Genomic DNA, 115,343 nt, shown 5'->3' with positions numbered 1-115,343 from the left:
TAGGCCTGATTTGTTTAGTATTAGGTGGCTTGGGATTAGGATATTTAGGGTTTCTTTGGATCCTGACCAACCTGTTTGGATTGGGGTTAGGATCTATCGGAAATCGACCTCTACTGGCTTATTCTGTTGCAGCCACCATTCTAGGGGGCCAGGCGATCAGTCTCGGTCTGTTAGCGGAATTAATCGTGGCTTACACCGGTCGCCATCAGGATTCCTATAGCATCGCTGAGCGAACAGAAAGTACTACGCAGAACGAGCAAGAGATCATCGCCTGACAGATCCTGTTTACATTCCTGTCTTATCAGAACCAATCAAACCTTATCTCTACACTTTTTCCCCCGAAGTCTATTGCTTTGATTGAGAGCGAAATGTGAAATGAAAATTTCTTTTCTCGGAGCCGCCGGTGAAGTGACGGGCAGCCAGCATTTAATCGAAACAGATTCACGGCGAATTTTGTTGGATTGTGGCTTGTTTCAGGGGCATCGCGAAGAATCCTATCTCAAGAACAGTCAGTTTGCTTATCCACCGGAATCTCTGGATGCGGTCTTTCTATCGCATGGTCACATGGATCATTGTGGGAATATACCCCAGCTTTACAACAAAGGTTTTCGCGGACCAGTTTTTTGTACTTCGTCAACAGCGGACATCGCTGAAATCATGCTCAAGGATAGTGCCCGAATTCAGGAAGAAGACGCTCGCTATCTGGCAAGAAAATTGACAGAGAAACATCCGCCGATTGAACCACTCTATTCGGAAGACGATGTCAATGAGGTAGCCAAGCTATTTGAACGCTTGGATTATCATGAGTGGCATGAACTGGGTGACGATCTGAAAGTTCGTTTTTTGGATGCAGGGCATATTCTAGGTTCAGCGATCATCGAAATGAAAATCAAAGATCAACGGGAATGGCGGCACATCGTATTTACGGGAGACCTGGGCCGACGGGATTTACCATTACTCAGAGACCCGGAACCAATTGAAGGTTGTGAGGTATTAATTTCTGAAAGCACATATGGTAATCGGGTACATGAAAAAGCGTCTGACATGAAAGAAGAGCTTTTCCAGATTTTGGATGAAGCCTACCGCGTTGAAGGGCGTGTGATTATACCCGCCTTTAGTTTAGGTCGAACTCAGCAAATTATTTATTATTTGAATGATTTGTATAACGAAAAGCGTCTACCATACATTCCGATCTTTGTTGATAGCCCGCTTTCAACTCGATTGGTTTCCGTATTCCGGCATCATATTCATGATATGGACGATGAAGTCAAAAATGTTATCGAATCTGATAAAGATCCCTTCGGATTTTCATTACTCAATTATGTTTCCTCACGAGAAGAAAGTATCGCCCTCAACAAAAGAAAAGGAGCTTTTGTGGTCATCGCCGGGAGCGGAATGTGCGAGAATGGCCGTGTGCGACATCATCTTAAAAATGGAATCGAACAATTGGAAACGACGATCGTACTCATGGGCTATCAGGCTGCTTACACTTTAGGACGGCGGTTGATAAATCGCGATCCCAAAGTGAAAATATTTGACCGGTACTACGAGGTAAAGGCCAAAGTTGTTCAACTGAGCGGGTTATCAGGACATGCCGATGTCGAAGACTTTATGTGGTGGTATGAAGAGTCGGCAAAGCAGGGAAACATTGGTCAGGTTTTTCTGGTACATGGTGAACCAGAATCTTCGAAGGCATTATCAGCATTAATTCGTGATCAGTGTGATCTGGAGCCGGTAATCCCACACTATCAACAGTCTTTTGAAATTTAAGTTTGCAATGACAAGAGTAATCAAACATCCCGACAAAAGTCTACCTGCCTTGGGACTTAGACAGCCGTGGGCAGAGCTGATTCTACGTGGTATTAAAAAGATTGAGCTACGTTCCAGTCAGACTCATATCCGTGGTCCGATTTATATTTATGCTTCGAAAACAATCGCAAAAACACCTCACGCGAAAGCTGCCGCTGAACAAGCAGGAATTAATGTCGATAAACTTCCTACCGGAGTTTTGATCGGGACCGTCGAAATCATCGACTCGTTTCCTGTCAGTGCAAAACATAGTGCTGCATCAGGTATACCAGCGACACTTTTGAAGGGGAAATATGGTTGGGAACTGGCAAATCCTCGGCGTATGAAAACTTTATTAGTTCCCGATTATTTACCTTATGGTGTCTGGTTTTACCCTTTTTTGCGGAAACACACTGATACTCGGAAGTAGTAGAGATCGTTTTAGATAAGCGGATTCAGCCTCTGGTTGCACTCATCATTTCACTGGCATAATTGCCTATTGACGAAATCACTTCCGCACGGGTTTGATTGGAATCAGAAAAGGCTGCAAACTGTTTCACAATTGCAGAGCCAATAATGAATCCATCGGCCTTACCACGTAACGTATCAACATGTTCTGGTTTGCTAATTCCAAAACCAACAGCCAGGGGGAGATCTGTCAATTGACGAAGTGATTCCAGGTGTGTAGTTAACTCCGCAGGCAATTCATCGCGTACTCCCGTCGTTCCTGCGACTGAGATACAATAAATGAAACCACTGGCAGTTTGAACGATACGTTTTGTACGATCTTCTGGAGTTAATGGTGAAACAAGTTGTACCAGATCTAAGTTCGCCAATTGTGTTTTTTGTGAAAACTCTAATGCTTCATCGCCAGGCAAATCGGGGACAATCAGCCCAGAGAATCCAGCGGCACTTGCTTCGTTCAAAAATTTCTCAGCACCATAGCGAAAGATGATTGCGTAGGAGACCATGCCAACCAGAGGTGGTAGTGTTGTGGTTTGATCTGAGGATAGCGACTTTAATACGTCAAATAGTTCATGTACCTGGAAATGATTGTTCAAGGCGCGTGTATAGGACTCCTGAATCACGGGGCCGTCGGCGATAGGATCACTATAAGGAAAACCAATCTCAATGAGATCGACGCCGCAGTTTGCCAATTCTTTTAAAACGGCAACTGTAGTATCAAGATCGGGATCACCGGCAGTAATAAATGGCATAAATGCCATCCGGCCTTCTGAGCTCACCTGCGCAAATTTTTCAGAAATACGTCTAGTCACGGTTCGTTTTGGTACTTTTTTATCTGAAGAGAGGAGACGATTAAGCGAACAGTCTTTTTAGTCTAACTAAATTTCTTGTCCTAGCAAGCGGGCCACTTCATTCACATCTTTATCTCCGCGGCCGGATAAACAGACGACAATCGTTTCATCGGGATGAGCTTCCCGCGCCACTTTCATCGCGTGGGCAATCGCATGGGAAGATTCAATGGCGGGAATGATTCCTTCCTGTTTCGCCATCGTTTGAAATCCTTCAAGTGCTTCGTTGTCAGTGATCGCAGTATAGTTTACTCGGCCAGAGTCTTTCCAGTAGCTATGTTCGGGACCGACTCCCGGATAATCGAGACCAGCAGAAATCGAGTGTACGTCCTGTGTTTGTCCGTCACTATCTTGTAGAACGTATCCAAAGCTACCATGCAGCACTCCCTTGGCACCATAGCTCAATGTGCTGGCGTGTTCTCCTGGTTCAGGTCCACGCCCGCCTGCTTCGACTCCGATTAATTTTACGGACTCATCGTCGATAAACGGATAAAACATACCAGCGGAATTCGAACCACCACCAACACAGGCAATGACCTGATCTGGAAGTTTCCCAGTTTGTTCCAGGCACTGAGCGCGGGTTTCTTTTCCAATGACAGATTGAAAGTCACGTACCATCATTGGAAAAGGATGTGGACCAATGACCGAGCCGATGATATAGTGAGTCGATTCCACGCTTGACATCCAATCGCGCATGGCATCGTTGACGGCATCACGCAATGTTTTGGAACCACTGGTGACAGCTCGTACTTCCGCACCCATCATCTTCATATTGAAGACATTGAGCTTTTGGCGACGTATGTCTTCTTCACCCATATATACAATACATTCAAGTCCAAACCGTGCACATGCAACGGCACTCGCGACTCCGTGTTGGCCTGCTCCTGTTTCGGCAATGACCCGCTTTTTGCCCATTCGCATTGTGAGTAACGCCTGGCCGATCGTATTGTTAATTTTGTGTGCGCCCGTGTGGTTCAGGTCCTCACGCTTAAAGTATATTTTGCCACCTCCACAATGTTTTGTGAGGCGTTCCGCGAAATAAAGAGGGTTGGGCCGGCCAACATAATGCTTTAACAGATCATTCAATTCGGACTGGAAAGACTCATCTTGTTTTGCTTTTTCATATTCCTGAGTCAGTTCTTCCAGAGCATGCATCAAAGTTTCAGGAACAAATCGTCGTCCAAACTCTCCAAAACGTCCTGAAGCGTCTGGGACATCAGATAAAATCGTGGTCATAATTCACTCAAATATAGAAAACGTAATTCAAAAAGATTCGCTTTGACCATTATTGAATTCCCAATGCCACTGGTCAATGCCCGGCAATTGGACGCTTGAAAATCAGGTAAGGTTCGGTTTGGGGTTCTGTAGTTTGATAGAAATAAATCGTTGCTATATGTACTTTAGTATCTTGGCTTTGAGTTGTTTTAGGCACAAAAAACGAGATGTCTAGCTAGAATTATATAGGATTTCACTAAAAACTTGATAAAATGCGTGATGCGAATAGTGAAACGAATTGTTTCACTAAAGAGACTTAGAGGGGAGCCTATAATGAATACGACAGACAAAAAATTGGCAGAAGCCATCAATTGTGAATCCATTCACATTGATGAACTTGAGCGGTATTGCCTCTTGGAAAGCAAACCACGAGGGTATCAGAATCTGGATGATAGTGACATTATTATTCCCAACTTTGGTTCTGCACTCCGCTCTGCTCGTCGTGAATTGAATGATTTTGAGTCTCCCGTAAGCTGATTCTACGTTCGAAAGACAGGAATTTATGGAGCAACGGGAAAGATCTGAGCTGTGATGAAGTAGCGCTCGCCTTCTCTTTCTACAATTAACTCAGGTGCCCAGTCCAAGAGTTCTTTTCTGTCTAGTTTGCTGAGCGAATCGAGTTTCCGATAGCTGAAACGATTCGGCAAAGCTTGTTGTAAGACACCTTCCTTCACAAGCTGATCAAATCTTGCAGGAGTGACATAATCGGTGAAACCATAGGAACGTCGGTAGCGAAGCACCTCTGCCCAGTTAACGTAAATATAAGCGATATGCTCTGCTTTTAACTTTTCTTTGATTTCGTTGGCTGATTTCATTGAGAGTAATTTATCTGGAACATCCGGTTCTGGTTTTGCCGTCCATTGCTTGAAAACTTCGTGGTCAAATACCGTGTTATAGATCACGGGAAACTCGGCATTAAACAGTTCTGCATCGCCGACAGAGAGTACCACTTGATTTGGGCCAAGCTGCATCTGGTTCAGTTGCATGATTTCAGGCCCGGTTAAATTTGCAGTAAACTTCCGTGCATAATTTAAGTCGTCTAAGTAGGCGTTATTTCCACCAAGTCCACTTGTTGCGACACAGAGGTTAAACAGACTTGCAGCTAAAATCGCGATGAAAGCTCCTGTTTTCCAAGATCTTTTTGAACTCCAGGTCGCTCCGATACCTGCTAGAACAGAAACCACGGGAATCATGGGAACCCAGAAGCGGTCAATGCGATGTGTGAATACCCACCAGGAAAGGAACAGGAATCCAACATAAATCCATAACCAATAAATCAACCGGCGATGTTGTTGCTTCAAAAATGCAAGTGGTGACAGACTAAAAAGTAGTGGGCTCAGCCAATCACTTTTCATGGTGACATCAATCAAGTTTTTTCCTAAATCAACTGGATTATGTGATTTGGGGCTATGGCCACCTTTCCATTTCGTGTTGAGATGATCGTTCAAGTCAACACCACCAAATACAGAATAGAGCAACGGGTATACTGGATTGCCTGTCTCCCATAAATTTTTTAATAGCCAGGGGCCGATAGTGAGTAGTGTGCCCAGAGAAAAAATTCCGGCGAGCTTGAGCGTGACAGACATTCGTTGTTGTTTATCATGTTTCAATAAAGCCCAGCTAAAACCTAATAGTGCTAAGCCAATGGGAATGACAACTGATAGCACTCCCGGATATTTACATGCCATGGCAGAACCAGACAATAAGCCAGTCAGACAAGTATAACCGTACAAGTGGCGAAGATTCTTGTTTGGTGCAACTTCTTGATTTGAATCGAGTGTGTGGGGACGATCAGCTCTGGAATTACTCAAAGATTTTAATATTTGTATGGTCAGCATAAGAGCCAATAAACTGGACATCAAATAAAAGGAGAGTGCTCCTTCGGTTAAAGCAATTATGGAAATACGATAGGTCCAAGGAGTGGTAAGATAAATCGTAGCCGCAAGCCATCCTGTCTCTGAACCAAACCAGCGGCGGGCAGCAGCAAAAATCCCAAGTGCCGTGAACAGGGAAAAGCTCATCAGAACCAGCTTGCCCGCTTGTGCACCAAAGTACCAGTCTGCTTTGAGCGACATTGCCAGCAGTGTGAGCATCTCAGTCAAAAAGGGAAAACTGGTATAAACATTATGCGGCAGGAAGCCAATATAGCCTTGCTGATAAAATTCCTTGGGACCACCAAAATGATATTCCAGCACATCAAAATCAGTGGAAGGTAACATAGAACCTAAAAACATGCTGAGCACAAAAGGGAAAATCAATAGACAGCAGGCCCCACGAAATATCGTCTCTTGAGAGACTGTATCTGGTGGGGACTGTTTTAAAGATGGTGTAGGACTAATGTTCCTTTTAGATTCGGTATATGCAGAGATTCCCCCCAGTAATGCACTCAAGCCAAGTACCAGATAACAGAGTATCTGGGAAAGAATTCCTAGTAAGCCTCCTCCTAAAGTGAGCAACGAAACACTGGAAATACCAACGCCATATGCGAATACGGTTCGTTCTATTGTGAAGGGAGCGGATGGAATTCGAATCAGCCTTGTTACTATTTGTCCTAAACCCCATGCGCCTGTGAGGATGACAAGTGCAATACCTATTAGGGGAAATCGTTGTGGAAAATAACTCCAGCCTGCAGGGTGTGGATTTTCCTCAGGCAGCGGATCAATCAGATCCAGAAGAAGGTAAGGGAGATTTGTCACAATATCCCAGCGACTTATGGAAGGATTATTGGGTAGTGTAAAGCTGATGAAGGCAATAAAAAACAGTAGTAACCAGATCAGGGCACCACGCACGAAGATCGGGTTATCTTCAGGTATAGATATTGTATGCTGCGGACGAGGCGGGTCATTCATAAGGAATGGTCTAATAATATGTGAAGAGATGGGCTATATTTACAATGAGGCATTTTAAGTCCGTCGTTTCCAATCAAACCCCAGATCTAGTGCGATAGCAGAATGAGTAATCGCCCCAATACTAATTCGTTCAACTCCTGTATCGGCAATACTGCGGATACTTTCCAATGTGATCCCTCCCGAGGCTTCAAGGAGTGTGCTCGGTGATTGTTGATTTCGCATCTGAATAGCCTGTCTAAGAAGTTCAGGAGACATGTTGTCCAGCAAAACGATTTCAGGAGTTGCCTGTAAGGCATCGGCTAATTGATCAAGTCTGTCGACTTCGACTTCAATATTTTTTCCGTCTGGAACTGATTCACGAGCGTGTCTGATTGCAGCTGCGATGGATGGTTCTGAATTACGACTGGCCCAGGCAGCCAGGTGATTATCTTTGATTAAGACACCATCGTAGAGCCCCATACGATGATTTGTGCCGCCACCGGCAGTCACAGCATATTTTTCGAGAACCCGCCAGCCAGGCAGCGTTTTGCGCGTATCCAGGATCGTAGCATTGGTTCCTTGAATTGCCTCAACGTATTTTGCGGTCAGTGAGGCGACACCACTCAAATGTGTCATGAAGTTGAGAATTGTTCGTTCACCAATCAGAATCGAAGCCAACGGTCCGGAATAAGTGGCGATGATCGAACCTGGTTGTAATGTATCACCATCAGACAGGTGATGCGAACAATGTACGGGAGAGTCCAACTCAGAAAAAACGAGTGAAGCGATCGGAGCGCCCGCCAGAATTCCCGTTTGTCTGGCGACAATTTGTATCTCTGCCTGATCAGATTCATTGATCAATGCCTGGCAAGTCAGATCACCGATTTGATTTAAATCTTCCTCTAAACTCAATTTGATCAGAGCTTTTGCTGCGGTTTCCTGGGGCTGGGTAAATTGAATGGTCACTCTGAATTCTTTTCGATTTCGCTGTGGTGAATTTTAACTGTCAATGAAATGGTCTGGTTAAGCCTCAAGCATATTGTTCAATTAAGACGAATACTATAAAACTTGATGCGTATAATTATACTCTCTGTCGTATTATAGCAGTCTGTTGAACTACATGAAATCGGGAGAAGACAATGATTGTTGGGGTACCACGTGAAATCAAGCAGGATGAGTATCGGGTTGCCTTAATTCCGGTCGGGGCAGAAGAGTTAACGAATGCCGGCCATACTGTTCTCATCGAACGTGGAGCTGGTTTAGGAAGTGGAATTCCTGATGAGCTCTACGCAGAGAATGGAGCAGAAATTGTAGCATCTGCGGAAGAGGTGTTTGCACGCTCTGATATGGTGATCAAGGTTAAAGAACCCCAGCCCGTTGAATGGGCATTGTTGAAGCCTGGGCAAATGTTATTTACCTATTTCCACTTTGCTGCAGATGAAGACTTAACACGCGGCGTTCTGGAAACGGGAGCAACAGCCATTGCCTACGAAACACTGGAAGGTCGTGGCGGGCAATTACCGTTATTAACTCCGATGAGTGAAGTTGCAGGCAGAATGAGTATTCAGGAAGGCGCCAAATATCTTGAACGGCCTCAATTGGGTCGCGGAATTTTATTGGGAGGCGTTCCAGGTGTATCACCTGCACATATTGTGATTCTCGGTGGTGGTGTGGTGGGAAAAAATGCAGCACAAATTGCAGCTGGCTTTCAAGCGGATGTTGTGATTCTGGATATCAATGTGGAACGTCTCAGGTATCTCGAAGATATCATGCCTGCCAATGTCAACACGTTATACAGTGATCAACATAATATCCGATCTGAATTAGCGTTGGCTGATTTGGTGATTGGCGCCGTTTTGATTCCCGGAGCGCGGGCTCCCTTGTTAGTACCCGAGTCTGCTCTGAAAATGATGAAACCAGGAGCCGTATTGATCGATGTCGCCGTTGACCAGGGGGGATGTGTCGAAACATCACGCCCCACGACGCACTCAGATCCCACGTTTGTGGTTGATGGTGTTGTACATTACTGCGTTGCCAATATGCCGGGAGCCGTGGGGCGTACCAGCACTTATGCATTGTGTAATGTGACATTGCCTTATGCTTTGAAGCTGGCGAATTTGGGATTAGAAGCAGCGTGTGCCCAGGATCACGGGTTATATACTGCCGTGAATATTCATCGAGGCCAGGTTACTAATGGTCCAGTCGCAGAAACGTTCGGTTTTGAATTTAGCGAGTTTCTTGCTTCATAAAAAAGAGGTGAGAATTAAATTCTCACCTCTTTGAATCGCAGATTAGCCGCCCGAGTAGGCGTTAGTCCTTTTTAAACCAATGGTCCAGCCCAGTCAGTAAAGAGGCTGTCAACTTCTTCATCAATGATTTCAAATTCGGCCGCATCATCAAGTTCGAAATCATGAGCAAAATCAAATCGGGAGAGTGCATCTTCCGTTTTGATTTTCCCAGGCTCTTCGGACAGAAATGGCTCTGTTACATAAGAAGCTTCAATCAAAGAGCCTGCCAGTTGTTCCAGAGTATCTGGCTTTTCAAGAGTCATTACAGAATGTCTAAACATCAACGATGTGGCAACTTCCCAATCAGACTGTTGTAACAAATTATCAGAGGCATTAGACCGTGTAGTTATTGTATCTGAAGATTGAACCTTCACAGGAACAATTTTTGTCGAAGAAAATGCCTCTTCTGTAGATTGAATTGAATTTTCAACCTGTGGGAGAGGAACATTAGCCAGCAGAGGAGCAGCCAGAGGAGTGATGACCGCTCCCGCAGCATTATCATAGGCAGCTTGCAAAATCTGAGCATCTAATGTCGAGATCATTTTTCGGGTGGAAGGATCGAGCGTGGCGCCCATGACATCATCTGGGTAGAAGGTGTTGTCTATATGCAAACCATCGTCAGTCAGAGGAGCGACAAAATCCCAACCTACAAACTGGACTTGCCCAGAACCATTCGTGACTAAATGATCTGAGAAGGCCGAGTAACCTGTAGTAAATCCAGCAGCATGGCCGATTTCATGTAAGAGCACTGTATAAAGATCGTAGTGTCCTTCAGCTGCTGAACCAGCAATGGCTTGACCGTTACTATCAAAGGAAAGACCTTCAACAGAAGAATACCAGCCTAAGCCTGCAGCGTCGTCATCAATGTAGACTCGCCCTTTAATAGGAATCCCATTTTCATCAAGTTCTAAAATATGACCTTCACCAAGCTGCTGGCCACCGAGATCGGTGACGACAACCTGTACTGATAAATCTTCATTACCTGTAGCTGTTTTCCATTCGTCAACAGCAGCGTCGATCAAGTCATTTAAGGAGTCTTCACCATCGGTTGATAGTTGTGGACCATACCATTCTTGGGGGAAGTTGGGAGGGAAACTGATTTGTTGACCACTGGCTTTGGTACGATTGTAGTTTGTAGCAAGATAAGTAAGATCTTTAAAGTTGATTGTACCACTCTTGTCAAAGTCCAAAGACCAGGCAAGTCCAGAAGTCGCATTGACTACTGACGTTCCATAGTAGGAGGCAAATGCCATCAGGTCTTTGAAGTTGATAGCTCCATTATCATCAAGGTCAAAAGGAACAGCCCATAAGTCAGTTGCAGGTGATTCGGTAACTGAAGCAGTGACGCCACCCAGGCCTGAAATGTCAAGTTGGGCATTTATTACACGAATTCCCAGGCTATGAGGTCCTAAGAAACCGGTTGCTTTATCAATTGAGACTCCATCATGACTTAATGATTCAAACTTGATACGCGCCAGTAAGACCTGATCTGTAGAACCAAGGTTACCAAGGTTATTTTGACCAGTGATACCCGAAACGATTCCTGTCTGATCATCGATTGTAGAAGATGTCGAATTACCGAAAGCAGCACCATACTCGACTGCAGTCGCAGTAAAGTAATCGGTATTGTATTCCAGGTCGAAACTACCACCACTAATACCTGATCCCTCACTCGTATTTCCCCAGACTTCGATCCAGAAGCTGTCCCATTCATCAATCCACTGTTCACTTTCAGGAACGGCGCTTGTTTCCCCATTGGCATCGGTCGAACTAGGAGTTGTTACGAGCGAAGTACCGATAGTCGTATTTGCTGACGCAGTACCGGTCAGTGGAGGGCCAGAAGGATCGAGAATAGTCCCTGTAGCAGTAACAGAGGGGAAGAATTCCAGAATTTGTAATCCACTAAATGTATCAGCAACAAATGCGAGTGTCCCTGAAACATGTAAACTGCGGGCACTTCCAGGAGTATCTTGCAGATTGGCAAATGCAGGTGATGTTGGATTTGTAACATCGATGACTTTCAAGCCTTCCGCACCATCTGCGACGTAGGCAAAGTTACCCACAACGCGGACACCCGTAGCGATGCCAGATGTATCGAAGCTACCAACGACGGAAGCCGTCGCAGGAGTGCTAATATCAATAATCTGAAGCCCACCTTCTCGATTTGCGACATAAGCAAAGTTACCGACCACATCCAAACCAATGGCAGCTCCACCTGGTGTCGCTACATTATGGATTTGAGTAGGTGCCGTCGGAATGGAAACATCGACGATTTGAAGACCATTATTTCCATCTGTAACGTAAGCAATGTTTCCAATCACTTGTACGCCACCGGCTAATCCACCAGGAGTAGCTACTCCAAAACTTCCTAATAGAGCAGGAGTAGATGGAGTCGTGACGTCGATGATTTGGAGGCCACCACCATTACCGCTATCGTCGGCAACATAAGCTATATTACCAATCACTTGTACGCCTCGTGCACGCGCGGGTGTGGCAATACTGCCAACAAAAGTTGGGGTAGTAGGATCTGAGATATCCAGGATTTGTAAGCCTGCTTCGCCTACGGCCAGAAATGCCAAATTTCCAACAACATCAATTCCCTGAGCAATTCCTTGCTGATTAAAGTCGAATGATCCCACATGGAATGGATTAGAGGGATCAGAAATGTTAAAGATTTGTAAACCACCATCACGGTCAGCGATATAAGCGAAGTCACCAGCAACATCGACGGCAACAGCGGCATCAGTCGTTGCAGAACTGCTACGAGTAGCGATGCTTGTAAGGAAGACAGCTCTACTATTTGCATTCAGATTATCCAGTACAACTTCAAATGTTTCTGGGATTTCTGTTTCAATATCCTGGTTTACAGTAACGTTAACAAATTGCGCTGTTTCTCCGGCATTGAAAGTTAAGGTTTGACCGATGATTTCCAGAAAATCATCTGGTGAAATAGCAGTTCCGTCAACAGTAGAAGCGTCAACAGTAATCGCTACATCTACGGGATTAGAAAGCTCAACCAGGAACTGGAATGGACTGTTATCTTCGGTATCAATGACTGGTGTAATTGACAGTGTCGCTGAATCATCATTTTGAATTGTAGCCTGTCCTCCACCATTTACAATGGTTACCTCGCGGCCACCATTTTGTAGGCTGGCGAGTTCTAGTATTGCGGAGAAAATTTCGTCTGCTTCTACAAGATTTTCATCAGCTACATCTACAGTAAAGGTTTGGGTTAATTGATCACCACTAACAAACGTGATCACCCTGTCGCCAGAGTTCAGAGCAGTGTAGTCACCATCGGCTGCAATTGCAGTACCGTCCTGAGTTATTGCTCCTACAGAAATATCAGTATCAACTTCATTAGAAAGTGTCACAGTAAATGTAAAGGGACCATTTGACTCCAGGTCAGAAATATTATTGATCGTCAATGTTGCTGAGTCATCATTTTCTATCGTACCTATTCCAGGATTACCTAATGTGACATTACGACCGGTACTAACGAGATTGTTCATGACAATGTTGAAGATTTCATCGAGTTCAACTTTGCTATCATCATTGATATCTACTGTAAATGATTGGGTAAGTGATCCACCAGTTGTGAAGTTAAGAAGCTGGTTGATGATTGGCGTAAAGTCATTATCAGCAGTAGTCGCTGTCCCATCTTGTGTCGATATATCAAAGCTGATATCGCTGTCTACGGGATTAGAAAGAGTCGCTGTGAAAGTGAAGGGACCATTTGCTTCTTCGCCAGACACACTATTGATATTGATTTGTGCTGAGTCATCGTTGCGAATGACACCTGTGCCGTTTGCGCCGAGAATTACATCTCGACCCTGGTTTACTAGATTCCCCAGGATGGCATTAAATGTTTCGTCTAACTCGACAATATTGTCAACAGTGACTTGTACTTCAAATGCTTGGAGTAATGGTCCACCTGATGTGAATGTAATGGTTTGATCACCCAAGACGATAGGGGTGTAATCATTATTGGCAGTTGTGGCTGTTCCATCTTGTGTTGCAACATCGACATCAATATCGACATCAACAGGGTTCGACATGGAAACCGTAAAAGTAAAGACTCCCGCACCAGCGCCTGCATCTGTATCTTCAAATTGAGAAACATTACCAATACTCAGGACTGCTTGATCGTCATTAAGAATCGTTCCAGTCCCTTCCGCTCCTGCAATACTCACATCACGACCACCTGCATTTAAATTATTAAGAATCGTCGTGAAAATTTCATCGAGTTCCACTTTATTGTCATTGGTGATATCGACGGTAAAGACTTGTGATTGTGAGCCACCACTGACAAAAGTCAATGTTTGATCGCCGACATTGACCTCAGTGTAATCATTGTCTGAAACGAGAGCTGTTCCATCTACTGTTTCGACATCGACAGTCACATCAACGTCGACGGCGTTCGACATCGTTACTACGAATACAAAGGGACCATTTGTTTCATTTGCGGTGACATCGCTAATAGTGAACGTTGCTGAGTCATCGTTCTCGATTGTACCTGTGCCGGTATCACCACCAAGAGTGTCAATAATAACGTTGAATCCATTGGCGTTCAGATTACTAAGAATCGCAGAAATAGTCTCGTCGAGTTCAACAGTGTCATCGTCGTTGACAGTCACTGTAAAGTTCTGTGTTAATGAACCACCCTGAAGGAACGTAATAGTCTGATTGCTTGATACGTAATCATTGTCGCCAGTAGTAGCGGTACCGTCTTGCGTCGAAGCAAGGACACTGATATCGCTCGCAACTTCATTAGAAAGTGTTACAGTAAAGACCAGTTGCCCCGTCGATTCTAATGCTGATACATCATCTATTGAAAGAACAGCCTGATCGTCATTTACGATCGTTCCGGTTGCGTGTTCATTATTTGATCCCAGTGGGCCGAGGACGACGTCGTGGCCGTTGATATTATTGACGATAAGATTGCCCAGGAATACGTTGAAAAACTCATCCAGTTCGACTTTGGAATCATCATTAATATCAATGGAAAATGTTTGAGTTAATGGGCCATTGACTGCAAAGATGAGAGATGGCTGGTCTCCCAGGTTCACCTGGTTATAGTCATTGTCAGCGACTGTTGCTGTGCCATCTGCAGTTGCAAAATCCACATTAACTTCTCGGTCAACTGCGTTCGACATAGTGACCGTAAATGTAAACGGTCCATTTGCTTCATCGTCAGTGACATTGTTCACTGTGAGAACAGCCTGGTCATTATCAATAATAGTGACTTGTGCCGTGTTCTGAACTCCAATGAGTGCATTGTCAACAGAAATAACAGTAAGGTCGATCGTTTCATCAGCTTCAACAAGGCTGTCGTCAATAATGGGGATTTGCACAACAGCTATTGTTTCATTTGCGGCAAACGTAACCGTAAATGGAGTGTTATCATAGTCATCTGGAGAAGTTGCTGTATTATCGGCTAATGTGACTTGAACAGTAGAAGCAGCAGCGGTAGCGTTCCTGGTCAAGGTGACATTCAGGCTGGTACCATCTTCACTGACCGAATAAGTAGCAGAACTGAATTCAACCGTTGGTGGATCATTGACAGTGATGTCAATCACATCAACGTCTGTTTGCGGACCAGCACCATCGCCGGTGGCAATCGAACCATCAAAGTTCGCTAAGTCACTTGTTGTCAATGTAACTGTCGCTGGGTTTAATACATTGAGAGAGGAGTAATAGCCTGCATCTGGGGTCCAGATGGTTCCCTCAAGTGCGGCATTCACATCAGCGAGTTGACCTGTAAAGGTCATAATGGTTTCATTACCAAGCCCCGTTCCTACCGAAAATACGATGTTGTTGGTTGAACCGAGCGTTAAAGCACCATTGACGGTAGATAGCGTTACTTCAACTTCACCGGTTCCCAGGAATGCGTCGACATCGGTGACGGAGAGACGATTGTCATTAGCGAATGAAAAGACAATGGGAACTTCTGAATCAGTGGTTGTGCTGACATTGGGAGTATCAGGCATCGGAGTGTTATTAAAGTTATGAACTGGTGGATCATTCACTCCATCAGTGACAACGACAGTAAACGATGTTGTTAAGTCTGTCTGATTAGGCTGTAATGAGTTACCAGCGAGATCTTTAACACCTGTCAAGCTGGAGTTATCTACATCAATGGTATAGAGCGTGTCTAAACTAAATACGCCAACTATTGAAGTAAAAATGGCTTCGTTAGTATTGGGATTATAACTAAAGAGATAATCAACGCCCTCAACTAACGTCGTCTGCGATGTTGAGCTGGTTTCCGCAGTCAGTGTAAATTGGAGTGAGTTGACTAATCTATCATCAATGCCAATGCCTGTATCTTGTAGCTCAACGATCATTGTCGTGAACAACTCAGGATTGGAAATATAAACTTCTGTGGGATTGTTATTGAGGTCAACACCGTTGGCATCATTATCGGCAGGCAAGGTTATATTGGCAGTGGGACCGACAAAGTCAGCACGTTCAATTGCCCCGCGATCTTTGAAGATATTCGATCCCAGGCCGGGTGGAGGAGTTTGTGTTGGGTCATCGACACGCAATTGCCCGAACGCGTCATTATTTGGAGCGAAGATGTCAGAGTTAGGCATTCCTATTGCATCTTTAACATCTACGAATTCGGGGCGATCTGCCAGACTGTTTAAGGAACTATCAATAGCCTGACTACCATCTGCAAGATAGAAGTTCCCTTGTTCAGGATTGACAAACAAGGGGTCATTTGCACCAAGTAGAATCGCATTACTACCCACGGTACCGTTATTACCATTTCCTTTAAATAAGTTGGCGCCAACAACATTTGGGATTCCAGCTGAGGACTGTAAATCTATACCAGTTGCGGTATTGGCGATCACGTTGTTTAGGATGGTTGTAGAGGCAAAGTTTTCAACGACAATCCCTTGTCCCGATGCTCCTACAGCAATCTGGCCAATCAAATCTGCTGTCATTGTGGCAAAGAAGTTAGCAGGATCGAAAAGGAAATCATCGATATCAAAAATTTCACCACCAGTTGAAGATGCGAAGACACCGTAAGTACTGTTTGTGTTTCCAAAGCCATCTGGGTCTGCGATTGCATAGAATAATGCATTGGATGTGAGCAAAGCTGCTTGCGCATCAATTGCAGACTGAGCATCACTGTCATCATCTTCATCTGTTAAAATGATGGGAACAATTCGAGAGCCAGGGCGGAAGTTAAAAGTAGTAGGGCCAGATTGAGGGTCAAACTGGTTCAATGCTTCCAGAATGGCATCACTACCTCGTTCGGTAGCCCCTTGAATGGGAATATTCTGAAAAGGACTCCCAGGTGCTGTAAATGTGGCGAAGTCAACAATATCTTGAACCTGAGCGGGGTCTGTGTCGCCAAAACCTCCTGATTGAGCTGGAAAGAGAACGAGACCGTATTGTGCATCAATTCCTGCGGCCTGCATTTGCGCATCGAAACCAAGAATCTGAGCTTGAACATTTGCAATCGCTGATCCCATTGTTCCAGAGACGTCGATAATGAAAACGACATCGATTTGCGCAGAGGACTGAGTGACCTCAGCATTGGCGCCGACTAATGTATTATTAACAACTTTCGTATAAGAGACAGCGGCAGGATTGTTTGAGGTACTACTATTTTCATCGCCGCTGATGCGAAGTCCTCCTAAACCATTTGCGAATTCGGTAAGTACGTTATTTTGGACGGTAACACCAGGCGCGAAACCAAGACCACCACTGAAGAAGTTATTCAGTGTTGGGCCATTAATCACACCACCTGCTTGGGACCGTGCACTAACACCACCGTTAGGACCAGCGGCAACAGACTCACGCAAACCGGCGTCGATATTGATACCATATTCTGATGAACTGGTGATCGTATTGGATTCAATAGAAATATGACCTTGCTGACGTTCCAGATTACGATCGCCTAGTTGGTTATCTTCACGAATTAGACGATCGTTTGTATCAAGTTGATTAAAAATTACTAAATCTGGTAGTTGTCCATTAGGTGGTGCGGCGTAATCTGTACCACGTCGAATTTCTAACTGATAAGCACCTGATAGTAATTGAGTGGGGGCACCAAAAGTCGGGTTTTGAGGAACATTAAAGAAATCGGTCTGATCAGTTTGGGCACCAGTTACCAATTCGCCACGTTCGGCAAAACCAATGATAATATCGTCGATATAGAAGCCTTCAAAGGCATTGTTTTGAGCCTGCTGATTGCTGATTGGATTACCGAAGCCGTCACCGGGCATGTCTATATCAGAACTGATGGTGCCCGAAGTGCTAAAATCAAAACGTAGCCTTAAGTTTGCATCGCCAGCGAATCTTCCGAGATCCACACGTGCCTGTCGCCAGACTCCTGAGTTATCAAATAATTCTTGAACATGTTGATTGGTATTTCCTACACCTTCTCTTTCAGAGGTCGTGATATAAGAAGATAATTCTCCCGAATTAGGATCAGTGGCAGGTGCCAATGTAGAGTTGTTAGTTGCTAATTGGGTCCAGGTTGCCCCGTCGTCATTTGTGATAAAGACGCGCGCGGAATCCCGCATGCCGTTAGTTAATGAGTTGGCGTTTTGAGTTTCCAGGAAGTAATTAAAGTAGAGCGTAGGCAGATCAGTGGCACTGTAACCATCCAAGCTAAATTCACCAGATTCCAGTGAACCATGTGCACCACCAGCAATATTGTAATTATCGCCAATGTCGGGGTTGGAGGAGAGGTCTCTTTGGAAAGCTTCTGACATGACCCCATATTGAGCATCAGTCACATAATCAATATAGGCATTGGTTACGTTTCCATTATTGTTGTTTACCCAGTCCTCAAAGCCAAAGTAAAAACTGGCTCCACCCTGTTGTTCGCTATGCTCTCGACCTTCGGGATAAGAGTTTCGGTCGTTACCGCCAGCATCAGTTCTGGTTTGGTCAAAGGTATTATTGATTCCGTGGCCTGCATCACTATTTCGTTGGAATGTGGGATGCCACAAGTTGAAGTCCAGTGGCGAGAAGGCCAGACCCGTGACAGTACCACTTGCACCAACATTAATTGATGTTCCCCCTCCCTCAAAGATATTGATGGTGCCTACATCAGGATCAGGATCAGTAACTGTGGTCAAGATCATTCCTGTTGTGGGATCAATTGCGAACAGGTTGCCAGTGTTTGTAATCGCAAACAAATAATCCTGAAACGCGCCGTTGTGTAGGTTTTGTGGTGCCGCTGTCAAACCGGCAAATGTTCCTAATCCACTTATCTCAGTAGATAAATCTACAGAGGAAATGGAACCTACATCACGACGTCCATTAGGACCAGGGACCAAATTTATTGTCAAAAATTGTCCAGTATCAGTGACAGCATACAAAGTTGACGGAGTTGGATCAGAATTGATCCCTTGAAACGACATACCAGTAATATTACCAAGTCCAATAACATCACCAATAACAGTAAATCGGTTGTTCGCATCAGCAGGATTAGTAGCACTAACTACTCTATTATCGCCGGCATCACCATTGGCTGGGTTTGCCTGGTAAAGAGTGGTGTTAGCACCATCATTGACTGCATAGAACAAGTTGTAGGTGGCGAAATCAATTCGTTGGAAGGCAAGCGCACCCACACTATCTGTTGTCAATCTTACTGGATCTGAAAAGCCGGTAGCAGGTACGTTTGGAATACCATCATTGAATTGTGAAATGGTTCCACCAGTGCCTGCGTTTAGTTCTTTCAGTCGGCCTGCTGTATTTTGAACTCCAGGAAGACTTTCATAACTATAAAGTCGACCGTCCGAACGGATCGTAATATCAGAAGTCGTGGGACTACCACCAGACAGTGCTCCTACATCTATAGTATTAGCAGAGAGAGGAAAGCCCCCAACAGAATCAACAACACGACCATCATAGGCATCGGCAATCCTGAGTCGATTTTCCTCTGAAATGTAGAGATTCACATCTGCCAGGGTAAAGGCAGTGACATGGGTAGATAATTTGTTTCCATCCCCATCATCGTCAGTGTCTGTATCAATAATGTCAAAAATTCGCGGAGTTGTTGGATCAACCTGAGAGGTGCTACCTGATAAAGAGCTTCCGGAAGTATATCCGCTGAAACCAATATGATCTTCCACAATTCTTTGGACGGAGCTGACGGGCTCCAGGCGAATTTGCGCGTTTAATGCGCTGGAATTAAAGGTAGCATTGAGGGCCTGTGGTAAGCGTTGATTTGAAGAAACTGCGATATGGTAACGGAACGTGCTGCCCGGTGTTGCTGCTGGAAGCTGGGTTGAACCAATATAGGGATCCAGTTTTCCAAAGCTGCCACTGCTTAAATCCTCAGTATCACCATTGGCCTGATCATCTTCAATATCAGAATCGCGACTGATTAAGATCAATCTGCCTTGATCGTCGAAGATGGAAAGCGTCGTGTCGGCGCGGGTCAAGCCATCTGCATAGTCGATGTCGAAAATCGTCGAGAATGTTTTACCGCCATCACTCCGACCACCAATTACCTGAATCAGATCGTAACCCATTTCAAAGGTATACCAGTCAACGTCAGTGCCACTGGAAAGTGTACCTGAAACAGCTAATGTGTTGCGGTCACTGGTCAGAAGATTTCCAAGTCCCTGAGCATTGTCGATGGTTTCATTCGTTCCCGTTTTTTCGGATGATTCACCGAGCAGCGGTGAGTGTGAGGGTTGTCCCAAAATTTCGATGCCGTTTGTCGCAAAACGAATATCGGCAAAGCGGACGGTGGAACCAGGCTTTTCATCAACCTGCCTTAAGCGAATTTGCATCTGGTATTGACCTGATGTCAAACCTCCTTCGCTACTGACCCGCACAAAGTAAGTACCTGTAACTCCCAAAGCACCTGGGAGTTCAACACTGAAACCAGCATCATTAATGTTTTGAGAATAAAAATCACCCAGTAGATGGTCTGTTTGCAAGAGTGGATCTGCTATGCCAGTAAAAGTACCTGCGAATGAGTCTAGTGAGGATGCGATGACATTCCCAAAAATGTCGACCAGTTCGACCATCGTATTTAGCGACGAGGAAGTACGGTCAATGTCAATCCAGATTCGGGTACCTGCAGTGGCATTAAAGCTATAGACGTCAACATCATCAGGAGCATCGGCACTAATATTTCCTTCCACATGAAAACCTAATGCTCTGTTTTCATCTCCGCTGATTTCATCTGGGGCCAATACTCCAAGATTTTGTGCAAAACCAGGGGTGTTGTTGACATCAACACCACTGGTGTTGTTACCTTCTGTTTCGAAACGCACAACGACGTTACGGTCATTACTGTATCGGTCTAGTCGTATGCTGCGCCAGTCACCCGCTGAAGGTGTGGAGGCACCACCGTCATTATTCGTGTCAGTTTGTGGAAGACCTGCAGGGGTAAAGCTAGCTCCCACACTATCGTCTGCCAATGATGTGAGTATCACTGGGAAACCGGGTTGTCCGATGATTTGAACCGTACCACCGATGCGGTCATCAATATCTAGTGGAACTCCGTCAGCCGTAAAGCCAGCAGTAGGTCCATCCAGTTTCACAACGAGGCCTTCATCGAGATTACTCTGCAACCGGATACCACTAAAAGTGTGATGCTGGTTGACCAGAATTTCTCCATGTAAAATGTGTACGATATCGGTGTCGTCCCAGATCGTTTCTGTATCAAGTAGTGCAGGACGAACTTCCATTCCATTAAGACCGTTGTTGTCCATTCGGTTGAGACGGACCAGAGCACCATGATTGTCTGGATACTGCTGATAAGAATCGGTGAATCCTGTGGAGCGACCATAGTCGGATTTCAGTTTATAGTTGAGTGCATTCGCATCAATACTAATCACTGTCCCAGCATTATCCTGGAAAATATTATCCACAATGATTGGTTGTGCGCCGCGCACAAAAACCGTGGCACTTCCATTGGAGCCACGACCGTTTCGATTGGATGTTGAACGTCCGTTCGCATTGTCTTCTAGGACACTATTAGTGAGACGAAACTCAGCCTGATGAACTTCAATGGCATTAAAGTTATCAAATCCACCTTCAATCGGTGTTAACCCACCCCCGTTAGTAATCAGCGCATGATCTATGCTACCGGAAGAGGCCGCATTAAAGATGATTCCACCCCAGTTGCCCGGGCCAAACGCTGTGACACCATCATTGGACGTGTCAAAAGTAGTACCCGCGCCATAGCGATCATCACTTAGGGAAGTAAAAATGATGGGGTTTTCTTCTGTTCCTTCGGCAATTAATTGGGCGCTACCCCGTTCCGCTTCAATGCGCGCTCCAGACAGTTTGACAACCGTTCCTGGATTGATTTTCAAGCGACCATTGATTGTCGGATTCCCTGCGTCATCTAACTGTCCTCCTGGAGCCCCGTAGATTTGCAGATTTTCTGTAATCACATGAGTAATATCATCATTGAAAATGCCAGGTACATCCAGTTTGTTTATTTCGCTACCAAAGGCGGTATTAATCCGCACGAATAATCCGTTAACGCTGTTATCAAAAATTTGGTTGTCGAAAATCTCCAGACCATAACGGTCCATAATGAATGAGCCATTTTCAAAGCGGCTGTCTTCAAAACTGCGGGGGTCTGCTGAGATGGCAGAATCCGCATTGTTAAAGATGGTGTTCTGCCAGATTGTTGGTCGCGCGGACTCAGAATGTATAGGGGAGAAAGTCTGTAACACAGAGTTCACAAACACACTTCCGCCACCGTAACTGATGTTTGCGTTATTGACCGAATTCAAAAACACTCCTGAGTCTTCAAGGTCGGAATCGGCACGGAAGACGATACCTCCCCAGTCCCCCGGATTAGCCCCATCACTCAGGCCATCATCATCACCGCCGATGGCGTCATTCCCGAAGGAAGTTAAGTAGACTTGATTATCGGGAGTTCCCAGAATCTGTAGCGCACCATCGCTACGGTCGATCAGCAGGTTATTCGAACCAACATCAATATTCGCGTTTTGAAGTTTGATGATGGCACCTTCATCAATCATCACGGTCACATTTTGCGGTATATCAAAGGTTGCGCCATCTTCCAACGGCTGGAAGGAATCAGTCAGACCGATCAGATAGGCTTCATTATTTTCTTCTGTGTTGATATTACCGTCAGTTCCACCATTGCCGACAATTCGTACAATTTTGGTTGTTCCGCTGGCTGCTGCCGCTGAAAGAGCATCATCAATATTAGAATAAGGGTTCGTCAAGCTTCCATCAGCAGGACCACCTGATTGTGTGGCTTTGTCGACAAAAATCGTTTCTCCTGACTGGAACCAGAAATCAAAGACTCCACCTGCCTGCCTGTCAGCATCTCCGTCTAGAGCAACGCCTGTCGCATCAACCATAAACGTATTGGCGAGTGGGTCTGGTGTGAAGTTGATGTCCAGAGTATAGTCGCCATCGGTCCGACCGCCATATCCCGAATCAGAAACTGTGGGGTCGAAGTCGGTATTTCCCACACTTGTGACTGCCAGATAATAGGTTCCCGCTTCGAGATCCAGATCCAGAAAGGCATCTTCACCAAAGTAGTCATCATTACGGGCGATGATTTCGCGTACTCCACCCGGAGACTCTCGATAGAGCGTGAGCACACTGTCCAGAAAACTTTTTGTTGGTAGTCGATCTGCGGTAATTTCCGCTGTAAATCGGCCTGATGCAGTGAGTTCAAATTTTTGCAGGTCGATGTCGTTGCTAAGCGCAGGACGAATTCGGTTAATGTGGACAATATCGTGATTTGAAGGAAATACGGGTTCGCTAGAAACGGTCCCTCCCACATCTCCCCCGCTGGAACCCATGATTGAAGGTAGGTCGTAAGAGTGACCTAAACCAAGTGTATGCCCAATTTCATGAAATGCGGTCACAAACCATCCACCGCCATAGGGACTGTCACCCCAATCGAGGGCACCGTTCATAAGCGCCAAGCCATTCCCGGCGATACCGCCCACAGCCAATGGGGGGACAAACGGATCAACAGCACGAGGGTCTCCTGTCACAATCCCCGTACCACCACTGACGACTTCCTGGACTTCCATTCCTGTTAGGTAGCTGTAGATTTCATAAATTTCACGGGTGCGTTGTTTCTGGTTCTCTGTTATCTCGTTAAAGAGAGTATTCCCAAATAGATCAACGCCATAAGTTTCCGGGAAAGAGAAAAAGACCGTACCGATTGCCCCAGGGTTAGAGGGAGTTGTACCTGTTGAGTTAATCTCAATGTGCTGTTCGATTGTGATTTCACGATGACCAGGTTCATCGTTACCACCAGGAAGTGGAGGTTGGGCTACGGCCTGTGGTTCGATTTGTTCATTGATCTGAATCGTCTGCGTGGTGAGAATTCCGAGATCAAAGGCTGTATCGAAGCTGGAATTGTCATCATCTGCAACACTGACAACGTTGGAAGCTGCGAAATTAGGAGTTGCTGATTCACCTATTCTCAAGTGATAGGTACCATCTGCGATGTCTGAAGCAAAAGTGAGTGTGGCTTTATTTTCGGCAGAGTTATAGGATACCGATGCGGGGTTCACGATCACATTACTGGAAGTGTCGATCAGTTGATAAAAGAATGTGTTTTCGGCAGATGCCTGGTCGAGAGGATCATCGTTGAAGTAAACATCAATCTGATTGAGGGCTTGGCTCAAGCTCCCTGTACCACCGCCTGAGACAGGTTGAGGGACGACGGCAACAACTTTAGCGCCCAAGTCAAGTTCAAAGTTAATAACTTGATCAACGCCATCCTGGAAGGCTTCGCCATTCTGGTTGAGTAGCGGTGTATTACCTGTTCCAAAGATTGTGATTTGGTAGTTATCATCAGGTAATGATTCGGCGAAGCGAACAATTACCTCGTTTGGATCATCACCGATACCAATGAACCCGGGTTGAATGACCACTTCATTGCCATCATTGAAGGTACCATCCAATCCACTACGGACAATCTGAATGCCTCCTAAAGAAGCAGGATCAATCTGTTGTCCAGGAGTAAACTGGAAAGTCAATTCTTTGGGAGCTTCATTATAGACCTCTCCTTCGGTCAGAGCGATATCGATGTTTGGTTCGATATTTACCAAAGAAGCACCAGCGAGAAGAGTTCTGTCTTCCAATTGTTCAGCAGTAGAATAAGAACTTTTGATACGTTCCAATTTCTGTCGATGTTGACGCTTTTTTTGGCCTCTGCGAAGACAGTTCAATAGTGAAATTGGACGACGAAATGATGACACGAAGGGTAAATGGCCCACAACCATGGTTTCAGTCTCTCTAGCAAATAAATACACGAATCGAATCGAAAGATTGGATTCCAGACGTTACAGATTGGCCGCAAATATTATCAATGTTCTTACAATTTATTACAAATGCAGATACTTAATCTTTTTTGATAATATGAAATGTCCGAATTACTTCATTAATGTTAAATAAGCTAAAATGGATAGCATGAGTAGTCAACATGAATCTACTGAGATAAAGAGTTATCTCTTTAAAAACAATTATCAGTTTACGTTGTATTTCAGAAACGTTACAGAAATCTAATTTTGGTCTTTTGTTCTAAAGTTTTATATAATAATGACATGAGTCACCATCACTCATTTATGATAGCTCAATAAAGCATCAACATAAGTAGTCCAAATGACTTAGAATTTTCGTTTGTTTACTTTAAAAATTGACACACCTTGGTTTTCGTCTTAGACGTGTTGTTTTTCAAAATCTAACTGTCTATTTCAAAACTCTTGATCTACATGTCGAATCTCTGATCGGTTGATGAACCGTAATCTGCTTCCATTCTTTTTAAATCTTTATTAAGATTGAGATGCTAAATAGTTACATAAGTCTTTTAATTTTAGTACTTTCGGTTATTGAAAATCCCTATGCTTAAACCTCTGGTTGTCATTAATGTTGTTGGCTTAACACATGAAATGTTAGGCGATAAAACCCCAAACTTAATGCGTCTTGCAAATCTAGGGTTTTCCAGGCCAATGGGTACTGTACTGCCTGCCGTGACTTGTTCCGCTCAGTCTACGCTATTGACTGGACTAATGCCTCGTGAGCATGGAATTGTGGCCAATGGCTGGTATTTCCATGAATTGGCCGAAGTCATGTTCTGGAAACAGTCAAATAAGCTGGTTCATGGTGAGACAGTTTATGAAGCAGCCAAACAAAGGGATCCAGCTTATACCACTGCGAAACTATTTTGGTGGTATAACATGTATGCTCCTGTAGATTGGTCAGTCACACCTCGTCCCAGTTATCCGGCTGATGGAAGAAAAGTGTTCGATTCTTATAGCCAACCTGAAAGTCTGAAAGACGAATTGCAATCAGAACTGGGTGTCTTTCCTTTACTGAAATTCTGGGGGCCTGGCGCTGATATCTCGAGTTCCAGTTGGATCGTAGACGCTTCAATCAAAGTCTTTCAGGAGAAGAAACCCAGCCTTACCTTAGTGTATCTGCCTCACCTTGATTACAACCTACAACGTCTCGGGGCGAGTGATCCGGCCATTGATCAAGATATAAGAGACATTGATCGAGAAGCGGGTAGACTGATTGAAGTCGCTCAGAATAAAGGCGCAGATGTTGTTGTACTTTCGGAATATACGATCACGAATGTTTCAAAGCCAGTACACATCAATCGTATTTTGCGAGAACATGGATGGTTACAGGTTCGCAAAGAGGCATTAGGTTGGGAAACACTCGACTGCGGAGCTTCGAATGCATTTGCTGTAGCCGATCATCAAATTGCTCATGTTTACATTCAAAATTCCGCTCAGATTACTGAGATCAAATCCGCGCTCGAAAAAGTGGACGGTATTGAAATGGTCCTTGATCAAAGGCAACAAGCAGAATTTGGAATCGACCATGAACGATCGGGTGAACTCGTAGTAGTAGCGGCTCCAGGGTCTTGGTTTACCTACTATTTCTGGCTGGATGATCGAGTTGCCCCTGATTATGCACGAACTGTTGATATCCATCGTAAGCCGGGATATGACCCGGTCGAACTATTTGTTGATCCCCAAATAAGGTTTCCAAAATTAAGAATCGCAAATCGTTTAGCCAAAAAAATGTTAGGCTTTCGTTACTACATGGATCTAACAAGTTTAGATGCGCGCCTCGTCAAAGGGAGTCATGGAAGATTACCTTCACCCGGAAGAGAAGAGGCCGAATCACCTGTTTTTATCTGCTCTTCACAATCGATAGAACGAGATGAGATTCCTATGACGGCTGTTAAGAATATGTTACTAGAATTACAGTTTGGGAACTAATTTACTCTCAAAGCGCCGAGCTTTTCTTAGCCGAGATACTATCTTCATCTTCTCATACGATCTTGCAAGATCTCAAGTAGGTAAAACGACATGGGTAGACTTAATTGCGCAGGTAAGGGGTTCTTTGAGTAGTTAAGAAATGTTTGACCCCATTATTAGTAGGTTACCTAATTTTACAGAATCGGCATTGACTCAAAAGTGAATTCTGATGATGATTCCGCAGCTTGTGATGACCTCAAATCACATTGTCTGAATTGGATTTACAACAACATCGAAATGCCAGATTTATGTCTTACCATTTAATCAATACAATTCAAAAATTAGGGAATCCTAAGATACTCGTCTTGGGAGATTTAATTCTGGATCGGTACATTTGGGGTAATGCCGAACGTATCAGTCAGGAAGCGCCTGTCATCCTGTTACGGGAAGATACTCAGGAGGTTCGGCTGGGCGGCGCGGCGAACGTTGCTAATATGCTGATCGGCCTCGAATCTCAAGTGACCATGGCAGGAGTGGTCGGGAACGATTTCGATGGTATGGCTGTCAGGGAGGCTCTCAGTGAAAAAGGCGTTAATTGCTCGCCAATGATTCTAGATGCCAGTCGACCGACTACGGTGAAACAGCGTTTTATGGGTCGTGCTCAGCAGAGGCATCCTCATCAAATCCTTCGTGTGGATCGCGAAGAGACGACTCCACTTGATCAACCAACGTCAGAATCATTACTCAACTTAGTACTGCCGATGATATCGGATCATCAGGCAATTTTGGTGAGTGATTATGCAAAGGGGGTCTGTACTCCCGAAGTATTAGCTTGTGTGTTAGAAGAAGCAAGAAGGCTTGAAGTGCCTGTGATCGTTGATCCTTGTCCTGGACGCGATTACCAGATCTACTCCGGTGCAACTGCGATTACTCCCAATCGATTGGAATCATCACGGGCAGTTGGTTTTGATGTCAAGTCGTGCGATGACGCGTTCCGGGCCGGAAAACAATTATGCCATGAGCTAAATTTGGATTATGCTTTTGTCACTCTTGACAGCGACGGCATCGCATTAACTCAGGCCAACGGCTTGACAGAACTTCTGCCAACACGCAAACGGGAAGTCTATGATATCACCGGCGCTGGTGACATGGTACTGGCAACGATCGGTGTCGGAAGTGCTGCCGGAATCAATCCCGTTGACCTGGCGCGTCTCGCAAATGTAGCCGGAGGTCTGGAGGTAGAACAGATTGGTGTGGTCACGATTAGCCGTGAAGAAATGCTTGCTGATCTGCTAATGGGAGCGCGTGTTACAAGTGAAAAAGTTTTGCCATTAGAAGAGCTTAAACGGCATGTCATGGCGCGTCAAAAGTTGGGACAGAAAGTAGTTTTGACTAATGGCTGTTTTGATGTGATGCATGTAGGGCATGTGACTTATCTGGAGCAGGCAGCCGCTGAAGGAGATTGTCTGATTGTTGCTGTGAATAGTGACGAGAGTGTACGGTCTTTAGAGAAAGGTCCAGATCGTCCTATATTTGGACAAGCCCATCGTGCTTCTATGTTAGCAGCCTTAGAAGGAATCGATTATGTCGTGATTTTTGAAGAGACGACACCTTGTGAATTACTTCGGCAACTCAAACCGAATTTGTTGGTCAAAGGGGGAACCTACGAGAAAGAAGAAATCGTTGGTTGGGAGATCGTAGAGTCTTATGGAGGCGAAGTCAGGGCTCTTGGAATGACTCCTGGCATTTCGACTACAGAGATCTTGGGAACGATCCGTAGGAATCAAGATAGTGATACTGTTGAGTCTGCATTAATACGACCTATTGAACCTCCGAAACGAAAAGCCGGATGAAAATAGCCATTTTTTTACCGAATTGGATCGGTGATGCCGTAATGGCAACACCGGCTTTGCGAGCAATTCGTCAGCAATTTACTGGTTCAGAAATCGTTACGATTCAGAAACCCTATGTTGCCGATGTATTGGAAGGTCTTGACTTTGTTGATCGTAAGATCGCTTGGGAGACCAAGCAAAAGCTCGTTCCACAAGTCCGTTTTCTCAATCAGTTACGGCGTGAACGGTTTGATGTAGCGGTTCTTTTCCCTAATTCTTTTCGAAGTGCCTGGATGTCATTTTTAGCAGGCATTCCGCGGCGGATTGGTATTAGTCGTGATAGTCGTCATTGGTTATTGACAGATCCAATTCCAATGAAAAATAGATCAGAACCACATCCTGCGATTGATGAATATTTACGTATTGCTACTTACTTGATTGAAAGAAGTCAGGAAGAGGCGAAAGTACCATTGCCTTTATCCCGATCGATGTCACTTTCAGTGACGGCTGCCGAACAAAAACGCTGGCAATTGTTTCTGGATAAGCAATCTCCTGAATTCAAAAGTCTTCCTATGATTTGCCTCAATCCAGGAGGTGCTTTTGGTGCAGCTAAGCATTGGCCGACTGCTCATTTTGCAGAGTTAGCGCGGCGGATAGCTATGGAATTGAAACGGTCTGTATTAGTCGTCTGTGGACCTGCCGAAAAAGCAGAGGCCCTCGAGATTGTGAAGCAGGCTAAACACCCCATGGTGGCTTCCCTGGCAGCTGAGCCACCCCATCTGGGACTGACTAAAGCCGCCATTCGACAAGCCGAGTTGTTAGTGACGACCGATTCAGGTCCACGCCATTTCGCAGCGCCTTTTCAGGTACCAGTAGTCACACTGTTTGGACCGACCCATATTTTATGGAGCGAAACATTTTATGAACATGGTAAGCATTTACAGCTCGATTTAGACTGCGGTCCTTGCCAGCAACGGGTTTGTCCTTTAGGTCACCATCGTTGTATGAAAGATCTTGGAGCCAATCAGGTTTTTCAGGCGGTCGTTTCCTTGTTAAATCAATCGAGCACAAACGCGGCCTGAAATAAGCTCAGGCTGCGAACGAAGTTTGTTGCTTCTGAAAATCATCTTGTTCGGTAATTTGGTTGGTCAGGTCTTTATGAGCCCGACTTTCGATGTAAATAAACTGCCACGCCATGAGAGGTATGATCCCTAACGGTAAGATCGCAGGGGACCAGGAGGCGAGTGGTAGAAGCAGGCGTTCCATACCACCGGTTCCCAGTGGAATCAGCATGAGCCAGGCGATAGTTGCCAGCACGGGATGGCAATGCTCTTTTACGCTTACAATCAACACCCAGCTTACGATGGGAGCAGCCAGTAAAAAGGTCAGCCTTTCAGTTCCTGGGCCAACCAGTAATTGCCAGCAAACCCAGGTAGTGAGAACACCTGTGAAATAGGTTTGATTGGAATTTGATATCTTGGCAAGTCTGAGGCACCACAATAATGCTAGTCCCGCCATTCCCAATTGTAAGAGAGTATAGACACGATCATCTACGTACGTACCAAACTGTTCGGCAATTGTATAAGCGTCGCGCAATCCTGCTTGTCTGAGTGTACGGTAAGGGCCTGTTAACAGAGTGTACCAGTCTTGGTACTGTTGAATGACAACTGGAAAAGGACGCGTTAAGAAAGGGGGGAAGATCAAGAGCACACAAGCTGTTGCAAATCGTCCCATCAATTGCTTGGGAAACCGGGCTATTAATAATAACGCGAGTGCGGCTGGCCAGAGTTTAATATGTACTGCTGTCGCTAGAATAATGGAAGCGACCCACCAGCGCTCTTTCTTAATGGACACCACAGCGAGGACCGCCAATGCAAACACAAGTGAATTGCTTTGAGCAGACCAGATGGCGCGCGTGCATCCAGCTAAACTCAGAGTCAGAAAACAGGCTTCCTGCCATTTCGGCCAGCTACCTGGAAAGACTTCTTTCACCAATAACCGCAGTGCATATACAAGTAAGGCGATATTCAGTGCAGACCAAAGGATGCCGCCGATAGTTGCAGGCAGTACGGCGAAAGGTGTGAAGGCGAGGGCAAATGTCGGACTATATCGAAAGCCCGTTTGTTGATGTTCATTATCGTAGAGACTGCGATCTGCCCACCAGTTGATAGAAGAGTCTGCAAAGCAGGGATAAACAGATTTTTTCTCTGGTTGAACGATAAATTTTACGCTGACAGCAATCCAGAGGATTCCCCACAAAATCAATGCCCTTTTAAGCCAGATGGCTCCTGACATCTCTTCGATAAGAGGAGATTGAGAATACAATGGATTTTGCGAGAATGGATTCATGCCAGACCTGGGGAATGGTTGCCTTACGGGGAAAGTCAGGTGGTTCTTTCAGCAGAATAAACACAAAAAGAGCTTTTATTTCTTTTAGCTGATCGGGGCAAGATCAATCATTTTGTTCCCATCGGATGCAGAGATTTGTTGAGTTGTTTACGTAGCATCCGAAAAAAGAGTCTGCGTTTCTTGAGAGAGTAGAATCGAGTCGCTGAACGTGTACAAATGATGCATAGCGAAAGCGGTAAGGGGATTCCCTCGTTGATGGGTTGAATTGCCAGGCGATCAAGCATGCAGACGATTGCCTGCAGGGGAGAAACACAAAAGCGAATTCCCACAGGGTCAATGAGCCATAATGTGGGCTGTGTCTGAGATGCATTGGCTGATTTAACGACCACATTTTCCAGCTTGAGATCTCGATGACGTAGATGGGATACCGCGAGACGGCGAACTATTGAGCCTAGTTCTCTCGCAATATGATACAGTTCAGCGTTTAAGGAACCGGGATTACGTTTTAGAACTTCAAACGCAGTTGAGCCTTCGATAAAAGGCATTTCCAATTGGAAATATTGATTCGAACGATAAACGGGAGTTACCGGTTGTGGTGTATTCACACCCACGGCTAATAATTTCCAGGCACCTGAAATTTGTCGTTGCGGTTGAGATTGTTTGAAAATCGATTTCCAGCGCAGCTCCCAGGTAATAGGCCAGCACTTGAGTGTTGTTAAACCGCGTCTAGGAATATCAATCAACCATACGGAACGTAAGTCTTCTTCTTTAAGACAGCGAATTTTCGTATAAGTGGCACTGTCATCGAATAATTTGAAGTAGGAATTCGTTTCGGAATGAAAATCAGACAATTTCACCGGGGCTTTTCATGATTTTGGTGATTGCTCTTTTCGGAGCGGCAGAATCCTGCCAAACTCTTGGCAATCTTTATTAGAATTAGTGCGTTGGATAATAATCGTTTAAAATCAATCAAGTATCCTTTTTTAACAGGATCATACTCGGTTGACAATCTCGAAAAATGTTCGAATATTCTATGATCCGTTGTTTAATAGAATAGTCAGAAGAAAAAGTCAGCTTTATGTCGTTATCGATTATTGTCATTGTAAAAAACGAAGAGTCTTCAATTCGGGAGTGTTTGACTTCGGTTATCTGGGCGGATGAAATCATTGTACTGGATTCCGGAAGCACAGATCAGACGCTTGCGATTTGCAAGGAATTTACAGACAAAGTCTATGAGACAGACTGGCCGGGATTTGGCCCGCAAAAAAATCGCGCATTAGAATACGCCACAAAGGATTGGGTACTTTCAATCGATGCAGATGAGCGCATTTCTTACGACTTACAAACAGAGATCAAACGCATCATTCAGGTCTCCGGTCGCTATGATGCCTATACAATGCCTCGCCGCTCTAATTATTGTGGCCGCTATATGAAACATAGTGGTTGGTGGCCGGACCGTGTCGTGCGGCTCTTTCGCAGGGGAAAAGCACGCTTCAGTGATGATCTGGTTCATGAGCGGATTGTCGTGGATGGAAAAACCGGAAAACTGAAAGAGCCGATCATTCATGAGTCATTGCTGACTGTGGAACAGATATTGAATACGATGAATTCGTACTCAACTGCCGGAGCGAAAATGCTGGCTGAAGAAAAACAACAATCGGGGCTCACAAAAGCAATTCTGCATGGTCTGTGGACATTTATCAGAACGTACTTTTTACGTGCCGGTTTTCTTGATGGAAAAGAGGGATTTATGCTGGCTATCTCGAATGCAGAAGGGACCTATTATCGTTATTTGAAATTGATGGTCATCAACCGCGAAAATCAGGAAGAAATCCGTTAAAGCGATGGCTGAGTTAGCTGTAATTATTACGACTTATAATTGGCCCGAAGCATTGGACGCAGTCTTAACAGGATATCTCGCTCAACAGCGACCTCCCGACGAATTGATCATTGCCGATGATGGATCAACGGATGAAACCAAGGCGATTATAGATGTGTTTCGTGAACAAGCCTCTTTCCCAGTAAAACATGTCTGGCATGCAGACCAGGGATTTCGAGCAGGTGCCATTCGAAACAGAGCAATTCAAAGTTCTCAAGCGGACTACATTGTATTCACAGACGGGGATTGTATCCCTACTCCCTCGTTTTTACAGCAACATAACAGTCTAGCAGAGCAGGGATGGTTTTTATCAGGAAATCGAATCTTGCTCTCACAGAATTTCTCAAAAGAGATTCTTCAGCAAAAGACGCCAGTCTCCACGTGGAGTCTGAAGCAATGGTTTCGTGCGCGCCAACGCAAACAGATCAATCGTGTCTCACCATTATTTCGAGTTCCACTTGGGCGTTGGTATCGGCGACGTTTGGCCCGACAGTGGGAAGGGGCAAAAACCTGTAATCTTTCGGTTTGGAAGGAAGATCTGCTGGCGATCAATGGATTTGATGAAGATTACACAGGTTGGGGAATGGAAGACTCTGATTTGGTATTACGACTCATTAGAAATGGGATCTATCACAAAGATGCACGTTTCGCTGCGTCGGTCTTCCACTTATGGCATTCTGAAAACTCTCGTGATCAGTTAGAAGAGAATCAAAGGCGTTTACAGCAATTGATTGAGACAGATCGCATCCAGGCCCGGGTTGGTATTGAACAGGCTTCGTCTGCCTGACTAAACAAAAAATGTATTCAAAGCGATTTCAGTAATCATTCTTTGCGGAAAATTTCTACGAAGAAGGCGCCGCGTGAAACACCATTGCCTTCATCCAGCCAGGTTTGTAGTTTTTTTTGCCCTCGTGAAAGTTTCAATGTAAAAGTCGTCGAAAGATCTCCTTCCGACACTTTTTGTTCCTGTTTCTGGTCTCCCAATCGAATACGGGCAATACCTTTTTTCAACGGGTGATATGCCAATTCAGGACGACAGCGGAGTGTGATTTCATAGGTGCCTGGTTCGTTTACATCAACAATCCAGAACCCATTGGCTACGGGATTCTTGGCAATCAATCGATGGTTCCAGGGGACTTGATTAATGGGAGCGTGCCAATCATGACAAGTCAGATGTGAGGGGTTTTCAAATTTTGATCCAATACCAATTGCGACATAACGATCAAACGTGGGAGTCAAACTACTCCACCATTTTTCATATTCAGCGGTAAGATATTTTACAACACCTGGATAATCAGCGGCGACGTTTTTGGTTTGTCCGGGATCAGCCTGAATATCGTAGAGTTCTTTTTCATTGACCAATCTCCAACGTTCACTCATGACAGAACTTTTTCTCCATTTTTCGGGAGATTCAATTCGTTGAGAGTGAACGAGCAATGTGCGTTTTCGCAACTCGTCTTTACTACCATTTAGAATAGGGACCAGGCTGGTACCATCCAGTTTCAATTCACTGGAGATAGTCAGATTACAAAGTTCCGCCAGTGTAGGGAGGATATCGATGTGTGCAGTGAGTTGGTTAATATCACGTCCACCAGAAAATTTTCCCTGAGGCCAATAGAAATAACAGGGAACCCGGTGGCCACCATCATATTCAGAGCCTTTTGTACCGCGCATACCTGCGTTGTAACCGAGCCAGGTGTCGAGAACAATTGGTTTGCCTCTGGAGAGCCGACGTTGTTGTTTTTTGGAAAGATCTTTGGGTTTCGGACGATGGACTCCGGCGGCTGTTCCATTATCCGTCATAAAGATCAAGATGGTATTTTCTTCGAGGCCCCGTTCTTTCAGTCGATTAAGTAAACGACCGATGTTATCGTCAATATTCGTAATCATTCCATAAAAGGGAGCCATATTTCCGGGAATGCCTTGTGCGGTATAAGGGGCACTATATTTTTCATCAACCAGATAGGGGCTGTGAGGTGCATTCGTAGAAATGTAAGCAAAAAATGGCTTCGATTTATTTGCGTCGATAAACTTCAAGGCTTCATCAAACCAGATGTCAGTACAATAGCCCTGGAATTTTTCCGGGTTGCCTTTGCGGAGATAGGTATCGTCGAAATAATCGTTTTGCCAATGGTCGGGAGTCTGTCCGACACCGCCGCCTCCATGTTGTACAACCGTATCAAACCCCTGGTCCTGTGGTCGCAATGGATAATTATCACCCAGATGCCATTTTCCAAATAAGCCGGTTTGATAACCATTGCTCTTCAGCACTTCTGCCAGCGTGACTTCATTGGTGTCCATCAGAGAACGCCCCATGATAGTATGCCAGACTCCGGTACGCGATGAATAGCGGCCGGTCATCAGCGCAGATCGTGTGGGTGCACATGTAGGGTCCACATGGAAATTCGTTAATCGCAGACTCTTTTGATAGAGCTGATCCAGATGAGGAGTTTTGATCTTCGCATTGCCATGCGCGGCAATATCCCCGTATCCCTGATCGTCAGTGATGACCAGAACAATATTGGGTTTCACAAGTGCTGGATCGTCTGCGAGGCAGTTGGTCAATGAGACCAATAGGGTCGAGATGAAAGTCAAAAGGTACAGAATTGATCGCATAACCTACTCATCATAGTGTATTCGCCTGGGCTGTATTTCAGATATAAATCGATTTCCAAAAGGAAAATGATCCATTAAGTTTAACTATCTGATTGGGGGAAGGGTAGCAATATTTTAATATGCCTTAGATTTATACCACTCTTACTGGAGTACTGGAGTTTTGTTGGGGTTCTTTGTTTCTATTCTCAGATAAATTCGAAAAGAAATGAGAGCTGAGTCGATCATTTCCCTTTAATTCCTGACTACGCTATGATGAGCCACAATGAAAGTGGCCCTGAGCATCATAGAATGATCGACTGGGCTCTGTTTACATGAGAATCAATAATAATTACTGAAAAGAGCTATGGAAGCTGGTATTGTTGGCCTGCCAAATGTAGGTAAATCGACGTTGTTTAATGCGTTAACTGCTGCAGGAATCGCAAGCGAAAATTATCCCTTCTGTACGATTGAACCCAATGTGGGGATCGTCAACGTACCAGACCCCCGACTGGACATTATCCATGGCTTTATTTCCACTGATAAAGTCATTCCCGCGATTTTAAGGCTGGTAGATATTGCTGGTATTGTACGTGGTGCTTCGGAAGGAGAGGGCCTGGGGAATAAATTCCTCTCACATATTCGAAATGTCGATGCGATTTTGCACGTCGTTCGCTGTTTTGAGGATAGTGACGTCATTCATGTAGAAGGCAAAGTCGATCCAATCAGTGATATTGAAACCATCGATATGGAATTGATGTTGGCAGATTTACAGACAGTCGAATCTGCCAAAGAAAAAGCAACAAAAACAGCGCGATCGGGGAATGCAGAAGCTAAGTCGCGGTTGGTTGTTTTGGAAGCGTGCTCTGCTCGGCTAGAGAATGATCAGCCGATTCGTGGCCTGGAATTCGATGACCCGGAACAACAGAAAATCTTAAAAGGGTATCAATTTTTAACGGCCAAACCGGTCTTGTATCTGGCAAATGTCGATGAAGATGATGTCAATGGCGAAGGAGCATTGGTACAACAGGTTCGCGAACGTGCTGCGAAAGAGGGAGGCGATGTCGTTCCCGTCTGTGGTCGTCTGGAATCGGAAATCGCAGAACTGGATGAAGCAGATCGAAAGGAGATGCTCGAAAGCGTGGGGTTGCAGGAACCAGCATTGGCCGTTGTAGCTCGAGCTGCTTACCACACACTAGGATTGCAAAGTTATTTTACCGCGGGTGTCAAAGAGATTCGCGCCTGGACGATTCCCATTGGTGCAACTGGCCCTCAAGCCGCGGGAGTGATTCATTCCGATTTCGAACGAGGGTTTATTCGTGCAGAAATCTTCTCCGTAGCTGATCTCGAAGAGTATGAGTCTGAGAAAGCGATCCGAGAAGCCGGTAAACTCAGGGTGGAAGGTAAAGAGTATGTAATGCAGGATGGTGATATCTGTCATTTCTTGTTTAACGTTTAATTCAGAGACAGTATTTTCGATAAATTGTGCTAAACAGGAACTTGCAGCATTTTTTCGAGAACTTGTTTCTGAATTGAATTGTCTTAAATCAGGTTCGATTTGCAAATTCCAGTACAGCTCCTTTTGGATTATTACTTTCAGATTTTTTTGAGATCAAGATTATGAGTCTGTTTCGTTCCCAAGTTCAACAGATGGCAGGTTACACTCCGGGAGAGCAACCTCAGGAGCCAGGTTGGGTCAAACTCAACACAAACGAAAATGCCTACCCGCCTTCACCACTTGTCTTGGAAGCAGTGCAACAGGTTCTCACTGGTCGTTTGAATGTGTATCCCGATCCACTTGCAACGGAATTTCGAGAAGTTGCCTCTGAACTGTTTCATGTCGATGCCGACTGGATTCTTCCCGGCAACGGCAGTGATGAAATTTTAACCATCCTGATGCGAACTTTTGTCGATCCCAATGAAATCGTGTCGGCGCCTTATCCCAGCTACACCCTTTATGAAACCTTGGCTGAAATTCAAGGAGCACAGTTTCAAAACATTCAACTCAATTCGAATTGGAGCTGGCCTGCCAATGCAAGTGAAAAGGCAGCAAAGAGTAAAATTCTATTTGTGCCCAATCCTAATGCTCCATCCGGAAATCGCTGGCAAGATTCTGAGATTCTAGAGTTGATTCCTTCGCAGGGAGTTCTCGTACTGGATGAAGCCTACGGTGATTTTTGTGACTCACCACATCAGTGTGAGTTATTGAAATCAAATTCGGGAGACAAAATCGTTGTCACCCGCACTTTAAGTAAATCTTATAGTCTGGCGGGGATACGATTTGGTTTTGCAGTCGCCCATCCCGATCTGATTAAAGGCATGAGAAAAGTGAAAGACAGTTATAACTGTAATACACTTTCCTTGGCTGCTGCGACGGCTGCACTCAAGGATCAGAAGTGGATGCAGGCCAACACGGATCAAATTCGTGCTTCACGCACTCATTTTATCTCCGAAGTCAGAGGCCTCGGTTTTGAAACCGTAGAAAGCCAAACCAACTTTGTCTGGTGTACTCATCCAGACGGAGAACATGAGCGTCGCTATCAGGAATTAAAGCAGCGCAAAATATTGGTGCGTTATATGAAGTTTCCACTACAAGAAGGGACTCGGGACGGGCTTAGAATTACTGTGGGCACTAATGACGAGTTACAGCAGGTGATAGACGCCTTGCGGGAAATCGGCTGAATAATTGTTAAAGCAAGCTTATTCTCACATCTGCTCAGTTACGATTAAATCGGTTATGCAATTCACACCGTTAAGTATCGTTCGAATTGTTCGCAAGTCAATCTGGAACCTCGATGCGTTTTTGTGAATCAACAACCGGGCTGTAAGATTAGAGAAACAAACTACTTTGACCTATTAGATAAGAGTTCCTTAAGATGAGTCGCAACGCATCTATCAAACGCGAAACCGCCGAAACCCAGATCGAATTGACTTTGGAGTTAGATGGTAGTGGAAAGTCGGACATACAAACAGGCATTGGTTTCTTTGATCATATGCTGACTTTGTTGGCTCGGCATGCACTCTTAGATTTAACCATTAAAGCCGACGGCGACCTGGATGTCGATTATCATCATACAGTAGAGGATGTCGGCATCTGTCTGGGTAAAACTCTGGTTGAGGCGTTGAGTGACAAGCAGGGAATTACCCGCTACGGTTCATTGACTCTACCAATGGAAGAAACACTGGTAACGACGGCCCTTGATCTAAGTGGTCGTTCCTGGTTTGTCTATCAAGTCGATTTTCCAACCGAAAAAATTGGATTGTTTGATACGGAATTGGTTCGCGAATTCTGGCAGGCATTTTCTTCTAATGGTTTACTCAACCTTCACCAGGTACTGCATCATGGCGCGAACAGCCACCACATTGCCGAGGGACTTTTCAAAGGAACTGCGCGTGCATTACGACAGGCAGTGGCAGTTGATCCTCGCCAACAGGGTATCCCATCTTCTAAGGGTGTTCTGTAAGAAACTGAGATCAGAAACGCGGTGTGAATCGAGATAAAAAACAGCATTGCTATTTTTATATTTCTCATTTTGATGTCTCTTATGAGTGTCAATGTTCGGTAGCTTCTCCTGACAGAAAAAAACGAATTTTTTTTTCGTGCGCTTTTTCCTCTGATCTTTATTGACACTTTGTGAAGAAAAGTTAACCTGAGAATTAACTTTGGTTTGTCGAAGTGATTGAAGCAGTTTTCGTTTTAAAGTTTGTGACAATCTCTTAAACAATCCACACTAATTGAAACTTTAATTATTGCCATTCCGACTTGGACTGTTTCCAGTCAAAACCTAAATAGGCATCTTGGTCTGACGAATTTGATCTTTTGGGAACAACTTCAGAATAGACAGGGGTGTTTCAACCATTCTCCGTGATTTGATTGATCAATTCCGTTTGTATTTGACCTTGCGGTCATCTATTTGCGGTCAGATTCTATTCATTTTTGCGGTTGTGTTGATCAGTGATGGTTTGAAATGGAATACAGTTTTGGATTGGAATTGTAAATCAGCAGTAAGGGAAACTCCCGAGAAAACCACTTGTGCCAATACGGATGGCAACTTGGGTTATTTTGACTGCCGAATAAATATGACCTAAACAGTGTCAGCGGCAGCCCAGGACTTCATGGCTCTGTACGGATTTTGAGAAAGTTGGTTGGTAGTCAAATCTATTGTGATTGAAGCTCACAATTATTATTTTCGGGAGTTTCCTTTTTCTTTAAGCAGCAGCCTGATTTTCATCGGCGATTTCATAGAGCAACGCGTTCTTTTCTTTGCCAACCAGTTCAATGGCTCCCGTGTTTCTCAAGCAGTAGGCCATTTTCTGCGCCAGCCAGCGCTGAACTCCCGCGGCAGTTGCTAAATCTTTTGTATGAAAAGGCGAAGGGAGTTTTCCCGGAATTAAATCCAGCAGGTCAGCAGCTGTTTTGAATTCGATCTGTTCCTCGACGGAACGTAAAACACGATCTTGAACGCGATAGTCTTTTCCCTTCCAGCGTCGTGGCTTCCGAGCAGTACGGTGCTCTTCCTGAATTGTCAGTGCGACTTCCAGAGTCAAACGAGGGTGCGGAAACACATTGGTAAAATGAACCAGATCATCAAACAGATCAAACACCGATCCGCGTCGGGGACTAAAGCGGGCTGAAAGCGTTTTGCCATCTTTTTTCTGACGTTTAATCAAATATTTACGGACTGCGATCGGCTTTACCACATGCACATCATATTCTTCCAACAGGCATTTCACTTTGTCTCGAATAGCGCCGAGTGAACCATGTTGGATTTCAATGAGTCGATCACCGTCTATAGCATCGATTCGATATGCACCGAGAGTAATCTCTTCGCAATCGGCATTTGGTGCATAATACGATTTCAATTGACGATGCAGGGAGGTTTCCATACCAGGTGCATGCCTTGATTCATTCGAGACGAGTTAATTGATCTAAACTACCCAGTGGGACGAATGGTAGGGCAGATAGATCATTGAGTCTATACGAGTCTGATTAAGTATCAATGACTGTCAGCCGACCGGTGCTGTCTCCAAACGAATCTACAGGGGCTCCCATACGATCAAGCATGGAGACAAACAGATTACTCAACGGGGTTTCCGTGGCTACTTTATGGTGGAAACCGGTTTTGATCGTACCACCACCTTTACCGGCGAGGATGATCGGCAAGTCGTGATGACTATGACGATTCCCGTCACCAATGGCACTTCCATAACAGATCATGGAATTATCCAGCAGGTTGCTCGTTCCATCGGGGGTGGACTTGAGTCGATTCAGGAAATACCCAAACTGTGACACAAGGTATTCATCAATCTTCTGAATATCTGCGATTTTCTTTTCATCATTCCGATGGTGAGAAAGCTCGTGATGTCCTGAATTCACGCCTACCATGGGATAGGTTCGGTTGCTGCCCGCATTACCGACCATGAAGGTCGCGATACGTGTGGTGTCCGTTTGGAAGGCCAGCACAAGCAAGTCATACATCAGGCGAATATGTTCCTGTAGCTCACTGGGAATGCCATCAGGTAGTTTCATTTCCGGCGGTTTGATTTTTTCCTGATCAACGCTGCGTTCAATCCGTAATTCGATTTCACGTACACTGGAAAAGTATTCGTCAATTTTTCTCTGGTCATTCTTGCCAAGTTGTTTTTTCAGTTGATCGGCATCGTTCTTGACCAGGTCTAAAATACTTTTGCGATTTTTCAGATGACGAGCGCGCTGCTTTTCTGCTTCAGCGCCTCCCCCAAACAATCTTTCAAAAGCCAGCTTGGGAACAATCTCCTTTGATGTCGGAGTGGAAGGAGTCCGCCAGGATATGTTAGACGAGTAAGCACAACTGTAGCCCGAATCACATTGCCCCGCGTTGCGTCCTCTCACTAATCCAAGTTCTAAAGAGGGAAGACGCGTCTGATGGCCTACTTGTTGCGCAGCAACCTGATCAACAGAGATGCCGGCTTTAATATCAGCACCACTGGTTTTGGTGGGGTGCTCGCTTGTCAGATAGACGGAAGCACAACGGGCATGGTCCCCCGCGCCATCACCCAGGGCACGTGCGTTAATTTGTGCCAATCCTGAAATCACATTAATGTCTGATTTCATGTTTGCCAGTGGCTTTAAGCTCTTGGGTAATTCATATCCTTTTCCGGCAGCTTGCGGCATCCAGGAAGGGCCGATCACACCGTTGGGGAAAAAGACGAAGGCAGTTCGTACGGGTGGTTTCCCAGCGCCCGCTGCTGCCGAGACAAGACCTTGCTCGGGTTGCATGATCTCCAGCAATGGCAGAGCCATCGTGGTTCCAATGCCTTTAAGAAATGTGCGACGTTTCAGAAGATTAGTCATCGTGAGAACCTCTTTGACGTTTCAGGAAGGGATCGCTCAGGGCAATTTCGGTGACGAGCGCCGAAAAGCGATAACCTTTGGCGGTAAAGTTCGTTGTGATTTCATCAATGGCACATTTATCATAGTATTCTATACCACGACCTATGGCGTAGGTAAGCATCTTTTCTGTTAAAGATCGGCAGAATCCCTGCTTCTGCTGTTCCAGAATTGCAATTAATTCGATGGGACTCTTAAAAGACTGACCATTTGGCAACTGACCGGAAGAATCGATTTTTGTTCTGCCTTCTTTAGTTCGCCACCGTCCGATGGCATCAAAATTTTCAAAACCAAGACCTAACGGATCCATCTGGTCATGACAGGCAGCACATCCGGGGATTTTCCGGTGTAACGCCAATTGTTCCCGCAATGTGGCATTCTTTTTAGAACCCGCTGATTCCTCAAGTTCGGGAACGTTCGGGGGGGGAGCAGGGGGAGGCGTTCCCAGAATCGTCTCCATAATCCATTTTCCGCGTTTAACGGGAGAAGTCCGTCCGGGGTTTGAGGTCAGCGTCAAGATACTTGCCTGGGTGATTAAACCTGCTCGTTTTGTCTTATCGAGTGCAACTTTCTGAAATGCTTCGCCTTTCACCTGGTCATTACCATAAAACTTCGCCAGTCGTTCATTCATAAAAGTATAATCGGCATTAATGAATTCAATCACACTCCGATCTTCTCGCATGATGTAAGCAAAGAATTCTTCTGTTTCCCGACGCATATCATTTTTCAACTTACCATTGAAGACGCGGAATTTTCTGGGGTCGGGAGAGAGGTCTTCCAAATTTCGCAGATTTAACCACTGCCCCGCAAAGTTTTTGATGAACGCTTCCGATTTGGGGTCTTTCAGCATACGCTTGACTTGAACCTGTAATGTACGGGGTTGGTTCAGTCGGCCTTGCTTTGCCAATTCAAACAATTTGTCATCCGGCATACTGCTCCACAGAAAATAGGAAAGCCGAGTTGCAATTTCGTAATGTGAAATATTCTGAATTTGATTCGAACGGGAACGGGCGACATCTCGAATACCTTCGATACGGAACAGAAAGTGGGGGGAAACCAGAACTGCCTGAATGCCTACCTGAATACCTTGCTCAAAGGTATTACCGGATTTCACGGTGGCTTCGACGAGTTCTACAATTGGCCTGATTTCCTCCCGCGAGACAGGACGACGAAACGCACGCTCTGAAAAACGCCGCATGACTCGTTCTGCACAATATCTGACGGATCGTCCGGCTCCCGGAGTACAGGTGATAATTTTTGTATGGAAGGCAGGTAAATTGGTCGGCAGTTTTCCGAGGGGGCCACGATATTTGACATTATACACGTACAGATTACGATCTCGCTTTCTGGGGGGGCCTTTCGGATCATAAAAGTCATTCAAAAATGAAATCGCGAGAGTATGTTTTCCTTTGGGAAGCGAAAGGGGTTTGGGAAGTGTATATTTCTCAGGATCGTCTCTACTCGCTTCAACCTGGAATGTCTTTAGCAGTTTACCATTCAGTTTGACTTCCATTTTGGCTGCTTCCGTTCCAGACGGGGTTTGGGCAGCTTCAATTTGGAGTTCGTATTTGCCAGGCTCTTTCACATTGATGATCCCAGTCAGTGTGCCGCGCGAATGAAATCCCGCGCTGCGTTTTCTCAGAGTGACAGCCCCTTTTTTCGAAAAGTTTTTCTCGGGAATTTCAGTCCAGGGAAAACTGTCTGCTGTGTTTGCGTAAATGGCTTTCTCTGAAATCTGTTCTGCGGCGTCTAAGTATTTTTCCATCAACAGTGGTGGCAAGGAGAGTACATCGCCAATATTGTCAAACCCGTAACCAACGTCATCCGAGGGGAAGTTTTGGGCAGGTTTGAAGTCAACACCCAGCAGGTCACGAATCGTATTATTGTATTCGTTTCGATTCAGCCGTCTGATCGTCACACGACCAGGATTGACATCACCAGAGCAGTCAATTCCGTATAAAGCTTCGTCAAACCATTCAAGAATGGCTTCACGTTCTGCATCAGTTGGCAGTGCGCCTGCATCTTTGGGAGGCATCGATTGAATCTGAATGCGCTGAACAATCTTTTCCCAGGCCTCCCGATGTTTCAGAATGCTGGAACGGGTTGTGTATTTTTCGAGGGATAGACCTGCTTCCGCTTCTTCACCGGTATGGCAATCCAGGCAGTATTTCGTGAGAAGCGGTTTGATTTGTGATTCAAACTGTTTTTTGGATTTTTCAACACGGATATCAGATGCGTTTGCCGAAACTGCGTTCATCACGAATAACAAAGAACCAAAGACGCAGAGCATTCGCACCAAATGCTTAGGTTGAGATAATCGGAAAATGGTTTCGATCATTCGCATGGTAGTCAGACTTTATGGTGGGTACTCAGGATGATTTCTTTCGAGTTATTAAAAATCGAAAGCAGTGGGCGAGGTTTTGGCACACGGTCAGACTGAGGTAGGTACTAATTGGCAGGATCTAGTACATATAGCCTAACCTCCACAGAGGCCATTTTGCAAGATCATTCAGCATACGATCTCTTTTGTGGGGCTAATTGTAAGATACAAAATCCTTCCTACTCTTATTCTACTCAATAGACTCGAAAAGAGTTTCAATATTTTAGATTATTAACAATTTAAAGAAGTGAACTTGTTGAAACCAGAGGCTATCAGGTTGCTGGTCGTTGACAGGGTCTTTTTCTCTCTGCATCCTTTACTCATAACACAATGTTCCTTTCGAGTTCTTTCTGCAATCGATCATTTGAATACATGATGGTACTGGACTGATGAATCAACGTGCGATGCGCTACGCGACAGTTGGATTAAAGCCCCTGCTACTGCTTTCTCTCCTTTGGGGAGGCTGTTCTTCCAGTTCGGTCGAAAATTATCCAGATCGGCCGATTTCCATCATCTGTCCCTGGTCTGTCGGCGGAGCGACAGATCGCACCTCACGTCAGTTGGCTGTGTTTCTGGAGCAGGAACTGGGAGTTCCCGTTAATGTGATCAACGCGACGGGAGGACGTGGAGTCACCGGTCATAGCCGTGGCTTAAAGGCCCGTCCTGATGGATATACCCTGGCCATCATCACCGGCGAATTAAATATGTTGCATTGGCAGGATCTGACATCGCTGACGCACCAGGATGCGATTCCGATTATGTCGCTTGTGGATGGTGCGGCTGCGGTTTTTGTGAAAAAAGATTCTCCCTTTCAGAGCATGCAGGAACTGCAGGATTTTGTAAAAGAGAATCCCGGAAAATTAACGGCAACGGGAACAGCCAGCGGTGGAATCTGGCATCTTGCATTAGCAGGCTGGCTTGATTTCAGTGGTTTGAACGCAGACGACATTAAATGGATTCCCATGAATGGAGCTGGTCCCTCTTTGCAGGAGCTGGCCAGTGGCGGAGTGGATTTAGTGTGTTGCAGTCTGCCGGAAGCGAAGACGTTGTACGAGTCTGGTCAGGTGCGCTGCCTGGGTGTGATGGCTGAAGAATCGCTGGCCGAGTTCCAGGACGTTCCTACATTTCGTTCACAGGGTATGGATTGGTCGATCTCAGGTTGGAATGGACTGGCGTTGCCTGTGGGAACCCCTCCGCCCATTGTTGATAAAATCTCGAAGGTCGTCAAAAAAATCACCAGCGGTGAAACAACCTTGCAGGGGAAAACATTTCCCGAACTCATGCAAGCTGCCGGCTTGAGTACGAAGTATCGAGCCAATGATGAGTACGCACAGTTCCTGAAAACCAATGATAAAACGCTGGGGAAACTGTTAACCAGCGATGCGTTTTCTCAGATGTCATCTCGGGGAACTGGTCCACTCGTCTTTCCCGGATTATTGGCAGTGGCTATCTGTGTGATTTTAGGTTGCCTGGGAGTTCAGAAAAAAGTTCATGCCCTCGCCCCCGATGTGTCAAAGGATACGGTAACGAAGCAGGGAGTGGTGAATACCGTGTTGATCCTGTTGGGAATCGTAGCTTATTTGCTGTTTGCGGAAGAGCTTGGCTTTATTCTCACTGCTGGAGCGATTCTCTTTCTATTGTTATGGAAATTGGGAACGCGCTGGTGGATGAGCGCATTGATCACACTCCTGTTTATTCCGGGAATTTATACATTGTTTGCCCAGCTCTTGCGCGTCCCTTTACCGCAGGGCGTTTTAGGTTGGTAGGTCGTTGTAAAGTGTCTTCGTTCTTGTTCTGCGAATCGTAAAGCTCATTGAAGAAACAACATGGATCCGACATTCGTTACTGCATTACAGAATATTGTTTCACCGGAAGTGCTACTGGTTATCTTTCTATCGGCCGTATATGGTCTGTTTGTGGGATCGATTCCCGGTCTCACGGCGACAATGGCAGTCGCGCTACTGATTCCATTGACATTTTATCTCGATAACTTGTCAGCGATCGCCGCGATTGTAACTTTGGAAGCCTGCAGCATCTTTGCGGGAGACATTCCCACCACGCTCGTCCGCATACCGGGAACCCCTTCCTCGGCCGCATATACCGACGATGCCTACTCACTCACGCAACGCGGTTTACACGAGACTTCGTTGGGAGTCTCTCTGGTTTTCAGTGTCGCCGGTGGATTGTTTGGTGCGCTGGTGCTGATCTTAGCGGCTCCTCAGTTAGCGAAAATCGCATTCCACTTTACGACCTACGAATATTTCTGGTTGTATGTACTCGGCTTGAGTTGTGCCGCCATTGTTTCAACAGGATCCCGACTCAAAGGTGCGCTGGCATTGATGATTGGTTTGATGTTCTCTACGGTTGGCTTGAGTGAAGTTCACAGCGTCCCCCGTTTTACGTTTGGCTTTGATGAATTATTTACCGGTATTAATTTCATTCCCGCGATGATCGGCCTGTTTGGTCTTTCTGAAGTCTTCAGAAATTGCTTGACTTCGAAGACCGATGAAGAATCCGGGAAGTTGACATCAGCAGTCATTTCAGACGATGACAAGTCCTGGTTCAAACATTTAAAGCCCGTATTTGGCGGCGTATTACCGCATCTCTGGAAACGAAAATTCAGTTGGTTTCGTTCCAGTTGTATTGGATCCACCATTGGCATGATTCCCGGTGCCGGTGCCGACATTGCCGCCTGGATTTCATATGCCGTTTCCAAAAAATCATCTAAAACTCCTGAAGAATATGGAAAAGGATCGCTCGATGCCGTGGGTGATGCCACCAGTGCGAATAATTCCGCGCTGGCGGGAGCCTGGATCCCCGCACTCGTCCTGGGTATACCGGGTGACTCGGTGACTGCGATTGTGATCGGCGTGTTATTAATGAAAAACATTACACCCGGCCCTGAGATTTTTAATAACGCCGATCAGCTGGTACTCGTACATGGAATTTATCTCACGTTTATCATTGCGAATTTATTGTTGATTCCGCTCGGCTTCCTGGCCATTCGTAGTGGCTCACAACTGGTGCGCGTGCCACGCCGTATCTTGATGCCTTTGATTTTGATGTTCTGTGTGGTTGGCTCGTATTCAATCAATGGAAGTTACTTTGATGTCTGGGTCATGCTGGGGATGGGGATCATTGGATTTGTACTCGAAGTCTTTGCGATTCCCCTCGGCCCGGTTGTATTGGGAATTATTCTCGGCGGACAGTTGGAACAAACCTTTGTGCAAAATTTAACCAAGGATGATAGCCTGTTGTCATTCTTTAACCGTCCCATTTCTGCGGGGTTGGGAATTTTCTGCATCGCACTTTGGCTGGTTCCTGTATTCATGCCGCTGCTCAGAAAAAAATGGCAGAGTGCCAACTAGTGTTTATTTCTCATCGCCTCAATTTATTCAGTTCTGTTTTGTAATCAGTGAAGACTTCTGCAGCTTGACACGCCTGTGCGGATTCCGAAACTCACTCATCTGCGTCGCGCGCGCGAGGGAAAAATTCTGGTGAGTGAATACCTGCGTACCTGCTGACTCGGTCACTATCAAAAACAAGGCGTTTTTTATTGTCCGAGTATAAACAGGCAGCACCGGTTTCTGATCTTCACCACTTTTAAGGCTCTGATTTCCGTGTTTCAGATACCATTTTTCAATTTTTACGATTCGATTTTGTGCGATTGGTCCATAATCGAGACAATAAGGCGCATAAGTTTTACTTACCTGTTTTACGCCGTTTGTGAAAATTACCTGCAGGCGTAGAACATAAAGACGAGTCAAACGAACGAAAGACAAAAATATCATGCCAAATGCTTCTGAAGGATAAATTGTTTAAAATAGAAACCGAATCTCTAGATGAGATTTACCAGCCGCGCATCTTCTGCGCTCGGTTTGTATTGGGAAATCGTACCCGATCGACTCCTGGGTAGTGAGATAAACATCGCGCACTAGAGTTATATGAGAGTCAGGCAGTGCGACGTTGCACAAATAACTGACCCACCCGCACGATTCCCAGGCTGATAAACGCGAGCGCAGGCAGTAACAATGGCATCAAAAAACGTTCCCCGGCGGCAATCGGCAGATACCAGGCAAACGCGACCCAGAACAAGACCATCCAGATCAGATACAAGCGTCGCGCCGGATGCGTTTCCGCAATGAGACCAATGACCAGAAACGGAAGTGCCAGCAAGCCAAAGAACAAGCGTCCTTCATCAAACGGCAATGGTCCCAGACTCCGCAAGAAAATAAAAACCTGCCAGAGCAAGCCTTTCACTTCCCGCTTTACGATCTCTGAAACCGAGTGCGTCTTGAAATACGCCTGAGCGGCTTCTCTCAAAGTACTCTGTTTCGCCAGCGCATGCGGTTCGGTGAATTCATCTTGAAACATCAAGTATGAATTGGCATTGAACGTGGGGCTGCCATACACGCGCGCATTGCGGACAAGTAACGGCGCGGCAATGAGAGCAAAGCTGACGATGATCAGCGTCAGGGCGACGAAAATCGTTTTCAGAGGCACTGCAGTTGTGTTGGCCTGCTTTACGTTCACTTTGTTATCAACAGTAGTAGTTTTTCTGATGAACCGCGCGCATAACTGACGCCAGTTCACAACATACGAACAATACCAGAGCCCAAGCCCCAGTATCAGTAATAGAGCCGTACCTTTAGTCAGCCATGCCAGACCGAGTAAAATTCCGATTCCCATTAAATGCAGATAAGGAAGACGACCGCTTCTAAGATCGGGCAGTCGTAACACAATCAACCATAAGCCAGCCAGAAAAAATAAGAGCAAGCCTTCGCAAACGACGCGGCCTGTCAATTGGCAGTATGCTGCGTTGACACTGATGAAAAAACCGGTCAAGCCACCAACGAGTGTTCCGTACTGTCGGGTGATTCCCATTGAGAAGAGGAGTAACGCAGATAAACCGAAGATTGCCGAGAGGCGTTTGCCACTTTCATAATCGGGGAAGTAGGAGAGCAATGCCACATACAGCGGATGCTGATTCGCTTCTTGATAGGTTCCGGAAACGAGTTGTCGAATTAATACTGTTGGCCCGCCAGATGTTTGTACCGCTTGTGCTTGAGCGAGGAAGGCCCCCTGATCGTTGTTTTCAGGTGAAGGCTGGAGAGGAATCATTTTCATCATCACAACAAAGTAAATGATCATGGAAAAAGAGAGTAACACACTTCCCAACCAGTGATGTGCCGGCTGTGCTGGCCGAGAAAAATTTGTATACAAGTCGCTCCATTGGCGAAGTACGTTTTCCCAATAGCGATGGGGGGCCAGGAATCCCGCAATTCCGAGAAAAACAGCAATCAGGCAACAAACCGCTGCCGCCGATGCAAGTGAAGGCTGCTGAATCAAAGCGGCCCCTTTGATTTGAATGATTTCCCACAACGCAAAGCTTGACAGCACAACGAGTGCACCGGAAATCAATCTTGGCAGTCGATCGTTCATCAGGAAATCGTACTTTCTCCAGCGGACAGGCTCAAATGGTTCTGAATCATGCCAATCTCCGAATTCGGACTAGGCTTAACTTGCTGAATGGTCTATCTTTCGGTCTGATAATCATAGCACATTGGTACCATTCTGAAATCACAGAATCGATCAAAACCAACATTTCAGAATTCGGGAGTAATCAAGAACGTGTATCCAGTCATCGCCCACCTGAATTGGGATATCAACCGGGTCCTGTTTGAACTGGGCCCGCTCAAGATTCGTTATTACGGTCTCTTTTTCACAGCCGGTTTCATCTGTGGCTACCTTCTGTTGCGCTGGATGTTTAAAACGGAAAACCGGAATGTCGACGATGTTGATTCTCTACTCATTTATATGGTGATTGGTACGATTGTCGGTGCGCGTCTCGGGCACTGTCTGTTTTATCATCCCGCCTATTTTTTTGAGAACCCGATTCGTTTTCTTGAGATCTGGAATGGGGGACTGGCCAGTCATGGTGCTGCTGTCGGAATTACACTTTCGGCCTGGCTCTATTCACGCAAGCATCCGGACCAACCTTTATTGTGGTTATTAGATCGTTTAGCGATTCCCGTTGCACTTGCAGGTTTCTTTATTCGAATCGGCAACTTTTTCAATTCGGAGATTCTGGGACGTGTTTCCGATGTGCCCTGGGCGGTGGTGTTTGTGAATGGTCTGGGACTCGAGACGCGGGAAGCACGGTTGTCGCCACGGCATCCCGTCATGCTCTATGAATCTTTTTGCTATGGCTGCATTTTTCTCGTTCTGTATCTGCTCTACCGTAAGTATCGCTCCGAGACCCCCCGTGGTTTGCTCATCGGCCTCTTTTTCATATTGGTCTTTTCTGCGCGGTTTATTCTGGAATTCTTCAAAATGCGACAAGCGGAATTTGCTCAAAACCTGCCATTAAGTGTAGGGCAAATGCTCAGCATTCCGCTTGTGATCGTGGGGATTTTGCTCTTATTTTATCGAAAGCCTCCCACGCCAGCCGACAGTGGCTCTAAAGCAAAAAAGCCCTGATCGGCATGCAGAGGATGAAGGCAAGCATTTCACACTAACTGTACGATTCATCGAACAGCTGCAAAAATAATTGGTTCAATTAACTTCACAGAGAAGAAGAAGTTAACAACCTTATTATGCAGCACCTCCATCACTGAATAACCAATCAGCGAAATTGAAAGACGTTGATCGCACCACTTCGTCCGAGACATACCAAACGATTGGCTGACCATCACGAATTTCATGATAGTTCAGTACGAAGTAAAAATGACCGTCACCCAGGATGATAAACACACGATTGAGGTCACCAAGTTGTTTTTTCCAGATGGATTCAAGCCCATCCTCATCGTGATAGTCCATCAAACTCTGAAGCGTTGTGATGTTGGAGTTTTTCCCAAGTTGAATTGACCAGAATGAGAAAAGGTGACGTTCCGAAAATCCACCCATTTCGCGCACACTCCTTTTCAGTCAGATGAAACTGAGTTTGATTGGGAATCATTCGAATCCAAAACAAACAACACAAGTGATTCCAGAATGCTTCATGTCAGCCAGATTGATTTCAGTATAAATTCGACGGCTGTATCAGTGTCACCAACCGCCCAAAGCGTCGCGTAACTCTCTGCGACCACAGATCGCTCAATCCTAAAAGAATGATTACGTGAGCTGTGTTGTCGCTGCCCTAATTCACGTCGTCCGTTTCGACTTGCCGCGCGCCGACCACCATGGGCGAGCCGTTAATTGCCCGTGGAAGCCGCTCGTTTTTGCGTGACTGCCTTTTTTGACCGAGCGTTTAAACGAGCTCCCGCCCGCAGCGCGACCTCTGCAGCGCACAGGTTCACCGGCCAGCAGAGCCACACCGCCACGATGTATGCCGCCGCGCGACTGTCAAGCGGATCCGTCAGCAATGCGGTCAGGAGGTGGAGCGTCATGTTTGCGAAGGTGACAGCGTAGCTCCGCACCGCCCAAGCACGATGCCTTGCGATGTCGTGCCGTCGGGCCAGCAGGTAGGTGGCGGCCGCTGTCGCCAGCCACACACCATTGAGTAGCAGAAAACCGATGGTAGCGGAGGCACCGCCAGTCGCAGTGAATGCCAGTGGGAGCCCCGCTACGGCGGATATGACGACCGCGACAGCGTAGGTCCGGCCGGCCAACCGATGCAGGGGCCAGCGTTGTTTGCGTATGCCCAGCACGAAAGCCACAACCCCAGTCGCCATTGCGGTGATCGCGGCAGCCACATGCACTCCGAGTACGATCCGCCATCCAGCCCAAGGTTCAAACCCAGACTGCACTTTGTGCTGCATGAACGTCGTGCGGTCGACGCCCATCGCGAAATACTGCGTCGCCGTGTGTAGTATCCACAGCACAGCAACGACTGCAACGCCCCAAGCAATCCAGCTCTTCCAGTCACGGGTGGGAGTGCTGGCCTTGCGGGCGGCTCGATCTTTAGCGGCTGGTCGCGACGTCATGAGGAGATCCTCGACCAGGCCGCTACAACCAGCGTTACGATTTCATTGACTGTCAGTCGTTTCACCATTGAACCTATCATCTGAACTCGGTCCACTGCCCTTTGAAGAGGCGAGCAGTTACACCGATTACGACTCAATACTTCGCGACCGGAGTATACTTGCCGATGTCTTTGGCCGCGGAGGTTTTATCATCTACCTGTGGCTCTCTTCCACAGTTCATCGACATGTCCCATGACGGACTCCTAGTTCATTCAGTGCAGCAACCTAAGACGGCTGCTAGGGTAGCCGCTGATGTATTATCCGTGTGTATATAAAACCGTCCGCCTCGACTGTAGGATCGACGTAGCGAACGAGTGGACGAAACCAGGGTCGGCCAAAACTGTAAAACGGCCAAGGGATTGCCGCAATCATCAATACAACCGCAAGTGAGTAACCGTAAGCTGCCCATCGGAATTTCTTCCTATCATCAACAACACGCTTGGCGACTGAATAGACTGCCTGTGCGAGTCCAACCGCAATGAACATCACCGCTGGATGATATATTGTCAGGAAAAACGCCATCTTGTTGCTGAAGGGATAAGCTGGTGCTCCTAAGAGTGGTTTGATATTCGGGCTGATGACGTACAGAGTCAGTCCGATGAGGAACTGCACGTTTGCAACTGAGGTAAATGTCAACCCGGCCAGCTTGTCGCTGCGACTCCACTTCCGCCTGTAAAACAACCCATGCCATGCCTGGATCAACGTCCAAAATGCGGCCAATAACACGATCCAGCGAGTGAGGTTGTGGTACGGTAACACACGTAGATATTCCATCAGATACTCCTGTTCTGGGAAGCGCCAATTGCTTCCGAAATTCGTTGTAAATCGATCGCATTGTTTAGTGGCCAATCTGCTTGATGCGAAGCCACGGTCGCCTCTGAGATTCGCTCGAATTCATTTGCAGTTATTGGTTTCACCGTCGCACCTCTCACTTGAAGTCGGTCTACTGCCCGCCTAAGAGGCGGACAGTGAGGCCGATTACGGCTCACTACTTCGCGATCGGCGTGTAGTCGCCCATCTTTTTTCCAGCGGCGGTACACATCGGAGCCAGCATGTTTCCGGCTCCCCCGAACCACTCCTGGAATTTCTTCACAACCGCCGGACCGGCATTCTTCGGCGTACCGGCGTCAAATGGTGGGGCTGGGTCGTACTCTAGCGCCAATTGCGTCATCTTTGCCACATCCTCGCCCAGCAACTTCGCCAGTAGTACCAGACCGAAGTCGATACCAGCCGTCACTCCACCGCCGGAAACCCGGTTGCGGTCGATCACGACCCGCTCTTCCACTGGTGTTGCCCCAAAGTTTGTCAGGAGGTCACGGACGGCCCAGTGAGATGTCGCCTTGTATCCCTGCATGAGGCCCGCAGCCCCCAGCACGATCGAACCCCCGCAGACGCTCGTGACCCACTTCGCCCGCGAACCCCGGTCGGCCAGGAATCGTAGAACTTCGGGGTCCTCCATAACCTCGAACGAGCCGCCGGGAACGAACAGCACGTCCAGGTTTTTGGGACAGTCGGTGAACGTACACGACGCTTTCATGACGATGCCACTATCGGTTTCGAGCAGGTCGGTGTTCTTCCAGACCAGGTGGACGTCGCACGACGGGGCAAGAACTGTTTGCGGGCCAAGTAGGTCTAGCAGTGTCACGCCAGGGTGAACGAGCATGCCGACTACAGGCTTCCGCTCCTTGTGAGGGGACGGCATTTCATGTTTTCCCCTCTGCACATTCTTGTTCTCCGCGGCAGCCGCTCTCGTTCCGCCTGTCACGCCGACCGTCATCGCCAATGCGGCCGCGGAGCCGGCGAATTGCCTCCTATTAAGTGACGATTTTTCCGTATGCGCTTCATTCTCATTTATATTCATCTCTTTCTCCTTGGTGGTGACATTCGTGAGATGCATCGAGTCCAACACCCGACGACGAACAGATTATCCTTGACATTACAAATGGCGTAAATGACAATAATCCGACAAATTCAGCCATTTTTGACATAGAGGGAAATAGATGAAAAAAAGACGCAACGCTTCTGGCAAAGGCAAATCTCGCCGCATCGTGTTTCTTGCGTTTCCGCAGGTTGTCCTGCTTGATCTAGCCGGACCGTGGGAAGTTTTCTCTCTTGCGAACACGTTAACAAGAGGCGAAAAGCAACCATATAATTTAGAATTAGTTAGCGGCGACGGGTCCGCGATGATTCTCGCTAGCGGAGGGATTTCAATGGCAAGTCACCGAACGGCGCGAAATTGCCGCGGCGACATCGACACGCTAATCGTCCCAGCCGCTGACTTGCCATCTGCAACGAAGTCGTCCACTCGTTCATCGACGATACTGCGACGCTTGTCGAGGCGGTCTCACCGCATCGTGTCGATCTGTGGTGGAGCGTTTCTTCTAGCAGAAGCCGGGCTCCTTGACGGCAAAAAGGCAACGACCCATTGGCGTGGAACTGAGGAACTCTCCGCTCGGTTTCCAGAAGTCGAGGTCCAGGCCGATTCGATTTTTGTGAAGGATGGGAATGTCTATACGTCCGCTGGCGTAACTGCTGGCATCGACCTCGCGTTAGCTCTTGTGGAAGAGGACTTGGGGCGAGCAATGGCACTCGACTGTGCCCGAAACCTTGTGGTCTTCATGCGCCGTCCGGGCGGGCAGTCTCAGTTCAGTGTCACATTGGAATCGCAACACACCGAACGAAATTCCATCAGCGAGCTGATGGCGTGGGCTGTGGACAACCCATCCAGTAATCTTTCCGTTGAGGCTATGGCCGAACGGGTTCATATGAGTCTCCGCAACTTCTCGCGAGTTTTCCGTAGTGAAGTCGGACAAACGCCCGCTGCATTCGTCGAAAAACTTCGGGTCGAAGCGGCGCGTCGGCATCTTGAAGAGACGGATCAATCACTCGATGAGATCGCGACAAGTTGCGGCTTCGGTAGCGCAGATTCAATGAGGCGTTCATTCCATCGCGTAGTGAAAGTCGCTCCCAGCGATTATCGTCGGCGATTCTGCCAGCAATGACCCGTGAGAGGATGTACGATTCATCGAACAGCTGCAAAAATAATTGGTTCAATTAACTTCACAGAGAAGAAGAAGTTAACAACCTTATTATGCAGCACCTCCATCACTGAATAACCAATCAGCGAAATTGAAAGACGTTGATCGCACCACTTCGTCCGAGACATACCAAACGATTGGCTGACCATCACGAATTTCATTGTAGTTCAGTACGAAGTAAAAATGACCATCACCCAGGATGACAAACACATGATTGAGGTCACCAAGTTGTTTTTTCCAGATAGATTCAAGCCCATCCTCGTCGTGATAGTCCATCAAACTCTGAAGTGTTGTGATGTCGGAGTTTTCCCCAAGTTGAATTGACCAGAATGAGAAAAGGTGACGTTCCGAAAATCCACCATTTTGTTGTTCATAAAGTTTGATCATTTCCGGCGGCAACTTGATGCCATACCGTGTTTCAAATTCGTCAAGCTGTGCATCGGTCACCGGTGGTGGTGCGTCAGGGGCTTGTGAGCCGTCAGAAAACGTCCAAAGTCGTGTGATGTCATTTGTCGCCATCACGTTCATCCCTTTACTGCACAATCGCTGGAAATTCAGGCGAACAGAGCTTCTAACTCTTTGATTGCATCCCAGTCGTAATCCATATATGCATAATCCGTGTCGCAGAGAGCGAACTGCGAACCGTTTTTACAGACGCATCCGAGACCATGTTCGATATCAACTTCGGAATCGCCAGTAAAGATAAAATATAACGCTTCAGAATCACGTAACTTCGGGACAACCACACCGCCAATCTCAAGCTCGAAGTCTTCTGCCTCCATTTCTTCCAGATCTTCTTCTTCCATATTCTCTTCAGCCCACGTTTTCACAAGCGTTGGGACGGTTTTAAGGTCAGCTCTGGTCAGGCTGCAAATCATGTCGACCGCAGCAATCTGTTTAGGTGTGGGTGGGTCCGCTTCTCCATCGGTTTTCACTTCAATCTCAAGTTCATCAAAGACGTCGTTGTTCAGCATCATTGCCCAGGATTCAAGGTCTGGAGTCCATTGAAGGTCATGCATGTCGAGAAATCCTGTTAGTCGAATAATTTGTGATCACTAAGAAAGCTTTTCTTATCGGATTGAAAACACGAAAAATCGTATCAAACTGATATCTTCTGTCAACAAGAAAAACGAACTATCACAATCGAGAATAACGGCAACAGTTTTCCTGGATGGTGACGTATTTTCTTGGACTCAATGATCAAATAGAATCAAACTTGGTAAAGAATGGAATTCATTTATATTGTTTGTAAAAAATTAATCAATATTTCTCAGAAGAATAATGACGACAAACTTATTTTGAGGAGGAATCGTCTTCTTCCGAGAATGAGTTAATACGTTCTTGAACTGATGCGCTATTAATCTCTGCTCAAGTCTCATTGAAGGATGATTCATTTGTTGCTTTTGGTTTTAAGTTGCGATTTTTCCGGTTGATATGTGAATGGCACTCGATGCAATTTCTCTCCAATCGGAGAGTCGCCTCTTTGGCAGCGTCCATGTCTTTCCGAATGGCCGAATCACTCAGTTCACTGATAGAAAGATCGAATTCGAGACTGAGTTTTTCGTATCTGGGATCCAATAGAAATTCATTAATGGTCTCACTATATTTTTGCATTCTGTTTGCAGCAGTTTCAACGCGGCCTAAGTCGCCATAAATCATTCCATCCAGGATGTCATGCATTGTTTTTGTTTTTCTACGCATGATTTGATTTCTCAAATTTACTCTGTTAGGGTTGCGTTCATGCTCCTCGGCAGCTTGCCATATGAGCTGAAACAATAAAACCATCGCAGCCCCAAACAGCGTGCAGCCTAGCATAACTAAGATCAATCTGGAATGTCTTTGCAATTTCATCTTCATTCCTACTATAGTAGTTCAATTAATAATGATGAAGGTTCAAATCAACAACAATATTACTCAAAACAGCGGTCGATGTTCTTATTGAAGGCGATAAAGGAAGCAGGTCCAAAAGTGTTCGGCGCGATAGTTCCTTTGGGCATGGCAAACTTTGGAACAGGCTTCTGATTCATTGTAGAGGGGGTAGAGATTTGAGACCAGCGGGAGCCTTGGATTAATCGGCATGGTGTTAAGGAAGGCAAATGGAACGGGCCAATGCCCGCGTTCCGTTTTCCTCTTGTCTCGGGGCTCAATTATTCTGTCCCTGAACTTTTTTCTATTCGTCGCAAAAGTAATTCGTTGGACAGTTTCAAATGGCTAACCCAGCCATCAATGTGACTCACATTTCAGAAAGGCTCAGACTGTGGAAGCTGTGAATCTATCTGGAGATCCCGATCTGTCAATGCTGGATCAGATTCCGTGGACCGAATTATCACACGCATACGGGGCAGCCATTGATGTGCCTGAGCAGATTCGTGCGCTGGTGACTGCCGACAAAGACGAACGGGGCGGTCTGCTCTGGGGATTTACTTCAAATCTCTTTCATCAGGGAAGTGTGTACTCAGCGACGGTTGCTGCAATTCCGCTCTTTCAACAACTTTTGCGGTATCAGTCGATTACCGAAAAACCGTTGATCCTCGAACTCCTGGCAAACTTTGCACTTGGATATCCTGAAGATTTGGATTACGTCAAGCTCAATGAATTTGTGGGTCACAGTAAGCGCGAGTATTCACACGCCAACGATGAGTATGGGCGAGAGTGCTATTTGGGTGTGGCCGCAGGTATGCCGTTGTATGAAGCCCTGCTGGACGATGAGAATCCCCGCACTATTATTTCGTCGTGTTACCTGATGGCATTCTTTCCGGCTCACGCCTTTGATCGTTGTCCCAGACTATTGACAATTTCTACAGATGAATCACAGCCTGATACGGTTCGCTGTTCGGCGCTCATCGCGTGCAGCTATTTGAATGGCGGCTCAGTTGCGGAACAGTATTTCGACCTCCTGTCAGACCTGCTCAAAAATGGCTCTGTCGAATTGAACACCCCGGTACCATTACTTATCGCTACAGCCGCGTATTGTGCTTTACGAAAGTATGAACGGCCGAAGGATGAATCTCAGCGAGCCCTGGCAATGCAAGTGGCCGAACAAGCGTTACAAAACGATATACTATTGTCGGATGATGGTGTGTATCCGAAGCCTGCTCAATTCGATGCCGATGATTTAGTAGGGTACTCTCAACAGCTCTATCACCCGGACGAAGCATTTCCCTGGGGAGATCTGCTTTTACGTCTCGAAAAGGTCTCAAGAAAAAAATCGGCGGCTCTGAAGGCACGCAGACAGCGTGAAATGTCACTTCGGAAACGAAAGCGGTTAGATCCATCAATCTACAATGTTCAGCCAAATGCCTTTGACCGTGATAATGTGTTGGCAGCCGTTCGCAGGCTGCACGCCTGGTTGGATGTCAAACGTGATAAGCTACCACAGGACGTCCTCGATGAATTCGAGCCGTTCAAACCGTATCTTGATCTGGTTTGGGACGAAGTTCTGAAACTGCTCGACAGCGACGACCGATTTGTCAGCACAGCGGCACAGAGTTTGGTGCAGCATGCGACGCCTTTGTCGGATATGATCATCAATTCTCTGATTGACCGCTTGCACAACGGGGACACAGGCCTGGCCAACGTTCTCAAGGAATGTTCACTCTCAGAACAACAATGCGGGGACATGTGCGACCGGCTAGTGTCGGGTCGCTTTGAGTCAGGCTTTGGCAAGAACCAGGAAACGTATCGTGAAATTGTCTGCAAACAAGGCACGGACGAACAACTCTGGAAATTGTTTAATCACATTCCGTCCGCCGATCGCACTTGGGCTCGTCTGGCACTGATCGGACGCGGTCTGCTCGATGAACACGACCCACGTGTTTATGATATCCAAGCAACCGACTGTATGTCGAACAATCTCGGCCCCTCTATTGGAGCCCGTTTCAATTTTGCAAAGTCAAACAATTACCAGGAGTGGTTCTTTTCTAATTATCAGGATCTTGAAAAAGAAAGACGCTGGGCTGTGATCGAAGCAATGGAGCAGTTCGGTGCTGATCTCACACTTCAGGAAGAAGTTCTTCGCACAACCATGGCCAGTGAAGAATATCCATTACTGAAGGCCAAGCTGATTCGGCTGATGAACGGTTTCCATCCAGTAACGCGGGAGCATTTACAGTACCTGTTATCATTACTGAACGCGGATGCTTCAGCAGTGGAACGGTCTGCCATTGTGACGACCTTAGGCAATTGGTTGAGTCGCGGACTCGATGACCGGCTCATTCCGGAATTATTGAAGCTGACGTCGGACGAATCGGTTTCTGTTCGCCGCATTGCTTTGAGCGTGGTTGCCTTCGGAAACGGTCCGGACACGAGACACGGTGATGATAAGGTCGCTATCGAAATCGGAGGCGCCACGGATGTGTTGAGAGGCGCGCTCAGTGATGGTGACGAACAAATCCGCCGCTTGGCCATTTATCATTTATTTCGTCGGAAGGCACTGAGTCCGGATGATCTGACCCTCGTCATGTCGAAAGAAGAGTCCGACCGGGTATTAAGTGAAGCGCTGCTTGCCGCAGCGCTGCTTCCACAAACAGAACGATTTGGCCTCGAAGAAAAAAGCCGCGATTTGCCCAAAAAATACACGCTGACATCAAGCGTACTGAATTGGGTTAACCATCGATCTTGATGGTTTGATTCTTAGGTACAACTCTGCTGCGAATATATTCATTTTTGTTCTACAGCATCTTTGCCACGATTGCGAATAATGTCTACTGTTTGTGTGCTTGCGCTGAAGTCCAAAGTGAGGACTTCTTGTGGAAGCTCTATTTTGGAGATGTTGTCCGGTTGATTTTTATTGTTTAACTTGATCGGAACTTTTGGGGCTGCCTGAGCATTTCGATCGCTGCAAAACAATACATAACGGCCGTCAGGCGAAAAGGTGAGGCTGGCAATTTTTTTATCGAGACCAAGATTGTCAGACTCCAATCGCTGGGGTGGATCAAACGATCCAGGTTGAACCGAGTAGAGTGCCATTCCCGCTTTGGTTTTTCCCACAAAGACGCAACGGTCCGTAGTTGGTGAAAAAATGGGATAAGCAACCTTTAGATCGAGTCGATCACCAATCCGCCAGAGAATTTGTTTGACTTTGGCCTGTTCTGGTTGAGAGACATCGATCAACGCGATGCCATGACCATTTTTCGTAGACAACAAAGCCACAATTGTCTGCCCGTCGCCTGCCCAATTCGGAATTGAGAAAATCTTGTGATTGGCAATTTGAATTAAACTTTGTTTACCGGTTTCAACATCCAGCAACGTCACCCGCGCCGGGCTTGAGAAACTGGTAATTAACAGTTGGCGGCCGTCGGGCGACCATTTAGGAACCCCATAACCGCCCAGCCTGCGGCGGTTAGTACCGTCGCTGTCCATCAGCCATATGCCTGCTTTGGCTCCCGTTACTTTATTACTGTTCAAAAGGAATGCAATCTGTTTGCCATCGGGTGAGAAGACAGGGCAGCTACCCGCGCCGAGATCCGAGGTCTCTGTGGATGACTTGGTGATGTCAATCTTTATTAACCGAGTTTTGAGCCAGTCTTTGCCAGGTGTTGCATCAAACAAAATCTGCCGGCCTTGAGCGGACCAGCAGGGCGAGCCGATATAGGTTAAGTTTCCGTGCGGTTCGTTCGCCACCAACGTTACTTTGCCGGTAGCGACATCGATCGCAAACAAGGAAAGCTGTTCCTGTTGGACCGTCGGTGTCGCTGGATGCTCGCTTAGCAACTTGATCGCGCGTTGAACAGAACTCGTTACTTTGCGTTCATTTGATTCCTTCTTCTCTGTTGCGATGGGGTCTGTGCTACCTTGAGCCAAGCCGATGCTGCTGCCGGCAATGACAATCGAGAGCACAAATACTGAAACAACGATGGCGGCAGCGTAGTTCGGTTGCATGCGAATCATGGTGATTCTCCTCTCATCAAGAAGATCGGTAATGCGGTCTTCCAGCTTCCAATCAGTATTGAAAATGCCCACCGAGGTAGACAATAAACGGGGCCGAGGCAACATTTGTCCCAGGCGAAACAGAGTTTTTGAATATTCAACAGGATCGACAGTGGACAGAACATAATTGTCGCAGATCTCTTCTCTCGCACGGGCTAATTGGCGGTTAAGTATCCGCACAAGTGGGTTCAGCCAGTACAACGCGGCGACCAGTTCCTGAAGTAAAACTACGAATTGATCTTTGCGCAGTAAATGTGCCATTTCATGAAGCAAAATGTTTCGCAATTCATTTTCACTCAGAATCGCAACGATTCTTGTAGGCAGAATAATTTGCGGTCGAACGATTCCAGTCATCATCGGCCCCGCGACATCAGGAGAGCAAACGATGGGGGGCATCGACTTAATATTCAGGACTCGACACACCTGTGCCACAATGTTGCTCTGGTCTTCCAGTAATAAGGGACATGCAAGGCGGATGATACGTCGTATCTTCCAGACACTTCGAATGATTCCAAATAAAGTAAGACACAAACCCATGAACCAGATCAAAATAAATACGTTCGCTACGAAATGGGTCAGACTGTGGTGAGTCCAGGCCTGATTCTTACTGTCAAGGTTAAGGGGATCTGCTAGGGCAGTCATGCCAGGGGTTTTAGTGGAACTGGATTCGATATTTCCTTCGTTGTTGACTTCATTCACAGCAACTACTTTTTGAAGGGATGGAACTGCGGTGACTTTGGGTAGTTCAACTGGTTGCCTGTTTGCATTGGGGGGCATGCTCGTTGCTGGTTTCGATGCGAATGGGACTGAGATCACTCCGATCCCTTGATTTGCGAACACAACGGTCAATACAGGGATCATGATCAAACCCAGGAGTGCAGATATCAGTAGGCAATGCTGAACCGAGGCCCTTTGTCGCAATAAACGAGCAGCGAGTAATGCCAGAATCACCAACACCGTACTCTGCACAAGCACATTGATCAGAAGCACCAATGTGTCAACTCCAACGATTTCGTTCCACAGGTCAGTCATGTCTGTGTCCTTCGTTTGGTAGTTTTCTTGTCTTGTGACTGATCCAATATTTCGCGAATACGCTGCACTTCTTCTTTGGTCAAACCGCGATAATCCATCAACGCAGTCATCAATCGTTCGGGGTGACCGCCGCAGGCTTTATCAACCATCTCGACCACACGCGCACCCAAACTGACTTCGCGCGGTACGAGAGCGGAATAAAAATAGGTACGGCCGATGACCCGATGCGTCAACCAGCCTTTGTCCTCCATGCGTTCTACCATTGTCCGCACGGTATTCCGCGCCACATCACGCACTTCACTTAATATTTGACGGATCTCAAAGACAGAAACTTCGCTTTTATCCCACACGATTTCCATGATTTCTCGCTGTCCCTTCGAGAGTGGAACGGGACTCGACTTGTGATCTGATTCTGACATGCACTTTCCTTTAAACTAACAATGTAGTCATTGTGACTACATTTGTAGTCGTTGTCAATAATTACTTTTAAATTTTCACAAATTATGGAATTCCCGTGATCTCTTGGGACATGATTCACAAGACAACGATGCAGGAGTTTTTACTGATAGACTCAACCACTAAGTCTTGTCTTTTACCGTTACTGCAACGAATTAAAAGATTTTTGTGATGTGAAGCAGATGTGGCTTGCCTGTGATTGCGACCTGCCATTTACGCAACAAATCAAATGGTCATTGATCAGAGAAGAATGTCTTTGCGTGTGTCTCAGTAGTCGATATTGTGTGGTCATCTAACGCTTGGCCGAAGGGGCCGGATTCTGATTCTTCAGATGTCTGGTGAAGAAGTCATCAGACACATCAAGCATCTTATCAAACCAGATTTGTTTACCAAGAAACGGATGAGGGGCGTCTTTAATGATAGTGAGATCGGAACGGATACCTAACTGATCCATTTGTTGTCGAAATGTGTCTGCATGTGTGCTGGGGTCGTCTCGTTCGCCCGAAATGAACAAGCAGGGCGGGTCGCCTTGATCGAGGTGGTGCAGAGGTGAGGCGAGACGATAAGTCTCCGGTTTATCCTCTTGTGCTCCGTTGAGAAACTGCCTCCAAATCTTGCCACGATCTTTTGCTTTCGAAATTTCTCGCGTTCGCTGGGACTGTAGATCCGTCTGGGCACCCATCGGCACGGCTGCCTGAATTGTACTGCTGAAGTTCGGGTTTCCCCCTTCCCCCTCAAGCTCATCTACCCCAGCCGACGTTGCGAGCAACGCCGTTAAATGGCCACCAGCGGAAAGCCCGATCGCTCCGATGTTCGCGGTGTCGATGCCATACTCTTTAGCATTCGCCCGCAGAAAACGGACTGCCGCCTTGCAGTCGTGAATTGCGGCCGGAAAAGGTGCTTCACCACTTAACCGATACGAAATCGTGGCGGCAACATATCCGCGCGCGGCGATCGCTTGCGCAACCTTTTCGTGATTGACTCGATTACCCTTCGCCCAACCTCCACCGTGAATACACACAACGGCGGGTAACTTACCCCAGGCTTTTTTGGGCCGATACACATCCATTTCCAATGTGCGATCACCATAGCGTGCATACGTCACACCCCGTTTCACATTCAGACTGTTGAGCGTTGTCTGCGAAATTTTAGTTCGGCTTTCGGCGTTAGTTTGCGGTGGCGCCTCTCCCGCCGGACGAGCGTCAAGCCGCATTTCCTCCTGGAATAGAACTGCCATACCTCGTAGTTTGCGAGTGATCTCACGATTGCGGACTAACTTGGATTCTCCCGGGTCTTTTTCCAGATCATACAGCTCAAGACTCGGATTCAAATAGAGTTTCCATTGATGCCAGCGCACAGCAGCCAGTGTCCCCTGGCTGCCGTGATAAAAAAATGCGTCGTTATATTCGTTGCGGCGGATCAGGGACGCCCATTCGAGGGGCGGATTCCAACGACGCCGAAGCGGGACCGAGGCGTTAAGTGATTTTTTCATTCCCGGAGGGGGAACGATCCTAGTCTTACCTTTCAACAAGGGGCTGATATCGCGTCCATCTATGACACGATCTTTGGGGATGAGAATTCCCGCAAATGTTGCAAGCGTTGGATACCAGTCCATCGCGCGGACGACTTCGGAAGATTTTGCATTCGCCTGTAACCCCAGTCCGGGTCCCCAGGCGATTGCCGGCACGCGAATCCCGCCTTCATAAGTCGAAAGTTTACGCCCGCGAATTTTTTGTTCGGGTGTGCGTCCCGGCCCGCGGCCGTTGTCAGAGGCGTAAATCACGATCGTGTTGTCATCGATGCCTGTCTGTTTCAGCGAGTCAAAAATTCGGCCGACATTGTGGTCGAGTTCCTGAATGGCATCGCCATATTCTCCCCAGTTTGAGCTGCCCTTGAATTTTTTGCTCACTCCGAGTGGATTGTGGAGCATTGTATGTGGGAGATAGAGAAAGAACGGAGTCTTTTTGTTCTGTTCGATAAAGCGAATCGCTTCATCGGTATAGAGCTTTGTCAGTTCCGCCGGATCGGCCGGACGTTTGACAACCTTGCCGTTGCGGATCAGAGGCACCCCTCCTTTGTCCTTGAAATAGACGATCTCAACCGGGTCCAGATTGTGGAGCAATCCGAAGTAGTGGTCAAACCCCTGATTGCGTGGCAGGAACGATTCATGAAAACCGAGGTGCCACTTACCAATGCAGGCGGTAGCGTAGCCGTTATTCTTAAACAGTTCAGCAAGCGTCAATTCGTTAGGGTGGATACCGGAGCGTGAATCTGCTCGATGCACCCAGATTTCGTTGCCAACCCGACGCGGGTAACAGCCGGTCAACAATCCTGCGCGTGACGGACTACAAATGGGAGCCGCCGCATAGTAGTCTGTAAAGCGCGTTCCTTCCTTCGCCATTGCATCGATCCGTGGTGTCTTCACCTCGGTCGCTCCATAACAACCCAGATCGTAGTAGCCTTGATCATCAATCAAGAGAAAGACGATATTGGGGGGACGATCGGAGACGGCCTTCAATGAAGCGGGATAACTAGAAAGAAGCACTCCTGCCAACAACGTCCAGCCTATCTTGCTTAATTGACTCCGATACATCTATCTTCTCGTTTCGTTAATGCTTATGTTCTGATACAGCAATCCGCCTCAACTCTTCATAAACCATTGAAACTGATTATTTTCTTCCTGAGCCTGCCTGCTGTTCCATGTGTCACTGTATAAGCAGGGTCCTTTTCATGCAATTCAGTCTATCTCTAACACCAGTAAGCGACAACTTTTGAGTTTTTGTCCTGGATTGTCCGGATGATAAGCAGAGTGAAATGGAAGAGATTTCAGGAACCGACTTCGATTTGTTGCAAATCAGGGTTTGTGATTTGAGGTCGGTAAAAGTCAGGCAGTTAGATCCCTCCGCCTCAAACGTCTAGTTTAACAGGCATTCAGTACTCGCCTGGATGCAGGAATGTGTTTATATGTTTATGTTTTGGGGTCATATTGCCATAAATCGTAGATCATTGTAAAGTTCTCGGGCAAAATGACGAGATTTATTGAACAATTAGACTGAATTCATGCGTCTAAAATTCAGTTGTTTTTTTGCAACACGAATGCTCGGTTCCCGCGTATAATAAAGTGCAGGCTTAACCCGCTCGCTGCCAGATGGTAGCAATTTAACTGAATTGAGGCGACTTGTGGCACTCACTGACATCGATAAGAATTTGCTCAAACGCTGTCTGGCGGAAGAGCCGGGTGCATGGAAGGATTTCGTAGACCGGTTCATTGGTCTGTTTACGCATGTGATTCATCACACTGCCCACGCCCGCAGTGTTCGGGTCACTGACAGCGACGTAGATGACCTCCTTTCTGAAGTCTTTCTGGTTCTGTTGGCAAACGACTATCGGGTGCTGAGCAACTTTCGCGGGAACAGTTCACTGGCGACCTACCTGACCGTGGTTTCCCGTCGTGTCGTGGTAAAAAAAATGGTGGAACGTCGCATGGCTGAAGCTTTGGGGCATGTTGCGACTCAATCGAAGTTGGAGAGTATTCCCGACGAACAATCTCGTCAGCAACAAATGCAGGAAGATCAGGAAGAAATTCACAACATGATCAAGCAACTGCCGCCTGCAGATGCGCAGGTTGTGGAGCAATACCATTTGCAGGGAAAGTCCTACCGCCAGATCAGCACGGATCTGGACATTCCTGAAAACTCGATTGGACCCACGCTCTCGCGCGCACGGAGTCAGATGCGAGAAACCAAACCAAAGACGCGGACGCTCTAAAAAAGCAGACGATTCTGGTCCGGTCTGTTTTCTATCAAGTTTCATTGTCTAGGTGAAGATTTGATAATTCGGTACGTATTCCAGGATTTGGAATTCTACTAAAAAGGTCTTCTTCCGGGCGGTGGCCCTGGTGGCCTTCCCCCCGGACCTGGTCCACGTTTTTGAAAGCTGGGATCTGGCGTTCCCCGGTAATGACGGGGAATAAAGGGAAAATCTTCCGTTAAATAATAATGGTAAATCCCCTCGGGGTATTCGGGAGTCAGTCCTACGCGGCCATTGCATTCGTCCAGATCTCCTGAGTCGGCAACGAAGACATAATCTGCGACAAACGTCCCATCATATTGACCGCCAGGGCCGTTAGGTCTTCTTCCCTGTTTGATCTGATAGCTCGATTTCATTTTCTTGATTTTGCTCTTGGGATCATTGGCGTCGGTATATCCATATTGGGCATAAATGGGGAACCCGTCTGCTGCATAACCAATGGCGACAACTTGTTCCGGCTTGCCTAATTTTGAAATCAGAGCATGAGGTAAACCATGGTAGTGGTAGCTACCCGTGGGTTGAACATGTGCATTACTCTGATCGAGTCCCAGATTAATTTTTCCCGACAGCGCTTCATAATTCCAACCGGATCGCCGATTTCGATTCCAATACTCGGCAGTTCCCGGATCGAACAGAACGCCATTGAGAGCGATTCCAAATGCGGAATGTCCGGCAGGAGTCGTATTTCGTGCCACTCGTGGCTCGGCGGGAATTCGCAATTCCTGTCGTTGTGGACGTATCGTGTTCGGATTGTTGCGATTCGGAAAACGCCCCGTTTCATGATCGGGAATCCCATTGGAATAGATGTAACGATAATTTCCTTTGGTGACGATCCTGACCTGATTTGTAGCTCGATTCCCTCCAAAATCAGGGATAAAACCGGGAGGCGGAAATCCAAATAGTGGCACTGAGTTAAGTAAACCGATGGCGGACCAGAATGCGAGCAATCGGATCATGAAGTTACCCTCTTCATTGGAATGTCACCTGTTGTGGAAGTTCATGGATTCTTTACATTAGGACATAACGGTCTATCTAAAGGAAAATCCACCGTTTTTTTACGGTTTTCTTTTGAGGTGGGTTTGTTCGTTCCAAGTGTCGACTTCAGGAATACGCTAATATATTGACTTGAGACCGGCGTTCTGTTGACAGTCACATTGCCGCAAACAAAAATCGACGTATCAGGTGATGAGTCATGTGATAAATGCCTGGTACTAAATTCTCTCAATCAAGGATTGAACGACCCCTCAAACCGATTCTACTGAATCTGGAAACGGATTGGACCCATGCTGTCAAAACGAACAAATCGGACGTTTGCATTCCCAAGCTTATTAATGCTGCTTTTGATATTATTGCTGAATTCTTCGGCAGTGCTTCAAGCCCAAACAAAACCGGTCAAAACGGGATTTGTTAATGCGACTTATCAAGACGAAGCGGGCGAGCACCGTTATGTTGTGTTTGTTCCTAAGGCTTACTCACCTGAGAAAAAATATCCGGTGATTTTGTTTCTACATGGCGCGGGTGAACGTGGAAACGATGGTCTCAAGCAAACGCAGGTCGGGCTCGGTCCGATTGTGAAACAGCAAGCGGATGATTTTCCGTTCATCGTTGTGTTTCCTCAAGCGGAGAATATGAAGGAACGCTTGTTGGGTGGTTGGTTGGCAGAGACCAGTGATGGCAAACGGGCACTCAAAATTTTAGACACAGTGCTGAAGGACTACTCTATTGATGGCCGTCAACAAATTCTGACAGGCTGGTCGATGGGGGGCTATGGTGCCTTTAGTATGGCGGCAGCGTTTCCCAAACGCTGGTCAGCCGTGGTACCCATGTCAGGTGGTGGAAAAACCGAATGGGCTTCAAAACTGAAAGAGGTTCCGATCTGGGCCTTTCACGGTGCCGACGATCGGGTTGTACTTCCCGTCGAATCAGAACGGATGATTAAAGCCATCAAGCAGGCGGGTGGCACACCACGTTTTACCGAACCGAAGGTGGGACATGATGTTTGGAAAGTGGCTTATACAAAGCCGCTCTTCGACTGGATGCAAAACCCCTCTCTCGTTCCCGATTCCAATGCGCCGTTGCTGGTTAAGCCAGATCGGAAACAACCTGCGGATGTCGACCCGAAGAGTCCCTTCACACCAGCATTAATTATCGACGATGCTGTTTCCGTACGCCTGGGAAATCAGTTTCTGAAGTCGTTAGCGGACGCCGTACCCAGTATGGTTCCCAAAGATATGCTGGTCGGTCGCATCAATGACATTTACGATTCGACTGTCGCCCAGGGGCGCAGCTTCTCTGTCCAGTTTTCAGGAATCTCGTATCAAGGTGAATTAGCCAGGGCGGCAATCGAAGCCTATGCGGCAGGCACCCTCAACATTCAACTGGGTATCCAGAAAGTGAACCTTTCGATCAATGCGACTTACGTTTCCGGTAACCGTCACTCTGCCGTCGCCGGCCCAATTTCCGTAAGTATCGGCTATCAGCGACCCGTCTGGTTGAGCTTTGATGTGAGACCCTATATTCAGAACAACCAGATTCGGCTTCGACTATTGCGCACCCGCTTTAATATTCCACAGGATAACTGGAATGTTTCCGGACCCTATGGTGTTTCTACACGGGGCATCGGTATGACATCAGACAGAGTTTCTAGTGGTTTAGTCAGTGGGATTTATGGCAGCAAAGGACGGATTGAACAAGAAGTCAAAGCGATTGTGCCAGGGTTGGTCGATGAGCTGGAAAAACAGTTGAACTTCGACGAAGCGAGTGATATCGTCGATGCCATTTGGCCGTTACCCGTCTATCATCCTCGGATGAGACTCTCACCCAGTGAAGTCGTCACCGATAAAAAAGGGATTTCATTGAGCTTTGGTCTGACAGTTGCAGCCCTGGACTCCAATAAACCTCAGGGGAAAGTCAAACGACTTACATCGTTAGGCAGGCCCGTGAGCGATATTCCCAAAGTATCCGATTTACAAATCGGCGTGGCCCCCAGCATGCTCAAGCCGTTAACAGACATGCTGGTCGAGGCAGATATTGCTCGGATTCCGGTCTTGGACATCCCCGGTCATTCGTTTGATCCCCTGGCAGATCCGAAAACGCTGCAACAAGTATTTCCCGACTTAAAACGCTATGGTGACAATGTACAAATCTGGTCGGAGTTGATCTTAACGAAACCGATTCAGGTAGAAGATGGAGGGAAAGCCAAAAAAGATGGGCGCAATCAGTTCCGGTTTGTCGTGCCACAAGCGGCAATTTCCCTGGCGATCAAGAAATCAGCGTCAGATAAAGAGTGGATTCCTTTTGCCGAATATTCCCTGGCGGTGAGTCAGGATGTCGAACCGGATATTCAGGAACCCACTTATTCCAAGCGGACACTACGTCTGGATTGGGAAGGAGACTCTCAAATCGGCGGGAATGCGCGCTTTGCTCCGAAGTACCAACCACAGGATGCAAAAATCAACCAGAAAAAAATGCAAGAACTCGTACAAGCCGCCTGGGATGGCTGGACCAAACAAGGCCCCGCCTCTACCACCGTCATTCCGGATATTGAATTAGGCTTTGGCAGATATCGAGTGAATCAGGTCAACTGGGCTGCCCCACAATTATTGGCGACATTCTCTGTACCGGAACTCAAGATTACCAATCTGACTAAAAAGGATATCGAATACGAACTGAAGAGTCCTTACAGTGATTGGGGGGGACCTTATAAATTGAAACCAGGGGAGTCCCATGCGTTCGATACAGCCACGCCACTCACCTACCGGCGTTCGGTCAACAATCGCAGGGAAGTTTACACGTTATCCGCCGGTTCACATTACGAATTTCAATCAGAGGGTGATACCCAGAAAGTGGTCCTCTACGAAGCAGCCGATAACTGATCAGTTTTCGGTGGTGGGACTTTCGGAAGAATGAACGTGACTTTCGTGGAGCGCGAAGGAACTCTTTTCTGTCAGAGTGGTGGGTGAAATTCCCATGAAGAGAATCAGTGCCATCGCAGGACTGAACGCAAGACAGGCGAGCCCGAGTTTTTCGTTGAGAGCACTCTTTCTGTCGTCATCCTGAGCAGGTATCTCCTGATGTTCCTGCTTTACAAGTTGCCAGAAAGCACGTATCAAAGTGAGATTGAACAACAGCGTGCCCAACAGATAGCAGAAGCCGAGAATGAGACTTTGATTAACAAGACTCCAGGTTAGAGCGATCAGTACAGTGAAGCCTCCCAGACCAGGTGCACCGATGAGTGTCATGACTGAGAGTACTGCAACCAAAAGCAGCAGTTTGTTGGTTCGACTGCGTTCCTGATTTGAAATCAGCGGAGTGACCAGTAAGAGGAGACAACAGGCGAGCCCTTGAATCACGTTTAACAAGATAAAGTTCGAGACGGTTGCTGATTCTGACGCAAATAAAACTGTCAATGTCAAAGCAGTCTGTCCGATTAAAAACCAGACAACGATTTGCAGCAGGTCGCGGCGGACAAACGCAATGAACGCCGCTAGAAGAAAACCACAAGCGCCCCAGAACGCCAGAACAGAAGAGAGCTGGGAACTAACTGTCGAATTCAAGGGAATCATAAAGCGGATCATGCCGTAAATGCAGATTTTTGTCATCAGTGCCAACAGCACCAGATACCAGCCGACCGGAAGTGGTTTAGAGAGGGGCTGCGCTGAGACAACATGCAACCACTGTGTCACCCCGTAATGTACGGGAAAGAACATGCCTTTGATCGTAAAGCCCGTCAGCAGGAGTAAGAAAATCCAGGGCGAAATCGTATTCCAATAAGCCTCGGCCAGTGGGTAGAGTGACAACTCGCTGGCAGTGCCCTGCAAAAGCTGAGTCATTTGAAATGTCACCGGCTGTGGTGCTTCCAACAGGACTCCCTGCATCCACTGATAACCAACGGCCGTCAATAACAGCCCGCCGAGAATGAGCCCATCACCAAGAAATTGCAGGTACATTGTGCTTTCAAATTCATCACGGAAACGAGAACCGCTCCAGAGACGGATCAGGCAGAGCAAACAAAACGTGGTGAGCAGTAAAAATGAAAGAAAACTGATGAGATCATATGAGACCAAGATGCCTGTGAGCACTGACTGTAAAAGCAGCAGGAGAAAATAATGCAATCGTGAAGCATCAATTATCTGGTGCGAAAAGAGAACGAGAATCGGCCACAGGCAGGTTGGCAGCAATAAAAACCAGACGCTCGTAGAATCGAGAGACCATTTGAAGGTACGTGGAGAGACTGCATCAGATTGAGCAGAGGTCACTTCAGGAAGTTTCAAAGTGACAGAGATCTGGCGCATCGGTTGTGAGTCAGTTTGCTCTTGCGTGTCTTTTCTGAAGGGAGCAAATATCACCGTTCCCAGGATCAGAACGGTAACAATCGTATTAGAAAATGATGTCCAGCGATTGAATTCAAGTCCTAATTTTGAAATGCCCCACCCAAAACAGGCGCCGGCAACTGGCATCGCGACCAGTAAAACGGGGGCCAGCGAAATGATGGGATTCAGGAATGAGTTCATGTATGGCTCGAAGCGAATTTTATTTCGTAAGCAGTAAGAATTTTGAAACGAACGACGGTGCTTGGATCTACAATATCAGGATCACGATCATCAAAATGGAAAGGGTAAACAGCAAAACCAGAGTCTGGAATGCAAATTGGCCATTCTGCATCTGATGTAAAATGTGTCCCCAATAACGAGGAGTCTTTTCGAGAGAAGCCCGAATGAATCGATTGAGAATCCAGCCATCAAGGAGAGAAGCCATTTTTGCGATGACATGCAGGGGATTGCTCAATGTCTGGTTCAGAATTCGAAGAGAATAGAAATGGGACTGCCCCAGTTTAATGAACGCGGACTTTGGTTTTTCCGTTGATGTGCTGACATCTGTTTTTGGCGCGCACATCCAGGCCAGAACCGTTGACAAGATGATTGACATACAGAACACGCTACACAAAAACCAGTCGCGTTCAAACGGATTTTCCATTGCCTGTCTTGTCAACCCAGGCCAGATTTGATGGAAGAATGGGACTGACAATAAGAGGAACATACCGGTCAGGCTGATCAGTAGCGAGATTCCCCAGAGTGGGAGCAGGGACATCTTCCATGAAGAAGTAGAAGACATCCATTTGAAATTGAGTGAAAAATAAAACCGGGCGAATCCGAATGTAATTCCAGCGATATTCAGGATCATCAACCAGACCATCAATTCGGCACGCGTGTCACTTGCCATGCTTCTAGCTAAAATGAATGGATCGAGGAGAGAACCAAGTCCAATGAGCTCAGCCACCATGAGCAGTAAATAACAAATTTTAAACGTAGTCAAAGAATGTGCAGAAAGGGCATTGGCTCGCAACAGACAGATCATAGGAATCAAGACTGAGAAAACACAGCTGTGAAGTAAGATCATTGTCAGGGTCAGAGGGACTGCATCGGGGGTATTCATTCCCAAAATCACGACCGCCATTCCCCCCAGCGTAGCAGAAATCCAACACAGGAAACGATCGCCGTGTTGACGGGGAGAGAGACTCACTGCGGACAACATCGTCAGAAGTGCGGAAGCACTTCCCAGCTGAATCAACAGCCGTTGATTAGCTTCGTCTGCTTGCAATATTGGTGAGCAGCGAAGTAGTAAAAACAGGCCCGCTGGTAGCGCTAACAGATTTAACACAGCTAGAGACGAAGAACTCCAGGGACGTTCATTACTGAGGACAAGTGTGGAAGCGGGAAACAATCCCAGTCGAGGCAGTGCGGCAAAGAAGAGCACGACTCCGATTCCCGGCAGTGCGGCAGAGTTTTTGATGTGGACGGCCTGGATGGCACTCGGGTGCAGACATTGTAGATAATTTACGGTTTTAAAGTTGTCTGCAATCAAAAACACAGCCAGAAGCAACATGCCGTCCGAAAACGCATTCCAGCCCCACCATTGTCGACGTGGTTGTCCTGAGAGAGTGTCAGAGTTGAGAGTGACTTCATGCAGCAGGTTCATGCTCATTGATAAACAGAACCAGAAAAACAGTAATTGGAGGAAATTCGTCGAGAGTACGATGCCACTGGTGGCGAAGAAACACATTAAATACAGGAGCGCAGTAAAACGACTGCTGGACCGGGAAGTTGAAGCGAAAGGAACAGACCATGTACTATTCAATACTAGATAAAAGAGTGAAACTAACGAGATCAGCATGAAAAAGGAAACGCTGAGAGGATCAAACAGGACACCAATCTGCAGAGCCACTTCCGGCTGATCTGAAAATGTGAGCCAATGCAAGAGAGTCTGGGAATATGATTGACTGTGAATTGTGGATCGGAAAAATAGCGTTGATGTCAACGCCACTATGGTTGTGAGTGAGACGCCAATCAGGGCGGGCCAGCGCGGATTACCTTTTAGCACGCGAAGACCAATCAGCGCTGAGACAATCACCATCACAAAGGGGATAATCAAACTCAATTGAAGTAACAACGTGATGGTTTTAGCCACGATCGCGCGTTCCTTCCTGACTCTGGAAAACACTCTGTGATTCGTCGGTTCCTCTTACCAGGTTGTCCTGTTCCTCGGATTCGCGTAGTCGAAATATGAGTGCGGCGAGTGCGCTGAGCAACGTCAAAATGAGAAACAGGATGATGAGAAAATAAAGGTTGCCTTCTCGTGAGTTTTGGTACTGACCATAGCTCATAAAAATCAGGCCCGCTCCCTGCAACCAGATTAAGAGTGAGAACACGGTTGCAAGTGCATTTCGCTGAAGCAGCATTCCCAGAAAGCCGAGTACAATCAGCGTGATGGCGATGAAAAGGTGATTATGCAGCATGGGTAACGCATGCAGTAAGACCATCTTAGTGAGCCTCTCTGTTGTGATTCTGCTCTGAGCGGTAGATTTCCGTTTGAATCGCCAGCAGATGGGAGACTCCCACAAAGGAAGCTGCGATAAAAATCAGTATCAGGATGAAGGTCGGCCAGTGTTCTGTTAAGAATCGTTGAATTAAAACAGTTGAAAGAACAGTTGTTGTTTCCGCTGCCTCGATGGAATGTGTTGATGTGGGGCCCCATTCTCGATGAACAACCCATAGACAACTGCAAAGTAACAATCCACAGACCAGACAGGACAGAAACGGTTCGCGGAACGGGGCCTGGTGCTCTGTACTCTCAGAATCTATATCTTGATGTGTCACACCGTGCCACAAAAACAGGATCACACTTCCACCTAGAATCAACCAGCACAATAACACGACAGGTAAGACAGCGGTTTGGAGAAATAAGAGTCCACTTGTCATAAAGGAAATCGTCGCCGCTGTCGTCGACCATTTCAAATCAGATGAGAGCACAGCAGCAGCAGCCGAGCCCAGTACGATCATTCCCGTTAAAAACTGGCTGATCAAAATAACAATTTCGCTGGGGCGAGTACTTTGTTCCTCTGAGAGAGGTTGTCCGAACCAAAAAAATAAAATCGCCAATGCAAGCATAGATAGTGCAGGCCATCCCCAACGGAGTTTCGGAGAAGCGCCTGTCTGCGCATTCAAGTATCCATAAATGCCCGTAATCATCAGCAGCACGAGTACGGCCAGCGTCAAAAACGGCAAATTGTCTGCTGAGCCTGGCAGATAAAATAAAAGTTCGTCCATTTCATATCGATTCCTGAAGGGAGTTCTATGAATGCTTCCTGAGTGATGTCGCTGGTGGAATGTGAAATTTGGGAGCGATCAATCCGCCCCAGATCGCCAGCAAACTAAAATTGAGTAACACATGCATCCAGGGATCTGACATCCCTAAAACGTGAAAGGCCAGAAACGAGGCCGTTAATGCGATCAATGCCAGCCACAGTGTCGATTTCCAGAACGATAGTGCAATTAGTCCCCCTCGCATTTTAAAATAAACTTCGAGACGTTTAACCAGTAGCAACAAAACAAGGAACAGCACAGGCAAAATAAAGAACTGTATCATTTCACCGGGGGTATTTTGTATTTCCGCGGGTGAAAAACAGGTGCGACTGCCAACAACGGTCATCGTAATAACTAACAGGCTGATCAGCATTCGCAATTCACGAATCCAGTAGTATACCTGTTTTTTATTACTGGTAAGTGTCGTGTTGACCATAAAATAAGGGCCGAGCAATGCCAGAATCAGTGCCAGGCTTCCCAGTGGTTGCAGCAACACCAGCCACACTGTAGAAACCCCAGCCGATGTGCTGTGATTGTCGCCAAGTCGAAGATAATACGCGAGTGACGTCCACGCAAAGAGCAGGGGCAACCAGAAGAAACTGTTGAGACAGAGCACTGCATATCGGTTTTGATAACCTCGTTCACCGTTTGCCAGGCTGATCTCACCTGCCGCGTGCAGAATCAGCAAAAGTCCCAGCAAAACGATCGATGATCCGTCACCGTTGATCAGTTGGGGCATCGGGATGATGGAGTATGATCGCGTTGTCAGACTTTCGATAAAATGGGGAAGTATGATCATCGCAACCAGGCAACAGAGTAATGAAAGAAAGAGCAAACATCGTTCGGAAAAATTTTCGATTTGGTTCTGCGCACGCGATACATCGTGCAACGCATTAAGAAAGTGGTTGCCGTTTCCATGCTGTGAAGACGGGTGCTGAAGCCCTGTAAGAATCAGTGAGAGCGGTAAGAGAACCAGAAACACCAAAATCGAAACCATTATGCGTTCTCGCTTTTGTCTGTCGTCTCTGGAACGGGTATTGGTTCTAACTCTCCAAACTCAGAGAAATCAGAAAGAAGAAACTCAGGGAGATCAGGTAATAATGCCAGAACAGGAGGCCAAAAAGACAACATCTTTGACCAGAGGCTGATCATCCAGATCAAAATCAGCGCGCCTCCCAATGTCAATATCACGGGATGAGAGAGCGGCAAGTCACGCACACTGATCCCCAGTACTAGCAGTAATGTCAGAATCACTATGAGCACGCTGCTGAAATTCCAGTATAGCCGTTCTTTGGCGACCAGGGGAATGGTGTCGATCTCTTTTGGTTCGGGTAATTTTGGCTCAGAGGGTATAGTATCACGGAAGCAAACTTTGATCATAAACCATAGAACGAGTGTGCAGAAAAAAGCGATCAGAAAATAAATGAGAAAGGCAAACCATTCCATGGCGGGCTTTCAGGGAAGGGAGTCTGTATAATTAATCCAAATAGACAAACGAAAAACGTTTCGTCAGATTTTAAGTGAATCGTCTGCGATTGCGAAGTGTGTTTACACCCGCAAATCTTTCAAATGAGAAAATGTAATGTCGGTTGATCCTTTACATGATGTAGTTCCCAGTGAAGAATTATTAAATCTGGGTCCGAAAAGTGCTCGCTGGCTGGAACAGGTCGGAATTCGCACCCTGGGTGATCTCAAACAGACAGGTGCCGTGGCCGCATATCTGATGGCAAAACGCAAAGCGCCTCAATGCAGCCTGAATTTATTGTACGCCCTTGAGGGGGCGCTGACTGGTTTGCCTTGGAACAAGCTGTCTGAAAAGACGAAACAACGGCTGCGGACTGCTGTCCAGAATGAATAAAGATGAGGAAGATGAATCAGGAATCCCGAACTCTGATTTTTGTCTATGGAACGTTAAAGCGTGGTTTTTGCCGTTCTCAATTTTTGGAAAATCAAATATTTCTCACAAAGGCGACTACAGCCCCTCACTACACCATGTATGATTGCGGTGAATATCCAGGTCTCGTTGTCGATGTGCCAGAAGGCATTGGCATCCAGGGAGAATTATGGAGTGTCGATGAATCGGGAGTACAACTGCTCGATGAAGTCGAAGGCGTTGCCGAAAACTGGTTTTCTCGAGACACAATCGAATTAATCAGTCCATCCGACGACCAAATCGTTCAGGCATACTATTTTCAGGGAGATGTGACTCATCTCAAAAAAAATGGGAGTAACTGGACCAAGCAGAGCTGAATCTCAAAATTAGGGACTTGTTATTCTTTGTGCGAATTCCAAAAATAAACTATTGATCCTGTCACTGTCGTTTCTCAGACAAACATTGAATTGGGGAGTATTCCATGTCTACACAAACTGCCAATCGAAGAACACTCTCTTATGGTTCTCTACAGGAGATTGCCGATGACGCCAACCGGCTGACAGCCGCAGGCGCATCCACAACAGGAGGTTGGACAAAAGGCCAAATTTTCGACCATCTGGCTCGGACCATGGATTTGTCGTTGGATGGATTCCCGTTTAAAGCACCCTGGCTCTTTCGCATGGTGGGAACATATTATTATAAATCCCATATTTTTAAGAACGGCATGTCTCCCGGTTTTAAACTAAAGGGACCGTTTAAACGTGCTTTAGAGCCGGAACCAATTGATGATCAGGTAGGGCTGGAGCATTTACAAAAATCGGTCCAACGTATGCAAACTGAAGAGCAGCGTTATGCCAGCCCCATTTTTGGCGAGCTGACCCGCGATGAGTGGGATCTCCTGCATCGACGACATGCAGAATTACACATGAGCTTCATCGCCGAACCGTAAACTCCATTGAGTATAAGAATTTTTCGTTAGAATGTAGTGTATTTTAAAAGGGACCTTCATTTACTGCTTAACGCATTGTCCCAGTACCCAGAGGCATTCACCTGGACTCGGTTGACCATCAACTCCATATTCTTCCGAAAACTCATGCTCCGCTGCTTTTGCAGCTAAAGCCTTGAGAATCCATTTGAAAGCCATTGTGAATAATCCTCTCTTCACACAGTCCGGATAAGTGATTCCAGGAACTTAGACAATTTTAGCGGCACCAAATTCCGGGCTCTCGACGTCGGAAATCGCGAATACTCCAACTTCTTTATCTTCTTTACCTACATCAATGAGCCATTGCGGATCTGTCTGATTATTCAATTCCATATCGATGCCTTTTCCTGATTTGATCTAGTTGCCTGAGTAATAAAAAGGAAATCTAATTTTAAAGACTAGATATTTTTGTTATATTTAGAATTGTATGTGTGGTATCTGATATTCTCGAGGCAATTCATGAATTTCGAAATCAGAAACAATCTCATTAGACACCGACGTTTTCTACTTTCGCCGTCTATTCTATTCTTGATACTGGTCTTCTTCTGGGTACTAACCTACTTCTGGGGGACCAAAGAGGTCCATCAGGATTATGTAAAACTCAGTCGAATAGGCCTTCCTCCACAATACAGACTTTTAGAAGACCGAAGGCCCGATGATGTTCATACGCCACTCTTCCCCTCTTTAGAAGGTTGGGCTGATTCCCAACGCGGCCTCTATCTGGCGGTGTTGGAGGAAATGGATCAGCAGTTCGCACGCCTGTTTCAACGCATTCAAAACGACGCCATCTTGCGCGAGAACACGCTCATTCTAATCTGTTCAGACAATGGACCGGAAGAAAACGCGGGGTCCGCCGGTCCTTTTACCGGGCTGAAAGCGACTCTGTTTGAAGGTGGCATCCGTTCGCCCCTCATTGTCTGGGGACCGGGTTGGATTCCAAAAGAACAACAGGGCACGCTCAATAAATCATCTGTCTTTGCCGCCATCGATCTGGTTCCCTCCTTGCTGCATTTAGCCGGAGTCTCAGTACTCGAAGAGGTGATCTTCGATGGCGAGAATCTCGCCGAAACGCTCATCGGAAAATCAACTGACTCTCGCTCAGCGCCACTTTTTTTCCGTCGTCCTCCCGATCGCAAAGATTTTCGCAGCTTTAAAAATCTGCCCGACCTCGCGGTTCGTGAGGGCAAATGGAAGTTGCTCTGTGACTATGGAGGCAAACGACCTCGGCTATACAATCTGGAACGCGATCCTGCCGAATCGACGAATCTTGCTGATCAGCATCCCCAACTGACCAGCCGACTCATCGCAGCAGTACTCAAGTGGAATCAATCAATGCCTGTTGACGCCGGTGATCCAAGTTTTGGCATGAAAACAAAAGCCAAACATAAGTCGGATTAATAGTTTGAATGACAATATTCAGGCCTGGTACTTTGACATTGGGTTGAATCACTGATCGATTTCAAATCAGCTTGCCGTATGCCTTTTGCAGAATTTGAGAGCGAGATTATTTCACAGGCAGATCACTCAAGTTAGATTGCATATTGATTTCTAACCGCACAAGTGCTAATACAGTTACAAGCCCGCTGGCAGAGAAACCTCCTTATTGGATTGGATTTTCAATGGAAGCATTGACACCCAAAGATCAGTTTCTACAAAGCCTTGACCGCTGTATGGAACAGGAAGGCTTTATTCCAGCCTTCTATGATCGCTTTTTGTCAACGTCCGCTGAGATTCGTGATAAATTCCACAACACCGATTTCGAACAGCAGAACAAGATGTTGCTTCGCTCACTCAGATTAGCCGCTGGTGCCACAGCCGGCGATCCCGAGTCACTGCGAGAACTACGCGAGCGCGCCAGGACCCATGATCGAAACCATCTGAATATAGAGGCTCGACTTTATGATATCTGGTTGGAGGCGGTGATCGAAACGGTGCAAGAGTTTGACGAAGAGTGGAACGAAGCTGTTGAAAATACCTGGCGCACCATTCTCGGCTATGTAATTAGCTATATGGTCAAGCGGTATTAATAAATCGATATTGTGAGTAGGGTTCGCGGATAATGCTCAATTTCGAAGACTATTCTACATCCTGTTCAGATTCCCATACCAATTCCATTATCTTCGAGTCCCATTATTTCTCTCCAGCGTGCTTCAATCATCGCAGTATAAATGTGCATGTCAATGCCATAATTCCCAAGTGAATAACCATCATTTACTTCTACCAGCAGGGTTTCTCCCGCAGATGTGATTCCCCAGTCCATACTACAGGCAACAGGTCGATTTTCGAATGCTTCCAGAGCCGCCTGCATTTGAACCGGATTGGGGAAAGCCAGTGGATCGCCGAGATAATTTGCGACACGCCTGATGTTTCCACGGAAAATATATGCACGCCATTCAGAGACGAATTCCACAACCTCTTGCACCAGGACTTCAGTTGCGCCATCAACGGCAGCAGAGGGAATCAAGTCGCGGAATTCTCTGAATACGGTTCCTGTGAATCGTTTGTGTTCGTACAAAGGCTTTACATGGACTGGTTGCGTATACTCTTCTTTTTCGAACGGCTGTCGTACTTCTTCCAGGGTAGAAGTCCAGTACTCACGGCCAATCCATGGCTTCAGACAGTTTGGTAGTTCCAGCAACTCAGGCAGAGAGCGGTTTGCCCGTTTGATCGCTTCACGTACCATTCCCACACCACCAGCTACAATCGTTTCATCTGGATACGACAAGAGACCGCGATCCAGGTTTCCTTTACAGAACTCAGGGTAATCAAATCGCAACACCTCATAACCCCTTTCCCAGAATGTATACGCAATCCGTTCCAGATTAAGGTAATTCGGATCCCCTTTAAGAAACTGTTGTACATAAGCACGCATGATGCATTCCCAGACTAAAAAATTTGTAACCAAAGGGTGGAACCGAATCAAATTAATGCTGAGTCCCGTGAGTTGGATTTCTCAATTAAATGATCGGACTCAGGATATTAAATAGCGGACACAACACGTGTTGAAAAAGTTCTCTGGAAATCGTAACAGATCCGTCTGTTGATGCGACTGGTAGTAGCGATATTGATCGACTGTCATTGCGAAAGAGGCTCGCATTGTGCTCGAATTCATCAATTTCAAGCAGTCTTTGTCATTCGATGTCTTCCACCTTTCCCATGGCAGCGCCAATGCCTCCCGCTAGTGCTCCGGCTGTGATGCCCAGGACAATCGGAGTGCCAAAGAGGTAAAAGGCCACAGGATGGTTTGTCGTCATCATACTTTTTGTTTGACCAGAACCGGGTTCTTGTCGTTGCTCAACGGAGACAGATGACGCCCAGCCTGCTGGAGCAAAAGGACTATAGGTAAGCGAGAACCAGAACAACACTAATGATCCCCCCAGCATCAGACCCAGGAATCCGCCGAAGAGGCTGAAGACTCCGATCGAGGAAAGAATACCACTCGGCTTGGTACGTCGTTTTTTCTTCTGTTTCTTAGGGGCAGGCGTCTCTGGCTCATCTTCATGATCTACCGATACCTGGAAAGATCGTTTTTTTATTTTTTGATTTTGTGTCACAGTTCCGAAGAGAGCGAGCCCCGCACCGACAAACCAGCCACAATGCATCCACCAGAGAACTGATTCTGTACCACCAGAGGCTTGTAGACGATCAGAGACCCATTCCTGTGCAAGCACAAAAAAAGCAATCAACCCGAACAGGTTGGCAAAAACCAGACCACCGACGGCCATCGCCAACAAAAGTCCATAACCCTTTACAATCAACTTTCCAAGCATAAAGAGCATAGGCTTTCCTCTTCATAATTCTGGATTGCTATTGTTTTGGTACTTAAAGCCCCACATAGGCGTTACCGATTTCCACAACTTCACCATCCTGTAAACGTAGTCCAATACCATTGATGTCCCACTCTCCAAAAGCTTCAATGCCGATTGTGGCTTTGCCGTCTGTGGTGGAGTTGATTCGAATTGATGCAAATTCCACTATCTGATCGAGTTCAGTTCCGTTTAAGATCGGAGGTAGGACGTCATCGATATTCTTAGGTCCTCCATAAAGCGCTGACGCGTCCTCTTGCGCTTCTTTGTAGTCGGGGTATAAGACCTGATAATAATTATAAATGGCTTTGCGAACCGTGGCATGAATCTCACGTTCATTTTCAATGAAAAAGTCGAGTGCCTGCTGTTGTTCCGGAGTGATGCCGTTTAGCTTGGATTTGCTGATTTCGATTGCCACAGCGCGAGGTGGTTTCGGTTTTTTGTTGCCAAGTACATCGTAAAAGTAACTCAGTTTGACAACTTTGATTTTTGAATGATCAATGTTATCAGAACTCGCCTCCCAGTCTGCAATCTCATCAGGATCGGTTAGATCTAACATCGAGAAATCATTCGCGGGATCGTCCGGCTGTGGATCATCGTTTCCACAACCCACGACCGTCAGCAAAAACATGGTAATAAAAAGGCCATAGTAATTCATAACTAATGAAACCATAATTTGCTGGAAAAAGATACCCTGAGAAACCAGATCCTATCACTGCAACGCATTAAACTAATCTCGTTCGTGCCTTTAGCGCTTTTCGTGGTAGAAAAAAATCAAATCGGCCACACTTCACCAATACACTCTTTCTGAATCGCCGACAGTTGCTGAATTCCAGACGTAGCCAGTTCGAGTTGCGCGTCGAGTAATCCGCGGTCAAAAATTTGTCCTTCCGCAGTTCCCTGAACCTCAACAAAATCCCCGCTGCCAGTCATTACCACATTCATATCGACTCCCGCGGTGCTGTCTTCGATGTAATCCAGGTCGAGCACGGGTTGATTATTCACCACACCCACGCTCACCGCGGCGACGCTGTTTGAGAATACTTTTTTCGGATCAAAGATCTCCCCTTCGGCCAGTTCGCACGTATCGGGAATTGAAAGTACCGTATCCAATAGCGCCAGAAAGCCGCCGGTAATACTCAGCGTACGCGTACCGCCATCGGCCTGCAGGACATCACAGTCAACGGTAATCGTCCGTGGTCCTAACGCATCAAAGTCGACAACCGCCCGCAGGCTGCGACCAATGAGCCGTTGAATTTCGCTTGAACGTCCGTCGGCACGACGTTTTTTACGAGGGGATGTACTACCGGGGAGCATGTTGTACTCTGCTGTGACCCAGCCACCGGGATTTTCTTCATGCTTTTTCCAGGGGGGAACACTATCGTCCAGACTGGCTGTGCAAAGCACGACGGTATCACCGGCCGAAATCAGGATACTGCCTGGGGTGGCTTTGGTGTATCCACGTTCGACTTTGATGGGGCGAAGTTGATCAGGCTGGCGAGAGTCATGGCGCATGATATTGTCCTAAATTCTGAAGAGTCAAATAGTTATCCACGTTGAATTGTTTTTTCGCTAAAGTTACCACGCTTTGACCGCGCATTTCAATGCAAGAAGGAACGCTTTCTATTAAGATGAGGATCATTCTTTTTTCCTCTCGTTTCAGGATGCGTTTCTTTTGTTGATCTCAGAAATTTTTCACTCACCCCAGGGTGAAGGTAAGTGGATCGGAGTCCCCTCGATTTTTATTCGCACCAGTGGCTGCAATTTGCGGTGCTGGTTCTGTGATACTCCTTATACGTCGTGGGAGCCCGAGGGAGAGAAAATGTCGGTCGACGCCATCATGGAACACATCGCGCAATACGATTGTGAGCATGCGGTGGTGACTGGTGGAGAACCAATGGTAACCCACGAAGTTGAAACGTTGACACAACGTCTGCATACGGCAGGCAAGGTGATCACCATCGAGACGGCAGGGACCATCTTGCAGGATGTGCGGGCAGACCTGATGTCGATCAGTCCTAAACTGTCAAACTCCACACCCGTCAAAGACCCTGCTTGGGCACATCGTCATGATGCAAGACGCGATCAGCCGCATGTGATCCATGAGCTCATTAAGCAGTATCCCTATCAGATCAAATTTGTTGTCGATCAACGGGAAGACCTGCACGAAATCGAAGCGTATCTGGAACGCTATCCCGACATTGACCGGGCACACGTTTACTTGATGCCGCAAGGGACAACAGCAGAGATGCTCAACGAACGGATGGACTGGTTGCAGGAAGCGGCAAAGCAAGCCGGTTGTCAGGTCTCGCGGCGGATGCACATCGAACTCTGGGGTAATGTGCGCGGCAAATAACTCAGCCGTTAAAAATCGCTGTGCGTGCCTGTTGGACGCGTTCGACAGCCGCTTCAGGAGTTTCTGCCAGCGCCGTCAAGTGCCCCATTTTGCGACCAATTCTTGATTCACGTTTGCCGTAGAGATGCAGTTTGACATCGTTGAACTGTTTCAGCGCGTTCCAGTTCGGCTGCCCCGCTTCCAAATGATCGCCCAGCAGATTCGCCATCGCCGTCGGTCCGAGAGAGTCTGTGCTGCCTAAAGGCAGTCCACAAATCGCTCGTACCTGTTGTTCGAATTGACACGTTACGTGACCATTGATGGTCAGGTGCCCGGAGTTATGCGGCCGCGGTGCGATTTCGTTGATCATCAGTCGCTGATCAACGGTCAGAAAGAATTCGACGCACATCACCCCGACTACGTCCAGGTGCTCAAACACCGCCCGTGTGATTTCGATCGCCTCTTTTGCAATGGCATCTCCAACACCAGAGGGAAAAACGGAAATATCGAGGATGTGATTCACATGGTCGTTTTTCATCGGACCATAGACGGCAAAGTCTCCATCGATCCCCCGCACACCCACGACCGAGAGTTCACATGTGTAATCGATGAAGGCTTCGAGTACCGTTTCCTCCGCCCCCACTTCATTCCAGGCCGCTTCTGCAACTTCGGGAGTATCAATTTTGACCTGTCCTTTGCCATCATAGCCGGACGTGGCCGACTTCAGTACAGCCGGACTACCCAACTCGTTCAACGCGCCGTTTAATTCCTCAACCGAACGCACGACAGCAAACGGCGTGACTGGAATACCGGCATCACGCAGTTGCGATTTTTCACGAATCCGATTTTGTGCCATATGCAACACATTTGCGCCGGGTCGCACGGGCGCGTATTTCGAGGCGGTCTCTGTCGTTTCCGAGAGCACATTCTCAAACTCGAACGAAATCACATCGACATTCTTGGCAAAATTGGCGACCGCTTCCAGATCGTCATACGCCGCGCAGATTTCGACATCAGCCACTTGACCCGTGGGAGTCTGACGTTCGGGGGAAAATACATGCACGCCATATCCCAGGCGGCGGGCTTCGATGGCAAACATGCGACCGAGTTGGCCGCTTCCCAGCATGCCCAGCGTTGAACCGGGAGGAATCAAATCACTCATAGTTCAGAATTTTCCAGTACGCTATCGGTTTGATTTTTACAGAACTCGTGCATCTGTTGGCGTAGTTCCGGGCGGGAGTTGCTCAGAATACGTATCGCCAACAGCGCCGCATTCTTTGCCCCCGACTCTCCGATGGCCAACGTTCCGACAGGCACGCCACCCGGCATTTGTACAATTGAGAGCAGCGAATCAAGCCCTTTTAAAGCCCGACTTTTGACGGGCACGCCGAGAACCGGCAACACCGTTTGCGCGGCAACCATTCCCGGCAGATGGGCGGCGCCACCCGCCCCTGCGATGATGACTTCCAGCCCCCGTTCTTCCGCAGTCTTGGCGTATTCGTTCATCCAATCGGGAGTCCGGTGTGCCGAGACCACGCGGCATTCATGAGCTACATTGAACTGTTCCAGCAGGGCAGCCGCCTCTTTCATCGTATCCCAGTCGGATTGACTACCCATGATCACACCCACCAGGGGGGGACTCTTTTCTGACATAATGGAACTTTCATGTTTAGAGGCGAAGGGAATCGGCGAAAGTCGCTAATTTCTAAGCAAAATTATGATACTCCGGTCGGACTTGGCTGTGCATAATAATCAATTTCTTTACCTGATTGGAGTCTGCGATCCCCTTTTTTTGCAGGCTGCTCAGGACAAGTGCGGGTTCGTTTGACATTCTGTGCACTCTGGTCTAGTGTTAGAGACGATTTATTCATTCCCAGATGTGACAATTTGAAAGGATCTTCTCATGGCACGCCCTGTAACATTATTCACCGGACAATGGGCCGATCTCCCGCTGGAAGAGATGTGTAAAAAAGCACAAGACTTCGGGTATGACGGCTTGGAATTAGCCTGCTGGGGAGACCATTTTGAAGTCGACAAAGCGTTGTCCGACGATACCTATTGTAATCGCAAACGCGAATTGCTCGAAAAATACGATTTGCAACTCTTCTCCATTTCCAATCACTTGGTGGGACAGGCTGTACTCGACAACATCGACGAACGCCACAAAGCGATCCTGCCTGAATATGTCTGGGGCGACGGTGATCCCGCCGGTGTGAATGACCGGGCGATTGAGGAAATGAAGAACACGGCTCGCGCCGCGCAAAAACTGGGCGTGAGTGTCGTCAATGGTTTCACCGGATCCAGCATCTGGCATCTGCTCTATGATTTCCCTCCCACGCCGCGAGAAATGATCGACGGTGGATTTCAATTATTCGCGGATCGCTGGAATCCGATTCTGGACGTCTTCCAGGAATGCGGCGTCAAGTTTGCATTAGAAGTGCATCCCACGGAAATCGCCTTCGATATTTATTCCGCAGAAACGGCACTCAAAGCCATCGACAATCGCGAAGAATTCGGTTTCAACTTCGATCCCAGCCACCTGATCTGGCAGGGCGTGGATCCCGTCGAATTCATTCGCTACTTCCCCGATCGCATTTATCACGCACACATGAAAGATGCCTCAGTCACCTTAAACGGTCGCACCGGTATCCTGACGAGTCACCTGTCATTCGGCGATCAACGCCGTGGCTGGGATTTCCGTAGTGTCGGACGAGGTGGAGTTCGCTTCGAAGAAATCATCCGCGCGTTAAACGATATTAAATACAACGGCCCGCTCTCCATCGAATGGGAAGACATGGGCATGAACCGCGATCAAGGTGCCCGCGAAGCGTGCCAGTTCGTCAAAAATGTCGACTTTTCACCCTCCGACATCGCCTTCGACGGCGCCTTCGGAGATTGATTTTAATACAGAGCTTCGGTTAGATCGGCTCAATGCGGAAAGGGAGAACGAACGTCGTTCTCCCTTTTTGCATGCGCGGCATTGAATATTTTGCTCCCACATCCTGAGCGGTACAGTGCTAGCTGCCGTTAAATCATCAGAACAAAATTCACGACTATTAGGTCTGGCGTCCCCAAATCATCTTACTTCAATCCAGATTCAAGATATCGATTTCATACTTGAGTTCGGGCATACGTTTGAGCGTGGCGGTTGCAAGCCCCTGCTCGTCGGGGCCGGTGATCAGCTCATCGTAGTTCAACATCAGATCAAAGAGTTCGTGGTATTCGAAGCAGTTATTGACAATTTCAAACAGGTTTTCCTGATCGAGTGGGATTTCCAGTTCCCTAAGATCGGATTCAAACTGAATGCCATCTGCACTTACTTCCAGTTTTTCATCGCAATATCCGTCTTCATCATAGTGATAGAAACGGACCGTTTGATTCTTGCTGCTGACCTCAAAAGCGAAGCCACTCGTCTCTCCTGTTTCAATAATCTCTTGAGTTTGTTCGATAATGTCCTGACTGTCAGGATGAGAAACAAGATACGTTCTTTCAATTCCCCTGAGCATCAGAGTTAAGATAAATCGTTCGGGTAAGGGAATTGGTTCTCCCGCAATGTCCCCAAAAACTGCCCCTGATTCTTTTTCTTCCTGTATATCCGGATCACTCCAGATCGTCTCCAGTAAGTCCCCCAAAGCGAATTGGATGTGCTCATCAATGGCGGCATAAGCATATTCTCCCTCCAGCGATGTAATACCGTGCCAGAGTTGAGGTTGATGAGAGCTGAACGGTTTTTGCGAGCGATCCGCTTCCGTCTCAACATCCCTCTCCTTTTCGAAATTTGGATCGTCTCTTTTTTCAGGAAAGATGCAGGGAATACTCGGATCGGGTACAAAAACGGCAATCTGTCCGCGGGGAAATGCTCCTTCCCAACCGCAGGGGTAACCGCCTGCCTGATAGATTGGAAACAGACTTTCGTGCATTAATCCACTATCTTTGCAGAAGATCGCCCTGCTTTTGCAGATCATAAATAGTTCATCGGCGATGATCTCTGACTCTTCCTTAATCAGAATTCCGTTGAGTTGATCATTCAACAAGGAGAAGAATTGTTTCCAGAGTTGTCCAAACTGAGAAGACAGAGAGTCCTCTAATTTCTTGGTCTGTTGAAAAAGATGGTTGTTAAACATATCACCGTAGTTCATCATTTTGGCGACATCATCACGTAAAATGTCATCCCAGTCAGTACGCTTGATATATGGCTTATAATTATCGTTGCAATCATTTATTGACTTTCGATACAGGTCGATCTCTTCAAATGTATGAATCTGTTTGATCTTGTAACCAGAGTGTTCCGCGAGTTGCTGATCGAAGGGAATCGAGAGAAGCTTCCCGGACTGCACGAAAGCAATCACATCCTGCACTTCCTCGTTGTGAGGACCGAAATTAAGTTGATCAATAGGCGTAGTCATGAGGTCTCCAGTAGCTAATACTTTGATATGAGCTTCAGATTCTAACTCAAAGGTATTTTGTTTCAAAATCTTCGCCTACTGAATAAGCACTCACTTTCATGAGTACTTTTTTATCATATCCATCACGAATGCGACTTCCCATCTTCTCCCCAGTTCGCTTTGTTGAATTGCTCTGATTCACCTCTGGGGATGGTTAGAGTATGCCAGTCATCCCCCGCTTGGATGCGGGCGACCTGGACGATTTGACCTACGTGGTAACAGGTGTGTCCGAGTGAGCGCTCAATTGCCAGCGGTACGGTGTGTGCTTCTCCGCGGATGGAGACTGTTTTTTCAAGATCTTCTGCCGTCAAACTCTTGAGAGCTTCCAAGACACACGACCAGCCACGTTCCCAGTATTCCATGATTTCCGCGCGGCTCTTAAACGAGTCTACAAACTCATCGTCTCGATTCCGCCACGACTTCTCGCCGTCTGTTGTCAGGAAATCGGTCCAGCGCGAGATCAGATTTCCTGCAACGTGTTTCATAATCACGGCAATAGAATTCGTGTGCTCATCAAGGGCGGTGTGGAGTTTCTCATCGGGAACTTGTTCAACGGCTCGCTCCGTCATTCGTTTGTGGGTTTCGAATACGTTGATTATCGATGACATAAATTGGCCTGTGGTATCCATTTCAGTTCCTCATTTTAGTATGATATGTTTAGGGGGGTATTTTAGGGCTTCGGAATTGAATTTTCCAGGAATGGGTTTTCGAAAAATTCCTTGTCCGTTTCGCGGTTGCCGCTGGTTGTGGAACTGGTATTATTTTTGGAGATGGTATTTTGGCTTGAAAAACCCGGGTTCTACAAAATGAATAGTACAGACACAAACATGAATGACACAGCCACACTTCCCGACCGGGAAACGATGTACGATGCGCTCAGTCGCAGAGATACCAGCTTCGAAGGTGTTTTCGTTGCGGCGATTCGTACAACGGGAATTTTTTGTCGACCCTCGTGTACGGCCCGCAAACCCAAACCGGAAAATGTCGAGTACTTTCCCGATGCGAAGTCGGCTATCGCCAGCGGCTATCGTGCCTGCAAGATCTGTCATCCCATGATCGATTTAGGCGCCACACCCGAATGGCTGCAACCTTTGTTGGAAGAAGTCGAACAGGATGCCACCATTCGCTTGCAGGCTGAAGATTTGAGGCAACGGGGACTTGATCCCGTACGTGTTCGTCGTTGGTTCCAGAAATTACATGGCATGACTTTCACATCCTACTTACGGATGCGACGGATCAACCAGGCCTTTGGCCAAATTCGCCACAAAACATCAGTCACAGATGCCGCCTTTCAGAGTGGTTATGAATCACTGAGTGGCTTCGGTGATGGCTTCAAGAAAACCATCGGCAGCGCGCCAGCAAAGACCAACGGGCAAGAGGTGATTGCCATCACCAGGATACTGACCCCACTCGGCCCGATGTTAGCGGGTGCGACGGAGCAGGGGATTTGCTTACTTGAATTCGCCGACCGTCCGATGCTGGAAACCCAGCTCAATCGTTTGCACAAACGCATGAATGCAAAAACGCTGCCAGGAGATAGTCCATTCTTTGCACAACTCGATGCGGAGTTACAGGCCTATTTTGCAGGGAAGCGAACCGAGTTTGATGTCCCGCTGCTTACACCCGGGACCGAGTTTCAACAAAAAGTCTGGGCCGCTTTGCAAACGATTCCGTTCGGAGCAACCCGTTCCTATGCCGAGCAGGCCAAGAGCATTGGCCAACCAGCGGCCGTACGTGCCGTCGCCCGCGCCAATGGTGATAACCGCATTTCAATTCTGATCCCTTGTCACCGCGTCATCGGCGCAGACGGAAAGCTGACAGGTTACGGCGGTGGGCTCTGGCGAAAGAAGCGACTATTGGAAATTGAAAGCCGTGAATTACCTCTGAATACAACATAAAATGCAGTAGCTCAATCTAGAGAAGTCAAGCACAATTAATCATGTTATTAGAGACTGATTCACCTCATTAAATAGTAATGGGATGCCAGGTCTCTTACGCCCTCCATGACAGTCTCCCCCAAATCTTTGATGATTTTGATAAGAGACTGATTCTTCTCCTCACACAAGAATAATCTATAAAAAAGTAAATTCATAACTCTTTCTGTGGAAAAAGGATACGTAGCATTTTGAAGATAGGTCCGAAAAACGATCTTTCGGTTTTTCAGTCTAAGGTCATTTATTAAGTAGTAAGGAATTTATAGGGAACATTTCATTAATCTCATTTTCATTAATAAGTAGATTCTACTGTTGTCTAAAAACTCGTCTCAGCTCCAACCTGATGAATTCGTCCGGCTGATTATGGCCAATGAAGGGCGTTTGTTTGGGCTCGTGCGCGCGCTGTTACCTGGATGCGAAGATGTGGAAGACATTGTTCAGGAAGTCGTCACGTTGATGTGGGAGAAGCTAGACGAATTTGAGAAGGGAACGAACTTCTCTGCCTGGGCCTGTCGCATTGCGCATTTCAAAGTACTCGAATATCGACGAACGAAAAACAGGCGTTCGCGGTGTTTAAACGAACAAGTTGTTGAACAACTTGTTACGGATACCGGTAATTTATGGTATGAATTGGAATATCGTTCACAGGCATTGGATGAATGCATCGCGAGTCTGACAAAGTCTGATCGAGAATTGATTCTGCTACGGTTTCGATCCAAGGGAACACTCAAGGAAACGGCACGTCAGGTGGGCCGATCCGAGGTTACTGTCAGGCTATGGATTCGAAGAATTCTCAAGCGGCTCGAAAATTGTATTCAGCGTCGTTTTGAAATGGGGCCGTCAGCATGAGCATTCAGAATGACTGGGAATCGAATCTGCAGGAATGGCTCGCCGCCATTGATGATGGAACTGTTACGAACGAACAGGTCGAACTGCTCTCAAAACTCCTCGAAAAAAACGCAGACGCACGCAAACTTTACCTTGAACACATGGGATTGCTGGGGCATTTAGCTGTCACCGCAAAGCGTTCCGAGCTCTTTGAGGGTTCAACTTCGTTGCTTCAAACCAAAGGCTGGGACGAAAACCAGACACCGCGATTCTGGCAAAAGGTCACTGGTGTGACTGTTGTGGCAGCAATGCTTCTGATGGGCGTTATTATTTATCAGTCGCTTGAGAATAGTTCAGCTAACACAGGCGTGGCGACCCTGAAATCACAGGATGGTTGGTGGGAACATCCGGGGCTCGGAGCAGAGTTGGGTGAAACCATTCAGGTTGATCGCTGGTTGCATTTAGAAGATGGTAAAGCAGTACTGCTGTTTATGAATGGTGTTGAGTTGACATTGAGAGGGGATACTACAATCAAAATCGTTTCCCCGGATGTCGTGCGCTTGTTTTCCGGGATAGCGTCCTTAAAAGTACCCCGGCAGGCAATCGGATTTAAAGTGTCAACAACCGCCGCAGAGGTGGTTGACTTTGGAACCGAGTTTACAGTTCGTGTCTACGATGCGGAAGTCGTCGATATTCAGGTCCACCAGGGACTTGTCGAAGTGAAACGCTCTGACGAGATGGGAGCTACTGAGAGACGAATGTTAAAAACGAAAGAAGCCGTGCGCGTTGATCCTTTAAAAGAAGGCTACATCGAGATCGAACCGGTCGATTTGCGAGATGAGCCAGAGCAGAATCAAGATTCACTCAAGATTGCCTATCGAACACGAAAGAATACCAAAGGCACACAGGCATATCACGGTAAACTGGGCCACGATTTTGTGGTGAACGAGCCGATCGAAGTGACACGCTTGGGTGTTTTTGACAGCGGCTCTGATGGGTTGAAACAACAGCTCGTGTGTGAGCTTTGGCAGCGCGATGATCTGGGAACACCTGATGACTTTAAAGACGATAAAGGGACTAAGCGGCTGGCAGTGGTAGCCTTTGCGCCTGGTGATGATGCAGAACTGATTGACTCGAATCGATTTCAGCCTTTGAAATCTCCGTTGCGACTCGAACCCGGGGCTTACTCGATTGTGGCATATGGTTATGGAGAGAAAGAGCCAAACGGAAATGATGGAGTGAGTGGCTCTCGTCGGCACTTGAAGTCGCGCGACGATGGCGGCGGCCTGATTTCATTTGTCGGTACGAGCCGGTTTGAGCGAGGTTTGAGCGAGGTGAACTCAGATCAACCGCAGTGGTTATCTGATCCTGAGAACTTCCCGATAAAAATTGATCAAATATTCGTAGATCGATACTCGGCAGGCACGTTTGAGTATCGTCGCGCACGCTGATTTGTTTCAGAGGTTTTGTCTATTATCTAATTTATTGTTAATTTTGAAGAAAAGGGGCTCTGCGATGTCTTCATTATTTAAGTTGCGTCGAGGTTTTACGCTCATCGAATTATTAGTTGTGATTGCGATCATTGCTATCTTGATCGCGTTACTGTTGCCGGCAGTGCAGCAGGCAAGGGAAGCAGCACGCCGTTCTCAGTGCAAAAACAATCTAAAACAGATCGGTCTGGCACTTCATAATTATCATGGTACGTTCTCTATGCTGCCAATTTCCAATCCGCGTTGTCCCAATGTGGGAGCACCTGTGGGCAGCAAACGCTATGGATGGATTCCAATGATCTTGCCTTATATGGATCAGGCGAATATTTACAACGCCTTTGATTTCGATCGCGCTTCATGGCAGGGAAGTAATTTTCAGCATCTTCAGAAACCTTACCCCGCATTTCTTTGTCCCTCAGACCCGCTTGCAAACGAAATCCGTGATGAAGAGTTTTTTGCAGCACCAACCTGGGTTGTTGCGCAGACTGACTATGCGGCTGTGATCGGAGATTATGTAAACAGTACAGGAGTCGGCGCGACTCCCGCCTATGGAAACGTAGGCTGTCTACAACCCGTGCGCGGCATGATCGGTCGCTGGGCATGGAGTGCGCGCATCAGAGATGTCACTGATGGTCTTTCCAATACTTTTGCAATCGGTGAATGTATCGGCGCGATGTGTATTACCCAAAACTGGGGAGTGCAGAGTTTCGGAACCACGGCTCATCCGATTAACTTTATGAACGAAGATTTACAGAGTAATTTACCAAGCCAATCCAATGCCCGTTGGGATGAATCTATTGGTTTTCGGAGCTTCCACGTCGGAGGCACTCATTTTCTGATGGGTGATGGCGCCGTTCGTTTTGTCAGTGAAAATATCGATGGTGCCACATATCGTGGACTTGCTTCCCGTGCCGGTGGAGAAGTGCTCGGAGAATACTAACTCTGACAGAAAGATACTTTGCAAACAGACAGGTTCGGTTCCGAATCTGTCTGCTCCTGTTTGATTGTTGCTTGATTCCTTGGCCCGTTCAACGAGCTATGAACCGGGTAGTTATATCATTATCTCTTTCTTTCGGAATGTTAGTGGAGTTCAAAGTGAAACGTTTATTTTTTTGTATATTCTTGCTCACCATGATCGGTTGCGGTGGAGGTCCTGATCGCTCATCAACGGCACCTGTCTCCGGAACGGTGACACTAGATGGCGAGCCACTTGCCTCTGGCACGATTACGTTTGAAACAACCGGTAGCCGCCCTGCTTCGGGAGTGATCAAAGAAGGGAAAATTCTGAATGTAATGACTTACGAACCCAATGACGGTGCTCCTGTAGGTACTCACAAAGTCTCCATCAGTTCTACAGAAACTGCAAAAAGTGCTGTCGTCGCGAATCCCGGTGAAACCACAGAGTTTGATCCCAACTACATGGGAGGGGGAGATTCACTGATCCCAGAAAAGTACAACAATCCCAGCACTTCCGGCCTGACTGCGGAGATTCAAAGTGGAACGGAAAACGTACTGCAGTTCAATTTGGAACCAAAGCAAAAAAAGAAATAAGCCGATTGTTGTTTTGATGAGAGAACAATGCAGAAAACGCCGACCAGTATAAGATGACTGGTCGGCGTTTCGTTTGAGGAATCAAATCTCAACGACAGGCTGTTATTTAATAAACAGCATTTCTTGATAAGTCGGTAGAGGCCAAAGGTCGTCGGCAACGATCCCTTCCAGTTCATCTGCGATCGCCCGAACTTTATTCATAATTGGCAAGAGAACATTGCAACTATGATTTGCTTCAGCAAGCATATCATCTGATTCACACTCTGAAACGGCCAGTTCCAGTTCGCCGATCGTATCTTGAAGAATCTTTACCAGGTCTGTGACATGATCCAGGGTGACAGTATCAAAATCATAACCCAGCATTTTCAAGTTGGCACAATTGGAAACCAGTTCGCTCTGGTAGCGAATCACGGCCGGGAAGATGAAAGTTTTTGCCATCTTAATCGTCAAATTGACTTCCACACTAATCGACATGCAATACTGTTCAAGATATGTTTCAAGACGGCTAGCCAACTCCCGTTCTGAAAGAACTTTATGCTTGGTAAACAGTGTTTTGACATCTTCCGATTCTAAAATCGGTAGAGCATCAACGGTGGTTTTAAGATTGAGCAAACCGCGTCGGGCCGCTTCCGCATGCCATTCTTCACTATAACCATCTCCATTGAAGACAATTGAACCATGCTCATTCATGATTTCTGTCAGCAGTTTTTGCAATTCAGCATGGAGTTTGTCGGGATCACCGCCGGTTGCTTCTTCGAGACGGTTGGCACAAAACTCAAGTGAATCTGCGACAATCGTATTCATCGCTACTAGTGGGCCGGCAATCGACTGGTTTGCACCAACGGCACGGAATTCAAACCGGTTTCCGGTGAACGCGAAAGGACTGGTACGGTTACGGTCTCCCGCATCTTTAGGCAGCGGTGGCAAGACGTCCGCACCGACTGTCAGAGTCCCCTTGGGAATCGATGAGTTCGCGCCACCCGCTTTGATTTGTTCAAAGACATCCGTAAGCTGATCACCGAGGAAGATCGAGATAATCGCAGGGGGGGCTTCGTTGGCGCCTAAGCGGTGGTCATTACTGGCAGAAGCAACGACAGCACGCAGCAAGCCCTGGTATTTATGCACGGCACGGATCACGGCGGCACAGAAGAGCAGAAATTGTGCGTTTTCATGAGGAGTGTCTCCCGGATCAAGCAAGTTGCCTTGTGAGGCACTACCCAGTGACCAGTTGACGTGTTTTCCTGATCCATTCACGCCGGCAAACGGTTTTTCATGTGTCAGACAGACCATGCCATGTTTCTCTGCGGTACGCCGCAAAGTGGTCATGAGCAATTGTTGATGGTCGGTCGCGATATTCGCAGATTCAAATTGAGGTGCGATTTCGTATTGGCCTGGTGCCACTTCGTTATGTCGCGTTTTAACGGGAATTCCCAGTTTGAAGAGTTCTCGTTCCGCTTCAAACATAAACGCCAGCACGCGGTCAGGAATCGCACCAAAATAATGATCGTCAAACTCTTGACCTTTTGGTGGTTTGGCTCCGAATAAAGTGCGGCCTGCAGTGAGCAGGTCAGGTCTTGCATAATAAAAGTTACGATCAATCAGAAAATATTCCTGTTCAGGACCTGCGGTCGATGAAACCAGATCACCATCCTCATGCCCGAACAGTTTCAAAATTCGTTGTGCCTGCGTATTCAGGGCCTGCATGGAACGCAGCACGGGTGTCTTTTTATCTAATGCTTCTCCCGTCCATGAAACAAAGGCAGTAGGAATACAGAGTGTCGTTCCATTGGAATTTTCCAGAATATAAGCTGAGCTGGTGACATCCCAGATGGTATAACCCCGCGCCTCAAACGTGGCTCGAATTCCACCAGTGGGAAAGCTCGAACCATCGGGTTCACCTTGGATGAGTTGAGATCCACTGAATTCCGCGATCGCGCTACCTTCACCATCAGGTGAAAGGAAACTGTCGTGTTTTTCAGCCGTTGATCCGGTCAAGGGATAAAAGACGTGGGCGTAATGAGTGGCTCCTTTTTCGATGGCCCAGTCTTTAATGGCAGATGCCACAACATCGGCTGTGGAGCAGTCCAGCTTCTCGCCGTCTTCAATCGTCCGGACCAATTTTTTGTAGATTTCTTTCGGCAAACGTTTTTTCATTACCTTTTTAGAAAACACGTTGTTGTTAAAGAGATCACCTGTTGGTGTTTCCCGGAAATTCATTGGTGACTGGTTAGATGAGTAGCCTGTTACAGCGGCGATAGCAGCAGAGCGTGGGGAACTGGGCTTGCTCTGACTCCTATTGTTGGCACCAGGGTAAGTGGTAGGTGAGTCTGAGCTTTGAGTTTGCGTGTTCACTTTTTTACCTTTTCTTTGAGCGAAAGAACAACTTACGATTATTACAGGAGGGGACCACAGTCGTATGGTTCACACGAGCCATACTTTATTTCTGTGAAATCCGATTGGTATTTTTACAAGCGGTTTGAATAACAGGTTGGGGATCATGGTCATTTGTCTGTCAGAACGTATCGAAACTGACGAGATCACGTTGAAAAATGAACCATAAGAATAAACAAAGCAGAATGTGTGCCAAACAGATTGTTGTTACCCGTTTTACTCAGAACAATGTGATGACTCCAGCAACAGAGAGTATGAATTGTGAGAGATTGAGCATTGTTGTTCCAGACACTGTCAGGGTTTGGGCCATGATTAACGCTGTATCTTAATCAAACTGTTTGTATGCGAAGTTTGAGTCGCGGTTTCCATACCGGAACTAAAATTATGATCAAAAATACTATATGTTTGTGATGGTTGCTGGTGTTTATGGCAGGCTATGCCTTAATATGCAGCAGTCGGTCAGCCGGCCGAGTTGCTGCATTTCTGGTAGCGTTGGAGAATGAAAGTTGTCCGAATCGGCGGCACTGATCGGTATTCTTCTAAAAATCTGCGTTTCCTTTGGTTTGGTAGAGCGGGATAAATCACCGGTTGAAAGATCAATTCGGCAATCTAAAATGTCCGCATTCGAATCAGATATGGGAACCAATCTTTTCGGGAATTCAGTATGACAGAGAATCAACAAGCGGAAACAGAAGCAAATCAACCAGTCGAACCACAAGAAGATGATGCAGTATCATCTGATACTAAATTACAACCGTTACGCAGCTGGCCTCCGATTCTGTTTCTGATCGGCATGCTGCTGACACGATTCTTGACCCGCGCGATCGAAGTCAACTCGACTCTTATGTTAATGGTGGCCATTTTTGGTCCCATGGTGTTTGGTGGTTTTATTTTATTGTGGTGGTTGTTTGCCAGTCGTGCCACAGTGAAAGAGAAAATCGTGGGAACCGCAGTGGTCGTTTTGGCCGCGATCACGACGATGTTCCTGATTGACCCTTCGATGAAGGGGCCGGCTGTGATGTCAATCACCGTGCCCATGGGGCTGGGGCTGTTTGGACTTGCCGCGGTTCTGGTTTCGAAAATGCTCTCATTTAAGAGGACAGTGATTATCACTGCCTGCTCTGTCATTGGGTTTGGGTTTTCCACTTTAGTACGCAGTGATGGTATGTGGGGGCATTATGAAATGGATTTAGCATGGCGCTGGACCTCGAATGCGGAAGACAGTTTTCTGGCAAAAAATAAAGGACAGTCCCCGAGTGATTTGAATCGACTGACAGATACTGAACTCGACCAGCAACTGATTGACCCTGCGTGGCCTGCATTCCGTGGCAATCAGCGAGATGGCGTGCTTAGTGGTGTGACTCTGTCTGACAAATGGACGAATGAAGTCTCGACTCCACTCTGGAAGATCGCCATCGGTCCTGGTTGGTCCTCCTTTGCCATTGCCGGTGACCTGCTTTTCACTCAGGAGCAGCGCGGCGATCACGAAGCGATCGTTTGTTATGACGCTCGTTCCGGAAACGAAATCTGGAAGCAACAGATTCAATCTCGATTTTATGAACCGATGGGGGGCGCTGGTCCTCGTGCCACTCCCACACTTGCCGATGGGCAACTTTACGTCATGGGAGCGAAAGGGCATTTAATAAGGCTCGATCCCAAAACGGGAAAAATTATCTGGCAACAAGACATCCGTGAAGTTGCTGGTCGAGAACCACCGATGTGGGGGTTCTGCTCTTCGCCTCTTGTCGTTGATTCACTAGCCATCGTGCATGCGGGGGGTAATGGTGATAAAGGCGTTCTGGCATTCGATACTGAAACCGGTGATTTAAAGTGGTCGGCTTCGTCTGGCGATCACTCCTATAGCTCACCTGTGTTGCTCACCATTGCCGGGCAAAGTGTTATAGCGATGTTGACGAACAAAGAACTCAACCTGTTCAATCCAGCCGATGGCACTGTGCTGCTCAATTACGAATGTGCCGTTGATGGCTTTCGCGCATTACAACCTCAGGTGATTGAAGACGATTCCATCCTCATTGCGACCGGCATGGGCAAGGGCGTTCAACGAGTTCGCGTCACAAACATGGATGGTAAATGGGCGGCGGAACAAGTCTGGATTGCCCTCGGTTTGAAACCAGACTTTAGTGACTATGTGATCCATGAAGGTTACGCTTATGGATTTGACGGCAGCATTTTCTTGTGTTTCGATCTCAAAGATGGGAAACGCAAATGGAAGCGAGGCCGTTACGGAAAAGGCCAGGTTTTGTTACTTGGTGATTCCGGGCAGTTGTTAGTGATCAGTGAGCAAGGTGAAGTCGTGTTACTGAAAGCCGATCCCAAAACACATACAGAACTGGCAAGGTTTCAGTCGATCGACGGCAAAACCTGGAATCATCCCGTTTTGCGTGGCGACCAGTTATTCGTCCGCAATGCAGAACAGGCTGCCTCTTTTCGCCTGCCATTGGCAAAATGAAAATAGACTTAATATGAACCTGAGCGAAAGGGCGCTAGCCCTCGGTAGTTCTCTAATCATTTCGACTATCAAATTAAGCACCTTTCCAACATTAGTTTTTATGACTACCTGTGCAATACCGGCGGCTAGCGCCGTACCGCTCAGTTTAGTAGTGATATTTACTTAAAAATCAGATCGGCGATCACTGTCCGATGGTCAGTATCAACGGAGGTGTCTGCCATGACGCGTACTGGCTGAAATGAATCGTTGACCCAGATTTGATCAATTCGTAAAAACGGGATGTCGTTGATTATCGTATTTCCCCATCCGCGGCCTGCACTCACAAAGGCGTCTTGTAGAGACACTGGCAGTTCTGCAAAAATCGGATCGCGAGGGTTGGCATTGAAATCTCCGCCCACAATAACGGGAAGCCCGGCAGGCAGGGCGGCTAATACTTTAGAAAGACCTTTGACTTCAGCCCGCTGTTTCATACGGTGATTGCGAAACGCGCGCCAGCACTCCGGATTCCATAAATCAAAGCGGAATGGAGGGGGAGAGAGTCGCAGAGAAGCGACCACCAATTCCTGGCCCGTGGGGAGTGTAATCTTACCAATGATAAAATTCCCTGTCGCGGCGATCAGTTCAATCTCTCCTCGCGTGATGAGGGACGCATCCACGCCGGCTAAAAAAGATCCGTTTGCACCTATGAGCTCAGCGGTGATTTCTGTCAGTTGATTTTTGTTGGGCGTCTCCTGCAGCAGAATCAGATCCGGTTCCCACTGTTTTAAGGCGAGAACCGATGTTTTCCTCCCACTGCAGTTCAGCGAGATCACTCGCATGGCACGTTGCTGCTCTCGGGCGTCAATCCATTCGATATCTGATGGACTCCCAATGCCTCGCCAGAGACTCAAAGGCGTATCAGCAAAGAAAACCATAAACAAAAGCCAGATGAATAATGTCGATATCGCAGTTCGCTTATTTTTGTTTCTGATCAGAATAAACGCGAAACACAAACCACATAAAAACCAGACCCAACTCGGATAAACTGTGACGGCAGCACACGCATCGTATTGTTGTCGATAACAGAGTGTTAGGAATAGAAAAAGTAGTAGAGAAATGCCTGTAACAAGTGTCGTCAGAATCCAGGTGGTACGGCTTCGTTTCTCAGGTAGAGTGCTTGGTTGGCGATTCGTCATAAGTATTGGGCGAAATGATTTGTATATGCGCAATGTGGCTCGCGGCTCAGGTTTTTATGTGATTCTAACGCTCACTTCGTATTTCCGTCCTACACGAAACACTTCGATCCATGGTTCCGCGTTCTGATAAGTCCTTACGATGAGTCGTTTATTTTGTTGTTCATCGATTGATTCATCGGGCCATCCAATATTCCAGCCACCTAATTGTGCATAAACAGCGGTGTGGGTAAATATATCACGTGGGTTCGCTTCGACCCACCATGCAGAACCATACTCAGACAAAAGCTCACTATCATTAGCCAGTGCTTCCCGAATCGATTTTTTCGCCTTCGTTTCGAGAATTTCCTGGCAAGGAAAGTCCCATGCTTCTTCAGCATATAATGGTCGTTCACCCTTGTTAATTTTCAATAATTGACCTTTATTCAAAGTCGCTGTACTCTCAGGACCATACGGATTTATGTTCACGTCCAGCACGCCATCGGCACAAAGCTTTGGATCAGGATGTTTGCGCATATCGATTCTGAACCATAGGCCGTTTTCCATCTTCGAGGGCAGTTTTGGATTCCAAACGGCAATCGGTTTTTTTGACGTTTTCCCACTTTTTCTTGCTTTCAATAGCAACACTGATTTTACGATTCGTTCTGCCTCTTCCCAAAGGCCATCCAGGCTCATCCCCGCTGAAGAATCTTGCGATTCAGCAGAAGTCATGTTGACATTTGAAAGTGAGCAACCTTTCCTGACGGCTTCTTCCATTTCAGGTAAGATTTTCCTTAGGTGAGCTATGATTTCGTCTTTTGTGAAACCTGAAACATCAATACTCAAGGCCTTTGCTGCTTTTTTCAAGTTGCTCGCAGGAATATCAAATTCATAGAGAATGAAATTTAACAAGTGCGGTCCTTGTTTTGCTAACTTGTCAGTTGTTTTTTTACGGTTGGGAAGAACACAGGCGAAGAGCTCTGCTGCTTCATTTATTGTCTCAGCAGGCAATTGATCTAGGAATATTCGATTGAATTCGGGTACAGAATTTATAGCCATTCACACCTTCCTTATGAGAGTGGTGTCAGTTAAGCATTTAATACAGCTCTTGATCAACGCGAAGAATGTCTTTTTCTAATTATGAGTATTGGTATTTAAAATAGCCAGGAAATTATGGTCGCTACAATCATTGGCTCATATCCAGTATTGAAATAGTTAGATTAATGTTAACACGAGACTTTCCCATCTATTAAGATGTAAATATGGAAAAAAGTGGTTAACTAAATGAGACGCCTCGGGTGGTTTCATTATGACATCAACGATTGTGATTCTTGATGATGAGCTTGATCGACTGGAAGCAATGAACGCGATCCTGTCTGAAGAACTCTCGCAATACAAGATAGTTATGTTTAAAAATGCGCCTGATATCATTGCCTGGTTACAAGATAACATATCGTCTGCTGCTCTCATCAGCCTTGATCATGATCTGTTCCCACAATCCGAAGCAGAACCCGACCCTGGAACGGGGCGCGATGTTGCAGATTTCCTGGCAACACAATCGCCCGTTTGCCATGTTATTATCCATACGACAAATTCCATTGCCGCACCTGGAATGGAAATGGTACTCAATGATGCCGGCTGGACAAACTCACGTGTGATGCCATTTAATGATTTGGAATGGGTAACCACATGGTGGATTCAGGAAATCATCGACTATCTCAAATAATATGGTGCTCTGACTTCTTACAATCACTCGTCAAAGTGCGATTTCTTTCGCAGCAGATGATGATAGTGCTGGGCGAAGCGGTGGGATTCGTCGCGCACGTATTGCAGAAGCCTTAAGCCATATGAGTGGCGGCTGAGGCGGCGGGGTTCGGTTTCGCCGGGGACGAAGACTTCTTCTTCGCGTTTGGCGAGAGAAATCGTAAAGGGGGGCTCCACACCCAGTTCGTGCATTGCGGACATCGCCGCGCTCAGTTGGCCTTTCCCGCCGTCGATGAGCAGAATGTCGGGGAAGCTTTCACCTTCCTGATGCAGTCGACTGATGCGACGGCTGACGACTTCGCGAATCGAGGCGAAATCATCGATGCCTTTAACGGTACGAATTTTGAAACGCTTATATCCATGTTTGAAGGGCAGTCCGTCGATGAACTGCACGAGACTGGCGACTGTTTCGCCTCCCTGCAGGTGGGCAATGTCCACACCTTCGATGCGGCGCGGTAATTCTGGTAGTTGGAAGACTTTTTTTAAACCCTGCATCCCTTTTTTCGGATCGATGTAAAACACTTCAGGCTGGGCATGATCTTCTAAGTTGCCGCGCAGGTTTAAGCTGTCCAATAATTGAATTTCATCCCGCAAGCGGGCCGCCTTTTCATAGAGTTTTTTTTCTGAGGCAGCCTGCATCTCTTTTTTCATCTCATTCAAGAGACGGTCTTTTTTGCCATCCAGAAACAGTTTCAGCTTGTTAATGTCTTTGCGATAGTCTTCTTTATTGATGCGCAAATTACAGGGAGCCGTGCATTGGTTGATACTGTGTAGCAGGCAAGGGCGGAACCAGCGCCATTTTTCGTCCCCCTCGTCAATGTCCAGAGAACAGTTTCGGAAGCGGAAAATTTTCTGCAAAACGGTGATTGTACCTCTGAGTTGTTTGGCGTTGGTAAAGGGGCCGTACAGCTTCGTTCCCTTGGTTTGTGGCTTGCGTGTGAACTCGACACGCGGGAAATCTTCACGCGTCGTAATTTCGAGATAAGGAAACGTTTTATCGTCTTTGAGTTCAGAATTGAAACGCGGCCGAATATCTTTGATCAGGCGTGCTTCCAGTAGTAACGCGTCGACCTCTGTATCTGTATCAAGAAAATCGATGTCGGCAATTTCGGTAACGAGTTCCGCAGTGCGACGATCAACGGCGGCCGCCTGCGTGAAATAACTTGAAGCGCGACTTTTCAGGTTGACTGCTTTACCGATATAAATAACACGGCCTTGTGCATCTTTCATTAGATACACACCAGCTGTCGTCGGGAAAGAGCGAACTTTTTCCTGAGGTGTCTGCGCAGCACTTTCCTCCGACTCAGAAGTTGGTTCTGTTTCTGAAGATTCATCGCTGGGGAGATTGTCGGTATCAGACACCGAATCAGATTCCTGGTAAACGTCAAACGTATTTTTTGATTTCGCAAGGGCTTCTGAATTATAGAAGATTCGACACAAAATCAGAAGAGGCTATTTTCTTCGATCATCTGTTTGACGACTTCTCGTCGATCCCCCGTCTCTTTCATAATCTCCAATTGTCGCTTGGCTCCAGAATTTTGGATCAAGTCATAGATCCCTTGTAACTCGGTTGTACACTCAAGCTGTTTTGAAGAATCGGAAAGAAGATCGACCAAATGGGTGGTTGAATCCAGTACGGAATAGAGCCGATAACTGTCGCTATTTACCAGGCTGGCGTCAATCCCATAGCGCGTGGCACGCCATTTATTTTGCTGGACCATCATAGGGTGATGCTGTAGTTGATAAGCGCCTTCATCAATTTCATTGGAGATGGATTTGACGAGACATTGCACTAACGCAGTCAGGGATAAAACCTGTTCCAGATTAGCGGGCATATCACAAACGCGAATTTCCACAGTACCGAAGTTATGATGTGGACGGATATCCCACCAGATTTCACGAATCGTATTGATGAAACCGGTACTGATTAAGTGGTTGATCAGCCACGTATATTCACTCCAGTTACGCATGGCGGGAGGTAGTCCGGCTGTGGGTAAGCCTTCCATGATTTTGGAACGATTCGAATGCAGGCCTGTATCCCGATTTTCCCAGAAGGGAGAATTGGAAGAGAGCGAGAGTAGTAAAGGCAAGTGTCTCATCATACGGTCGCAGACCATGACGGCCTTATCGCCTGAATCGACTCCCACGTGAATATGCAAACCAAAGGTGACCAGCCTGCGGGCTACATCCTGCATCAGGTCGACCAGCTCGTAGTAGCGTTCATTGACAGTAATTTCCTGGTCCCGCCAGGAAGAAAAGGGATGTGTGGCAGCCCAAAACAGTTTGAGCCCCAGTTTGTCTGCGGCTTGAGTGACATCTTTCAACTTTCCTGTCAGATCGTCACGGACATCCGAAACCGTACGACAGATTCCCGTGTTGATTTCGAGGTAACTTTGCATTAGTTCCGGTTTGACAGATTGAGCTGTTTCTTCGGGAAGCTGCGCCAATAGCTCTGTAATTGAACTTGAAAGGGCAAATGTTTCCGCATCCACCATCTGGAGTTCGAGTTCTACTCCCAAAGTCGGGTAATCATTTCTTGCAAAAGAAATTGGTCCCATGTGATTAGCTACCTTTTTGAAGAATTTGCGGATTGAGTGAAAGCAGAAGTGCCGTCTGCAGCATGATGCGGCTGCCGATGGCAAGAACGCGTTCATCAATATCGAAATAGGGAGAATGTAGAAACACCACTTCCTGATCTGGTCGTGCACAGCCCAACCGTAACATCGAACCAGGGGCCGAATTCAGATAAATCGAAAAATCTTCCCCCCCCATACTGGGCATGTCGATCTGGCCTACTTGCTGATGCCCCAGCACATCTTTTGCCGATTGTTCAAAAGCAGCGGTTATAATCGAATCATTGACGACTGCCGGCAGGGGGGATTTAAAGAGAACATCAATTCTTGTTCCTGTGCTGAGTGCAATCCCCTGAGCGATGTCTTCGATCGTCTTGTGTAAAACGGAACGAGCATGCTCATTGGTGGAACGCAAGGACCCTCTCAATTCTGCAGTTTCAGGAACGACATTGGGGGCTTGTCCAGCGGCGATTTGCCCAATTGTAAATACAGCTGGTGTGCGCGAGTCAATCGATCGGGGGAGATTCTGATAGAGGCTCGAGATGAGTTGAGCGGCTGTAGTAATTGGATCATCAACATGATGCGGTCGCGCTGCATGACCTCCCGTGCCATGGATCTTAAATTGGACTTCATCGCAGAAAGCTGTCATGACACCATAGCGGATATTGGCAGCGCCCGCTTCAATTTCCGGGTCCATATGCAGGCCAATAATGGCATCGACGTCTTCCATGACCCCTTGTTTGACCAGCCAGCGTGCGCCTAAGCAAATTTCTTCAGCAGGCTGAAAAATAAATCGCAGGCGAAGTCCGAAGCCTTTCCATTGATTTTTGAAATATTCAGCAAGTCGATTGACTCCGAGTGCCACTCCTAAAGTGATCGCGGTATGAGCGTCATGTCCGCAGAGATGCCCGATACCCGGGTTATGAGAGCAATAATCAACTTCTTTCTGATCTGTAATTCGTAAGGCATCAATGTCGGCACGAATGGCAATCAGAGGCGCATTGGGAGCAATTGTACCCAGAGTCAAGTCTGCGGTGACGCCTACGTCTTTGCGCATAATTTGAGGTTGCAGCCCAATTGCGTTTAATTTTTCCGAGATCAATTGGGATGTTCTTTTCTCTTCACCACTGACCTCGGGGTATTTGTGAAGTGTGCGCCGAATATCGACGAGTGTCGGTTCGAGTTCTTTCAGTTCTATTTCAAGCTGTTTGGAAAACGCTTGATAGAAGGCTCTGATTTCGGCTTGATCCAGAGAAAATGATGCCACTGACAGCTCCCAATGTGTGAGTCACGATCAATAGCGGCTATCATCGATAAGGTCTATTAATCTCAAACTGACTTTAAAATAAATTTGATTATGCTCTTATTTTAGTCATGTTGCGGTTATCATAAAGTCAGAATTGAAAAACTATGAAATTCTAAAAAAAATAATAAGTGGGTTAGTAGACTGAATTGCTTTGTAATGATTGACCGCTTTGAGCATAAGGGACTCGATAGATGAAAGATGTGAATCCAGTTCGCCGCAATCTCCTCAAAGGAGCCGTAGCAACTTCATTGGCGTCGCTGGCGGGGACTGTTTCTTTGAACGCATCTCAGTCAGCAGGTGCTGATCCCGATTTGATCCATCGTGAAAACTTGAAAGCAGGGGCCTCGGATTGGCAACTCACACGGGTTCAGCTCGATAAACGGGGAGGATTCCGCTCATCCAAGATCGAAGGGTATTGTTCGAAGCAAAGCCTTGCTGCCGGTGACGAAATTGAGATTATGGTTTCGACACGTCCAGCCCAGGAATTCAAAATCGAAATTTTTCGTACCGGTTATTATGGTGGACGTGGCGCAAGATTGATGCAAACTTTGGGTCCCTTTCAAGGTAAACCTCAGCCTGTACCAAAACCGGGAAAAAAGAATTTACATGAGTGTCATTGGGATGCCGCTGTTTCGTTAACTATTCCTGACGACTGGCCAAGCGGTGTTTATCTGGGTCGACTATCAACACTCAAAGATAAAACAGAATATGGGTATTGGCAAAATTATGTCGTCTTCATTGTCAAAGATGATCGTCCTGCCGACATTCTTTTTCAATGTTCTGACAATACCTGGCAGGCTTATAACAAGTGGCCAAGTAACTATTCTGTTTATACGCATCCCAAAGGAAATCAAGGTCCCTGGGCCGATGTCAGTTTCGATCGTCCTTATGCCAAGTACGCACAGATTTATGATAACCCGCAATCTCTCGGTTCGGGCGAGTGGCTCTGTTTTGAATTCCCGTTTGCCTACTGGTTGGAAAAGCACGGTTATGATGTGACCTACTGCTCGAATAGTGATATGGTCACCCCGGATCATGGCTTAAAGTGCAAGTCGTTTTTGTCAGTGGGGCACGATGAGTACTGGGACATTAAGCAGTACGAATCTGTCGTGAAGATGCGTGATTCCGGTGTGAACCTGCTCTTCTTTTCCGGTAACTCGGTATGTTGGGTAACGCCACTATTAGAGAGTACCGATGGACGGCCACAGCGGATTATGTTTCGCGGTGGTCCTTACGGTGGAAAGTATAAGTATGCCGAAGCACGTGAACGAGATAATGGACCATTTCCCCATCGTGGCCCGGATGAAGGTTATTTAATGGGCTCCCGGAATGTGGATCCTGTGAATGGAGGCGGAGACTGGGTATGTGAATTACCCGACCATTGGATATTTAAAGATACCGGGATGAAAAAAGGTGATTCCATTCCTGGCCTCATCGGTTGGGAATATCATGGCGATCCACCATCTGATATTCCCGGACTGGAAGTCGTCGCGCGAGGTACCGCTCTCCAGGGAGGTGTGAATCCACAGCAATGGACGGCCACAATCTACCCGGGGCCCAAAGGAAACTTTGTATTTAATGCTTCAACAATCTTTTGGTGTCAGGATCTTGCCAGTCCGCCCGGTCATATGTTGCCCTGGTCGCACTGGTCTCGACCACATGGCCCGGATGAACGCGTTCAGAAGATCACTCATAATCTGATTCGTCGCGCAATTTCTTGATTCATCTTCATTTAAAATCAGAAGCTTAAGGAATTCGCTCTGAATTCATAGGGGTTTTGTTTTTATTCGCGCTGGATTGATAGTGGATCTAAGAGTAAGAGGACTGTCACTTCAATCTCAAAAGTAAACTTTACCTGTTCAAGTCCTTGTTATAGCACTTTTAAGAAGTGTGGATTCGATTCGGAGATACGCGAGTCGGTTAAGTGTTCAATAATGGCCGCAATGGCACCTTCCCGTTTGCTGCCTTTGGCACGCTCAATGCGGCAGTCACGAAATGAAGATGTCAGTGCCGCTGTTTCCGTGCGTTCAATGAGACGCTCGAAGAGCGAGGGATCAATATCGAACATACGGCTGTAAATAAATAGCGTCTGTGGATTAAAGAGATTAATTGTAGTGACAAGTGCAAAGGAGAGCTGTTGTGCGACCTGGTCTAATTCGGTGGTGACATTGAGTTCACCTGCTCGAACGAGTTCGATGATCTCTTCGATGTCGAGTTGTCGACCGATGCGATTTGAGACGAGCCTGGCAAGTGCGGTGTCGCTGGCTATCGTTTCCAGGCAGCCAACGCGTCCGCATCCACACAAGATTCCGTCTGGAACCATCGGTAAATGACCAATTTCACCTGCAAACCCGCTTCTTCCTTTGAGCAAGCGGCCTTCAATCAACACGCCTAAACCAATACCTGTGCTGACATCGAGCATCGCGAAGTCGTCAATACCGTGCGCCAAGCCAGAATTGCTTTCAGCAAGGCAGAGTGCATCGGTTTCCTGTAGCACCACACACGTTAGTCCCAGTTGTTCTGATAGATCCTTCCCAATGCATTGATTGTTTGTAATGGGAACATTGGGTGAAAGAATGGAGCGGCCCTCTCGATAATCAAACAGGCCAGGCAAACTGATGCCAACCCCCAATGTTTTGATTCCATCGATCGATTTCAATGTCGTGATGCGATTGATTACCGATTCCAATAACTCTTCGTAAGTGCCAGGGATAGGAAATTCTTGATGCGCTCCATCTCGAATCGTACCATCAAGGCCAGTCGTAACAATACGGCAGTGTGGAGAATCGACAACCAGCCCCACCACCTGTGCCGTTTTTTCTGCCAGACGAAGTCTTTTGGCTGGTCGACCACGCATATTCACCGGTGTATCAAATTCCTCAAGCATTCCTGACTTCAAGAGTGAAGAGACTGCTTTGGAAACTGTGGGAGCTGTGACTCCTGAAAGCCGCTTGACTTCAGCTCGAGAACTGGGGCCGTTATCGCGCAAGATTCGCAACACCATACGCTCATTCATCTGGCTGAGTATTTGTGGCTGAGAAGATACGAAGGTGGTCATAAAATTCCTTGAGAAAACAATCTACTATCGATACTAATTTAAACAATCTTGGATCATCGATTACTACCAATCAAAGGGATGCACGATTTTCAACTGTGATGATAACAAACCGTTTCAGGAAAGAATATCATGAATAACCTTCCCTCCGACATCCGTCAAGCTTTCATCCCGACCCTGATGAAAATAGGTCAGTCGTTCATGGTCTAGTCCCATAATTTGTAGAATTGTAGCGTGGAGATCATGAAGATGGACCTTATTTTCGACAGCCTCAAAACCGAACTCATCTGTTTTGCCATAGGTTGTTCCAGACTTGACTCCACCTCCGGCCAGCCACATACTGAACCCATAGGGATTATGATTTCGTCCCGGAGCGTCTTTCCCTTCACTAAATGGCATACGGCCAAATTCTCCTCCCCAGACAATCAATGTGTCTTCTAACATCCCACGCTGTTCGAGGTCAGTCAAGAGTGCGGCGATCGGTTGATCAACTTCTGCTCCATGTCGACCGTGGTTCTTTTCGATGCTTTCATGTGCGTCCCAGGTTTCTTCGAGATGCCCTCCACCGGAATAGAGTTGAATGAATCGAACGCCTTTTTCCACGAGACGACGTGCAATGAGACAATTACGGCCATATTCGTCGGTTGGCTGCTTGCCTATGCCATACATCTTGAGGGTACTTTCGGTTTCCTGTGATAAGTCGACAGCGTCAGGTGTCGCCGTTTGCATGCGATAGGCGAGTTCGTAGCTATTGATCCGCGCGGCGAGTTCCTGTCCACCAGGTCTAGCGTCTAGATGACGTTGGTTGATTTGTGCCAGGAGGTCAAGCTGTTCGCGTTGGACAGCCTGGGTAATATGGCCGGGACCTTTCAAGTCGAGAATGGGATCACCCTGAGGTCGAAAGAGCGTACCCGTATGAGTGGCAGGCATGAATCCACTCGACCAGTTTGGTTGCCCACTAATGGGACCACCTCGCTTATCCAGAATCACGACATATCCGGGAAGACTTTCATTTTCTGTTCCCAGACCATAAACACACCAGCTTCCCAGTGATGGTCTTCCAATGAGAGTTTTTCCAGTATTCATTGCAACAAGTGCTGACCCATGTGCATGGCTGTCGGTATGGCAGGAGTTGAGCACACAAAGTTTATCAGCATGCTTGCGGACATTGGGGAAATAGTCTGAGATCAGTAAACCACTTTCACCACCAGGCTGAAATTTCCTCCAGGCTGGCGTCAAGTATCCCACTTTTCGACCACCAGAATTAGTGAATTTTTTGTCTGCTGGGAGTTGCTTTCCGGCAAACTTTTGCAGCTCCGGTTTATGATCAAATGTATCGACTTGTGAGGGCGCACCGTTCATCATCAGAAAAATGCATGCTTTGGCCCGTGGCTTGAGTTGTGGTCTTTTCGCAGCGGCTGGATTTAATGTTCTTTGTGGGCTCTCAGCTGAGGCATATCGTTCGAAGAAGCCATCTTTACTGAGCAAACTTGTCAATGCAAGCCCTGCGAAACCGGCACCCATTTCCCAGACAAACTCACGGCGCGATCGGCGGCAGGGAAATAAAACATCATTCGGCATAGCAATTCTCAATCTACGTATAGAAATTCATTCGAGTTCAACAAGACATGACAGAGCGAAGCCAGTGCGAGGACTTTTGGTGTCAGCTGTGGTGTGACTTTGGGTTTCTGAAAAGGGATACCATGGCGTCGGCAAATTTCAAATTCGACTAACATTCGCTCGGCGTCCGAAAGGGCACGGGAATAAACGCGAAGCTCTGCGATTCCACCATTCCAAAATTCGCCGTTGATATTTCCTTGCTGTCCGATCACCCAGTCTGTCGAGAGATTTCGAGGAGCAAGAGAGTGTGCACGGGATGCTAACTGATGTCCGTTTTGATATATGGCTGACTTTTCCGCTCCATTGATGGCAGTGATGAGAAACGGTTTCTTCCGGTTCTTGATCATTCCCGCGTCGGGGAAGTAATCGCTGAATCGGACAGTCTGCTTTGCAGTCAGCCCCAGGAACAGAGATGTTCCGGCATTACCTGCTGCCCCATTCCAATTGGAGAGAATTTCCCGATGCCCCGGAGCCCCTCGATCGTTGACAACAGCGATGATGGTATGCTCCTGTTTCTTAAGTAATGCACCTTGTAAATGCAGAAAACGTCGCTTTCCGTCAAATAGAATGGCCGGATGCCTGTTGCCAAATCCATCAAGATCCAAAAGTGGCTGGCTGTGAGTTGTTGTCTGCCAGGCGTGATGGTGATGCCCCGATTGATCCCGCCATTCGGAAACGCGACCAGATGAATCGACGGTAATCCCTTCGTCCGCACGAAGGAGTAGAACCAGCGCTTTTTGCATCTTCTCTAATTGCTGAGCAAGTTCTTTGTTGTTTTGAGATTGTGGATGGAGGTGATTTTTCTCAAATCGCTGACGTTGAATCGAAAGATGCTGTATTGCTAAGCCTGTTTCATCGAGCGATGGTTCTCTGCCGTAAACTCGTCTCCACAATTGCCGAACTTGGATCCGGGGTTCGATATTCTCAGCAGAAATTTTCCGCGCCAGTGCTTCACTTCGAAGATGAGTGAATTGATTATTCAAAAGTGCCAACGATTGTGTGGGGACGGTTGTCACATCGCGTTTTCCACAAGGTTGTGTTGGGTTGCAAAAATCAAAAGTGGTCATCATCGGAGGAAGCAACCCGCGCTTAGCATACATATAAAGACTGCGTCTTTTTTGTTGTTCAGCTGGCGATGCTTGCCAGTCGGCTGACTTTTTTGAAAGTCCTTCAAGCGCTTCAGGGCTGATTGTGGGGTGAAAGCCGGGGCCTCCCACTTGCAAGTCAAGTTCACCCGTTGTTGCTAACATTGAATCTCGCAAGGCTTCCGCGTCAAGACGCCTTCGTTCTGCCCGCCACCAGAGACGGTTCCCCGCATCCTGGTCTTGATACTCTGCGAATCTGGGATGCAAAGAGGATTGTCGCCAGGTTCTTGATGTCAGAATTAACTTGTGCATTCGTTTTATCGTCCAGCCACCACTGGTGAATTCAGCGGCGAGCCAATCCAGGAGGTCCGGGTGAGTAGGTGGATCTGCCAGAAAACCAAAGTTGTTTGGGGAGCGAACAATGCCTTCTCCAAAATGATGTAGCCACAAACGATTCACAAAGACTCTTGCAGTCAACGGATGATTTGAGTCGGTAATCCAGTGTGCGAGTTGTAATCGTCGGTGCGTCGTTTTTGCTTCCTCTGGGGGAGTAGCGAAGGGGTGTTCCAGTTTGGGAATCATCGACAACGAAGCCGGTATCACTTTTTGTAGAGGATGTTCTCGTTCTCCATTTTTCAGTACATAAAGTGGTAGAGTTTTTGTATTCAGATCAGTCCATCCGAGAACATCTGAAAAACCCAACTCATCTGGATTGGGCCCTCCCAGTAGCTTGCGGGCGCGCGGTGCAATGGGACCCGCCCAAAACGCGGAGGCCATTCGATAGTAATCTTCTTGAGTGATGGGATCAAATTTATGTGCGTGACAGCGTGCGCATTTGACAGTCATACCAAGAAATGCCGACGAGGTGGTATGCACCAGATCTTCCAGTCGATCATATTGATAGTCGAGTGGATCATTGGGTTCATCATTCCAGGTTCCTAAACGAAGGAAACCTGTTGCGATGACCGAACGTTTGCTGCGATTGGGAATTTCATCTCCTGCAAGTTGTTCAACGATAAACTGGTGGTAGGGCAAATCTGAATTGAATGACTGGACGACCCAGTCACGGTATTTCCACGCGAACGGTTTTTCCTGGTCACGTTCATAACCACTCGTATCTGCATAGCGGACAAGATCAAGCCAATAACGAGCCCACCGTTCTCCGTATTGTGGAGAATCAAGTAATTTGTCGATGACCTTTTCCCAGGCTTGAGGCGAGCTATCATTTACAAAATGCTTGATCTGTGCATTCGTTGGTGGAAGACCAATCAAATCGTAGTACAAGCGTCGTATCAGAGTTCGCTTGTCCGCCAGGGGAGCCGGCGACATCTGTTTTTTTTCCAACCGTGCGAGAATGAAGGCATCGATAGGATTCGTTGGTTGCTGTTGTGATTTCAATCTTGGAATTTTAGGACGCTCAACCGGTTGTAGAGACCACCAGTCTCGCCCGGCGCGTACTTCCGTCGTTTGTTCGAACAAATCTAATGTTCGCCCTTGAGGCCAAGGCGCGCCTGATGCAATCCAGCGTTCGAGCAGTTTGATTTCCTCTGCCGGCAATTTTTGCGGACGTCCCTGTTTTTCGGGAGGCATTTCTCCATCATGAACTCTTTGGAGCAGGGAACTCGTTTCCGCTGTATCAAAATCAACGACTGCCCCGGAGTCTCCCCCTTTGAGCAAACCTGACCGAGAGATGAGGGACAAGTTCCCGGAGGGATTGCGACCCTGGTGACACTCGACACAACGTTTAATCAATAAGGGAGCAATCTTTGTTTCAAAATCAGGTGGTCCCTCAGCGGCTTTTGCTAGGGCAGCCGGGCATAAAACGGGCAGACTCGTTAAGAGCAGCAGTGAAGCGAATCGCGAATGCATCGTGTGTACTTTCGGTTGATTCAAAAACACGGATTTTCTGTTGAATCTATTCAGTCTACACGACGATTTTATTTTGTCAACGCCGTTTACAAAACAAGGTTGATTTCAAGTAACTAAATTGAATGGAAACCGTTTTCTTGTTTATCTTTTGCTTACTAGAAATCGAACGAATACTCGACCAATGTGTTTATTATGAGGCCTGGTGTCCCATTGTTGTCACTCCGTGTAATTGGATCTGAACAAACCGAGAGAGGTTGACGGGTAGAGGTGAACGGAGAAAAGCCGTTTTGTTTTTGTGAGGGACAGAAGGCGTTCTAGAAACAGAAAATTTTGTAGAGAGTACGTATCCTGAATGTCGCGTCGGTGTGCTATATTGCTTTTTAGCATTTCAGTGATTGATTGGCTTATTGGTCAAGCTTCTGAATGCGAGTGTTATGCCGACCTTCTTCGAAGGGAGTGCTCAGCCAGATGTCAATGATTTCGTAAACATCTTCAATGGAAATCATACGCTCGCCTAACGAAATCATATTCGCATTATTATGCATGCGGGCTAAACGGGCAGATTTTTCATTCCAGCAGACGGCACAGCGAATTCCCTTGATTCGATTTGCGGCCATGGCTTCACCATTCCCCGAACCGCCCAGTACAATCCCTCGTTCGAACTTTCCTTCAGCAACGGCTTTTGCTGCTGGAAAGATAAAGTCTGGATAATCAACCGACTCTGTGGAATCAGTCCCCAGATCTTCAACTTGATACCCTTTTTTTGTAAGGCGATCGATGATGCGTCGTTTATACCGATACCCGGCATGGTCTGAAGCAATCACGATTTTTTTGACAGGTTCTGTAGGGGGTTGAGAAGTCATTTGTTTGGAATTCTAAAGTTGATCATTTTGAATGATCATCGTTTCGAGTAGCTGGAGTTTGTCGTGTAATCAATCAAAGCTTCAATTTATTATAGAATGTTTCGGGTCACGTCATATATCAATAATGATACGAATAACTATTTTCCAATCCGATAAAGTTTGGTTTTGGTGCGAATCAACAAGGTGTCACCAGCAACCGCGAAGGAAGCAAGCGTTGGTTCATTAAGATGGTTACGACCGATCTCTCGATAGGTTGTTCCGGCATTAATAACGGTGGTTTCACCTTCTTCACTTTGAAAATAGATCTTACCGTTCGCATAAAGTGGTGAAGCAGAGAAATTACCTCCCACACGTTCTTTCCAGAGAAGCTGTCCTGTTTTGGCATCGAAGCATTGGGCGATTCCTTTGTCACTAACAGCGTATAGCTCATCGCCGACGACAAGCAATGAGGGGGTATGCGGAATTTGACTTTTATTCGACCAGGCTAAATGCGTATCCGTGACATCTCCTTCGCCGTCTGGACGGATTGCTAACAAGGAAGGCCGGTCATAACTGGTAGTGACGAAGATCAACCCATGACTGAAGATGGGACGCGGGATGACAGAGTAACCCGTATAATGCAGTTTCCAGATTTCTTTTCCATCTTCGGGCGCATGTCCTGAGATCACATCAGTACCTGGAGCCACAATTTGCTGTTGACCATTTACAGTGATGAGTAGAGGGGTTCCAAACGAAAACTTTTTGCGACCGTCAACCTGCCGATCGGTTTTCCAGACAATTTTTCCTGTGTTTCGATCTAAGGCAACAATAAAGTTCGAGGCCCGGCCATCACAGATAATCACCAGCTTATCGTCGACAATGATGGGAGAACCACCATTGCCGTGCTGCATTTGATATTTGAGTTCGTTTGTTTTCCAGATCAGATTGCCATCTAAGGACACACAGGCAGTTCCGTGTGTGCCAAAATGAACGTAGATC

At 47.0% G+C, this 115,343-nt stretch carries 87 protein-coding genes (2 of these 87 cut by a window edge); 35 read left to right on the top strand and 52 right to left on the bottom strand.

The features are described 5' to 3' along the window. The 3 genes from V202x_RS08670 to V202x_RS08660 form a co-directional block, all read left to right on the top strand. On the top strand, positions 1-275 hold the end of the coding sequence (locus V202x_RS08670) for a glycosyltransferase family 2 protein (RefSeq protein WP_145173084.1). 703 nt of this gene lie to the left of the window's left edge; only the last 275 of its 978 coding nucleotides appear in the window; the start codon falls outside the window, past its left edge; the stop codon is at positions 273-275. Positions 276-375: 100 nt separating this feature from the next. Beyond that, complete coding sequence (locus tag V202x_RS08665) at positions 376-1,770, top strand: MBL fold metallo-hydrolase RNA specificity domain-containing protein (protein ID WP_145173081.1); 1,395 nt, start codon at positions 376-378, stop codon at positions 1,768-1,770. 7 nt (positions 1,771-1,777) lie between these two features. After that, entirely contained in the window at positions 1,778-2,218 is a 441-nt protein-coding gene (locus V202x_RS08660) for an ASCH domain-containing protein (RefSeq protein ID WP_145173078.1), read from the top strand. A 25-nt stretch (positions 2,219-2,243) separates the two neighbouring features. Here V202x_RS08660 and trpA read toward each other — a convergent pair whose 3' ends face one another. Both trpA and trpB read right to left on the bottom strand, forming a co-directional pair. Further along, the gene (trpA, locus tag V202x_RS08655; protein ID WP_261343761.1) at positions 2,244-3,032 is read right to left on the bottom strand and encodes a tryptophan synthase subunit alpha; all 789 of its coding nucleotides are present in this window, start codon (positions 3,030-3,032) and stop codon (positions 2,244-2,246) included. Positions 3,033-3,131: 99 nt separating this feature from the next. Then, positions 3,132-4,337 (bottom strand): tryptophan synthase subunit beta, encoded by a 1,206-nt coding sequence (gene trpB / locus V202x_RS08650; protein ID WP_145173072.1) that lies wholly within the window; start codon positions 4,335-4,337, stop codon positions 3,132-3,134. Between the two features lie 312 nt (positions 4,338-4,649). Between trpB and V202x_RS08645 the strand changes: the two genes are divergently transcribed. Next, positions 4,650-4,853, top strand: a complete 204-nt coding sequence (locus tag V202x_RS08645) for a hypothetical protein (RefSeq protein ID WP_145173069.1) — start codon at positions 4,650-4,652, stop codon at positions 4,851-4,853. Positions 4,854-4,876: 23 nt separating this feature from the next. Here V202x_RS08645 and V202x_RS08640 read toward each other — a convergent pair whose 3' ends face one another. Together V202x_RS08640 and nadC are read right to left on the bottom strand one after the other, a co-directional pair. Beyond that, on the bottom strand, positions 4,877-7,225 hold the full coding sequence (locus V202x_RS08640) for an ArnT family glycosyltransferase (RefSeq protein WP_145173067.1): 2,349 nt from the start codon (positions 7,223-7,225) through the stop codon (positions 4,877-4,879). A 54-nt stretch (positions 7,226-7,279) separates the two neighbouring features. Beyond that, positions 7,280-8,170, bottom strand: a complete 891-nt coding sequence (nadC, locus tag V202x_RS08635) for a carboxylating nicotinate-nucleotide diphosphorylase (RefSeq protein ID WP_145173064.1) — start codon at positions 8,168-8,170, stop codon at positions 7,280-7,282. A gap of 173 nt (positions 8,171-8,343) precedes the next feature. On the opposite strand from nadC, the gene ald reads away from it, so the two are divergent. Continuing rightward, positions 8,344-9,453, top strand: a complete 1,110-nt coding sequence (gene ald / locus V202x_RS08630; RefSeq protein WP_145173061.1) for an alanine dehydrogenase — start codon at positions 8,344-8,346, stop codon at positions 9,451-9,453. 71 nt (positions 9,454-9,524) lie between these two features. Here the strand turns inward: ald and V202x_RS08625 are convergent, their stop codons facing one another. Beyond that, positions 9,525-24,611, bottom strand: a complete 15,087-nt coding sequence (locus V202x_RS08625) for a Calx-beta domain-containing protein (protein WP_197993299.1) — start codon at positions 24,609-24,611, stop codon at positions 9,525-9,527. A 720-nt stretch (positions 24,612-25,331) separates the two neighbouring features. Between V202x_RS08625 and V202x_RS08620 the strand changes: the two genes are divergently transcribed. The 3 genes from V202x_RS08620 to waaF all read left to right on the top strand — a co-directional run bounded on the left by V202x_RS08620 (position 25,332) and on the right by waaF (position 29,613). After that, positions 25,332-26,720, top strand: coding sequence for an alkaline phosphatase family protein (locus V202x_RS08620; RefSeq protein ID WP_145173055.1), 1,389 nt, complete (start codon positions 25,332-25,334; stop codon positions 26,718-26,720). A 287-nt stretch (positions 26,721-27,007) separates the two neighbouring features. Beyond that, on the top strand, positions 27,008-28,552 hold the full coding sequence (locus V202x_RS08615; protein ID WP_145173051.1) for a PfkB family carbohydrate kinase: 1,545 nt from the start codon (positions 27,008-27,010) through the stop codon (positions 28,550-28,552). Next, complete coding sequence (gene waaF, locus V202x_RS08610; protein WP_145173048.1) at positions 28,549-29,613, top strand: lipopolysaccharide heptosyltransferase II; 1,065 nt, start codon at positions 28,549-28,551, stop codon at positions 29,611-29,613. The genes V202x_RS08615 and waaF overlap by 4 nt, the downstream gene beginning before the upstream one ends. A gap of 7 nt (positions 29,614-29,620) precedes the next feature. On the opposite strand, the gene V202x_RS08605 is transcribed toward waaF, so the two are convergent. Both V202x_RS08605 and V202x_RS08600 read right to left on the bottom strand, forming a co-directional pair. Then, positions 29,621-30,880 (bottom strand): glycosyltransferase family 87 protein, encoded by a 1,260-nt coding sequence (locus tag V202x_RS08605; RefSeq protein ID WP_145173045.1) that lies wholly within the window; start codon positions 30,878-30,880, stop codon positions 29,621-29,623. Between the two features lie 107 nt (positions 30,881-30,987). After that, positions 30,988-31,737, bottom strand: coding sequence for a protein kinase family protein (locus V202x_RS08600; RefSeq protein WP_145173042.1), 750 nt, complete (start codon positions 31,735-31,737; stop codon positions 30,988-30,990). Between the two features lie 221 nt (positions 31,738-31,958). On the opposite strand from V202x_RS08600, the gene V202x_RS08595 reads away from it, so the two are divergent. Both V202x_RS08595 and V202x_RS08590 read left to right on the top strand, forming a co-directional pair. Then, positions 31,959-32,720, top strand: coding sequence for a glycosyltransferase family 2 protein (locus V202x_RS08595; protein ID WP_145173040.1), 762 nt, complete (start codon positions 31,959-31,961; stop codon positions 32,718-32,720). Positions 32,721-32,724: 4 nt separating this feature from the next. Next, the gene (locus tag V202x_RS08590) at positions 32,725-33,546 is read left to right on the top strand and encodes a glycosyltransferase family 2 protein (RefSeq protein ID WP_145173038.1); all 822 of its coding nucleotides are present in this window, start codon (positions 32,725-32,727) and stop codon (positions 33,544-33,546) included. 35 nt (positions 33,547-33,581) lie between these two features. On the opposite strand, the gene V202x_RS08585 is transcribed toward V202x_RS08590, so the two are convergent. Continuing rightward, the gene (locus V202x_RS08585) at positions 33,582-35,375 is read right to left on the bottom strand and encodes an arylsulfatase (RefSeq protein ID WP_145173035.1); all 1,794 of its coding nucleotides are present in this window, start codon (positions 35,373-35,375) and stop codon (positions 33,582-33,584) included. Positions 35,376-35,718: 343 nt separating this feature from the next. On the opposite strand from V202x_RS08585, the gene ychF reads away from it, so the two are divergent. The 3 genes from ychF to hisB all read left to right on the top strand — a co-directional run bounded on the left by ychF (position 35,719) and on the right by hisB (position 38,815). Further along, positions 35,719-36,810, top strand: coding sequence for a redox-regulated ATPase YchF (gene ychF / locus V202x_RS08580; protein ID WP_145173033.1), 1,092 nt, complete (start codon positions 35,719-35,721; stop codon positions 36,808-36,810). 161 nt (positions 36,811-36,971) lie between these two features. Next, positions 36,972-38,033 carry a histidinol-phosphate transaminase gene (gene hisC, locus V202x_RS08575; protein ID WP_145173031.1) on the top strand — a complete coding sequence of 354 codons (1,062 nt, stop codon included), beginning with the start codon at positions 36,972-36,974 and terminating at the stop codon, positions 38,031-38,033. 194 nt (positions 38,034-38,227) lie between these two features. Next, positions 38,228-38,815, top strand: a complete 588-nt coding sequence (gene hisB / locus V202x_RS08570; protein ID WP_145173029.1) for an imidazoleglycerol-phosphate dehydratase HisB — start codon at positions 38,228-38,230, stop codon at positions 38,813-38,815. Positions 38,816-39,560: 745 nt separating this feature from the next. Here the strand turns inward: hisB and V202x_RS08565 are convergent. The 3 genes from V202x_RS08565 to V202x_RS08555 form a co-directional block, all read right to left on the bottom strand. Further along, positions 39,561-40,238, bottom strand: a complete 678-nt coding sequence (locus V202x_RS08565; protein WP_145173027.1) for a hypothetical protein — start codon at positions 40,236-40,238, stop codon at positions 39,561-39,563. Between the two features lie 103 nt (positions 40,239-40,341). Then, entirely contained in the window at positions 40,342-41,685 is a 1,344-nt protein-coding gene (locus V202x_RS08560) for a DUF1552 domain-containing protein (RefSeq protein WP_145173025.1), read from the bottom strand. After that, complete coding sequence (locus tag V202x_RS08555; RefSeq protein WP_145173023.1) at positions 41,678-44,065, bottom strand: DUF1592 domain-containing protein; 2,388 nt, start codon at positions 44,063-44,065, stop codon at positions 41,678-41,680. The genes V202x_RS08560 and V202x_RS08555 overlap by 8 nt, the downstream gene beginning before the upstream one ends. Positions 44,066-44,490: 425 nt before the next feature. Here V202x_RS08555 and V202x_RS08550 point away from each other — a divergent pair, with 425 nt between their 5' ends. Both V202x_RS08550 and V202x_RS08545 read left to right on the top strand, forming a co-directional pair. Beyond that, entirely contained in the window at positions 44,491-45,867 is a 1,377-nt protein-coding gene (locus V202x_RS08550; protein ID WP_145173021.1) for a tripartite tricarboxylate transporter substrate-binding protein, read from the top strand. A 60-nt stretch (positions 45,868-45,927) separates the two neighbouring features. Beyond that, entirely contained in the window at positions 45,928-47,469 is a 1,542-nt protein-coding gene (locus V202x_RS08545; RefSeq protein WP_145173019.1) for a tripartite tricarboxylate transporter permease, read from the top strand. A gap of 27 nt (positions 47,470-47,496) precedes the next feature. Here the strand turns inward: V202x_RS08545 and V202x_RS08540 are convergent, their stop codons facing one another. Together V202x_RS08540 and V202x_RS08535 are read right to left on the bottom strand one after the other, a co-directional pair. Beyond that, entirely contained in the window at positions 47,497-47,892 is a 396-nt protein-coding gene (locus tag V202x_RS08540; protein ID WP_145173017.1) for a hypothetical protein, read from the bottom strand. Between the two features lie 160 nt (positions 47,893-48,052). After that, the gene (locus tag V202x_RS08535; RefSeq protein ID WP_145173015.1) at positions 48,053-49,543 is read right to left on the bottom strand and encodes a hypothetical protein; all 1,491 of its coding nucleotides are present in this window, start codon (positions 49,541-49,543) and stop codon (positions 48,053-48,055) included. Between the two features lie 189 nt (positions 49,544-49,732). Between V202x_RS08535 and lgt the strand changes: the two genes are divergently transcribed. Next, the gene (gene lgt / locus V202x_RS08530; protein ID WP_145173013.1) at positions 49,733-50,581 is read left to right on the top strand and encodes a prolipoprotein diacylglyceryl transferase; all 849 of its coding nucleotides are present in this window, start codon (positions 49,733-49,735) and stop codon (positions 50,579-50,581) included. A gap of 114 nt (positions 50,582-50,695) precedes the next feature. Here the strand turns inward: lgt and V202x_RS08525 are convergent, their stop codons facing one another. The 5 genes from V202x_RS08525 to V202x_RS08510 form a co-directional block, all read right to left on the bottom strand. Next, positions 50,696-51,007, bottom strand: a complete 312-nt coding sequence (locus V202x_RS08525; protein WP_145173011.1) for a hypothetical protein — start codon at positions 51,005-51,007, stop codon at positions 50,696-50,698. A 287-nt stretch (positions 51,008-51,294) separates the two neighbouring features. Then, on the bottom strand, positions 51,295-51,774 hold the full coding sequence (locus tag V202x_RS27755) for a DUF2306 domain-containing protein (RefSeq protein ID WP_409996679.1): 480 nt from the start codon (positions 51,772-51,774) through the stop codon (positions 51,295-51,297). A 528-nt stretch (positions 51,775-52,302) separates the two neighbouring features. Then, on the bottom strand, positions 52,303-52,839 hold the full coding sequence (locus V202x_RS08515; protein ID WP_145173007.1) for a hypothetical protein: 537 nt from the start codon (positions 52,837-52,839) through the stop codon (positions 52,303-52,305). Then, positions 52,839-52,982 carry a hypothetical protein gene (locus V202x_RS27425; protein ID WP_197993298.1) on the bottom strand — a complete coding sequence of 48 codons (144 nt, stop codon included), beginning with the start codon at positions 52,980-52,982 and terminating at the stop codon, positions 52,839-52,841. Before V202x_RS27425 ends, V202x_RS08515 begins: the two co-directional genes overlap by 1 nt. A 71-nt stretch (positions 52,983-53,053) precedes the next feature. After that, positions 53,054-53,962, bottom strand: coding sequence for a DJ-1/PfpI family protein (locus tag V202x_RS08510; protein WP_197993297.1), 909 nt, complete (start codon positions 53,960-53,962; stop codon positions 53,054-53,056). 103 nt (positions 53,963-54,065) lie between these two features. On the opposite strand from V202x_RS08510, the gene V202x_RS08505 reads away from it, so the two are divergent. Beyond that, positions 54,066-55,067 (top strand): GlxA family transcriptional regulator, encoded by a 1,002-nt coding sequence (locus V202x_RS08505; protein ID WP_145173005.1) that lies wholly within the window; start codon positions 54,066-54,068, stop codon positions 55,065-55,067. Between the two features lie 87 nt (positions 55,068-55,154). On the opposite strand, the gene V202x_RS08500 is transcribed toward V202x_RS08505, so the two are convergent. The 3 genes from V202x_RS08500 to V202x_RS08490 all read right to left on the bottom strand — a co-directional run bounded on the left by V202x_RS08500 (position 55,155) and on the right by V202x_RS08490 (position 56,804). Beyond that, positions 55,155-55,622 carry an SMI1/KNR4 family protein gene (locus V202x_RS08500; RefSeq protein WP_197993295.1) on the bottom strand — a complete coding sequence of 156 codons (468 nt, stop codon included), beginning with the start codon at positions 55,620-55,622 and terminating at the stop codon, positions 55,155-55,157. A gap of 35 nt (positions 55,623-55,657) precedes the next feature. Beyond that, positions 55,658-56,122 carry a hypothetical protein gene (locus V202x_RS08495; RefSeq protein WP_145173001.1) on the bottom strand — a complete coding sequence of 155 codons (465 nt, stop codon included), beginning with the start codon at positions 56,120-56,122 and terminating at the stop codon, positions 55,658-55,660. A gap of 349 nt (positions 56,123-56,471) precedes the next feature. After that, complete coding sequence (locus tag V202x_RS08490) at positions 56,472-56,804, bottom strand: hypothetical protein (RefSeq protein WP_145172999.1); 333 nt, start codon at positions 56,802-56,804, stop codon at positions 56,472-56,474. A 556-nt stretch (positions 56,805-57,360) separates the two neighbouring features. Here V202x_RS08490 and V202x_RS08485 point away from each other — a divergent pair. Next, a complete protein-coding gene (locus V202x_RS08485) occupies positions 57,361-59,724 on the top strand; it encodes a HEAT repeat domain-containing protein (protein ID WP_145172997.1) in 2,364 nt (787 codons plus the stop codon). Between the two features lie 38 nt (positions 59,725-59,762). On the opposite strand, the gene V202x_RS08480 is transcribed toward V202x_RS08485, so the two are convergent. From V202x_RS08480 to V202x_RS08470, 3 genes are all read right to left on the bottom strand, one after another. After that, the gene (locus tag V202x_RS08480; RefSeq protein WP_145172995.1) at positions 59,763-62,063 is read right to left on the bottom strand and encodes a M56 family metallopeptidase; all 2,301 of its coding nucleotides are present in this window, start codon (positions 62,061-62,063) and stop codon (positions 59,763-59,765) included. Beyond that, positions 62,060-62,482, bottom strand: coding sequence for a BlaI/MecI/CopY family transcriptional regulator (locus V202x_RS08475; protein WP_145172993.1), 423 nt, complete (start codon positions 62,480-62,482; stop codon positions 62,060-62,062). Before V202x_RS08475 ends, V202x_RS08480 begins: the two co-directional genes overlap by 4 nt. A 329-nt stretch (positions 62,483-62,811) precedes the next feature. Beyond that, positions 62,812-65,112, bottom strand: coding sequence for a sulfatase-like hydrolase/transferase (locus V202x_RS08470; protein ID WP_145172991.1), 2,301 nt, complete (start codon positions 65,110-65,112; stop codon positions 62,812-62,814). Positions 65,113-65,699: 587 nt separating this feature from the next. On the opposite strand from V202x_RS08470, the gene V202x_RS08465 reads away from it, so the two are divergent. Next, on the top strand, positions 65,700-66,287 hold the full coding sequence (locus V202x_RS08465; RefSeq protein ID WP_232098912.1) for an RNA polymerase sigma factor: 588 nt from the start codon (positions 65,700-65,702) through the stop codon (positions 66,285-66,287). Positions 66,288-66,385: 98 nt separating this feature from the next. Here V202x_RS08465 and V202x_RS08460 read toward each other — a convergent pair whose 3' ends face one another. Further along, complete coding sequence (locus V202x_RS08460) at positions 66,386-67,285, bottom strand: YHYH protein (RefSeq protein WP_145172989.1); 900 nt, start codon at positions 67,283-67,285, stop codon at positions 66,386-66,388. A 327-nt stretch (positions 67,286-67,612) separates the two neighbouring features. On the opposite strand from V202x_RS08460, the gene V202x_RS08455 reads away from it, so the two are divergent. Continuing rightward, on the top strand, positions 67,613-70,204 hold the full coding sequence (locus V202x_RS08455; RefSeq protein WP_145172987.1) for an alpha/beta hydrolase-fold protein: 2,592 nt from the start codon (positions 67,613-67,615) through the stop codon (positions 70,202-70,204). Here the strand turns inward: V202x_RS08455 and V202x_RS08450 are convergent, their stop codons facing one another. From V202x_RS08450 to V202x_RS08425, 6 genes are all read right to left on the bottom strand, one after another. Then, the gene (locus tag V202x_RS08450; protein ID WP_145172978.1) at positions 70,205-71,842 is read right to left on the bottom strand and encodes a proton-conducting transporter membrane subunit; all 1,638 of its coding nucleotides are present in this window, start codon (positions 71,840-71,842) and stop codon (positions 70,205-70,207) included. A 67-nt stretch (positions 71,843-71,909) separates the two neighbouring features. Continuing rightward, the gene (locus tag V202x_RS08445; RefSeq protein ID WP_145172975.1) at positions 71,910-73,796 is read right to left on the bottom strand and encodes a hypothetical protein; all 1,887 of its coding nucleotides are present in this window, start codon (positions 73,794-73,796) and stop codon (positions 71,910-71,912) included. Beyond that, positions 73,789-74,148 carry an NADH-quinone oxidoreductase subunit K gene (locus V202x_RS08440; protein WP_145172973.1) on the bottom strand — a complete coding sequence of 120 codons (360 nt, stop codon included), beginning with the start codon at positions 74,146-74,148 and terminating at the stop codon, positions 73,789-73,791. The genes V202x_RS08445 and V202x_RS08440 overlap by 8 nt, the downstream gene beginning before the upstream one ends. A gap of 1 nt (position 74,149) precedes the next feature. Further along, on the bottom strand, positions 74,150-74,935 hold the full coding sequence (locus tag V202x_RS08435; RefSeq protein WP_145172971.1) for a hypothetical protein: 786 nt from the start codon (positions 74,933-74,935) through the stop codon (positions 74,150-74,152). Between the two features lie 25 nt (positions 74,936-74,960). Next, positions 74,961-75,968 (bottom strand): hypothetical protein, encoded by a 1,008-nt coding sequence (locus V202x_RS08430; RefSeq protein WP_145172970.1) that lies wholly within the window; start codon positions 75,966-75,968, stop codon positions 74,961-74,963. Then, on the bottom strand, positions 75,968-76,417 hold the full coding sequence (locus tag V202x_RS08425; RefSeq protein WP_145172968.1) for a hypothetical protein: 450 nt from the start codon (positions 76,415-76,417) through the stop codon (positions 75,968-75,970). Before V202x_RS08425 ends, V202x_RS08430 begins: the two co-directional genes overlap by 1 nt. Positions 76,418-76,553: 136 nt before the next feature. On the opposite strand from V202x_RS08425, the gene V202x_RS08420 reads away from it, so the two are divergent. The 3 genes from V202x_RS08420 (at position 76,554) to V202x_RS08410 (ending at position 77,793) form a co-directional block, all read left to right on the top strand. Beyond that, a complete protein-coding gene (locus tag V202x_RS08420) occupies positions 76,554-76,829 on the top strand; it encodes a TfoX/Sxy family protein (protein ID WP_145172966.1) in 276 nt (91 codons plus the stop codon). A gap of 11 nt (positions 76,830-76,840) precedes the next feature. Beyond that, positions 76,841-77,221 (top strand): gamma-glutamylcyclotransferase, encoded by a 381-nt coding sequence (locus tag V202x_RS08415; RefSeq protein ID WP_197993294.1) that lies wholly within the window; start codon positions 76,841-76,843, stop codon positions 77,219-77,221. A gap of 104 nt (positions 77,222-77,325) precedes the next feature. Continuing rightward, positions 77,326-77,793, top strand: a complete 468-nt coding sequence (locus V202x_RS08410; RefSeq protein ID WP_145172962.1) for a DUF1569 domain-containing protein — start codon at positions 77,326-77,328, stop codon at positions 77,791-77,793. A 60-nt stretch (positions 77,794-77,853) separates the two neighbouring features. Here the strand turns inward: V202x_RS08410 and V202x_RS27990 are convergent, their stop codons facing one another. Beyond that, entirely contained in the window at positions 77,854-77,988 is a 135-nt protein-coding gene (locus tag V202x_RS27990) for a hypothetical protein (RefSeq protein WP_261343759.1), read from the bottom strand. 48 nt (positions 77,989-78,036) lie between these two features. After that, positions 78,037-78,162 carry a hypothetical protein gene (locus V202x_RS27985; protein WP_261343758.1) on the bottom strand — a complete coding sequence of 42 codons (126 nt, stop codon included), beginning with the start codon at positions 78,160-78,162 and terminating at the stop codon, positions 78,037-78,039. A gap of 126 nt (positions 78,163-78,288) precedes the next feature. Here V202x_RS27985 and V202x_RS08405 point away from each other — a divergent pair, with 126 nt between their 5' ends. Beyond that, the gene (locus tag V202x_RS08405) at positions 78,289-79,227 is read left to right on the top strand and encodes a sulfatase (RefSeq protein WP_145172960.1); all 939 of its coding nucleotides are present in this window, start codon (positions 78,289-78,291) and stop codon (positions 79,225-79,227) included. Between the two features lie 221 nt (positions 79,228-79,448). Next, positions 79,449-79,856: a globin gene (locus V202x_RS08400; protein WP_145172959.1), complete on the top strand. Its 408-nt coding sequence runs from the start codon at positions 79,449-79,451 to the stop codon at positions 79,854-79,856. 65 nt (positions 79,857-79,921) lie between these two features. On the opposite strand, the gene V202x_RS08395 is transcribed toward V202x_RS08400, so the two are convergent. From V202x_RS08395 to rph, 4 genes are all read right to left on the bottom strand, one after another. Then, on the bottom strand, positions 79,922-80,701 hold the full coding sequence (locus tag V202x_RS08395) for an ATP-grasp domain-containing protein (protein ID WP_145172958.1): 780 nt from the start codon (positions 80,699-80,701) through the stop codon (positions 79,922-79,924). A 259-nt stretch (positions 80,702-80,960) separates the two neighbouring features. Beyond that, entirely contained in the window at positions 80,961-81,608 is a 648-nt protein-coding gene (locus V202x_RS08390; RefSeq protein ID WP_145172956.1) for a hypothetical protein, read from the bottom strand. A 43-nt stretch (positions 81,609-81,651) separates the two neighbouring features. Beyond that, positions 81,652-82,293, bottom strand: coding sequence for a DUF6985 domain-containing protein (locus tag V202x_RS08385; RefSeq protein WP_145172954.1), 642 nt, complete (start codon positions 82,291-82,293; stop codon positions 81,652-81,654). 116 nt (positions 82,294-82,409) lie between these two features. Beyond that, positions 82,410-83,150, bottom strand: coding sequence for a ribonuclease PH (gene rph / locus V202x_RS08380; RefSeq protein WP_145172952.1), 741 nt, complete (start codon positions 83,148-83,150; stop codon positions 82,410-82,412). Between the two features lie 160 nt (positions 83,151-83,310). On the opposite strand from rph, the gene V202x_RS08375 reads away from it, so the two are divergent. Continuing rightward, positions 83,311-83,991, top strand: coding sequence for a 7-carboxy-7-deazaguanine synthase QueE (locus V202x_RS08375; protein WP_145172950.1), 681 nt, complete (start codon positions 83,311-83,313; stop codon positions 83,989-83,991). 1 nt (position 83,992) lies between these two features. On the opposite strand, the gene V202x_RS08370 is transcribed toward V202x_RS08375, so the two are convergent. Both V202x_RS08370 and purE read right to left on the bottom strand, forming a co-directional pair. Next, positions 83,993-85,132: a 5-(carboxyamino)imidazole ribonucleotide synthase gene (locus V202x_RS08370; RefSeq protein WP_145172948.1), complete on the bottom strand. Its 1,140-nt coding sequence runs from the start codon at positions 85,130-85,132 to the stop codon at positions 83,993-83,995. Next, positions 85,129-85,623: a 5-(carboxyamino)imidazole ribonucleotide mutase gene (gene purE / locus V202x_RS08365; RefSeq protein WP_145172946.1), complete on the bottom strand. Its 495-nt coding sequence runs from the start codon at positions 85,621-85,623 to the stop codon at positions 85,129-85,131. Before purE ends, V202x_RS08370 begins: the two co-directional genes overlap by 4 nt. Before the next feature lie 250 nt (positions 85,624-85,873). Between purE and V202x_RS08360 the strand changes: the two genes are divergently transcribed. Then, on the top strand, positions 85,874-86,869 hold the full coding sequence (locus V202x_RS08360; RefSeq protein ID WP_145172944.1) for a sugar phosphate isomerase/epimerase family protein: 996 nt from the start codon (positions 85,874-85,876) through the stop codon (positions 86,867-86,869). Between the two features lie 187 nt (positions 86,870-87,056). Here the strand turns inward: V202x_RS08360 and V202x_RS08355 are convergent, their stop codons facing one another. Both V202x_RS08355 and V202x_RS08350 read right to left on the bottom strand, forming a co-directional pair. After that, positions 87,057-88,376, bottom strand: a complete 1,320-nt coding sequence (locus tag V202x_RS08355) for a hypothetical protein (protein ID WP_145172942.1) — start codon at positions 88,374-88,376, stop codon at positions 87,057-87,059. A 122-nt stretch (positions 88,377-88,498) separates the two neighbouring features. Beyond that, complete coding sequence (locus tag V202x_RS08350; RefSeq protein ID WP_145172940.1) at positions 88,499-89,044, bottom strand: DUF1572 family protein; 546 nt, start codon at positions 89,042-89,044, stop codon at positions 88,499-88,501. Between the two features lie 177 nt (positions 89,045-89,221). Between V202x_RS08350 and V202x_RS28055 the strand changes: the two genes are divergently transcribed. The 5 genes from V202x_RS28055 to V202x_RS08325 all read left to right on the top strand — a co-directional run bounded on the left by V202x_RS28055 (position 89,222) and on the right by V202x_RS08325 (position 94,218). Beyond that, positions 89,222-90,313: a bifunctional transcriptional activator/DNA repair enzyme AdaA gene (locus tag V202x_RS28055; protein ID WP_145172938.1), complete on the top strand. Its 1,092-nt coding sequence runs from the start codon at positions 89,222-89,224 to the stop codon at positions 90,311-90,313. Between the two features lie 348 nt (positions 90,314-90,661). Then, positions 90,662-91,198, top strand: a complete 537-nt coding sequence (locus tag V202x_RS08340; protein WP_145172936.1) for a sigma-70 family RNA polymerase sigma factor — start codon at positions 90,662-90,664, stop codon at positions 91,196-91,198. Further along, positions 91,195-92,628, top strand: a complete 1,434-nt coding sequence (locus tag V202x_RS08335; RefSeq protein ID WP_145172934.1) for a FecR domain-containing protein — start codon at positions 91,195-91,197, stop codon at positions 92,626-92,628. The genes V202x_RS08340 and V202x_RS08335 overlap by 4 nt, the downstream gene beginning before the upstream one ends. A 64-nt stretch (positions 92,629-92,692) precedes the next feature. Continuing rightward, the gene (locus tag V202x_RS08330; RefSeq protein WP_145172932.1) at positions 92,693-93,607 is read left to right on the top strand and encodes a DUF1559 domain-containing protein; all 915 of its coding nucleotides are present in this window, start codon (positions 92,693-92,695) and stop codon (positions 93,605-93,607) included. A gap of 155 nt (positions 93,608-93,762) precedes the next feature. After that, positions 93,763-94,218, top strand: a complete 456-nt coding sequence (locus tag V202x_RS08325) for a carboxypeptidase regulatory-like domain-containing protein (RefSeq protein WP_145172930.1) — start codon at positions 93,763-93,765, stop codon at positions 94,216-94,218. 102 nt (positions 94,219-94,320) lie between these two features. Here the strand turns inward: V202x_RS08325 and V202x_RS08320 are convergent, their stop codons facing one another. After that, complete coding sequence (locus tag V202x_RS08320; RefSeq protein WP_145180469.1) at positions 94,321-96,435, bottom strand: glutamine synthetase III; 2,115 nt, start codon at positions 96,433-96,435, stop codon at positions 94,321-94,323. Between the two features lie 838 nt (positions 96,436-97,273). On the opposite strand from V202x_RS08320, the gene V202x_RS08315 reads away from it, so the two are divergent. Further along, on the top strand, positions 97,274-99,079 hold the full coding sequence (locus V202x_RS08315) for a PQQ-binding-like beta-propeller repeat protein (protein WP_145172928.1): 1,806 nt from the start codon (positions 97,274-97,276) through the stop codon (positions 99,077-99,079). A gap of 158 nt (positions 99,080-99,237) precedes the next feature. Here V202x_RS08315 and V202x_RS08310 read toward each other — a convergent pair whose 3' ends face one another. Further along, positions 99,238-100,254 (bottom strand): endonuclease/exonuclease/phosphatase family protein, encoded by a 1,017-nt coding sequence (locus V202x_RS08310; RefSeq protein WP_145172926.1) that lies wholly within the window; start codon positions 100,252-100,254, stop codon positions 99,238-99,240. A gap of 54 nt (positions 100,255-100,308) precedes the next feature. Continuing rightward, positions 100,309-101,289, bottom strand: coding sequence for a hypothetical protein (locus tag V202x_RS08305; RefSeq protein WP_145172924.1), 981 nt, complete (start codon positions 101,287-101,289; stop codon positions 100,309-100,311). 250 nt (positions 101,290-101,539) lie between these two features. Here V202x_RS08305 and V202x_RS08300 point away from each other — a divergent pair, with 250 nt between their 5' ends. Then, the gene (locus V202x_RS08300) at positions 101,540-101,956 is read left to right on the top strand and encodes a cyclic-phosphate processing receiver domain-containing protein (protein ID WP_145172922.1); all 417 of its coding nucleotides are present in this window, start codon (positions 101,540-101,542) and stop codon (positions 101,954-101,956) included. Between the two features lie 23 nt (positions 101,957-101,979). Here the strand turns inward: V202x_RS08300 and V202x_RS08295 are convergent, their stop codons facing one another. The 3 genes from V202x_RS08295 to V202x_RS08285 form a co-directional block, all read right to left on the bottom strand. Next, on the bottom strand, positions 101,980-103,356 hold the full coding sequence (locus V202x_RS08295) for an excinuclease ABC subunit UvrC (RefSeq protein WP_197993292.1): 1,377 nt from the start codon (positions 103,354-103,356) through the stop codon (positions 101,980-101,982). A gap of 80 nt (positions 103,357-103,436) precedes the next feature. Next, positions 103,437-104,552 carry a YbdK family carboxylate-amine ligase gene (locus tag V202x_RS08290; RefSeq protein WP_145172920.1) on the bottom strand — a complete coding sequence of 372 codons (1,116 nt, stop codon included), beginning with the start codon at positions 104,550-104,552 and terminating at the stop codon, positions 103,437-103,439. A gap of 4 nt (positions 104,553-104,556) precedes the next feature. Next, positions 104,557-105,834 (bottom strand): M20 family metallopeptidase, encoded by a 1,278-nt coding sequence (locus tag V202x_RS08285; RefSeq protein WP_197993291.1) that lies wholly within the window; start codon positions 105,832-105,834, stop codon positions 104,557-104,559. Between the two features lie 230 nt (positions 105,835-106,064). On the opposite strand from V202x_RS08285, the gene V202x_RS08280 reads away from it, so the two are divergent. Further along, positions 106,065-107,594: a N,N-dimethylformamidase beta subunit family domain-containing protein gene (locus V202x_RS08280; RefSeq protein ID WP_145172917.1), complete on the top strand. Its 1,530-nt coding sequence runs from the start codon at positions 106,065-106,067 to the stop codon at positions 107,592-107,594. Between the two features lie 149 nt (positions 107,595-107,743). Here V202x_RS08280 and V202x_RS08275 read toward each other — a convergent pair whose 3' ends face one another. The 5 genes from V202x_RS08275 to V202x_RS08255 all read right to left on the bottom strand — a co-directional run. After that, complete coding sequence (locus V202x_RS08275) at positions 107,744-108,931, bottom strand: ROK family transcriptional regulator (RefSeq protein WP_145172915.1); 1,188 nt, start codon at positions 108,929-108,931, stop codon at positions 107,744-107,746. 114 nt (positions 108,932-109,045) lie between these two features. Then, positions 109,046-110,509: a DUF1501 domain-containing protein gene (locus tag V202x_RS08270; RefSeq protein WP_145172913.1), complete on the bottom strand. Its 1,464-nt coding sequence runs from the start codon at positions 110,507-110,509 to the stop codon at positions 109,046-109,048. A gap of 8 nt (positions 110,510-110,517) precedes the next feature. Beyond that, entirely contained in the window at positions 110,518-113,502 is a 2,985-nt protein-coding gene (locus tag V202x_RS08265) for a DUF1553 domain-containing protein (RefSeq protein WP_145172911.1), read from the bottom strand. Between the two features lie 404 nt (positions 113,503-113,906). Beyond that, positions 113,907-114,365, bottom strand: coding sequence for a ribose 5-phosphate isomerase B (rpiB, locus tag V202x_RS08260; RefSeq protein WP_145172909.1), 459 nt, complete (start codon positions 114,363-114,365; stop codon positions 113,907-113,909). A 137-nt stretch (positions 114,366-114,502) separates the two neighbouring features. Continuing rightward, positions 114,503-115,343, bottom strand: the 3' portion of a protein-coding gene (locus V202x_RS08255) for a PQQ-binding-like beta-propeller repeat protein (RefSeq protein WP_232098911.1). The gene runs 419 nt beyond the window's last position; 841 of the gene's 1,260 nt are visible here — the last part of the coding sequence; the start codon falls outside the window, past its right edge; it ends in the stop codon at positions 114,503-114,505.

Source organism: Gimesia aquarii, assembly GCF_007748175.1.
GTDB classification, from domain to species: Bacteria; Planctomycetota; Planctomycetia; order Planctomycetales; family Planctomycetaceae; genus Gimesia; species Gimesia aquarii_A.
This window is presented reverse-complemented; position numbering and strand designations above follow the sequence as displayed.

Excerpts from the sequence above, each read along its gene's own strand:
- purE (WP_145172946.1), bottom strand. The coding sequence starts at position 85,623 with ATGTCAGAAAAGAGTCCCCCCCTGGTGGGTGTGATCATGGGTAGTCAA.
- V202x_RS08540 (WP_145173017.1), bottom strand. The coding sequence starts at position 47,892 with ATGATATTTTTGTCTTTCGTTCGTTTGACTCGTCTTTATGTTCTACGC.
- V202x_RS08265 (WP_145172911.1), bottom strand. The coding sequence starts at position 113,502 with ATGCATTCGCGATTCGCTTCACTGCTGCTCTTAACGAGTCTGCCCGTT.
- V202x_RS08605 (WP_145173045.1), bottom strand. The coding sequence starts at position 30,880 with ATGAATCCATTCTCGCAAAATCCATTGTATTCTCAATCTCCTCTTATC.
- V202x_RS08415 (WP_197993294.1), top strand. The coding sequence starts at position 76,841 with ATGAATCAGGAATCCCGAACTCTGATTTTTGTCTATGGAACGTTAAAG.
- V202x_RS08620 (WP_145173055.1), top strand. The coding sequence starts at position 25,332 with ATGCTTAAACCTCTGGTTGTCATTAATGTTGTTGGCTTAACACATGAA.
- V202x_RS08390 (WP_145172956.1), bottom strand. The coding sequence starts at position 81,608 with ATGCTCTTTATGCTTGGAAAGTTGATTGTAAAGGGTTATGGACTTTTG.
- V202x_RS08450 (WP_145172978.1), bottom strand. The coding sequence starts at position 71,842 with ATGAACTCATTCCTGAATCCCATCATTTCGCTGGCCCCCGTTTTACTG.
- V202x_RS27990 (WP_261343759.1), bottom strand. The coding sequence starts at position 77,988 with ATGGCTTTCAAATGGATTCTCAAGGCTTTAGCTGCAAAAGCAGCGGAG.
- V202x_RS08555 (WP_145173023.1), bottom strand. The coding sequence starts at position 44,065 with ATGCGAATGATCGAAACCATTTTCCGATTATCTCAACCTAAGCATTTG.
- V202x_RS08645 (WP_145173069.1), top strand. The coding sequence starts at position 4,650 with ATGAATACGACAGACAAAAAATTGGCAGAAGCCATCAATTGTGAATCC.
- V202x_RS08425 (WP_145172968.1), bottom strand. The coding sequence starts at position 76,417 with ATGGAATGGTTTGCCTTTCTCATTTATTTTCTGATCGCTTTTTTCTGC.
- V202x_RS08640 (WP_145173067.1), bottom strand. The coding sequence starts at position 7,225 with ATGAATGACCCGCCTCGTCCGCAGCATACAATATCTATACCTGAAGAT.
- V202x_RS28055 (WP_145172938.1), top strand. The coding sequence starts at position 89,222 with ATGAATAGTACAGACACAAACATGAATGACACAGCCACACTTCCCGAC.
- V202x_RS08310 (WP_145172926.1), bottom strand. The coding sequence starts at position 100,254 with ATGACGAATCGCCAACCAAGCACTCTACCTGAGAAACGAAGCCGTACC.
- rpiB (WP_145172909.1), bottom strand. The coding sequence starts at position 114,365 with ATGACTTCTCAACCCCCTACAGAACCTGTCAAAAAAATCGTGATTGCT.
- ald (WP_145173061.1), top strand. The coding sequence starts at position 8,344 with ATGATTGTTGGGGTACCACGTGAAATCAAGCAGGATGAGTATCGGGTT.
- V202x_RS08430 (WP_145172970.1), bottom strand. The coding sequence starts at position 75,968 with ATGGTTTCGATTTTGGTGTTTCTGGTTCTCTTACCGCTCTCACTGATT.
- V202x_RS08660 (WP_145173078.1), top strand. The coding sequence starts at position 1,778 with ATGACAAGAGTAATCAAACATCCCGACAAAAGTCTACCTGCCTTGGGA.
- rph (WP_145172952.1), bottom strand. The coding sequence starts at position 83,150 with ATGCGCCATGACTCTCGCCAGCCTGATCAACTTCGCCCCATCAAAGTC.
- V202x_RS08410 (WP_145172962.1), top strand. The coding sequence starts at position 77,326 with ATGTCTACACAAACTGCCAATCGAAGAACACTCTCTTATGGTTCTCTA.
- V202x_RS08590 (WP_145173038.1), top strand. The coding sequence starts at position 32,725 with ATGGCTGAGTTAGCTGTAATTATTACGACTTATAATTGGCCCGAAGCA.
- V202x_RS27755 (WP_409996679.1), bottom strand. The coding sequence starts at position 51,774 with ATGGCGACTGGGGTTGTGGCTTTCGTGCTGGGCATACGCAAACAACGC.
- V202x_RS08505 (WP_145173005.1), top strand. The coding sequence starts at position 54,066 with ATGAAAAAAAGACGCAACGCTTCTGGCAAAGGCAAATCTCGCCGCATC.
- V202x_RS08585 (WP_145173035.1), bottom strand. The coding sequence starts at position 35,375 with ATGCGATCAATTCTGTACCTTTTGACTTTCATCTCGACCCTATTGGTC.
- V202x_RS08550 (WP_145173021.1), top strand. The coding sequence starts at position 44,491 with ATGAATCAACGTGCGATGCGCTACGCGACAGTTGGATTAAAGCCCCTG.
- V202x_RS08395 (WP_145172958.1), bottom strand. The coding sequence starts at position 80,701 with ATGCGTGCTTATGTACAACAGTTTCTTAAAGGGGATCCGAATTACCTT.
- V202x_RS08440 (WP_145172973.1), bottom strand. The coding sequence starts at position 74,148 with ATGGTCTTACTGCATGCGTTACCCATGCTGCATAATCACCTTTTCATC.
- V202x_RS08560 (WP_145173025.1), bottom strand. The coding sequence starts at position 41,685 with ATGACTAATCTTCTGAAACGTCGCACATTTCTTAAAGGCATTGGAACC.
- trpB (WP_145173072.1), bottom strand. The coding sequence starts at position 4,337 with ATGACCACGATTTTATCTGATGTCCCAGACGCTTCAGGACGTTTTGGA.
- V202x_RS08595 (WP_145173040.1), top strand. The coding sequence starts at position 31,959 with ATGTCGTTATCGATTATTGTCATTGTAAAAAACGAAGAGTCTTCAATT.
- V202x_RS08385 (WP_145172954.1), bottom strand. The coding sequence starts at position 82,293 with ATGAATTACTATGGCCTTTTTATTACCATGTTTTTGCTGACGGTCGTG.
- ychF (WP_145173033.1), top strand. The coding sequence starts at position 35,719 with ATGGAAGCTGGTATTGTTGGCCTGCCAAATGTAGGTAAATCGACGTTG.
- V202x_RS08460 (WP_145172989.1), bottom strand. The coding sequence starts at position 67,285 with ATGATCCGATTGCTCGCATTCTGGTCCGCCATCGGTTTACTTAACTCA.
- V202x_RS08615 (WP_145173051.1), top strand. The coding sequence starts at position 27,008 with ATGTCTTACCATTTAATCAATACAATTCAAAAATTAGGGAATCCTAAG.
- V202x_RS08535 (WP_145173015.1), bottom strand. The coding sequence starts at position 49,543 with ATGAACGATCGACTGCCAAGATTGATTTCCGGTGCACTCGTTGTGCTG.
- hisB (WP_145173029.1), top strand. The coding sequence starts at position 38,228 with ATGAGTCGCAACGCATCTATCAAACGCGAAACCGCCGAAACCCAGATC.
- V202x_RS08315 (WP_145172928.1), top strand. The coding sequence starts at position 97,274 with ATGACAGAGAATCAACAAGCGGAAACAGAAGCAAATCAACCAGTCGAA.
- V202x_RS08475 (WP_145172993.1), bottom strand. The coding sequence starts at position 62,482 with ATGTCAGAATCAGATCACAAGTCGAGTCCCGTTCCACTCTCGAAGGGA.
- V202x_RS08360 (WP_145172944.1), top strand. The coding sequence starts at position 85,874 with ATGGCACGCCCTGTAACATTATTCACCGGACAATGGGCCGATCTCCCG.
- V202x_RS08300 (WP_145172922.1), top strand. The coding sequence starts at position 101,540 with ATGACATCAACGATTGTGATTCTTGATGATGAGCTTGATCGACTGGAA.
- V202x_RS08305 (WP_145172924.1), bottom strand. The coding sequence starts at position 101,289 with ATGGCTATAAATTCTGTACCCGAATTCAATCGAATATTCCTAGATCAA.
- V202x_RS08280 (WP_145172917.1), top strand. The coding sequence starts at position 106,065 with ATGAAAGATGTGAATCCAGTTCGCCGCAATCTCCTCAAAGGAGCCGTA.
- V202x_RS08435 (WP_145172971.1), bottom strand. The coding sequence starts at position 74,935 with ATGGACGAACTTTTATTTTATCTGCCAGGCTCAGCAGACAATTTGCCG.
- V202x_RS08500 (WP_197993295.1), bottom strand. The coding sequence starts at position 55,622 with ATGGCGACAAATGACATCACACGACTTTGGACGTTTTCTGACGGCTCA.
- hisC (WP_145173031.1), top strand. The coding sequence starts at position 36,972 with ATGAGTCTGTTTCGTTCCCAAGTTCAACAGATGGCAGGTTACACTCCG.
- V202x_RS08335 (WP_145172934.1), top strand. The coding sequence starts at position 91,195 with ATGAGCATTCAGAATGACTGGGAATCGAATCTGCAGGAATGGCTCGCC.
- V202x_RS08330 (WP_145172932.1), top strand. The coding sequence starts at position 92,693 with ATGTCTTCATTATTTAAGTTGCGTCGAGGTTTTACGCTCATCGAATTA.
- V202x_RS08455 (WP_145172987.1), top strand. The coding sequence starts at position 67,613 with ATGCTGTCAAAACGAACAAATCGGACGTTTGCATTCCCAAGCTTATTA.
- V202x_RS08405 (WP_145172960.1), top strand. The coding sequence starts at position 78,289 with ATGAATTTCGAAATCAGAAACAATCTCATTAGACACCGACGTTTTCTA.
- V202x_RS08470 (WP_145172991.1), bottom strand. The coding sequence starts at position 65,112 with ATGTATCGGAGTCAATTAAGCAAGATAGGCTGGACGTTGTTGGCAGGA.
- V202x_RS08275 (WP_145172915.1), bottom strand. The coding sequence starts at position 108,931 with ATGACCACCTTCGTATCTTCTCAGCCACAAATACTCAGCCAGATGAAT.
- V202x_RS08490 (WP_145172999.1), bottom strand. The coding sequence starts at position 56,804 with ATGCGTAGAAAAACAAAAACAATGCATGACATCCTGGATGGAATGATT.
- V202x_RS08290 (WP_145172920.1), bottom strand. The coding sequence starts at position 104,552 with ATGGGACCAATTTCTTTTGCAAGAAATGATTACCCGACTTTGGGAGTA.
- V202x_RS08515 (WP_145173007.1), bottom strand. The coding sequence starts at position 52,839 with ATGGAATATCTACGTGTGTTACCGTACCACAACCTCACTCGCTGGATC.
- V202x_RS08480 (WP_145172995.1), bottom strand. The coding sequence starts at position 62,063 with ATGACTGACCTGTGGAACGAAATCGTTGGAGTTGACACATTGGTGCTT.
- V202x_RS08320 (WP_145180469.1), bottom strand. The coding sequence starts at position 96,435 with ATGAATTTCCGGGAAACACCAACAGGTGATCTCTTTAACAACAACGTG.
- V202x_RS08420 (WP_145172966.1), top strand. The coding sequence starts at position 76,554 with ATGTCGGTTGATCCTTTACATGATGTAGTTCCCAGTGAAGAATTATTA.
- V202x_RS08545 (WP_145173019.1), top strand. The coding sequence starts at position 45,928 with ATGGATCCGACATTCGTTACTGCATTACAGAATATTGTTTCACCGGAA.
- V202x_RS08495 (WP_145173001.1), bottom strand. The coding sequence starts at position 56,122 with ATGCATGACCTTCAATGGACTCCAGACCTTGAATCCTGGGCAATGATG.
- V202x_RS08370 (WP_145172948.1), bottom strand. The coding sequence starts at position 85,132 with ATGAGTGATTTGATTCCTCCCGGTTCAACGCTGGGCATGCTGGGAAGC.
- V202x_RS08525 (WP_145173011.1), bottom strand. The coding sequence starts at position 51,007 with ATGGGTGGATTTTCGGAACGTCACCTTTTCTCATTCTGGTCAATTCAA.
- V202x_RS08665 (WP_145173081.1), top strand. The coding sequence starts at position 376 with ATGAAAATTTCTTTTCTCGGAGCCGCCGGTGAAGTGACGGGCAGCCAG.
- V202x_RS08270 (WP_145172913.1), bottom strand. The coding sequence starts at position 110,509 with ATGCCGAATGATGTTTTATTTCCCTGCCGCCGATCGCGCCGTGAGTTT.
- V202x_RS08355 (WP_145172942.1), bottom strand. The coding sequence starts at position 88,376 with ATGACTACGCCTATTGATCAACTTAATTTCGGTCCTCACAACGAGGAA.
- V202x_RS08510 (WP_197993297.1), bottom strand. The coding sequence starts at position 53,962 with ATGCATCTCACGAATGTCACCACCAAGGAGAAAGAGATGAATATAAAT.
- V202x_RS08565 (WP_145173027.1), bottom strand. The coding sequence starts at position 40,238 with ATGGAAACCTCCCTGCATCGTCAATTGAAATCGTATTATGCACCAAAT.
- V202x_RS08350 (WP_145172940.1), bottom strand. The coding sequence starts at position 89,044 with ATGGATACCACAGGCCAATTTATGTCATCGATAATCAACGTATTCGAA.
- waaF (WP_145173048.1), top strand. The coding sequence starts at position 28,549 with ATGAAAATAGCCATTTTTTTACCGAATTGGATCGGTGATGCCGTAATG.
- V202x_RS27985 (WP_261343758.1), bottom strand. The coding sequence starts at position 78,162 with ATGGAATTGAATAATCAGACAGATCCGCAATGGCTCATTGATGTAGGT.
- V202x_RS08400 (WP_145172959.1), top strand. The coding sequence starts at position 79,449 with ATGGAAGCATTGACACCCAAAGATCAGTTTCTACAAAGCCTTGACCGC.